We start from the raw sequence: 81,138 nt of genomic DNA on the forward strand, positions 1-81,138 counted from the left end.
AAGAGTTTGTAGGAGTTGATTTAGGAATAAATCATCTAGCAATATTATCAACAGGAGAAGTATTTGATGGAGTAAAAAGTTATAAAAAGTATGAGAAAAAGTTAGCAAGAATGCAATATTTGAACCGTCATAAACAAAGAGGTTCAAATAATTATAGAAAAGCCCAAATCAAAATAGCAAGATTACACCAAAAAATAGCCAACATCAGAAAAGATACATTACACAAAATTACTACCTATATTAGCAAAAACCACGCGGTGATAGGGATAGAAGATTTGAATGTATCTGGGATGTTAGCAAATGGGAAATTATCAAAAGCTATAGCCGATATGGGCTTTTATCAATTTAGAAGGCAGCTAGAATATAAAACACAACTGTATGGTAGTAAGTTAGTAATTGTGGATAGATATTATCCCAGTAGCAAGACTTGCTCAACTTGTGGAGAAAAGAAATCATCACTCTCATTATCTCAAAGAGTGTTTAAATGTGATAGTTGTGGCTTTGAGATTGACAGAGATTTAAACGCTGCGATTAATTTAAAACAAGAAGCGGTCAGATTGATCGTGTTAGCCTGTGGACTAGATAGTGCCGACACTGCTAGGGTGAAACAGGAAGAAAAAGCCAACTTTTGTTAGCATTAGTTAGCTTTTTTGTATCGGATAATTATTAATTATTTACTAGATATTTTGCTATGAGTTTTATGATCCAAACCCACCCTGAAGCTAAACGTGTAGAAGAATTGCGACGTTTATTACAACAAGCCAGCTATGCTTACTATGTCCTCGATGCACCAATAATGGAAGATACGGTTTATGACCGACTGTATCGAGAATTACAGGAATTAGAAACGAAATATCCAGAATTAATCACTCCTGATAGTCCTACTCAGCGTGTGGGTGAACGACCAGCAACTCATTTTACATCAGTACGGCATAATATACCTCTATATAGTTTGGAAAATGCTTTTAATGTTGAAGAGTTGCAAAATTGGGATCAACGTTGGCAGCGACACATACCACCTCAGTATTCTCTGGGGGAAGCGGACTATGTAGCGGAATTGAAAATTGATGGTGCGGCTTTGGCGTTGACTTACCAAAATGGTATTCTGGTAAGAGGTGCAACTAGGGGTGATGGGGTGATGGGTGAAGATATTACCCAAAATGTGCGGACTATTCGCTCTATTCCCTTACGTTTGAATTTTGACGGTTTGGCAGAAATTGAAAAGGTGGAAGTACGGGGAGAGGTATTTTTACCTTTGGAAGTGTTTAAACAAATTAATGAGAAAAGGCAAAAAGCAGGTGAACAGTTATTTGCCAATCCGCGTAATGCTGTAGCTGGTACGTTAAGACAGTTAGATTCGCGTATTGTTGCCCAACGTCAATTAGATTTCTTTGCTTATACTCTGCATATTCCCGGTTTGGATGATGCTAGTATTGCTAATACCCAATGGGAAGCTTTGGAATTGTTACAAAGGCTAGGCTTTCGCGTTGATACTAATCATAAACTCTGTCATTCTCTCAGTGAAGTTGCGGAATATTACCAATATTGGGACACGGAACGGCTAAATTCACCCTATATGACGGATGGGGTGGTGGTAAAATTGAATGCTTTTAAGCTGCAAGAACAACTAGGGTTTACACAGAAGTTTCCCCGTTGGGCGATCGCTCTCAAATATGCAGCCGAGGAAGCGCCTACTCGTGTAGAAAATATTACTGTCAATGTAGGCAGAACCGGAGCATTAACACCTTTGGCGGAAATGCGCCCCGTACAATTAGCAGGTACTACTGTTTCCCGTGCTACATTACATAATAGCGATCGCATTCAGCAATTAGATATCCGTATTGGTGATACTGTCATTGTTCGCAAAGCTGGGGAAATTATCCCGGAAGTAGTACGGGTAATTAAAGAACTACGCCCTGCAAATACCGAACCTTTTATCATGCCTACCCATTGTCCTGTATGTGGTCAACCGGTGGTGCGAGAATCAGGAGAAGCTGTTACTAGATGTGTAAATGCTTCCTGTCCTGCCATTCTCAAAGGAGAGATTGAACATTGGGTAAGTCGGGATGCTTTAGATATTAAAGGAATGGGTGAAAAACTGGTGCATCAACTGGTAGATAAAAGTTTAGTCCATTCTGTTGGCGATTTATACGAATTGACAGAAGACAAGTTATGTGCATTAGAAAGGATGGGGAAAAAGTCAGCGCAAAAATTAATCAGTGCGATCGCTCAATCCAAAAATCAACCTTGGTCCAGGGTATTATATGGTTTAGGCATTCGTCATGTAGGTAGCGTCAACGCCCAATTATTAACCGAGAAATTTACCACCGTGGAAAAATTAGCCGCTGCAAAACAATCTGATATAGAAGGTGTTTATGGTATCGGTGCAGAAATTGCCCAATCAGTTTCTCAGTGGTTTCGCATCAGTGCAAATCAAACTTTAATTTCTCGTCTTCAAGCCATTGGGTTACAATTAGCTAACATCGAAACACCGAAAATAACAAGTGAAATTAATCCCAATATTGCAGGTAAAACCTTTGTGGTAACGGGTACTTTACCTAATTTAAAACGCGATGAAGCAAAAGCATTAATTCAAAAAGCTGGTGGGAAAGTCACTGACTCTGTGAGTAAAAAAACTGATTTTTTAGTTGTAGGTGCTGATGCAGGATCTAAATTAGAAAAAGCGCAATCTTTAGGAATTAAACAGTTAAATGAGGCACAGTTATTAGAGATGTTAAAGGAGTAATATGAAAAATTCATAATTGATAATTAATAATTCATAATTAGGTGACAAATAATGATTTAAAATCTACTTGAAACCAGTCCGCTGAAAGCAGTACAGGGAATCAAACCCTTGTAAATGATGTTTTAAATTGTGAATTATGAATTACTAATGATTAATCATGTTAAAATATACCCGGATCACATAATCAATGGCAGGAAGTAATTATCTATTCTTCAATCCTGAATCCGCAGGTGATCTCACTTGTATTGGGAGCATACCAATTTTGCGAAAATAAACGCACCCACACCAAAAACTCTCGCTTAACTCTCTTACCTTTGTGTCCTTTGCGCCCTTTGCGGTTCAATCATATCAGACCCTTGGATCATTTTATGTCGTTAGATAAAAATAAATTTACACATTTGGGATGCTCCCCTTGTATTCTTTTAACAAAATGATATCATCACGGGTTAATGACTCATAATCACTTTTTTCCTATTCCCCATTCCCAAACCTAAAATATATGATAAATAATCCCATGAAATTAATATGATACATCAAACTTCCGTCCGCTGGCGTTTAGGACTAAGTTTATCGTTACTTACGGTGTTTTTATGGGGAATTTTACCAATTGCCTTAAAGGTAACACTACAAGTTTTAGATGTCTATACCGTTATTTGGTTTCGGTTTTTGATGTCGTTTATATTGCTGGCAATTTATTTGTTTGTACAAAAAAAATTACCAACAATCGAACAATTACGTTCTAGTTCGGGAAAATTATTAGCAATAGCGACAATATTTTTGGGAGGTAATTATTTTCTCTTCATGCAAGGTTTAGCATTAACAACTGCCAGTAATGCAGAAGTAATTATTCAGTTATCTACTGTGTTATTAGGTTTTGGGGGTTTAGTTATTTTTAGAGAACGTTATACATTATGGCAATGGTTTGGTGTTAGTGTCTTAACTTTAGGGTTTTTATTATTTTTTAAAGCTCAAATTACCAATTTAATTACAGCCCAAGGACAATATCTTGTAGGTAGTGGATTACTTGTATTAGGTGCTGTTTGCTGGGCTATTTATGCCTTGGCACAAAAGCAACTATTACAATCTTTATCATCTTATCATATTATGCTAATTATTTATGGCGGCTGTGCTTTATTATTTACGCCATTTACCAAAGTCTATAAAATTTTTAATCTCGATTTTCTGCATTTATCAATGTTATTATTTTGTGGTTTAAATACTTTAATTGCTTATGGTTCTTTTGCTGAATCTTTAGAACATTGGGAAGCTTCCAGAGTCAGTGCAGTTTTAGCTTTAGCTCCCATTGTCACTTTAATAGCTGTGGAGTTGGTAGCGGGTATTTTTCCCCAGCTTATTCCCCCAGAAAATATTACCTTAATAGGAATTATTGGCGCTTTATTAGTTGTTTCTGGTTCAGTGGCGATCGCCTTGGGTAAGTCTGCAAAATAGAATTTACTGGAAAATTCAGAATTTCCGAAGTTTTTTCAAATAGTTCTTCTCTAAATAGATCAACATAATTAAACGTAAAATAATCTGTGGATAGATCCCTGACTTCTTGAAGAAGTCGATGATTTGAGTCTGAGGTTTTTTAATGTTGAGTTACTGTTCAAAAACAAAGATATTTGATTTTGCAGTCTCATGCAATACAAAAAACATAATTTTTACAAAAATTTTCACAAGGTTTAGATTTATTTACTCTAGAAAGCTACATCATAAACACTGAGGCAAGAGTTTTTTTTATTTACTAAAATTTTCAATATATATCTATATAAATCAATAGACCCACATCCATTTAGGTACAAATTGCTCTAATGATTGAATAGCTAAATTTTTATTTCAGCAGACAAAAAAAGCTCAAAACTATCCAGAACACAGATGTAATCAATAGTATATAAATTAATCAACAGGGTGTTTTAATAACTACCAAATTTAACGCCTCGCTAGACAACATCACGGAAACATTTGAGCGATGAATAGTTTGTTTGGTAACTTTTCCAGCAGCTGGAAAAAAAAATTCTTATTGCTGGTGCTTTCAATGTTGCTGCCAACATTTGGAATGAGTAATTCTGTGATGGCAGCAGAGCAAATTTACGCTGCTTATTCTATCCTGGAAATTCCTATTCCTGTGATGAGTTTAGAAACCTATACAAAAACAGGAATAATTGATGATAAATTAGCAGTTTATCAACAATATATTTCATCTGATAAACTGCAAAAATTACGCAAAATTTTACTTAGTAATGTCAAAATTACTCCCGCAGTTGCGTCACAATTTCTCCACACCCAGCAAGGGGAATTTATGCTGCAACGTTTGGCTAAATTAATTACAGCTAAATCTCCTCAAAATGATTCAGAGATTGAGGATTTACGTACTGCGATTATTTCAGCGTCTGGGGAACCAGAAGGATTAACGTTATTAAATTTATTACGCAATTATCCTAGCAGTAGTATTCGTCTTAACTTAGCTGATAGCTTAGAGATAGCTGGTGAACTGGAAAATATAATTAGTGAAACTCAGCAAGCGATCGCCATACTTCAACAACAATCAAAAATAGAAGCTGCTACTATTCCCAAGAAAAATTTATCCTTCTTAGCAAATTTACAAAATCCTGGTATTTTTACATTTAAAAAATCTACGCTGGAATTTTTTGATATCACCAGAGATCGACATTTATTAACGGATATTTATATTCCCAATCTTCAAAATACCACACCAGTAATTGTGATTTCTCACGGCTTGGGTTTAGATAGCAGTAACTTTCGTTATTTAGCCAAACACTTAGCATCTCATGGATTTGCCGTTGTTGTCCCTAATCATCCTCATCTATTTTTCAACAATAGAAATAATAGGAAACTACAAGAAGCAAATGAATTTATTAATAGACCTTTAGATATAAAATATATATTAGATAAACTAGAAAAAGCTAACCAGTCTGATGGTGAATTTAAAGGTAAATTAAATCTGCAACAAGTGGGAATATTTGGTCAGTCTTTTGGTGGTTATACTGCATTAGCTTTAGCCGGGGCAAAAATCAACTTTCAACAACTACAAAAAGATTGTCAACCAGATGAGCTACAAGATACCTGGAATATGTCTTTATTGTTGCAATGTCGCGCTTTGGAATTGCAAAATAAATCTACACAACAAGAGAATATTAATTTACGAGATCAGAGAATAAAAGCCGCGATAGCTGTTAACCCCATCACCAGTTCTATATTTGGTGAATCTGGTTTAAATCAAATGCAAACTCCTGTGATGTTTATTGGTAGCAGTGAAGATACTGTAGCACCAGCTTTATATGAACAAATCCTACCTTTTTCTTGGTTAACTAATCCCCACAAATATCTTGTTATGCTTGTTGGTGCAACTCATTTTTCTAGCATTGGTAATAGTAACCCTGGAAGTCAACAAATAGCATTACCCCCAGACATGGTTGGTAATGCTTCACAATCGCGTGCTTACATCAATTCTTTAAGTTTGCCTTTTTTCCAAACTTTTGTATATCAAAAACCACAATATCTTCCCTACCTCAACGCTGGTTATGCTCAAACTATTTCTAGTCAATCTTTAGGTTTAAGTCTCGTAAAATCTCTGAACACTCTACAGTTAGCACCAATATTAGAGCATAATCATCAACCAGCTATACCCAAAAAAAAACTCTCTTTAACTATAGTCAGATGGGGATTTTGGATATTAAATATTGGTGTTTCCCTACTACATTTGTTGATTTTTTAGTGATGTTGTTTGTTTAACTCTTTATTCCTACACTGTAATTAAATAGAAAATGCTATATAATTAATTACGTTCGCGCCAGCGTTCCGTAGGCTCTATTTCTAATTAACAATTACGAATTATTTGTGCAGGGTTTTATCAATTTAAACAAACCTGATGACTGGACTTCCCATGACTGCGTAGCACGAGTCAGAAAACTGTTGCGTTTAAAACGAGTGGGACACGCAGGAACTTTAGATCCAGCAGCTACAGGAGTTTTACCCATCGCTTTGGGTAAAGCCACCAGATTATTACAATATTTACCCGGTGAAAAAGCTTATAAAGCTACCGTGCGTTTTGGGGTGCGTACTACTACTGATGATTTACAAGGGGAAGTTATCACCTCTCAACCTTGTCCTGGCTTAAAATTAACCGCCATAGAAACCGAAATACCCCAATTTATCGGTAAAATTGAGCAAATTCCCCCTAGTTATAGTGCGATTCAAGTTGAAGGTAAACGTCTGTATGATTTAGCACGTCAAGGAGAAATTGTGCAAGCACCAGTGAGAACGGTAGAAGTATTAAAAATAGAGATTTTAGACTGGCGTGATAGTGATTTCCCGGAATTGGATTTGGCGATCGCCTGTGGTGCAGGAACATATATTAGAGCGATCGCCCGTGACTTAGGCATACTTTTAAACACAGGAGCAACCCTCGCCGCCTTAACCAGAACAGAAAGCAGCGGATTTTACTTAGAAAACAGCCTCACCTTCACAGACATAGAAAACCAACTGCAAACCGGCACATTTCAAACCATCTCCTCAGATGCAGCATTACAACAACTATCACCCGTAAGCCTACCAGACACATTAGCCAAAAAATGGTGTCAAGGACAGAAAGTTCCTGTAAATCTCGAAATTTCAGATTTAGTAAGAGTTTATGAACAAGACAACCGCTTTTTAGGAGTTGGAAAAATCCAAGATCAAATATTAATACCCCAAATGGTTTTTGAACCTATTTCTTAATATTCAAACCCACAATATTCTTTTCGCAAAGTATCATAAACATCGGGTATACAACCACGCATTTAAAGGCGAAAATTTTTTGAAGTGGGGTATAAATACCCCTGACAAAAACGGACTCCTGCCTTCTGCCTCTTGCCTTCGTTATTCCCAAGTTCCCACATCCCGTAAAATACTAGGAATCTCACCTTGGGATAAGGGAAACTCTAAAATAGTTTCTCTATATCCCAAATATCCCGACTCAGTAAAAGACATCAACATCCGCGCCAACGCTAACCAAACCTCAAACTCATATTCCCAATCACTACCACGTCTAGCACGACCAGCAATAGAACGTAAAGCCCAAAAATAAGAATTTCTGACCACCGAACTACCTTTTTTAAATTCTGGTACATCCTCATGGTGAATAAATAAAACATTATTTTCAATTCTCGCTCTCATAATAATTTTATATTTTCGGCAAACCCTAATGACTGATTACTGATAAAAGTTGGTAAGGCCAAGTAGGAATGCGTTTGACATCCCCTGTTATTGTTCCTTGAGACTCAATAGATTCTCAAGTTTTCAAACAACCTCTTAGCAATTTTTGATTACTTCTAATAGTTCACTAGGATGATTAATTAAAAAATCAGGATTTTCCTTAGCTAGTGCTTCAGGAGAATTAAAACCCCAAGTAACAGCAACTACTTTAATATTAGCTTTTTTGGCTGCTTCTACATCTCTGGTTTCATCTCCCACATAAATTACTATTTGTGGTTTGATTTGCTTTTGTCTTAATACATTATTAATTATAGTTGTTTTCCCAAAAATTGTTACTCCTGAGTGAATAAATTCAAATAAATAATCTAAATCATGACATTTGAGAAATGCACTTACATTTTCTTGAGAATTAGAAGTAATAATTCCCAATCTATATTCTTTATTTTTGAGTTCTGTAAGTGCTTCTTTAATTCCTGGTATAGATTCTAAATCTTTGATTTTGTTTTTTAATTCCCCTTTAACTTTTTTCACTAAAAAAGGTATCTTAAACAAAGATATACCTGAATATCTAATAATTTCTCTAGAGGTTAAGTTCCTTAATAGAGTCAGTTCATTAGCAGATATTTGTACATAACCAAACTCTACAGCTAACCGATTGGCAATAGTTACAAGAGCATCTACTGTATCTGCAATTGTGCCATCAAAATCAAAGATGATTACTTTTCGAGTCATTTTTTAGTTTAGATGAGTCAAGATTAGCGCGGGCATTTCTTCGTAACATTTTGGGTTTAATGCGTCGCAAAGCTGATGCTGTAAATCGTCTATCCCACTCCTCATCTGTGATTTGTGCTAATTCTACCAGTTTGGGCGCTAAATTTTCAGGATATGGTTGAAAATCTGTAACATCAGTTATTTGAGCAAAACGCTGATTCCACGGACATACATCTTGACAAATATCACAACCGGCAACCCATCCATGCAAGTTAGTTTTAATATTTTCTGGTAATGTTTCTGCTCGATTTTCAATAGTGTGATAAGCAATGCACCTGTTAGCATCGACTACGAACGGTTGAGTAATTGCAGCAGTAGGACAAGCTTGGATACATCTTGTACAATTACCGCAATGTTGGGTAGCAGAGCGATCGCTCTCTAACTCAATATTAGTTAATATTTCTCCTAAAAATACCCAAGATCCATACTCTCTTGTAATGAGATTACCATTTTTGGCAATCCAACCAATACCAGCTTTTTGCGCCCAAACTTTATCTTGTACTGGTCCGGTGTCTGCATAATATCTGGCTTTTATACCTTCACCCTGTGATTCTAACCAGGTAGCCAGTTGTTTTAGTTTCTTGTGCAGTACCTTATGATAATCTCTTCCCCAGCCATAACGGGAAATTTTCGCGTATTCTTCCCCTTCTGGATGTTGATGTGGTGTGTAATAATTTAACGCCACACAAATCAGCGATCGTACTTCTGGCATTACCAAACTAATATCCTGACGTTTTGGGTTTCCCATCCATTCCATATCAGCGTGATAACCCATTGCTATCCATGATTGCAGCTTTTGAATTTCTGTAGCGTCTACCCCTTCTACCGCAGCAAAACCCACTTTGTGAAAGCCTATCTCTTGGGCTTTCTCTTTGATGACACTACTAGTTAAGCTACACTTTTTCATGTTTACACTCCTTCCTGGTGTAGTTGCTAAGTTTTTTGTGTTAATGAACCGCAAAGTACGCAAAGTACACAAAGCAAGACTAGGAGTAATTTTTTACCTCAAAGGGGTTAATCAGAAAAATTGCTTTGACATTATACACAATATCATCATTTTTTTTATTTGTTCTCCTTAACTCTATGATTTGTAAATTTTATTTGCATTTTGTTAAGAAATAATGCAAAATAGTTGACAAGAGGTCAAGCAACCCAGAGTGATGCCCACCTCCCACTGATTAACAACAAATTTAGTTAATAAACTGTGGTGAATATAATGACTTTCACTTCTGATTCAGCTTCAACCCGCTTTTCTGGTGCTTTAAACTACAGCAACCAAACAATTGATACTGTCACCTCAACCATTGCTGTATTTAAAGCCCTCAGCATTGATGACCAACTAGCAGTTTTGTGGTACGCATACACAGAAATGGGTAAATCCATTACCCCAGCCGCTACAGGTGCAGCTAGATTACAACTGGCAGAAGGTTTGTTGAATCAAATCAAACAAATGTCTCATGCAGAGCAGTTAGAAGCGATGCGTGATTTAGCTGGTCAAAAAAATACTCAAGTTTCTCGCTCTTACGGTATTTTCAGTGCTAACACTAAGTTAGCTTTCTGGTACGAATTAGCAGAATTAATGGCAAAAGGTTTTGTAGTACCGGTACCACCAGGTTATCAGATTTCCCGTGATGGCGCACAAGTTTTACAAACTCTCAAAGAATTAGATTTTGGTCAGCAAATTACAGTTTTCCGCAAAGTAGTTACAGAAATGGGTGTTGATCCTTTAGCTGACTAATTGCTGATATTCTTCCAACCTCAATGTCTTTTTACAATTTTATTCCCAGGTAATTACTTGGGAATAATTTATTTTTAGGAGTCAGGAGTCAGGGGGAAGTTAATAACCCAATTCCCCATTCCCAATTCCCAATTCCCAATTCCCCATTCCCCATTCCCAGCAGTTAAAAATATGAATATTACTATTGAAGGAATTACAGAACCAACTATATTGCGTTATTTTACCACTTTAAACGCAGGTGATTTTACAAATACTGCGGCATTATTTACTGAAGATGGTTTGATGTATCCACCTTTGGAGTCTGCGGTTATGGGACGAAATGCGATCGCTTCCTATCTCCATCAAGAAGCGCAAGACATTAAAGCCGAACCCCACCAAGGAATTATTGAAAATTCAGCAGATCAAAAAATCCAAATTCAAGTTACAGGTAAAGCACACACTTCTTGGTGTAGTGTTAATGTTTTATGGTTATTTATCCTCAACCCACAACAGGAAATTCTAGAAGCTAAAATCAAACTTTTAGCTTCACCCCAAGATTTACTTTCCCTGCGTCCACCAAATAAAGAATATACTAAGTAAGTCGGCTTGAAAAAACCGAGGTATGTTACAAAAGGTAAATCCCCTGAAAGTCTCTTCCCTCTTGCCTTTTGCCTCTTGACTTTTGCCTTGCCATAACGATAAATTTTAACGCCTACCTACTTATTACGCCATTCAATAATTATACAATTGCTTCACTTTACCTCTGGAAAAAATGCCAAGTCTCCACCTATTACGGTGGGAACTAAAACTGCACGGTCTAAGAGGATGTTTGAAAAGTCGGAAAGGATGTAAAAAATCTCTCTCAGTATAAGCTGTGAATAGTGAATAGACAGCACGCCTGTAAGCAACATGAGTAAAGCATACCCCAGCAATCTGACTCGTGACCAGTATGAATTGATAAGTGACATGATTCCAGAACCAAAACCAGGAGGTCGTCCGCGTGAAGTCGATATGTGGGAAATCCTGAACGCGATATTTTATGTGTTGGTAGAAGGAGTCAGATGGCGGAGTTTGCCTGGGGATTTTCCAGCATGGCAGACAGTGTACACATATTTCCGCAATTGGCGGAAGGATGGAACATGGTTGCGTATCCACGATAGCCTACGAGATTGGACAAGGATTGAAATCGAACGTCATTCTTTACCGTCTGAGGCGATTATCGACAGCCAAAGTGTGAAAAGTGCGGCAATGGTGAGTCAATCAGTGGGCTTTGATGCAGGCAAGAAAATTACAGGGCGTAAGCGATTTCTGACAGTCGATACCTTGGGTTTAGTCTTAGAGGATGTTTGAAAAGTCGGAAAGGATGTAAAAAAGCTCTCTCAGTATAAGCTGTGAATAGATAATAAACAGGACCCAGAGAGTAGTATGAGTAAAGCATACCCCAGTAACCTGACCCGTGACCAATATGAATTAATCAGCGACCTGATTCCAGAGCCTAAACCTAGAGGACGCAAGCGTGAAGTCAATATGTGGGAAGTCCTAAACGCGATTTTTTATATCTTGGTAGAAGGAGTGAGATGGAGAGCATTACCAGGGGAGTTTCCACCCTGGCATTGGATTATTCAGGTAGTTCTTCGACCAGAGCAGACCAAGGGCTTTACTTTACTCAAAAAACGTTGGGTGGTGGAACGCACTTACGGTTGGTTGATGGGGTGTCGGCGATTAGTCAGAGATTATGAGTTATTACCCGAAACCTCTGAGACTTTTATCTACCTTGCCATGATCCGTATTATGGTGAGGCGACTTGCTTAAATTTTGACTGCCAAAAACTTTTCAAACACCCTCTAATGGTTTAGTGTGCAAATAGCGGCTGGTAGTAGCAACGGAAGCGTGTCCTAAACTTTAACTAACCAGATGGATAGGTGCGCCCCGGTCTAGCAGCAATTCTCATTTTAAGGTTTCATGACATTTAAACCCTTACATTCATAGGGTTTTACAATTCTTAACAAATCCGGGGTTCGCTGAAATGGCGCAAACTCGTTTCAAAATGAGAATTGCTGTCCAAAATCAGCTTAATTTCTGTTATAAAAAGCGATAGGGGGTAGTACCTACCCCTGAAAATTAATCGAGATGTTAATTGCTGAATTATATTAGCGTATTGTTTCAGGAGGTTAAAAATGAAGTTCTTAGATAATTATAAATTCTCAAAAATTCAAATTACATTAGGTATTTTTTTTCTGTGTTTAGTTGGAATGATAGGGTTTAGTTTATTTAAAGTGTTTCTTGCAGATACACCCGAAAGAAGTACCAATAAATATTTAAAAGCATGGAAAGAAAATAATGTTAACGAGATGAAAAAATTAAACTGTTTTTCTAAAGAGGTTTTAGATGCTCCTAATTTTGATGTTCAGTCATGGGATATACAGTCATGGAATATAATAGAAACAAAGGAGAATAATGAAAACATGGACTCTAAATATTTTAGCATTTTTGTAAAAGTAAATTACTTTTATGGTAATAATTCTATCAAACGTACAATTGTTTTTGATGTATGGAATAGTGAAGAATTATTTGAAGCTGGTAAAAGAGCAATAGATAGCCATCAACAAAGCGTAGCCAAAATTTTGGATTACACAAATGAATGGTTAGGTAAGCCTACTGAAAGTCACCGTGATAACCCTATTATTGTAAATCGTGAGTCTTATTCACTAGAAAAGTACTGTATTTATAAAATGAAGGAGGATAGTTAGGGTTGCTTCGACCTTTAGAGGATGTTTGAAAAGTCGGAAAGGATGTAAAAAAGCTCTCTCAGTATAAGCTGTGAATAGATAATAAACAGGACCCAGAGAGTAGTATGAGTAAAGCATACCCCAGTAACCTGACCCGTGACCAATATGAATTAATCAGCGACCTGATTCCAGAGCCTAAACCTAGAGGACGCAAGCGTGAAGTTGATATGTGGGAAGTCCTAAACGCGATTTTTTATATCTTGGTAGAAGGAGTGAGATGGAGAGCATTACCAGGGGACTTTCCACCCTGGCAGACAGTGTACACATATTTCCGAAACTGGCGTAAAGATGGGACATGGTTGGACATCCATGACCGTCTGCGCGAGTGGACAAGAATTGAACTCCAGAGGCATCGGTGTCCATCAGAGGCGATTATCGACAGTCAAAGCGTCAAAAGCGCAGCAATGGTAAGTCAAGCTGTGGGCTATGATGCGGGTAAGAAAATCACGGGACGCAAGCGATTTATGACAGTTGATACCTTGGGGTTAGTCTTACGAGTCTTGGTGACAGCAGCCAATGTGGGCGAGCGAGAAGGGGTAAAACAGGTTCTCACACGAGTTCAAAAATCTCCACACCAGGTATCTCGTCTGACAACTATCTGGGTAGATGGTGGTTTTGACGGTGAGCCGTTTATGCAGTGGGTCATGTATTTTAACTCTTCCTTACCCTACCGTGAATTTTTCAGAAAATCTTAATTATGATGACACTTTACCAACTCCCCAGGAACAAAAGCACCATTTTCTGTAATAATGGCAGTAATTAAATCTGCGGGAGTAACATCAAAAGCAGGATTATAAAATTCTACTCCTGAAGGTGTCAAAACAGTATCACCAACTTGATAAACTTCTGAAGGATGACGTTCTTCAATAGGAATTTGACTACCATTAGCTAAGGTAAAATCAATAGTAGAAATCGGTGCAGCGACAAAGAACGGAATATTATGAGCTTTAGCTACAATTGCTAAACTATAAGTACCGATTTTATTAGCAGTATCTCCATTGGCAGCAATTCTATCAGCACCGACAACCACCGCATCAATTAAACCTTGTTGCATACAATGGGCGGCCATATTATCAGTAATTACAGTAACGGGAATTCCTTCTTGTACGCATTCCCAAGCAGTGAGTTTTGCACCTTGTAAACGGGGACGGGTTTCATCTGCAAATACTCGTGTGAGTCTTCCTTCTCTCCAAGCAGAACGCACTACACCTAAAGCAGTACCATAACCAGCGGTTGCTAAAGCACCGGCATTACAGTGAGTTAATATGATTAACTTTTCTGGGGTTTTGGGTAAAACTGTTAAACCGTGATCACCGATTTTTTCACAGGTTTGGATATCTTCAGCGTTGATAGTTTGGGCAGTTTCTAGGAGAATTTGTTTAATTTCTGCTATTGTTCCCAGAGTTTCATAAGCTGTTTGCATCATTCTCCCAATTGCCCAAAATAAGTTTACCGCAGTGGGACGGGTAGAACGCAATAACTGGGCGACTTGTTCTAAACGGTTTAAAAATTCCGTGCGATCGCTGGTTTCAATTTCCCTTGCACCCAAATACATCCCGTAAGCAGCTGCAACACCAATAGCCGGCGCACCTCTAACTATCATAGTTATAATGGCTTCGGCCATGTCTTCGCTACGATTAATTTCTACCACTGCATACTCATTTGGTAAACGGGTTTGATCTATGAGTAAAACTGAGTTATTCTGCCAAACAACGGGATAAAGCATAAATGGGTAATGGGTAATGGGTAATTGGTGATTGGTAATAGCAAAACTGTCACCTGTCACCTGTCACCTGTAACCTAAGATTTTGGAAAATAAAGAATCATCATAGCAACTTTGGGATGATTATGAGCGATATCGCAAATCTTTCTGATCATCTGCGTTTTTTGCTTAACAATTTTTAACATGATTTTGACCCAAAAATCCCAAAAAAGTTTCAACACTCGTTTTTACCCTCAAATTATTGAGAATGGTTGCGAATGACTCAACGTAATTTCAAGGGTCTTGACTTCTGACAGGGTTGTGTTATGATATTCTTGAAGATAATCCAGGGGATTTATATACCCAAAAACTGAAATTCCCACTGGGTCAGATTTTTTATTGGAATTTATAATATAGAATAGAAAACGCAGATGAACGCAGATAAACGCAGATTAGTTTTTCAGTTTTCATCTGAATAAATGGGATATTTGATTTAAATTAATAGGGGCTATTAATTGAGAAACAGGTTATTAGCGATGGGGAAAGATCAAATTTTAAATTGATTACCCAGTCACCAATCACCAATCACCCACTACTGGGGAAAATAAAGAATCATCATTGCAACTTTGGGATGATGATGAGCGATCGCTTCGGGAATATGACCAAGTAGGGAAAATATCTGGCTTTTTTGTGCCACAGTTCCATTTAACAATAATAAGTCATTAGGTTTGAGTAACCGTGAAACTTCTCTCACAAAATTACCCTGCAATTTTTGTACAGGGATATCTGCTGGTATCCCATCAGTTAAATCAATATCTACTCCTTTGCTACTGACGACTTGTAAAAGTTGTAAAGATGCTTTTAATTCGGTGGCTAAGGTTTTAGCTAATTTAATATTTTGGGTAAAAGAAATAGCTTTAGCTTGTTGATTGGTAAAAGCTAAAAATACTCTTGATGTATGTTCAATAGGTAAAGGAAAACGACTGACTAAAACTGGTACAGAACTGCGTTGCACAATTTTATCAATCACACCACCAAATAAATTTTCCTGGTAAGTTGAATAACCTTTCCAACCACAGACTATCACACTAGCTTGCTTTTCTTCTGCTACTCTAGCAATTCCTTTATCAATTGATTCATCAATTCTGCCAATTGGTAAAACTTTAGTAACTGCGGCATGGGCGATCATTTCTGCATTGGAAAGTAATTGATTTTGTCTAGCTTTATCTGCGGGGGAGATTGGTTCACCTTGTTCTATTAAAATGTGTAGAGGTAATAAAGTACCGGCAGAAGATTTAGCTAAGATCATTGCTAACTTTAATAAGTTATCTTCAGTATTGGGGTTAGCTACAGGAACTAAAACACGGTCTCCTAATTTTTCACCTTGAGGTTTTTGGGTAGTAGCATCTTCTGGTTTGATTTTTTTTCCCCATTTTGCTGTCACCCAAGGAGAAGCAATACAGGTAACTAAAATCATAGCTATTGTACCATTGACTGTTAATTGATCTACCAATTTGATATTATAAGCAACAGTAATTGCGGCTAAGGTAGAAGCAGCTTGAGCTACTGACAACCCAAATATCACCATAATTTTATCATGGTTAAAAGCAAATAATTTACCTGCACCCCAAGCAGGTAGATATTTAGCGATAATAGCAACTGTCACCATTACTGCTGATACTATTAAAGATTTTGGTTCTTGAATCAGAATTTTGGGATTTACCAACATTCCCACAGAAATGAGGAAAAATGGTACAAATAAAGTATTACCAATAAATTGAATCCGATTCATTAACGGACTAAGTTGGGGGATTAATTGGGTAATAGCAACCCCCGCTAAAAAAGCGCCAATAATCGGTTCAATTTGGACCACATCTGCACCGTAAGAAACCACAAACAAAGTAGCGAGAACAAAAGTAAACTCTGCCCCTTCATCATGTCCAAATTTTCTAAAAAACCACTTTCCTAACCGGGGAACACCCCAAAGAGTTAGGAATGTGTAAATGATGAGAGAAGGAATTAACAATAACCAAAATTGCAAAGTTAAATTACCTTGATGCGCCCTGACAACTACCGCTAATACTAATAGTGCCAAAATATTAGTAATTAAAGTACCGCCGAGAGTAGTAGTTAAAACTTGCGATCGCATAATTCCCAATTTACTAGCGATGGGTAAAGCTAATAATGTATGGGAAGCAAAACAAGAAGCCACCAAAATAGCAGGTAAAAAACCATAACCTATGGCTAACATTGCCACCGTACCCAAGATCATCGGAATAGCAAATGTCAACAACCCAAAAATTAACGCCTTATCCGCGTTATATTTCATGTCATCCAGGCTAGTTTCCAAACCTGCCATAAACATGAGAAACAACAAACCAACAGTACCCAAGAGGACAATAGTGCTATCCCGTGCTAATAATCCCAACCCATGAGGACCAACTATTACCCCCGCCAAAATTAAACCTACAATACCTGGAAGGCGTATTTTTTCAAATAATAGGGGTGCAATCAGCATTATCCCTAAAATCGTCAAAAATACGGGTACAGGTTCTTTAATGGGCGTTGAAACCACAGCCGGCAATAAAAAATTAATTGCATCTATGTTCATAGATATTTCTCAGGTAGGACGTTGGCACTCCACTAACAATATCTATTAATTTCTCAAAACACAAATACCTTTAGTAAGTATTTTGAGATAGATTTTCGGGAATTAAGTAAGTTTTTCCTTTAAAGACTCTACTAACACTGGTAAATATTCTGTAGCTTTACCTGGAAGCACGGTAAACCCGGTTAATAATTCAGCATGGGGATGAGGATCGATAAAATATTTTACTGGTACATTTTGAAAAAACTTTAATAAATTTGCTGCTGGATAAACTTGTGCGGAAGTTCCCACTACAATAAACACATTTACCTGATTTTGAATTTTATATAAATCATCAACTCGCATATCTACAGCTTCCCCAAACCAAACCACATCAGGACGTAATTTTTTACCACACTTTGGACATAAATCACCCCATTGTACAGGTTTATTTATTGGTGATTTATAATCACATTGCCATTCTGAATACATAGGGGGAATATCAAAATGCCATTCACATTTTTGATAATCTATTCTGCCATGAATATGCCAAACATTTTTTACTCCAGCTTTTTCTAATAAAGTATCAATATTTTGAGTAATGCAAACCATATCAAAATGATTAGCTAATTCTGCGATCGCAAAATGAGCAGCATTAGGTTGACATTGCTGCATTTTTTCAAAACCTTGGGCGTAAAAATCCAAAACCAATTTTTGATTTTGCATCCAACCCAAAGGTGTAGCAACATCTTCTATTTTGTATCCTTCCCACAGTCCCCCAGCACCTCTAAAAGTGGGAATACCACTTTCTGCGGAAAGTCCCGCACCACTAAAAACAACAATCATAATTTTTCAAACCTTCTTCTCGTTTTCTCGTTCCCAGTCTCAGACTGGGAATGCTATTTTAGATTCTCTGACTCTAGTGTAAACGTTTCTTATCTGAATCAGGATATCCAGGATTTGAGGATTTTCAGGATGTTATTTAATGATGGTTGGTTACGCACAAGTCATAGAAGAATGAACCACGTTCACCGGAGGTGTTCTCGAAGGGTAGGAAAGAGGTTTTTTTGACTCTCTGCGTCTGGAGCGTGAGCTACCTTAACAATTCTTAACTCAATTTTCCCAAAAAAGTTTCACCTCGCATTTTTCACCCAAAATTATTGAGAATAGCTGCGAATGACTCAACGTAATTTCAGGGGTCTTGACTTCTGAGAGGGTTATGTTATGATAGATTTTAGAATAATCCAAGGGAGAATTATATCATAAATCGAAATTTACAGGATTATTCCCTATTCCCTACCTCCACGAAAAGACTTTCTCAGCAACTCCTATCTATATTATAGGTTTAAGTTGATTACTGATTACTGATAGCTGAATGCTTACTCAAAATTGATCTTATTCTCCCATTTTATCAAATAAATCTGCTAACACAACATTAGAAAATAAAAACCCATCAGGATCAGTTAACCGCAATTTTTCCCCCATAATTTGTACCCAACCTTGATCAAAATAAGGGTGCAAACATTGTTTAATTTTTTCTACTTTTTCTGTACCAAACTTTTGGGTTAAAGTCTTTAAATTCAAACCCGATGCTAAACGCAAACCCAGCATTAAAGTTTCTAACAATTCTTCCTCTATAGGTGTGATGTCACAATCAATTATTGCACCATTTTCTAACCATTGATAATATTCTTTGGTTTTACGAGGACGGGTAAAGCGTTTACCTTGTACATAACTAGCTGCACCCATTCCGAAACCGTAATAAGACAGATTTTGCCAATAAACTAAATTATGTTGACATTGATATCCGCTTTTGGCATAGTTAGAAATTTCATAATGTTCATAACCTGCATCTGTTAATATTTTTTGCCCTAATTGATACATTTTGACAGTGGTTTCATCTGTCGGTAGCGGTTGATCTCCTGGTTGGTAATAACGTCCGAAAGCTGTACCCGGTTCTATGGTTAAATCATAAATAGAAATATGGGTAGGGGCAATTTCTACCGCTTTAGTTAGGGAATTTTCCCATTGATCTAAAGACTGATGTGGTAAACCAGAAATTAAGTCTATGCTAAATTCGGGTATTTCGACTTGGTGAATTAAATCAATAGCTGCAAAAATATCTTCAACTGAGTGCGATCGCCCTGCAATTTTTAACAATTCTGCTGGAAACGTTTGCACACCTAAACTTACCCGGTTCACACCTGCATTTTTATATCCTGTGATATGTGCTAAATCAAAAGTACCGGGGTCCATTTCCATTGAAATTTCTACCCCAGATGCAATGCCAAAACGCTTTTCTAATGTTGTTACAATCTGTTGTAATTGTTCTGTAGATAACAGCGAAGGTGTACCACCACCAAAGAAAATGGTTTTTAAAGGTTGATTAAAAGTGGGTGCAGAGTTTATTTCTTGACAAACTGCCTCAACATATTGACTAATTGTATGTGATGTTTCACCCCGTGAGCGATCGCCCACCACAAACACCGGAAAATCACAATAAAAACACCGCCGCCGACAAAAAGGAATATGTACATAAGCAGCAGTAGGAACAGAAAAACTCATAATATTTTAGATTTGAGATTTTAGATTTATTTAATATCTACATTAGGTGATAAATTGCCCATTACCAATCACCAATTACCAATTACCCATTACCCATTCTCAGTTTCTTTACAACAATTCATCTTTTGATAACAAAAATAATAATAATTATGCAAGGAAAAGTCTTTGGGTATAATGTTTGCATAATTGTATTAACTGGTAAACCTATAGTGTAAGTTCATATTTCCCAAGCAATCACCGTTGAAATAAAAAATACCTTACCCTAATGGGTAAACACAGTCGCAGGAAAAATTATCATGCTTGATTTCACTATCATTCTCTCATTTATTATCGCCTCTGCGGGAATCGGTTATTTCAGTACCGACCTCCTCCCCCCTGGAACTCTTGACGGAGTAACCAACCTAGACGCTTTACGCTTAGTTGTTGCTGTCTTTGCTGCTATCATCGGTGGTGCAGTGGGTTTAAGTTTCCAGACTACTTACCGTCGTTTAGAAGCACAAGTGAAAGAAATGCCTCTAGAAGTCATTTTAACTCGTGCTATTGGTTTAGTAATTGGGTTGTTACTGGCTAATTTAATGTTAGCCCCGCTATTTTTATTACCCATTCCCGCAGATTTCAGCTTTATTAAACCTCTAGTAGCTGTTGTTGGCAGTATCATACTTTCCGTAACGGGTATGAATTTAGCAGATACCCACGGACGGGGTTTATTACGCTTAATTAATCCTAACACTGTGGAAACTTTAGTAGTGGAAGGAACTCTCAAACCTGCAAATACTAAAGTTTTAGATACTAGCTGCATTATTGATGGCCGCATTGAAGCATTGTTAGAAACGGGATTTTTAGAAGGAGTAATAATTGTCCCCCGGTTTATTTTACAGGAACTGCAACAAGTCGCTGATGCCAGTAAAGATGTAAAACGGGTGCGAGGTAGAAGAGGTTTAGACATTCTCAACCGCATCCGGGAAACTTACCCAGAAAGGATTGTAATTAATTCTGTAGACTATGAAGAGATTCATACAGTTGATGCAAAACTGGTAAAATTTGCCCAAGAAATTAACGGAACACTGTTAACTAATGACTACAATTTATCAAAAGTTGCTAGTGTGCAGAAAGTCCCAGTTTTGAATGTTAATGACTTGGTAAATGCGGTGCGTCCTTCTTATTTACCTGGTGATAATATTGATTTGAAAATTCTCAAAGAAGGTAAAGAACCAACTCAAGGTATTGGTTATCTTGATGATGGAACAATGGTAGTTGTTGAGGAAGGAAGCGGTTTTGTGGGTGCTGAACTACGGGTAGTTGTCACCAGTGCTTTACAAACCTCAGCAGGGAGAATGATTTTTGCGAAACCTCAAGCTTCCGCTTTAGCGTGAGGGAAATGCTAAAAAAAATAGCTGTTTTCTAATCCCTGATTTCTTGAGTCAGGGATTTTGTATTTTAATCCTGACTCCTGACTCCTACTGTATCAACACCTCACCCAATTTTGCAACTTGATTTTTCAACTTGATTTTTCAACTTGACTTTTCATCAATTTTTGCACACTTACCAAAGCTCGATTTAACTCATAATTTCTAATTTCTGGATTTTGTAAAAAAGCTTGTTGTTCTTCTTCTATCATTTTTACATCTTGTACCACCAAACCGTCAAGTAATTTCTGTGCTGCACCAAATAAGCTATCTTTAATAAACCGCCTAAACCATACAGGTAATTTGTGTAATCTCCAAAACGCATTGAGTGAGGTAAAATGAATTAAATAGGCTTTAGTTTCTGTCTCGTTTACTGGACATAATAAACAGTAAATTTTAAAATCATTACCCAAGGTAGAAACCCAATGAGGATAAACATAACTCACATCTAGTGGTTCAGGATGCAACCGACGCAAAGCAGGGAAAAATAATTGGGAGATTGACCAAATTTTATCTATTTTATAATAACTTTGGGCTGTATAATGGGCATGAACTTTATTTTCATCTTCATCAATATTTTGCAGTGATGCTTCCGCCCAAGCTTGTAAATCTTGATGCAAATGTCCGTGATACATATCCATCAAATTTTCAATTAAATAAGAATAATGGGCTTGAGTTTGAATCACGGAAACTGTGGCAATATAATTTAAATTATCCCATTCTGGTAAACCCATTGGTTCTATATTTGGTTCTATATTTGGTTCTATATTTGGTTCTTTATTTCCCGGAAATAACCAAATAAAACCATCTTGTTCTTTCACAGGATAACGGCGAATTTGACAAGTTGGCAATTTTTGATTATCTGCTAAATAGGGAACTGCTGCACATTCACCTTCACTATTGAACCGCCAACCATGATAAGCACATTCTAATTCGTTTTTTATTACTTGCCCATGACTCAGTTTAACTTGACGATGAGGACAACGATCTTCTAAGGCGTGAACTTTTCCTGTACTATCTCGATAAAGTGCGATCGCCTGTTTCCAAATCGTTACAGCCAATGGGTTATTTGTGACTTCATTACTCCGTGCAACTACATACCATTGATTGGGGTTTATTGCTAATTTGCGGACACTTGTTTGTAAATTTGGAGAAATAGAAGCATGATTGCCAGGTATTATTTGTTGCATAAAATATTAATAATTAGGTATATTCCAAGATATAATATAGAAATCATATTTGATTTTTGCCTTTATTTCTTCTTTCCTGTTCCCTGTTCCCTCTTCCCTAAACTTGTGACACAAGCCAATTTTGCCTACAAACGATAAAGTAGTTGTAGATTAAAGCAGTAACTATATTGAGGAAAAAATCTGTATGACAAGCTACCAAGAAACCCTCACTCCTGATGAATTAGTTGATGAACTTATTGCTGAAACATCGGCTCCTAGTCATGTAGAATTAATTGAAAACGTCATTAGCACCCTACAACAAGATAATAGCGCAATGGTGAGTCACACACCAGATGGTGCTTATCTTTGGAAGTTTAAATATGGAACAGTGGAAGTATTTGTACAACTCACAGGTACTACTGATGAAGATACTATCACGGTTTGGTCTGCGGTGCTGAAATTACCTGCTAAAGATGAACCAAAATTAATGCGTTATCTGTTAGAGTTGAACTGTACCGTTACCTTGGAAGCTCGTTTTGGCATTATTGAAAATCAGGTGGTTGTCATTTGCACACGCACTGTAGCAGAATTGTCACCAGGGGAAATTTCCCGTATTATTACTATTGTTGCTACCATCGCGGATAACTATGATGAGCCTTTGATAGATGAGTTTGGTGCAGCATAGGCAATTTTGGATTTTAGATTTTAGATTTTAGATTTTGGATTTTGGATTTTAGATTTTAGATAGATTTTGTGGTAAAACAGGTTTGGCGACTAATTCCTTATTTTGCAGCTGCTGGTAAAATACAAATGGCAGTTGATAGATGGTTGCTAGAACAGCATGAGTCAGGAAAACATCCTTCTACTCTGCGGTTTTATACTTGGTCGCCTCCTGCGATTTCTTTGGGTTATCATCAAAAAAAATACCCGGAACATTGGCAAAATCTCACCACCAATTTAACTGGGGATGGTGATAAACTGGATTTAGTACGTCGTCCTAGTGGTGGTAGAGCAGTTTTACACCAAGGAGATTTAACCTACGCAGTCATAACTTCAGAAATACCGGGTAGTCGTTTACAAGCTTATACAAAGATTTGTGAATTTCTGATTGCTGGATGGCGATCGCTCGGTGTAGAGTTAAGCTATGGTCAAGCTGGCCGTGGTTATATTCACAACCCTAACTGTTTTGCAACTGCCACAGGTGCAGATTTAATTTTAGCAGATGGTAGTAAATTAATTGGTAGCGCCCAACTGCGACGGGGAAGGGCAATTTTACAACATGGTTCTATAATTTTACACCCAGATGGGGATTTATTTAAACAAGTCTTTGGGAAAGATACTTTTACTCCTGTGAAACTACCTGAAAATATCCATCGGGAAAAAATAATAGATGCGTTAATTACTGCTGCTTGTGATAGTTTTAATATGCAGGTTGAAATACAACCACTTTCTGAAATTGAGTGGAAAAACATTTTAGATAAATTGGCATAGATATTAATATTGGTTTTTATATTTCATACTATGCAAAAAACGTCCGGGAGTGTTGCCGTGTTTCCACCCCAGACGCTTTTTGAACTTTGCTCCTCACACACAACTAGAATATATCACTGGTTCAATAGAATAGCAAGAGTTTTCTTGGAAATTTTATATTAGTAAATTAAATATATCGTTTGCAGGGAAAATACAGCCAAATAAAAAACGCCTGGGAGTGTTGCCGTGTTTCCACCCCAAGCGTTTTTTAGTTCAACTTACTCCTCACACACAAAAATCATGTTAACTGTACCGATCAAAAAACGGATCTATTGAGTGCCACTTTTACAACTGCACTAATGTTAGGGACTGGGGACTGGTGACTGGTGACTGGTGACTGGTGACTGGGGACTGGTGACTGGTGACTGGGAATGTTTATTATTTTCCATCACAAAATACGTACCGATTTTACAGGATTAATTATTTCCCAATCACCAATCACCTAAATTAGTGTAAGAAATGCCTTACACCAGTGACAACCATCAATAAACCCAGTTCATCAGCAGCTTGGATAGAGTCTTTATCCCGCAGACTTCCCCCTGGTTGCACAATAGCAGTAATTCCCGCAGCAGCAGCAGTTCTCACGGTATCATCAAAGGGGAAGAAACCATCACTAGCTAAAAATGCACCTTGGGTTTTTTCTCCCGCTTGTTCCAGTGCTATTTTTGCCGAACCTACCCGGTTCATTTGTCCCGCACCTACTCCTAAAGTCGTTCTATCTTTGCTGATGACAATAGCATTAGATTTAACGTGTTTACAAACTTTCCAAGCAAATAATAATTCTGCTAACTCAGCCGGTGTGGGTTGACGTTTGGTGACAACTTGCCATTTAGCGGTATCGGCAACGATATCATCCGCAGTTTGCACCAAGAAACCACCAGCGATCGCTCTTACTGTTTCTTTGGGTCCAGTCAACAAATCTGGTAAAATCAGCACTCTGACATTACCTTTCTTAGTTAAAATTTCCTTGGCTTCTTCATCACAACCCGGTGCAACCACGCATTCTAAAAATGTCTTTGTTAATTCCGTCGCTGTGGCTGCATCAATAGCCCGGTTTAAAGCCACAATACCACCAAAAGCTGATGTAGAATCAGCATTAAAGGCTTTTTGATAAGCATCAAAAATTGTTTCTGCTTCCGCAGTTCCACAGGGGTTAGTATGTTTAATAATTGTCGCTGCCGGACTTGCGGTAAACTCAGCAATAATGCGGCGTGCAGCTTCCAAATCTACCAAATTATTATAACTGAGTTCCTTACCTTGCAGTTTCGTTGCTGCTGCCCAACCAGTGGGTTTAGTTCCCGTTTGATACCATGCTGCGGGTTGATGGGGGTTTTCTCCATAACGCAGAGGTTGAATTTGTGTACCGGAAACCGTGTAAGTTTCTGGTAAACCTTCGCTTTGCGTACCCGCTAGGTAAGCTGCAATGGCGTTATCATAACTTGCGGTGTGCAAAAATCCTTTTAAAGCGCATTTTTGGCGAAATTCTAAAGAAGCAGAGCCATTTTGGCGTAATTCCTGCAAATACTCATCATATTGATCAGGATTACATAATACTGTAAGGTGGGCAAAGTTTTTTGATGAAGCGCGTAACATTGCCGGACCGCCAATATCAATTTGTTCTACTGCGTCTGCTAAGGTGACACCGGGTTTAGCAATGGTTTGCTCAAAAGGATAAAGGTTAACGACGACGAGATCAATAGGACGAATTTGGTTATTTTCTAAATCTTTGACATCTTGTTCTAAATCGCGCCGTGCTAAAATTCCGCCATGTATGCGGGGATGGAGAGTTTTTACCCGACCGCCTAAAATTTCTGGTGATCCTGTATAATCTGAAACTTTTGTCACCGATATTCCCGCATCTTTCAGGGTTTTGGCTGTTCCCCCACTGCTGATGATATCAAAGCCAAATTCCTCAACCAAGCTGCGGGCTAGGTCAATTATACCAGTTTTGTTAGATACACTCAGCAATGCCAGACGCGCCATAGTTCCCCTGTTTGTTTTGGACTACAATTTTGCAAATAGATGTTTATTTTACCTAATGGGGTGCTGTTGGGAAATGTAGAATTAGATATCTTTTGAGAATTGCAGATAATTCAAGCACGGAAAACGAACCACGTTCACCGAAGGTGTTCCCGAAGGGTAGGACGCAAAGGACACGAAGGGAAGAGGGTATAAGAGAGATTTTGCGTAATTTCTATCTATATATTCCTGATATCAGCACATATTCCGACTCCTGACTCCTGTACGGGCGAAGCATTCGGGCGAACAATTATTAATTTTTCTCCAAAGCTATTTTCCGAATGCTTCGCCCCTACGACTATTATTGTTGACTAAGTTCAATAATGTTATTATCGGGGTCTTTTGTGAAGAGGGCAGGACGACCGGAAGCACTTGCTTGAAATGGGTAGTTATGATTTTGTAATTCTGTTTTTGCTGCGTCTAAGTCCACAACTGAAAAAGCAATGTGGGGGTTACGTCCCCATTTTTCGTTTTGGTTGTCTGTGGGGACGGTTGGGGATACTATTAAATGTATTTGATAGTTACCGAGTTGATACCATGCACCGGGATATTTAAGGGTGCGGTCAATTTTTGCGAGTCCTAATATTGTGCCATAAAAGTGTTCTGAGCGTTCTAAGTCGGTGACGAGGATGGCGGTGTGGAGACTTTGGGTAATTTGCATTTGATGGGATTGGTTTTTTGATGAGTTGTTGAGTAGGGGTTTTCAATTTTTTATTCTATCTCATTAATCCAATTTTGAATAGTATTGAGTAGGTTTTGTTGCTGGGGAAAACCTCTTAATGGTGGGTTTAATGGTTGTTCTGTGATGAAGGCGATATGTAATACATCTGTGAGTTTATTACAGAAGTTGATAATAGTCTCATTTGCTTCGCAGTTGTTGATAATTAATGCTAGGTTTTCGGTTTTTAGATATTTTTTGATTTGGGGAATTTTGCTTTTTAGTTGAGGTGCGTTGATAACTGTGGGAATTTCTTCGGGTGCGGTAAATGCTGTGAGGTAAATTTGGTTGCAAATTTCTTGAGATATTTCTATGATGTCTGTTTCGTTTTGTAGGTTTTTGAGGTTGAGGGGAAGGGGATATGTTTTGGTTGTGGGTTGGAGTTGGGTGAGGAGGGAATGGGTATCTGTAAATTGGTTTTCTAGGTTTTTAAGTGATAATTTACTGCTATGCCACACATGGTAAAATTTTGGATAACTCATATTTTGGGCGCAATGCCATATATATTCCTGAGATTCTTTTCTATATTTAGTGGAATCGAAAATTTTCTTAGGTATTTTATCCAGATTTAAAATTTCCCATAACTTTTTAGAAAAACCTAACTGCATATCACGAGGAAACCATTTACTCAAAACTTCGGTAGCTATGGCATTATCTGGATCAATAATTGATAAAAGATCAGCTACCGTGTACATAATACTTTCATCTTTGTAATTATCTAACAGCGTTGTAAGTACATTAACTGCGATTTTATTATGGGTATTAACAGCAATTTTTTCTAATGTACTAAATGCACGTTTCCAGATTTGAATATCCTGAAAGTTTGGTAATAAATTAGCTACAGATTCAATAGCCTTATCATTACCAACAGCAATTTTTTCTAAACTCCACATAACAGTTATACAATCAGTTGTATTTTCACTATTGTTAAGTAAGTTAAGTAACGTATCAATAGCTTCTTTATTACCAGGATCGGCAATACCAAGATTTTCAGCTATTTCTCGACGAAATTTATCATTAAGATTATTTTTAAGTGCATTAGTTAGGACAGAAATAACTTCAGTGTTTTCAGTACCTATTTGTGCCAAAATATTCGTAATTTTGACAATATTTTCGCTTTTATTCACAGAATAGAGTAAATCAATTAGTTTATTAATAACGATCAAATTATCAACACCAACTGATATTAAAGCGTACTCTGCATAATGACGATAATCTTCTAAAATTTCAGATTTTTTATTACCAGTTAATAAATCTTCTACTTCGCCAATTACTGGACTACCATTGCAGAGTAATTCAATTAAAATGTCAATTACTTCTTGATTATTAGGTTCTACTTTAGCAAAAATTTCTGCTGCTGCTCCACGGACTGCTTCATTATTGGAATTTAGTTTATTTCTCAGTTCTACAATTGCTTCTGGTTGACGCAAACCAATAGATTTGAGTAGGAAAATTGCGTTTTCGTAAGTACATTTTGCACTTATATACCAACAGGACATATTTATTAAAGTTTTGATAGCTTCCGGGTTGCCTGGGTCAATTTTATATAGACTTTCCGATGCTCTAAAATCCAGTTCAGATTTATTATTCAATATCTTGGAACGTTCTAATCCTTGCCTTAATTTAGTAATAGAGTCTGGCTCAGAGTCAACCTTAAAATCTGGAATGGAAGCAAGGAGATCACCAGTTTTGGTATGAATCACTTCAAGAAGAGCATTCTTAGCTTCCAAATTACCGAAAGCAATATCTCCTAAAATCCTTGCTGCTTCTTGACGAATTGACCAATTTTTACTATTTTGTAATAGATAAATCACTTTATTAACAGCATAATAATTTCCTGGTTGAATTAACCCTAAACATTCAAGATCCCGCAGATTAATTTTTCCTGTCTCTCCGATTTTATATTCTATGAAAATTTCTAAAAATTCAACTGCTAAACTACTATTGGTTTTTAGTAGTGCTTTGCTTGCAAAATTTTTAATATATAGAGGAAAATCTTGCCATTTCTGTTCTTGCTCATTAAAATCACCAACTGCCCAAGAAGAAATTAACCATACAATAGCTTCTGCAAGACTACATTCTTTATATTCAGTAATTATATGAGATGCAAGTATAATGGATTGATACCAATAAAAATTATCACAATTATCTTGAAAATCAAATAATGCTTTAATAAATTCCTCTTTTTGATCTTGATATGCTTGTCCTCCATTTTTATTACCAGACCATAATAGAATTACCTCCTTCCATTTAGCCTCAAAAACCCGATAAACTCCCTGATCTGGATTATCAGCAACATGATTTAAAAAATAACGCCAATCATCAATAACTAAAGCTGCAAAATATTCCTGAAAATTAGGATGAAAAAAAGCATAAACATCTTCATCATTTACAGCATCCCTATCTACCTGATTTAACCAACCAACCTCACAAGCTAAATTAAATAACCTTTCATCACCCATTGCTTTAACAGCAAAACTTCTTTTTAATCTAAATCTCACATCACTATTAATTCCTGCTAAAGCTAACTTACCTAACCCTTGATGTAACTTTTCTCTTAGTTCATAAGATGTGATTAAATCAGGAACTAACTCCGGTTTCCATTCATAAAAATAACGAGTGAAAAGCTGATAAAATTGAGCTTTAGTTTCTGGTAACTCTCCATTTTCATCTTGATCAAAAATCTGACATAATAAACTTAATCTTAAAGGATTAGTTACTAACTCTCTAATTCTTTCTTTCCCTTCTTCCCGCAATTGTGCAATTAACTTTTCACCATGATTAATCTTATTCGCTTTTGCAAACCAATCTCTAATAAATTTCTCTACATCTTCAGGTGTAAATTCTTGAGTTTTAAAAGTAGTAAACCCAGGTAAAATATTATTATTAGTAGTAGCATCCCAAACATTTAACCGACAAGTTAAAATAACTCTTGCTTGTCCTAACCAGTTTGTTAACTCTTGAGCAATTTTATTTAATGCTTGTATAGGTGAAGATTCTCCCATTTCATCAACACCATCTAACAATAACCAAAACTTCCCTTGATAAAATTCGCTTAAGAAGCCCAACAAGTATGATCGGGAAAATTACCTGCTTTCCAATGCTGACGTAATTTAACCACTGCTCTGGTGAAAATATGCTGATAATTTTCAATATTAATGGCTTCAATTTCTTGAATTTTTCCATTATGTTTATCAAGATAAACTTTCCCTAAATGTTCGGGGTCAGTACCGAAATTATAAGTAACACCTTGATCATCTTCATTAACCTTAACTAACATTACATAAAAAGCCATAAAACTCTCCTATAATTTTCACCCAATATTGATTTTATTTATTCAGGAGTCCAAGTTCTCCCTGATTTCAGGGTAGCATTATGGGCAGTACGATAATCTGTTTTAAATATTCCTTCAAACCGAGATTCAAAATATTCATGTTCTAATAACTTTATATCCTCATTATTATAATCTCCTGTTTGTAATCTAAACCAAGCATCAGCAATATCAGGATCGGGATCAAATGTTCTAATACTATCATCTAATTGATGTTGTTGAAAAAATATATGCTCTTTTATTCTTTTAATTTTACTTTCGGAAAAACCTGTATTTTTAGCAATATTTAAAACATCATCACTGTTTCTAATCTTTTCATAGGATCGCGGTGCATAAATCTCCCATCTATTAATATATTCATCCAGTTTACCACCAGTAAAACTAGAAATAAATCCTATTCTAACTCTCCATAAAACCCAAATAAAAATGATTATGACAATAAATAAATCAATTAGTATCATTATTTTATCATAGGAATAAATTGGTAATTTTATCAGCTATGATCGCCATTTAGGTATAATACCAACAATTCCTATTTCTCTGCGTTCTTTGCGGTTCGTTAAAAAAAATTAGTAAAAAAATGTAAGGTGCGTTACTAACACACCCTACCTATCTTGCTTTTCTTAATGTTCAGCACCAGTATGTACAGTTTTCACCCACTTCAAACGCTTGGGACGAACCGACATCCGGGCAGTAGTGCTACTCATAACTACTAACCAATGCAACATATAAAGACTGCCGCGAATGGTTTGCAGAAGTAACACCAAATAATTAGATGTTTTCTGATCTTGGCGTGTGCGCTGTAACCCAGCAAACATCCCGACAAAAGACATTGTTACCGACAAACCAGTAACAGGCGCTAATATAGGTGGACGATGGCGAATCACAGACATTAATAAATCTGGTACTGCTGCTGTAGGTAAAATATACATAATCAGCAGAAAAATCAGTAAATCCACAGTTTTCCGTGTTCCCATGCGGTTTTTGAGGATCAGATCCCAGTAATCTAAATAACGCTGATAACCACCCTCAGCCCATCTGTTACGTTGATGCCAAAGGGCGATCGCAGTTATCACACCTTCTTCCTGAACTGGGGGATAGAACATACATTCAATATCCCACTTATCCAAATTCAAGCGAATAGTCAAATCTAAATCATCGGTGATAGTCTCCTCATTCCAACCACCACAGCTATCCAAAGCTTGACGGCGGACAAACTGACCATTTCCCCGCAGTTCACCCAGTCCACCAATAGCGGTTCTTTGTTGTTGAAACCAAGTATCAACAGCCATTTCCGCCATTTGTCCCTTAGTCCAAAAATTTTCCTTAGCGTTGGCGATCGCCTTTCGCACCTGCACCGCCCCCACCTGTTCTCTTTGGAACACAGGAATAACCTGTAACAATAAATCTGGGTTAACTTGGGCATCAGCATCAAACACGGCAATAATATCACCCTTAGTCATAGGTAATACCTGATTCAAAGCCCCAGACTTACCGCCAATAGCATCAGCAGAACGCCTGAAAACTTTGAGTTGCTTGTATTCTTCCTGTAGTTCTGCTAATAACTGTGGTGTTTTGTCCGTACTATGATCATCAATAATCCAGACTTCATATTCACCATTAGCATATTCTAAACTACAAAGATTCTTAACCAATCTGCCTATGACCGCTTCTTCATTTTTTGCAGCTACCAACACAGAAACACGGGGTAAATCTCCCTGTATTTCCTTATGATGGTGGCGGGGTCTAGCAAAAATAATCCTGAACGCATGAATGCTTAAAATTGCCGTCAGTCCAAGAATAAAAATAGAACCCCAGGAAACCAAATGTAAAGCAATAGTTCCACCCCAAACCACAGTTAACATGAGGACAGCTTTGGGTCTACGTCCTTGAAAGCGGGATGAAGAATAAACAGTCTTGATCCCTTCCGTTAACTCCTCCTCTGTTGAAAGGTCAGACAGCAGGGAGTTAAGAGGATCAGAATTTCCGTTGTAAGCGTCGTTTTCCGGCCAGGAATTCGCTGGCATAGTTTAATTTAAGTAAAAAACCACTATTTGTTTAAAGTTTACAGTTTTTACAGCAGAAAGCCCACAATTAGGTATTTAACAATGCTAAACCCCGACCGACTTAACCTGTCGCTTTGTGAGATCATTTTGGATTGTTTTTGTGATCTCCAATCTAAAATCTAAAATCTAAAATCTAAAATTTTCTTCCCCAGTCCCCAATCACCAGTCCCCAGTCCCCAGTCCCCAATCACCAATCACCAATCACCAAAATCAACGATTTCTGTTGCTTCAGCTAAAATTAGGAAACACCTAGCTGGGTTCAACAGACGTTTGAAATTAGGAGTGCATGGCGTGCCAACATCTGTTAAATATTTGCTGATTGGATCAGTAGAGACTTACAGTGGTAAATCCGCAACTGTTTTGGGTTTGTCTCATCAGCTAAAGCAAAAAGGATTGGATATAGCTTACGGCAAACCATTGGGTAATTGTGTACAGACCGCCGATGGTAGCTTAGTTGAAGAAGATGTGCAGTTTATTTCTCATAGCTTGAAACTGCCGGAAAATCGTGTTGCACCCACCTTACTTGCTTTAAATGAAGTCAGTGTCCAAAAACGGTTACGTGGTGAAGACAAAGCTGATTATCAGCAGTCACTGGTACAGCATTATTTACAAATACCACGGGGTGATTTGATGCTGTTGGAAGGACCAGGTAATTTACCAGAAGGTAATTTATTTGGCTTGTCCTTACTGGAAGTGGCTGAAGTTTTAGATGGGGGTGTGCTACTCGTACATCGTTATAAATCCCTGCTTTCAGTAGAGGCGTTGTTATCTGCCAAGAAATTGATAGGCGATCGCCTAGTTGGTGTTGTCATTAATGAAGTTCCCACCGAACAATTAGAAGCAGGTCATAATCTCTTACGTCCATTTTTGGAAGAGCATGGCATTCCTGTATTAGCAATGTTGCCAAAAAGTGACTTGCTCCGTAGCGTGAGCGTGGGAGAACTGGTAAAACAATTACAGGCTGAAGTTCTCTGTCGCAGGGATCGCCTAGATTTATTAGTGGAAAGTTTGGCCATTGGGGCGATGAATGTTAACGCCGCCGTTAAATATTTCCGCAAACGCCGTAACAAAGCAGTAGTCACAGGAGGCGATCGCGTGGAAATTCAACAAGCCGCTTTAGAAACTTCTACCCAATGCCTGATCCTCACCGGACAACTACCCCCTCCCGCCTTTATTCTCAATCGCGCCGAAGAATTAGAAATACCGATTTTATCTGTTGACCTCGATACCTTAACCACAGTGGAAATTGTTGACCGCACTTTCGGACAAGTTCGTGTCCACGAACCTCTCAAAGTAGAGTGCATTAGCCAATTAATGTCCGAACATTTTGACATTAACCGTTTCTTATCTCAACTAGGAGTCAAACCAGCAGCCGCTTTATCTTAGTCGGATTATTGACCCAAATTACCAGTTTCACCAGCGTAAATCCTACCATTGCCTGTTTCCAAAGCCTGACAGTGAACAGTAATTTTTTCCAACTACCTATTTTGTTAAAGCACTGCCATCAACAAAATCTTTTGTTACTTAACAAAATAATCAAGAAAACAGAGAAATCTGTAACTCTAGTTGGCTTCTTACCTACACGCTGTTTGATAGAATATCTAGGTTGTTTAATCTGATCACCTCCATCTTTGAGCCAGTCAACAGAACTTATCAACCTTGATACATTAGCGCAGGAACTGGCGACCATCCAGCAAACAGGTTCTAAACGAATCGCCTTGTTGGGTTCCCGTCATGTGCCAATTACTCATCAAAATCTCATTGAAATGATGACTTATGCCCTAGTTTTATCGGGCAATCGCATCATTACTTCCGGTGCTACAGGTACTAATTCCGCTGCCATCAAGGGCGCAACACGGGCTGACCCGAACTTATTGACGGTCATCCTACCCCAAAGCCTGGAACGTCAACCTTACGAATCACGCCAACAACTAGAGCAGGTCATGCATCTAGTCGAAAATCCCAGTAATGATAATCTGTCTTTAGCTGAGGCCAGCTACCTGTGCAACAAGGAGATTGTCTCCCGTTGTCAGCAACTCATCTGCTTTGCTTTCCACGACAGTCGCACCCTGCTACAAACCTGTGGAGAAGCAGAAGAACAAAGAAAAGTGGTGACACTGTTCTACTTTGATTAAAGTGAAACGCAGTCTCCACACCGCTAATGATAGAGATGGGTAATTACCAGTGGGTACTGGGTAATGTTTTATCTAAATTACTCAGTATTCCTTTGCGCTCACTAAAAACTACTACCAGTACCAGTATTTATTAGGTTAATGTCCCTATTGCAACTACCTATACCTGCTATTTTTTTGTACTCTATTGCTGCCGCCGCAGTTCTCATTTATGTACCGTTTTTATTCGTAGCTTACGGTCGGGCGCAGGTTGGTTTTGATTTATCTGCCCCTCGTGCCATGTTTGATCAATTGCCTCCTTATGCCCAAAGAGCTACCTGGGCGCATCAAAATTCTTTTGAGGCATTCATGATTTTCAGTGCTGCATCTCTAATGGCTTATGTCTGTGGGGTGAATACTCCTTTAGCAGCAATGGCAGCGATCGCCTTTATCCCCGCTCGGTTACTATACTCTATTTTTTATATTGCCAATATCCCCATTTTGCGATCGCTCATGTTTGGTATTGGCTCTTTTAGTTCTGCCACTCTCTTCTATTTGAGTATCATGAAAGTTTCAGGATAGGTGATAGGTGATAGGTGACAGGTGACAGGTGACAGGTGACAGTAAATCATTAGTTACCAATTACCAATTACCAATTACCAATTACCAATTACCAATCACCAATTACCAAATAAAACATTTCACATTCAATTTTTTTATGGCTTCTAGTTTTTCTTTTGATATTGTCAGCGACTTTGACCGTCAAGAATTAGTTAACGCTGTTGATCAAGTTATACGAGACATCAAAAGCCGTTACGATCTCAAAGACACACAAACAACTGTCGAGTTAGGCGAAAACAGCATTACTATTAACACTGACAGCGATATGACTTTAGAGGCTGTACATGGCATACTGCGGGAAAAAGCAGCCAAACGTAACCTCTCTCAAAAAATCTTTGATTTTGGTAAAGTTGAATCTGCCAGCGGCAACCGCTTGCGGCAAGAAATCAACCTCAAAAAAGGCATCAGTCAAGACATAGCCAAACAAATCTCTAAATTGATTCGTGATGAATTTAAAAAAGTCCAAGCCTCAATTCAAGGTGATGCTGTGCGGGTTACAGCCAAAGCTAAAGATGACTTACAAGCTGTGATCCAGAGACTCAAACAAGAAGATTTTCCTGTAGCTTTGCAGTTTACAAACTATCGTTAGATATTGGTGATTGGTGATTGGTGATAGGTGATTGGTGATAGGTGATTGGTGATAGGTGATTGGTAATTGGTAATTGGTAATTTGGAAAAATAAAATGATTACCCAGTCCCCAGTCCCCAGTCCCCAGTCCCCAGTCCCCAGTCACCTTTTACCTTTTACCGATACTGTTTTTAAACGCTGGACGTTCAGAAATTTTCTGAATATAGTTAACAACGGCTGGATATTCACTCAAATCAAGCTTGAGCATAATGGGAATATAAGCGAGTATAGATCCCACAGCCACATCGGCAACAGTGAATTCATCACCAAGTAAGAAAGGTTGCCGCGCAAAAATTTCATTCAGGGTAGTTAATAGGCGGGGCATTTCTCGCTCGCGGTTGGCTTCCACAAAAATTCCTGTAGCCAAGGTGGAATTACCAAATAATACCCATTGGGAAAATATGGCACGTTCCTCTAGGGAAATCGGATTTTTACCATATTTTTCCGCAATATACAGCAAAATTGCCCCTGATTCCCATAGTTTCAAATCACCATCCATAATTGCTGGAACTTTGCCTATTGGGTTAATTTCCAGGTATTCAGGTTGTCGATGTTCACCTGCTTTCATATCCAAAAGGATAAATTCGTAGGGAACTTGTAGTTCCTCTAAATACCACTGCACAATTGATGCACGGCTAAAAGCGCCACCGTAAAGTTTCAACATAATAACTGCTTAAAATCAAAGAACTTTGTGAGTGTGAGAATGTTGTTTAACGTTGTCGTCTTTAGTGACAACTCTAGCGGCATTTAGCACCCGTTTGCGTTCTGTAGAATAATTAAAATCGGTTTTGGTTGTTCCTGCGGGAATCAGGGTTTGGGCTGATTCACGACGCTTGTAGGTGCGAGCAGCTGAAAATGACCGTTGTACAAATTCATCTGCAAACTGTGCTGAATCAGGAAATCCATCAGGCAATAACAGCTTATCACCATCCAAGATACTTCCCAAAGTAGTTGCACAGGCAAGTTTATATGAAGTAGGAATGCCTTTTAATATTGCTTCTAATGCTGCTGAGGGAATAGGTTCTATAACTTCGATTTGGTGTACTTCTCCATCTTCTTTGTAAAAGCACGTTGCCAAGCCGATCACAATGTAATCATCGGCTGTAAGGTCTAAAGCATCTGCATAAGAAATTGTTGTTGTCATAGGAAATTTACTCAAAATTAAATTGTACTGGGCATTGGACATTGGGCATTGGGTAACTTCCGATACAAAAAAGCTAACTAATGCTAACAAAAGTTGGCTTTTTCTTCCTGTTTCACCAGTTCGACTACGCTCACTGAACTCCTAGAAGTGTCGGCACTATCTAGTCCACAGGCTAACACGATCAATCTGACCGCTTCTTGTTTTAAATTAATCGCAGCGTTTAAATCTCTGTCACTCTCAAAGCCACAGTTATCACATTTAAAAACTCTTTGAGATAATGACAGTGATGATTTCTTGTCTCCACAAGTTGAGCAAGTCTTGCTACTGGGATAATATCTATCCACAATTACTAACTTACTACCATACAGTTGTGTTTTGTATTCTAGCTGCCTTCTAAATTCATAAAAGCCCATATCGGCTATAGCTTTTGATAATTTCCCATTTGCTAACATCCCAGATACATTCAAATCTTCTATCCCTATCACCGCGTGGTTTTTGCTAATATAGGTAGTAATTTTGTGTAATGTATCTTTTCTGATATTGGCTATTTTTTGGTGTAATCTCGCTATTTTGATTTGTGCTTTTCTATAATTATTTGAACCTCTTTGTTTATGCCGGTTCAAATATTGCATTCTTGCTAACTTTTTCTCATACTTTTTATAGCTTTTTACGCCATCAAATATTTCTCCTGTTGATAATATTGCTAGATGATTTATTCCTAAATCAACTCCTACAAACTCCTGATTTTTCTGGGTTTGAGTCGTTCTCACCTCCAGTTTCCAAGAGATAAACCATTTATCAGCCTGTTTACTTATGGTGACAGATTTCGGTTTATATCCAGTCGGAAGAATTTCATAAGTTTTCAGCCAACCAATGACAGGAACTTTGATTTTTCTATAATCAATTTTTATTGCACCATCTAAGATGAAAGAATCATGTTTACCCTTTTTCTTAAACTTAGGAAACCCTTTACTTTTCTTGAAGAAAGATTTAAAAGCATCTGACAAATATCTTAATGAGTATTGAGGGGCGCATTTAGATACTTCATAATACCAAGGATGGGTAGATTTAATGGCTGCTACTAACCATTTGTGTAAATCTATGGCTGTGGGAAATTTGATTTTGTCTTGAGGATTAAGTTTATTATGTAATAGTACCTGTCGACAAAGTGCTAAACCTTGATTCCAAGCGTGTCTGGCTACTCCTGCGTGTTGCGCCAGTAGTAGTCGTTGTTGCTTGTTAACTTTGAGTTGGGTTTTGAATCCTAGTAGCATACAGTGATTTTACTGTAATTCTGTCACAAAGCCAAAAGATGACAGAAAATTTTCAGCAAATGTGAGTATTTGTTAGTATTGGTTAAGAAAAAAGTAACTAGCTACTAACCCCCTGACTCCTGACTCCTGACTCCTGACTCCGCTTGGTGAGCGACTTGTATTGAGCGCAGTCGAAGTAAGTCGAAGTAAGCCGAACCACTGACTCCTGACTCCTGACTCCTGAATTATTACATTGATCAAAATTCTTTCTGGAATTGACCTTTGGAGTGATGTATATATTTTTAGGCTTATGGCTTAATTGTTTAAGTAGTTTAAATTTGTTCTTCTTGGATTAAGCCAAGACTCCTGAAACAGTGAAACAGTGAGTAAACCACTAGCAAACAAAATCCTATCATTTCATTTGATTTCACAGAGCAAGTAGCTCAGGCAGGAATATATGGATCATTACTCCTTTTTAACTTCTAATACACAGAACAATCCACTATACAAAGGCAATCATCAAAATACTGCGTATACACAAAAAACTGGCGTGAAAACTAGCAGTAAATCTTTACCAGAGGACGGCTACTTAAGGTCTTATGCTTTAAAGTTAGCTCACCAAGGGGATTACACAGAGGCGATCGCTTTGTTAAACCAATTGATTGATAGTCATCCTAACAATGCAATTGATTATAACAATCGAGGGCTAATTTATTTTCAAAGTGGTGAATGCCAAAAAGCTCTAAGTGACTACAATACAGCAATGCAGCTAAATCCTAAGTTAGCAAGTGTTTATAATAATAGAGCTAATTGCTATGCTGCTTGTGGCGAGTTCATTGCCGCACTAGCCGACTATGATCAGGCTTTAGATTTAAATCCGCGTTATGTTCGTGCTTGGATTAACCGTGGTATTACTTTGCGTGATTTAGGAGAATATCAGGAAGCAATTGATAATTTTGAGATTGCATTGTTGTTTGGTCAGCTACAAGGTAATATTTGGGCTGAACGTGGTAGGACTTATCATATTTGGGGTGACTGGAATTGTGCGATCGCTGATTATTACCGCGCCCTCACATATATCAACTGTTTAGACACCAATGAGGATGTTTCTGGTTATCGGTTGCGCTTACAACTGGAAAATTGGTTAGATGAATTGCTTCTTCCCCAAAAGACTGATTGGTAAATTTTTCACATTAAATCAGATTAAATTCAAAATTCAAAAAATTTCAATTTTTTGCTTTCTCAAATTTTAATTTTTTGTTTTAATTTTTTGGTAGCGCCCCTGCATCTTTGATTGGCTAATAGATGATAACTATCAAACTCTTCACGAATTAGCTATTGACTATTAGCTTCTGTTATTAATAGAAATTCATTTCTTATTTATACACCCTTAAAATTGCAAATCATTTCAATTTGTCTCAGGGTGTGGAATTGGATCGTTCAGTATCTTTAGTATCTGGATTAATCAGCACCACCGGAAGTTGACTGGGAGCAAATCTATATGATTGTTCTTGCCTGATACTATTAGCTTGACTGGGATCAAAATTGCGGCTAAATTCCGTCCTCAAATCATCAACACGTCCTTGCATGAGCTTGACTTCTGTGCGGATTTCTCGCAACTTATCTTGTTGTAACCGGTGATAAGGCATAAGCTGAGATAGAGCAGATACCGCTGCTGTGATAATAACCAAGTTAACGGTGATCTTGGCAGAAGTTTCTAGTGCCATGATTTGATAAGAACGTTGGTGAAGATGTTTTTTTGGTCTAGGAGCAGTTCGGGTGGGTTTAACTGGTGGTTGTAGCGGTGGTTTGGATGGTTGAAAGGCGTTCATAACAATAAAAATAGTCAGGCTGATTGAAGGGAAGCACCATTAAAAGTAAAATGGCGCTAATTGCGACTTAATTTAGCTGCCATATTACTTCATTTTTGGTAATTTTCTACAAGTATTAGGTCATAAAAAAAAATACCTGGCATACGCAGGTACATTTTTTCAAGATACTTTTGGCTAAAAGTCCCAAGATCCTGAAGATTTTACCTTGTATGGCCAGGTTGATTTAGTCTTGTGTGGGTGTCACATCTGGGAGTTACTTGTAAAGTTCAGTCGCCAAACGCCAAGCGAGAATGCCTGGAATTAAAGCTACAACTAGAGCGATGTACACTTGAGTATCTGAGATAGTCATGGTGGAAACTCTCCTAAAATTCCAATGAGATGATTAACATTTCTTTTACTACTTTTCCTTGTTTTGCCAAAATTGGGGAATATCTTGTTACAAGATGCAACAAAAACATGATTTTTTCAGGAGTCAGGAGTCAGGAGTCAGGAGTCAGGAGTCAGGAGGCAGGAGTTATTGATTTTGGATTTTGGATTTTGGATTGTTTTTGTCAACTCCAATCTAAAATCTAAAATCTAAAATTTTCTTCCCTATTCCCTATTCCCCGTTATGACTTTCTACTTGGGTATTGATTTTGGTACATCTGGCGCACGAGCGATAGTGATTGATGAAGAGGCTAGAATTGTCTCTCAAATGCGTTATCCTTGGGCAAATGTGACAAATTGGGTAAATTGCTGGAAAGACGCTTTATGGGGTCTTATAGAGGGAATTTCCCAGGAATGGCGGCGTGAAATTGGGGCGATCGCTATTAACGGTACTTCTTCCACAATCTTGCTGACTGACGCTGCTGGCCAGCCTGTAGATGCTCCCTTATTGTACAACGATCCACGGGGATCAATGATGCTCAAGGATTTGAGTAGTATTGCTCCACCTAACCACACGGTACTGAGTGCTACTTCTAGCCTGGCAAAATTGCTGTGGATGCAACAATTACCTACGTTTAATCAAGCTAGATATTTACTACATCAAGCTGATTGGCTGGCATTTCTCTTACATGGAAAATTAGGTATTAGCGATTATCACAACGCTTTAAAATTGGGTTATGACGTAGAAAAGTTGCAATATCCAGAATGGCTAGAAAAAATGCAAATTCCTGTGTTTTTACCCCAAGTTTTAGCACCTGGTACTCCCATTAGTGAAATAACTCCAGAAATTGCGGCTAAATTTGGTTTTAGGCGTGATTGCTTGGTGTGTACAGGAACAACAGATAGTATTGCGGCTTTTTTAGCTAGTGGAGCAAAATTACCAGGGGAAGCGGTAACTTCTTTGGGTTCAACCTTGGTGTTGAAACTTTTGAGTCGTACCCGTGTAGAAGATGCACGATATGGAATTTACAGCCACCGTTTAGGAGATTTATGGTTAACTGGAGGAGCTTCTAATACTGGTGGTGCTGTATTAAAACACTTTTTTACTGATGATGAGTTAGTTCGCTTGAGTCAAGAACTTGATGTATCAAAAGCGAGTGAGTTAGATTATTATCCTTTGTTGAAAGAGGGCGATCGCTTTCCCATTAATGATCCCCATCTACCCCCAAGACTAGAACCTAGACCAGATGATCCCAAAGAATTTTTACATGGTTTGTTATCAAGTATGGCGCGAATAGAAGCAAGAGGATATGAATTATTGCAACAACTGGGAGCAGATAAATTAAGCTATGTTTATACGGCTGGTGGTGGTGCGGCTAATTCTACTTGGACGGCTATTAGAGCTAAATATTTAAAAGTACCTGTAGTTGCATCTAATAACACCGAAGCTGCTTATGGAAGTGCGCTTTTAGCGATGCGGTGATCAAGAATAGGTGATTGGTGATTGGTGATTGGGGAGAAATATTTACCTCCTGCCTCCTGACTGCTTACATTTTCACTTTTTGTTGACAACTAACTTCTAAAGGGAGGAAAATGGTTAAAACTTCCCCATATTTGGGATTTTGACGTACAATCAACTTACCACCAATAGCTTGAAATAGATGTTTAGTAGCAGAAATATTTAAACTAATAGTTCCTGTTTCCGGCTGGAATACTAATAATTGACCTAAAGATTTACGAATTGGTAGTGTTATTGTTCTGGTTGTATCTTGACAATCTAATTGAGGTGATAATTGTAATTTGAGTTGATCCCCGGCGGGAATAACTTGAACTTGAATAGAACTACCGGGGGGTAAACTGCGGGTGAAATTTTCCATTAAACCGGTGAGTACCCGATCTAGCATAGCGGGATTACTGACAACAGTTGGTAATTGCTGAGGTAAAGCCACATCTAAAGTTAAATTCCGTCGAGTTGCTGCTTGTTGCCAACGGGGGATACTTTGCTGTAAAACTTGATCCAAAGACATTGGAGTTAATTGGGTATTGCCAGATTTTGTTGTTGTACAAGTTTCTAATTCTGCGGCTTTAAATAACAACTCCATCCGATCAATTTGTTCAGTACATTCGTGATCAATAACTTGCAAACGATTAATTACAGTAGTTGGTAAATCTTGCCGCTTGAGTAGCAACCGAGTCATAGTACGAATAGTTGCCAGTGGGGTGCGGACTTCATGGGCAAAAGCTTGTAGTAATTCCACATCAGAACGGGAAGATGGTTTTGCTGATGGGGAAAGATGATTGTGGGTAGGTGGAGAGATGGGAATAGTATGTGTTGGTTTATCCGTTTCTGGTTCTGCTAATTCCTGAAGCAAAAACTGGGTAAATTGAATTATAGTTTGATAGTTTGGTGCAGTTGCCGGATATTTTTGGACTAAAGCATCCAAATCGGCAAATAATTCGGGATTAGTCAAAACCACCCTTGCGCCTAAAACTTGCCAAGCTTGCTGTACTACTTCTGGTGCAAAAGAAAATAAAAATTCTTTGTTCCCGCTGCTGTTTGCTGATAACACTAAAACCAATCTAAAATTTTCTGTGAACACCAAGCAAAACTGCTCTGCTCCTAGAGGATCGGCAGGTAATAAGGGTAAAATTGATTCTTCTGGACAGATATGATTATATTTGTAAGCATAGTCTGTAATTTGCTGCGGATCTTCCCAAGGAGATATGGCTTCATTTTCTCGACTTTGGGCGATCGCACCGGAAACTTGAAACGGCATCAAAGCCAAAGGGTTAAAGGGTTGGGCAGTAAAAGTAACCGTTTTTAAACTTTTAGTTAATTTTGGCTGACTAAATAAGGGTGCTGGTGCTGTTAAAACTAAACCTTGAGTTAAACCTTGGGTTAAACCTTGAGTGATGTCAGATGTCGTAGTTGCCAAGGTATTGAGGAGGAGATGTTCTGTAGCTGCTAAACTGATGCGCCATTGTTGCTCTGCTTTAGCAGATGAACACTCAGCCTTATTTGATCGGCTTGCGGCTAAAACTTCTCTCAAACTTGGCAAAATCCATTCGTACACAGGTTTTCACCTCTCGATTAACGAGTATCTAAAATCTAATTGACGAGCATCTCACAGCAGCTAAAGTAGACACTGCACTATATACTTATGAGGTTATAGTCTTTTCTGCATTAGTGATAGTAGTAGAACCGAACAATTGAGTAGGAATTTCCCTGGCGATGATGGCTATCTTGATGAAAATCAAGCTGGGATAAAACCTTGCCAAGATATGATTACAACTTTCCTTGCTTGTTGACTTATCTAGCGGCATTCGCAACATATTGTTACAATATTTAACAGCGTTTATCTCACTGGTGGCTTTTTGATGATGGTTAAGAGTCTTCCCCCTAGTTCTCGTTCTACCGTGGAGGACAGTCGCGGAAGCGAATTGTCCTTAATTGAAGTAATACCAGAAAATAGTACAGAAGTCTTGGTGATCAATTCACCAAAATTCTCAGCAAAGCATAAGCAGACAGTATTAGCTGAAACTGAACCTGAGACACTGCGTTATGATCCTGAAGAGATTCAAGCACATTACCAAAACCAGCCTTTACAGGTTCTGCGGCGAATTTTAACAGTTTTACGACCTACGTTGTCATATCTTTTCGGGATTTGGTGGGATAAGCAACGGGGAATTGTGGTGAAAAATGATCGTCGTCGGGCAGTTCAACTGCGAGAATTATTAACAAAATTAGGTCCTGCTTATATTAAAATTGGACAGGCATTGTCTACTAGACCGGATTTAGTTCCTCCTATATATTTGGAAGAATTAACTAAATTACAAGATCAATTACCACCGTTTCCTAATGAAATAGCTTACCAGTTTATTGAGGAAGAATTAGGAAGTCGTCCAGAGGAGATTTACGCGGAACTTTCAGCAGAACCAATTGCTGCTGCGTCTTTGGGACAAGTTTATAAAGGTAAACTCAAAACTGGGGAAGAGGTAGCAATTAAAGTCCAGCGTCCAGATTTGCGAGAAAGAATTACCATTGATTTGTACATTTTACGCAAGTTAGCTGGATGGGTGCAAAAAAATGTAAAACGGGTTAGAAGTGATTTAGTTGGGATTTTGGATGAATTGGGCGATCGCATTTTTGAAGAAATGGACTATATCCATGAAGGTGAAAATGCTGAACGCTTTTTTGAATTATATGGACATATCCCAGATATTTATGTACCAAAAATTTACTGGGAATACACCAACCGTCGCGTTTTAACGATGGAATGGATTAATGGTATTAAATTAACTCAAACGAGGGAAATTAAAGAACTAGGAATAGATGCACGTTATTTAATTGAAGTAGGTGTGCAGTGTTCCCTGCGTCAATTATTAGAACATGGATTTTTCCACGCTGACCCCCATCCTGGTAATTTGTTAGCTACCTTTGATGGTAAGTTAGCTTATCTTGATTTTGGGATGATGAGCGAAATTAAACCGCCCCAACGTTATGGTTTAATTGAAGCTATTGTTCACGTTGTTAACCGTGATTTTGATTTATTAGCACAAGATTATGTCAAATTAGAATTTCTTTCCCCAGAAACAGATTTAACACCGATTGTTCCGGCTTTTAGCAAGGTTTTTGCTAATGCCCAAGGTGCGAGTGTCGCAGAACTAAACATTAAAAGCATTACTGATGATTTATCAGCATTAATGTATGAGTATCCTTTCCGCGTACCTCCCTATTACGCTTTAATTATTCGTTCTTTGGTGACATTGGAAGGGATTGCTATTTATATAGATCCGAATTTCAAAGTTCTCAGTGAAGCTTATCCTTATGTTTCTAAACGACTGTTAACAGATCCAGCTGATGAATTAAGAACTTCATTGAAAGATTTACTATTTAAAGATGGTAAATTCCGGTGGAATCGTTTAGAAAACTTGTTAAAAAATGCCCGTAATAGTCAAGATTACGACTTTAATTTAATCATGAATCAGAGTGTAGAATTTCTCTCTTCTGAACGCGGTGTATTTATTCGTGATAGGTTAGTAGATGAGTTTGTGAATGGGCTGGATGCGGTAAGTAAAAACGTTTTACATAATTTTACTTTTTTACTCCGAGAAAGGGTAGGTTTAACAGCAGTTAATGAAATGCCTGGTGCAAGTGTTGAACAACAACAAACTTTAGAACATATTAAACGAATTTTAGGAATTCTCCGAGAAACGAGAGGTTTTGATCCTGCTAAACTTGCTCCCCAAGTAGCGCAGGTACTTTTTAATCCAAGAGTACATTATTTAGGACAACAAATTGCTAATCGTTTTACGCAAAAAGCCGTAGCTAGGTTAATTCGGCAATTATTAGCAGAAGAGGAAATTGGGTGATTGGTGATTGGTGATTGGTGATTGGTGATTGGTGATTGGTGATTGGGAATCATATAATTAATTACCCATTATCAATTATCAATTATCAATTATCAATTACCCCCTTGATGTCCATTGTGGTCACGTTGAATACTTTCTTGTAGGGCTTGAATTTGTTCATGACGGGCTTCTAATTCCAAAGTGCGACGGGCTAAATCTTGATTTTGCAAGGTTAAAGATTGTCGCCACTGTTCCGCTTTTTCTGCTTCCTGTTGTAAAAATTCTGGGGTAATACCAGTTTTGAGGTAAGTTTGCACTAAATAAAGTACCCAACTGGTAGCGTCTTCAATTGTTTCTATTTCACCTGTAGGAGAAAGTTCGACTAATACCAGCACTTTCTCGTTCATGATGCTTCCTTTTGCCAGAAGAATACAAGTATCTTCAGAAATAATATACCATAAATATTCAGATTCCTGACGTGCTAATAGGCGTAATTGATATTGCCCTAAAAAATCATTTTTACATACTTGAGCTAGATACAACATAGTAATTCAAAATTTGGTAATTGGTAATTGGTAATTGGTAATTGGTAATTGGTAATTGGTAATAGAGAAAAATTATTTCCTATATCACCGTTTACCGATTACCATTCACCTGTTATAAAGTACGCAGACGTTCCTGCAAAATTTCCGCTTGTTTTTGTGCTTCTGCTAAAGCATCTCTGGTAGTTTGTACCACATCTGCGGGAGCTTTATCTACAAAGTTGGAATTACTCAATCTTCCAGTTAAAGCTTTAACTTCCGCTTCAACTTTATTCAAACTTTTCTCTAATTTCGCCCGCAATACTTCAACATCAACTACTCCAGTTAAGGGAATAACAATTTGCACAGTACCCACAACTCCGGAAATAGAATTTTCTTTTTCCTGTGCAGGTTCTTTTTCTTCTTCCTGTGTGGTAGCAGGTTCTATTTCTGTTTCTGTTGGTGTTTCCTTCGCTGGGAAATATTTAGCAAATAATTCTTTTCTGGCTTTACCATTGAGTAGATAACGGACTACAAACCAACCTGCATAAAATAAACCCACTGTTTCAAAGAAACTACCAAAAATGGGTATCCGCAAAGATGTATTGCCGACAAAAATAACGACTCTGAGAGTAACTAACACCGCCAGAATTAAACCAATATTTTTCAAGGTCCGCCAATAGGAACTACTGAAAAGTTCTTTATTTTTGGGTAATTCTGTTGGTGCTTCTGTTGGTGATCCTGTTGGTGCTTCTCCAGTATTTTCTGGAGTGCTTTCTATGGAAGTGGGAGCATTAATAGTTAAGGTTTCTACCTTAGCTAAATCTTTGATATATGCTTCCGCAATTGTCAGGATTGACCTTTCTTTTTCACTTTCACTTTGCAAATTTGCGGTAATTTTTGCCCCTGGTTTAACATCAGCTTCCGCCCGTAAATTACGAATGGTGCGGATAGTATTAATTAACAAATCAAATTGTGTTTCTAAGTCAGCATCAATTAGATTTGTATCTGCTTCTGGATAAGATTGTAAAGCTAAAACTTGGGGATTTTCGGCTGGTTGTTGGGTGAGAGTTTGCCAAATTTCTTCCGTAATATGGGGCATGAAAGGATGTAATAACTTTAATACCCCTTCCAAAACGTAGGCGATAATTTGTTGGGCAATTTTCCGAGATGCGGGATCTGCATCTTTTTGTAATCTGGATTTTACTAATTCAATATACCAGTCACAAAAATCTCCCCAAATAAACTCATACAGTCCTTTGGCTGCTTCCCCTAAACCATAATTATCAATGTAGTTATTTGTTTGTTTAACTACTTGATGATAACGGGAAAGAATCCATTTATCACTGAGTTCTATGGGTTCTGGTTTACCTAATTGGGCTGGAGTTTGTCCATCCAAATTCATCATGACAAATCGGGCAGCATTCCAGATTTTATTGGCAAAATTTCGGGATGCTTCTACAGAGATAGATTCGTCTTTTTTGCGGTCATATTCTAAGCGAATATCTTGACCTGCACCGACTACTTCTTTAACTAATGTATAACGCAGGGCATCAGTTCCATATTTATCAATCAACAATAATGGGTCAATGCCATTGTTTGCTGATTTGGACATTTTCTTATTATTTTCATCCCTCACTAAACCGTGAATATAAACGGTTTTAAAGGGCATTTTTCCGGTAAAATGTCCTGCCATTAAGGTCATTCTTGCTACCCAGAAAAAGATGATATCAAATCCTGTAACTAGGGTAGCGTTGGGGTAGTAGGTTTCTAAGTCTTTGGTTTGTTCTGGCCATCCTAATGTGGAGAAAGGCCATAAACCGGAGGAAAACCAGGTGTCTAAAACGTCGGGGTCTTGTTCTAGTTTGACTTCTTCGCCAAATTGGGCTTTAGCTTTTTCTAATGCTTCTGCTTCGGTTTTAGCAACAAAGAAGGGTGTGGTGTCGGTAATTTCTCCGCCGGTTTCGCTGACTGCATACCAAGCGGGTATTTGATGACCCCACCACAATTGACGGGAAATACACCAGTCACGCAGATTTACCAACCAATCACGATAAACCTTTCTCCAGCGTTCGGGGACAAATTCGGGGGAATTTTGGTTATCGAGGAAATCGAGGGTTTTATCTGCAATGGGGCGAATTTTAACAAACCACTGGGTTGAAAGTAGGGGTTCTACGGGGACTTTTCCGCGATCGCTATAGGGTACTGTATGTTTATAGTCTTCTACTTTGACCAGTACGCCATCAGCTTCTAAACGAGCAACTACATTTTTTCTAGCAACAAAGCGGTCTTGTCCTTGGAACTCTCCCGCATTTTCGTTAAGCGTGCCGTCTTTGTTCATGATATTGATAAACGGCAAATCATGACGCTTACCCATTTCAAAGTCGTTAGGGTCATGGGCAGGAGTGACTTTAACGCATCCTGTACCGAAAGCGGGGTCAACTAATTCATCACCAATAATCGGTATTTCCCGATTCATGATGGGGAGGGTGAGAGTTTTACCAATTAAATGTTTATACCGTTCATCTTCCGGGTTAACCGCAACTGCCGTATCACCTAACATGGTTTCGGGTCTTGTGGTGGCAACTTCCACAAATCCAGAACCATCGCTGAGAGGATAACGGAAGTGCCAAAGATTACCATTTACCTCTTTGGGTTCGACTTCCAAATCAGACACCGCAGACTGAGAAGCGGGACACCAGTTAACTAAGTAATTACTCCGGTAAATTAGACCTTCTTCATAAAGACGGATAAATGCTTCTAAAACAGCTTTTGATAAACCTTCATCTAGGGTGAAGCGTTCCCGCGACCAGTCCACGGAAACACCCAAACGGCGTAATTGATTGACAATTGTACCACCTGATTCAGCTTTCCATTGCCAAGCCCGTTCTAAGAATTTTTCCCTACCTAAGTCGTAGCGAGTTTTACCTTCTGCTTTGAGTTGTTTTTCCAGAATGGTTTGTACTGCTATACTTGCGTGGTCAGTACCAGGTAGCCAAAGAGCGTTTTTACCCTTCATTCTTTGATAGCGAATGATGGCATCAATCAACGCACTTTCAAATGCGTGACCCATGTGTAAACTGCCGGTGACGTTGGGAGGGGGAATAACAATACAGTAGGGTTCACCGGGGTGGTTGGGGTCTGCTTTGTAGACTTGGTTTTCTTCCCAGAATTTTTGCCATTTCGCTTCTGTGGAGAATGATTCGTAAACACTGGGGAGATTTGGTATAGTTGCGGTCATGCTGGGAATTATCAGTTTTTTAGGACTCTGATCAATTTTGCCACAAGGTAGGATAGATGGTGATTTGTTACGAACCGCAAAGTTAGTAAATTTGGGAGATGGGTAAGTTTTGGAAGTGTGAGATAATACGGTTTATGGTCTGTTGGTTTTGATGATCTTTGTTTTGTTTAAACCGCAAAGTTCGCAAAGTTCGCAAAGTAAGAGGATTAAGTAATTTATTTAATGTTAGCAAAGGAAGTTATGCTGAGACAGCCAAATGAAGAGGTAGAAAAGTTAGCTTATAGAGTTATTGGTGCTGCTATTGAGGTACATCAAGTATTAGGTTCTGGATTTTTAGAGGAGGTATATCATAGGGCTTTAAGAGAAGAATTTCTTTTTCGTGAAATACCTCATACCTGTGAACATCCAGTAAAACTATACTATAAAGGTCGTCCTGTAGGCGAGGGTAAATTAGATTTTTTAGTTGGAGAATCCTTAATAGTAGAATTAAAATCTGTGCAAAGTTTAACTCCTATCCATGAAGCACAAGTTCTCTCATATTTAAAAATGACTACATACCCCCTTGCACTCCTCATCAACTTTAATGTTTCCCTCCTCAAAGAAGGCATAAAACGCATCATCTTTTCCTCCTAACCTTACCCTCCTTTAAATCCTCTTCCTTTGTGTACTTTGCGTACTTTGCGGTTCGTTACAAAAAACTAGAGGTTATTTTTATAATATTACTTGATTCTATTTTATCTTAAAGAGATACATTTAGTATGATTGGCGATCGCACTACGGTTAGCTATTGATAAAGTGTGACATATTTTTTCAAAGTTGGGTGGAAAAACAAAACTTGTGTATCAAAATTATAATAATTCCTTATTCAGTTTGTAAATTTGCTACAATATAAAGGTATTTATAAATAAACTATACCGTATAAAAGGCTCAAACAGTATGAACGCTGAGGAACTTATAGCACTTTATGAAGCAGGAGAAAGAGATTTTCAGGGTTTAGATTTGGAAAATATAGATTTAAGAGATGTTGATTTAAGTTGTGCTAATCTAAGACTTACTAACTTACGAAATGCTGATTTAAGTTGTGCTAATCTAAGACTTACTAATTTAAATTATGCAAATTTGAGTGGTGCTGATTTAAGTGGTGCTGATTTAAGTGATGCTTATTTAAATGATGCTAATCTAAGACTTACTGATTTAAGTGATGCTAATTTAACTGGTGCAAATTTAACCGATACTAATTTGAGTGGTGCTGATTTAAGTGATGCTGATTTAAATTGGATAAATTTAACTGGTGCAAATTTAACCGATGCAAATTTAAGTGGTGCTGATTTAAGTGATGCTGATTTAAATTGGGTAAATTTAACTGGTGCAATAATTGATAGCGAGACAAAATTAGATTATAAATGGTATTGTGTATGGAAACTTATTAATTCAAAATTCAATGTTTTTGATGTAAACTTAACTTATGATGATACAGATTTAGAAGAACACGATAATAATTTAATTATTAATGGTATAGATTTAACTTTTGGTGATATCAATTTAAGTAATGCTGAATTAAGTTGTGCTAAATTAGAGTTTATTAACTTAAATGGTGCTAACTTAATTGGAACTAACTTCAGTAATTCTGATTTGAGTGGAACTAATTTAAGTGATGCTAATTTAAAAAATGCTGATTTGAGTGGAACTAATTTAAGTGGTGCTAATTTAAAAAATGCTGATTTGAGTGGAACTAATTTAAGTGGTGCTAATTTAAATTGGGTAAATTTAACTGGTGCAATAATTGATGATAAGACAAAAATAGACCATAAGTGGTATTTAGCATGGAAAATTGTTAATGGAAAATCAGATAATTTAATAAAAAATTATTATCAACTTTCTTTATTTAATCTACTAAATAATTCATTTGATTATAATCAATATATAGGTAAAGATTTAAGTAGTTCTTATCTTCATAATTTAGACCTTATAGGCTTAAATTTGAGTTTTTCTATTTTTTGTCGTGCTGATTGTCAAAATGCTAATTTCACAAATACTAACTTATATTGTGCAAACTTTCATGATGCAAATTTAAGAGGTGCAAATTTTACTAATGCTGATTTACGATATGCAATTTTAATAGGTGCTGATTTAAGAGGAGCAGATTTTACTAATGCTGATTTACGACATATAAATTTTCATGGAGTAGACTTAACAAAGTCTAACACAGAAGGAGCAAAATTCACAACATTTGATGATATATCATGTTCTTGGAATCAGTTAAATGATAATCAATTTGAAGAACTTTGTTATGATATTTTGAGAGAAAAACATAAATTAACTAATATAGATAAAATTGGTAATTCTCGATCTCGTGATGGTGGTCGAGATATTGTATTTTTTAAAGGTGTAGATATTAATAAAAAACCTATTAAATGGATAGCTCAATGTAAGTTAAAAAGTGATAAGCGATCTCTTGGAAGCTCACAAGTCACTGATATAAGTGATATGCTAGTAGCACAAGAAGCTAAGGGTTTTTGTATTATGACTAGCGGAATAATTGACGCAACTTTACATGATAAATTAGATGCTTTAAGAGATAGAAACGGTATTGAAGTCGAAAAATGGTCATATTTAGAAATAGAACGATTTTTAGCAGAACATCCAGAAATTAAAGCCAGGTATTTTAAAGATTAAGTTGATAAAAATAATCCATAAAATTATCTTACACAGGTAGGCTTTGTTTGTATAGCCCCAGATTTCAAATCTCAGGGCTAAATTGTAACCAATATATCCTATTATTCCCGATTCCGCAATCTTTCTAACAACTCCTCACGGGATAAACTACCCAAAGACAAAAGTAACTGAGAACGTTCAGCAATAGGAAATTTAGCAATCTTTTCCACCGCACCAGATAACTCAGCATCTAAACTACCAAACCGCCCTTCCAACAAAGAAGTTATCAATAAAAGTTGTCCTTCCTGTCTTCCTTCCTGTCTTCCTTCTTGCTTTGCTTCTTGTCTCCATTCTTCCCGTTGTTGTAAATAAGCTGGTGATAAGTTCATAATCTCTTCCTCCTCTTCTCTACTTAAATTATCTCTCAATTCTAAATTCTTGCGCCAGTCGGCTAAAATTTCTAACAAATTCTCCCTAAAAGGGTTGTTTTCAGGTAAAGTCGTTAACTCCTCTACTGCTCTTTTTTGTGTTCCTCCTTTCCCTAAAACTCTTAACCATAAGGTGTCCTCATTTTCTGGTAATTGATGAATCACAACTATTGCTGTTTTCAAAATATCATGCAGAAAATAAATACCCTTAACCCAATCTTCTCCTATCTCATTTGCACCTAATCCTTTAATCATGCGAGGTGAGAAAGTTGGTGTTAAAATCCATAACATCGGAAATTCTGATTCAGCAATATTTTGGTTTTCTCGTTTCGCCCTCCTGACAATATCGCCATGAACAGCATATAATTTGAGTAAACAACTGCGAATTTCTATTTCTGATGGTGGGTTACGAAAAACCTCAATTAAACATTGAGTTTTGGCGATTTTACCTAATAAACCCAAAGGTAAATTTTCCTGAGTGGGTGTAGGAAAGGGTTCAAACCAAACATCAATTTCTTGAACTTCGCTTTTCACCTTTTCGCTTTTTTTGATTGTTCCTACAGGTGTTAATAATTCCTCTAGGTATTCTTTAGCAAATTGATCGTGAGTTTGTCGAGTCATTTGATGATATTGAAAATCACATTTTTCCAAAAATAACACTAAACATGAAAAATATTGGTTTGGTAATTTCAACTACTTATTAAAATTCTTATTAAACAACTGTTTAGCCTGTTCATAAACCTGAATATCAATAACAACTATCCCATTCTCCTGAGCATAATTTTCAATCTTCTTCCGTGCAAAAGGACGCACAAAAAAAGGAATTTCTTTAATTTTCGCTTCCGCTTCCGCAGTCCATTTTATTTGTTCACTCATAGATTTTTAGGTTGTGAATGATGTGACAGATTTCGATTTATGCACAGTTACAAAAATACAGCATTTTTAATGTATTTCTTCAATCTTCTTTTTCTCTTCTTTCTTCCTTTGCGCCTTTGCGTCTACCCTGCGGGATCTCCTCACGGAGATTGCGTGAGATATAAAAATATAGTTCACGAAAATCACTATAATATCGTTACCAGGTTTAACCCAGTAACGATATTTAACCAGAACTATTTTAGCATTGTTGCGCTACAGGTTCTTTAGCCAAAAATTCCTCTAACTCAGTTAAAGCCTCATCTTCAATCTTAGTCTGCATAGGACAGAACTTAGGACCACACATAGAACAAAACTCAGCCTTTTTATAAACATCATCAGGCAAAGTTTCATCATGATATTCCCTAGCTCGCTCAGGATCTAAAGCTAATTCAAATTGACGATTCCAATCAAAATTATACCGCGCTCTAGACAGTTCATCATCCCGATCTCTAGCACCAGGGCGATGTCTAGCAATATCCGCAGCATGAGCAGCTATTTTATAAGCTATTAACCCATTACGCACGTCTTCAGCATTAGGTAAACCTAAATGCTCTTTAGGTGTCACATAACACAACATCGCCGTACCATACCATCCCGCCATGGCTGCACCAATGGCTGAAGTAATATGATCATAACCAGGAGCAATGTCTGTAACTAAAGGACCTAGAACATAGAAAGGAGCTTCTGAACATTCCTCCATTTGCTTGCGGACATTAAACTCAATTTGATCCATAGGCACGTGACCAGGACCTTCCACCATTACCTGTACATCATGTTCCCATGCTCTGCGGGTAAGTTGACCTAAAGTTTTCAGTTCCGCTAACTGCGCTGCATCTGTCGCATCATGGGTACATCCAGGACGCAGGGAGTCGCCTAAACTGAAAGTAACATCATATTTCTTGAAAATCTCAATGATGTCATTGAAATGGGTGTACAGGGGGTTTTGTTTGCGGTGCAGCAACATCCACTTAGCCAAAATACCGCCACCACGGGAAACAATACCTGTAAGACGAGTTTTCACTAAAGGTAAATGTTCTATCAACAAACCCGCGTGAATAGTTTGATAGTCTACCCCTTGTTGAGCGTGCTTTTCGATGATGTGAAGAAAGTCGTCAGCGGTGAAGTTTTCCATTCTGCCGTGGACGCTTTCTAAAGCTTGGTAAACTGGTACAGTACCGATAGGAACAGGTGAAGCTTTGATAATAGCAGTACGAATTTCATCTAAATTACCACCACCTGTGGACAAGTCCATCACGGTATCAGCACCGTATTTAATAGATAATCTTAATTTTTCCAGTTCTTCTTGAACATCGGAAGAATTAGGAGATGCACCAATATTGGCATTGACTTTACATTTAGAAGCGATACCTATAGCCATCGGTTCTAGGTTAGTGTGATTAATATTCGCAGGGATCACCATTCTTCCCCGTGCTACTTCTTCGCGGATCAGTTCAGGAGGAAGGTTTTCCACCTTAGCGACGTGGTACATTTCCTCAGTAATTACACCTTGGCGAGCGTAGTGCATTTGTGTAACATTACGCTGTTCACGTCGCTTGGCTACCCATTCAGTTCGCATACAATAATCCTCAATATACAGCTTCCCTACGCTGGTATTACCCAGTCTCAGGTGTTAAGGGTTTGATCTCAGCTTGGCTTTCACAAGCACCCCTAGCATCAATGGAATTTTAGCATTTTAATGATCAGCAAGGGGAGGGGGTTAATATTTTTTGGTATTTTGGTATTTTGGTGTGTGAAAGTGCAATATTCCTCAATTTGGATGAAAATAGGTATAAATTTCCTGTGCTAATCTCGATCCAATTCCGGGAACTTCTGTTAATTGCTGTGGTGTAGCTTGACGGATATAATCAACGGAGCGAAAATGAGCTAGTAGTAACTTTTGTCGATGGTGTCCTAAACCGGGAATTTCATCTAAGCGCGACCTTTTCAATTTATCACTTCTTTGTTGTCGATGAAAACTCACAGCAAACCGATGTGCTTCATCTCGCAACCTTCGCAATAACTGTACTCCTGGTTGTTCTGCGTCTGTTTCTAAAGGTAAAGACTCACCGGGTAAAAAGATTTCTTCCCGTTTTTTTGCTAAACTCACAACTCGCAAGTCTGCTAATAAATTCATTTCTTCTAAAATAGATACTACCGCAGATAATTGACCTTTACCACCATCAATCATAATTAAATCTGGCCAGTCAGAATTTCCTAATCTTGGTAATTTTGGATCTTCAATATATTTCCTAAATCTTCTGTGAATCACTTCTGCTAAACTGGCAAAATCATCAGAATGTCCGATAGCAACATTGGGATTTTTAATTTTATAATGACGGTAATATTGTTTTGCTGGTAAACCATCAATAAATACCACTTGAGAAGCTACTGCATTACTTCCTTGAATGTGAGAAATATCATAACCTTCAATGCGGTGAGGTAAGTCTGGTAAATCAAGAATTGCTGCTAAATCTTCTAAGGATTTTTGATTACTATTACCCAATTTTTGCATTCTTTGTAATTCAAATTGGGCGTTTTTTTCTACCATTTCTATTAATTCTGCTTTTGTTTGTCGCAAAGGTGCAATAATATTTACTTTTCTGCCTTTTCTTTGTGTTAAAATTTCTGCTAAAATTTCCCCATCGGGTAATTCATGTTGTACTAAAATTTCACTAGGAATTTCTACACTATCTGCTGTTTGATAATGTTCTTCTAATACTCTTTGTAAAATTGCTCCTGGTTCAGCTTGGGAGTTAGCAATAAATGCTAATCTTCCGACTAACTGACCTGCACGAATTTGAAATAATTGAATGTATGCGTGTTGATTATCTGCGGCTAAAGCAATGGCATCTCTTGATACTGTATCATCAGGTAAGGATACTTTTTGCTGTGCAGTTAAGGATTTTAAACCAATAATTTGATCTCTGATTTTAGCTGCGGTTTCAAAATTCAATTCTTCCGCTGCTGCTTCCATTTGTGTTGTTAAAATATCTATTAATTCCTGAGTTCTTCCTTGAAATACCATTGCTATTTTTTGGATAATTGTCCGGTATTCTTCAGGAGAAATTAACTGTTGACAAACTCCAGGACAACGACCAATATCATAATTTAAACAAGGACGATCTTTAAATAAAGGTTGGGGTCTTTGTTTTTGGGGAAAAATGCGTTTACACAGGTGCAGAATTTCCCGTAATAAACCTGAGTCTGTGTATGGTCCGTAGTATTTATCTTTTTTATCTTTGGGTTTTCCCAGTTGACGTTTGCGAGTAATAAAAATGCGCGGATATTCCTCAGACCAGGTAATGCAGAGATAAGGATATTTTTTATCGTCTTTTAATAAAACATTAAAATATGGTTGATGCTGTTTGATTAAATTTGCTTCTAATGCTAATGCTTCCGCTTCGGTATCAGTGACAATAAATTCAATTTCCGTCACTAATTTAACCATCGTGTTGATGCGTTGAGTCTTATTAGTGTAGTCACGGAAATAGGAACGAACACGCGATCGCAATTTGCGAGATTTACCTATATAAATAATGCGATCGCTTTCATCCCGCATTAAATAAACCCCTGGTGCTGGGGGAATTTCTGCTAAACGGGTTTCTAGTTTCTCTGGGTTTTTAACTAATGGTAGAGTTTGAGATGATACTGTCACGGCTAATGTTAGGTAATTTTACAAATAAATACCTTTCTTTATTTTAAGAAATATTTTTAATGTCATCTAATTTTTGATGAAGATGCGATGAATTATATAACGAACCGCAAAGGACGCAAAGCACACAAAGAAAGCCAGAAAACCAGGGAATAAATTCCCTGTCTTATAGCTAAAGTCAGTTAAAACCGACTATTTTGCAAAGATTATGGTTTCTCAAACGCTAGAATTAATAAATTCAGCAATTCTATCTACCGCAGTTTCTAATATCTGTGGTTCTTGCACCAACGCAAAACGCACATATCCTTCCCCTGCTGAACCAAAACCAGCACCCGGAGAAGCAGCTACACCAGTTTGTTTAACTAACTCTGTACAAAATTTGATAGAATTATTACTCCAATGTTCTGGTAATTTTGCCCAAATATACATAGTTGCTTCTGGTGTGGGAACGTTCCAACCAATGCGGTGCAAGGCATTGATGAAAGCATCACGACGTTGGCGGAAAATAGCAACTGATTTTTTTACACCGTCTTGATTGCCTGTAAGTGCAGCGATCGCCCCGTTTAAAATTCCCAAATATTGATTAAAATCAACGGTGGCTTTAACCTGTTTTAAAGCTTGAATTAATTGAGCGTTACCAATGGCGTAACCAATGCGGAAACCACCCATATTATAAGATTTAGACAAGGTGAAAAATTCAATAGAAACGCTTTTTTCAGGGTCAGCTTGTAAAATTGAGGGAACTGAGGATTTTAGATTTTGGATTTTGGATTTTGGATTGAAAGTTTCGTCCTGGGTAAATACTAAATCTACGTAGGGGAAATCATGGACTAAAACAATGTTATGCTTTTGACAAAAAGCTACAGCTTCTTGAAAGAAAGATAAAGGAGCGATCGCACTGGTAGGATTATGGGGATAGCTTAACACCATCAGCCGTGACTGAGCTAAAACTGAAGCGGGAATATCAGTCAACACTGGTAAAAAATTATTTTCTGCCTTTAAGGGCATTGGGTAAATTTGCCCACTTGCTAAATAAACTCCTCCTGCATGGGAAGGATAACCAGGGTCTAATAACAAGGCAAAATCACCAGGATTGAGAATTGCTAAAGGTAAATGTGCAGTTCCTTCCTGAGAACCAATCAAAGGTAAAACTTCTGTTTCTGGGTCAACTTTAATACCGAATTTTTGCTCATACCATTGAGCAGCAGCTTGACGAAATCCTTGAGTTCCTCGAAACAGCAAATAACCGTGAGTGTTAGGATCATCAAGAGATTTGGCGATCGCATCAATAATATGATTATCTACTGGTAAATCAGAAGATCCCAGAGACAAATCAATTAATTCTTTTCCAGCAGACACAGCTAGAGCCTTAGCCCTGTCCATATCCGCAAATACATTAGCTTGTAGAGGTTGTAAACGTTGTGCAAATTGCATTTTAGTCATTAGTCATGGGTCATTAGTAATTAGTCATTGGGCAAAATCAGGTCAAAAGTCAAAAGTCAAAAAATAGGGAACAGGAAAGAGGAAAGGGAGCAAGGAGGAAAATACCTCTCTTCTGCCTCCAGTCCCCAGTCCCCAGCGATGCACTGAGCTTGTCGAAGTGTCCCCAGTCCCCAGTCCCCAGTACCTGACCATTTACTAATTACTATTTAAATGCTGATCCAAAAGACTGAGTAATTGATCTTTGCTGATAACTCCCTCAGTCGATTCTAGCAGTTGCTTTTCTTTAATTAACCTGAGTGCAGGGACACCTTCCACCTGATACCGTTTTACAGTTAGGGGGTTAGGGTCAATTTCCATCTTGACAATTTTTAGGCGATCGCTGTATTTATTAGCAGCTAAACTAATCATTGGCGACATCAATTGACAAGGACCACACCAGGAAGCCCAAAAGTAAACTAATACAGGCTGCTCGGCTTTTAAAACCTCAGTTTCAAACTCAGCGTCAGTGATAGTTATTACACCCTTACTCATTAAAGTCTCCATTAGGTGGCATCTTCCAAGTTGACACACACATTACTGTATCGTAAAAAGGAGTCAGGAGTCAGGAGTCAGGAGTCAGGAGTCAGGAGTTATTTATTTTGGATTTTGGATTTTGGATTTTGGATTGTTTTTGTTAACTCCAATCTAAAATCTAAAATCTAAAATCTAAAATTTTCTTTCCCAGTCACCAGTCACCAGTCCCCAACGAAACAAAATCCCACAACCTTGAGGTGTGGGATATTCTCAAATGTGTTTTCTGCAAAACTTACAACTGATCTAATTGTCTTTTTAAAGCTTCCAAGTCAGCTTTTAATGGATCATCCACTGGCTCCGCAGGTTTAGCTGTGGTAGTTGGTTGTTGTGTATTGGTGGGTTGTTGTTGTGGGGGTAGTTGCGGTTGAGGTGCTGCTGGTGGTAGCATACTTGCTTTCAAAGCTGCCAATTCATCATCAACATCACTACTACCTTCTAACTGGGCAAATTGGCTTTCTAAAGTTCCACCTACTAATTCTGCTGTAGACTGAGCGCGAGCTTCTTGCATCAAAACCTTTTCTTCCATGCGCTCAAAAGCAGCCATGGCACTGCTTGTACTCATTCCACTAACCATTGAACCTAGTTGTTCCTGAGCTTTAGCAGCAGTAATTCGCGCTTTGAGCATTTCTTTCTTGGTTTTAGCTTCAGAAATTTTGCTCTCTAGCTGGATCAAATTCTTTTTCAGAGTTTCCACCTGTACAGTCTGCTGATCTAAACTGACTTTTAATACTGTAGCAGTATCATTAAAAGTTTTCTTGCGCTCTAATGCTTGACGGGCTAAGTTTTCATCACCTTTTTGCAGAGCTAGTTGGGCGTTACGTTGCCACTTATTAACTTCATTTACAGCCTCATTGTATTGTTTATCTGTGCGTTTTTGGGCAGCAATGGCTTGTGCAATACCTTGACGTAACTGTACCAAGTCTTCCTGCATTTCCAACAGGGCTTGTTCCAGCATTTTTTCTGGATCTTCTGCTTTATTGATTAAATCGTTAACATTCGCACTAACTACTCTTTTAAGCCGATCAAATAATCCCATAACTTTGTTTTTCCTTGTTTTTATGCTTGAGGTTTACGCAATTTGTTAGACAGTGAAGTTTTTTACTGTTTAATAGTTACCTATTTCAATTTAATCTTTTCAGTCTGGATTGGTTTCCTCTCTCCATTCTGAATCATCACCCTATAATTCAGCTACATTAACTCATCACATTTAACACTTTGGAGTTTTCACCTTGGAGTTTTGGCTACTTGCTGCACTGAAAGGCTATATCTCTGTCGGCTGGTTATTTACCTCCTTTAACATTTGGGTTTTCATTGCTGCCAGTTCAACATCGACATTGTTATTAATAGAATTCAAATTAGCAAACCTTGTTTCCAGATTATCACTACCCAGTTGACCAATTGCTTCTGCTTGTGATTCTATCTGCAACACCTTATCTTCCATGCGTTCTAATGCACTCAGACTAGATGTAGTAGAAAATTCACTCAGCATTTCCTGAAGTTTATAGGAAGCTTGAGCAGAACGAGCGCGAGCAATGTACATATCTTTTTTAGTTTTTACTTCTGCGGTTTTCAACTCCAAACTACGCATATCCTGTTTTAACTTGTCTACTACTTGTTTTTGCTGTTCTATTTGCTCAAACAAAGCTGTAGCCGTTTGTTGGTAAGTTTGGCGTTTGGTGAGAGCTTCCCGTGCTAAAACTTCATTACCTTGTTGGAGAGCTAGTTGAGCGCGACGATACCATTCTTGAGATTGAGATTCTGCTGCAAGTGCTTGACGTTCAGTGCGTTTTTGGGTAGCGATCGCACCAGCAACTCCCTGTCTCAATTGTACCAAATTTGACTGCATTTCCAGAAAGGTTTGCTCCAAAACTTTTTCTGGATCTTCAGCACCATTCACCAAGCTGTTAACATTAGCACGAACTACCCGCAAAATGCGCTTCATCACTTCCATACTTAAATATGCTCCATTCAGGTTTTAGCAACCAGCAAATTTAGGCTTCTTTCCATGATCAATTCTGAATTATCAATTATCAATTATCAATTACCAATTATCAATTACCTATCATGGTTTTTGTACACGGGCTTTAATGCCTTTTGCCTGTAGTTGCTGTAAACGTTGTTTTGCTTCCTCTTCAGTCTTCAACACACCAAGATAAATATACTTTTGTCCATCTGATAAATAAGCATCAGGAACAACTTGCCGCGCACTTGCTAAAGCATTATTGCCTTGATTATCAGCCACAATATAATAGTACCCATCCGCTGATGGTTTTATTTCTGTATTCAGTCCTGGTAAAGTTTCCTTGGGCTTGGGTATAGCGGAAACATTGGGGACTGAAGTTAGTGGAACTACTGGACTTATTTGTGTTTCGATGACTATGGGTTGGGGAGTAGCTGTCGGGGTTGGTTTAACTTTCGGTGTTAAACCTATTACATCATTAGGATCTCTCACCTGTGGAAACTCACGAGCCGCCAAGTTAGGATATTTGGGGATAGGTGTGATTTCTGGTTGGGCTATAGGTGAGGGATTACTTTCCGAAACATAAGTATTTTCACTATTTTTTGAGGAGATCCGGTTAAAAAGTTGGCTCAAATGCAACTGTGGTAAAGTTCGGGGATTAAATACTACATAGCCTAAAGTTAAACTAGCTAACAGCAGCAGCATAGAACCAATACCCAACGGTGACAGTAAACTGTCGTTAGAATTAGTTGATTTGTTGGTTGGTGGTTGTTCTTCTTGGAGACTTCGCAGCAGTGCTTCACTGGATTCTAAATAATCATCTGGGTGTTTGGGAGTATGATTTGCCGCTACAGGAGTTTCACCTTCAGCCTTGGGCTTTGTCGGTACTATACTACTGATAGGCTTTGACTCAGGTGGCGGTGGTGGGGTTTGTATTTTGGTAGACTGTTCGGCAGAAGACAGTGGTAAATGATTGATTTGTTCCTGTTTTTCCACATCTGAGACAGGATTTTCTAGAAAAATTGAGTTATTCTTAAATTCTGACGTTGATGGCTGAGTTGTTACCAATGTCTCAGTTATGGTATTTAACTCTTGGGATGGCTGAGGAATATAATTTTCTACACTAACTTTTTTCGTTTGCCTCACTCCATTGCGTGCGCGTCGGTATCTAGTTAACTCTTGATCCAACTGCACTTCTAAACTTCCTAGTGCTGCTGCTAGTGCTGGTTGTAAGCCAGAGGTTTTAGCGGATGAAGTACCAGAATCAATTGTGGGATTTTGACTCATTGCCAGGATGCCTTCAATATGATAGTGCTGTATGAATTTTATCAGTAAAAAATTCAAGTGACTCCTGTACGGGCGAAGTAGGGGCGAAGTAGGGGCGAAGCATTCGGAAAATAACCTGTGATCAAAATTGAGAATTGATCGCCCGAATGCTTCGCCCTTACAGGAAAATAGCGTGTTGATAAAATTGATAATTTGTTGCCCGAATGCTTCGCCCTGACAGGAAAATAGCGTGTTGATAAAATTGATAATTTTGTTGCCCGAATGCTTCGCCCCTACGACTCCTGACTCCTTAATCTCCTAGCCCATGACTTACGTCACGCTGCGGGAACACAGATAACTTTTTCAGCAAACCCAAATCTAGATGTCGTTGAAATCTGTTAATGATATTTTAGGCATTCTCCAACTGGAAGCCCAATGGCAGGAACAACCTTTTTCACGCTTGCTCAAGTGTTGGCAAGAAGTTGTTGGGGTTAAGGTTGCTGCACAAACACGCCCTTTGTCGATTCAGCGTGATGTTTTGTGGGTAGCAACTTCTAGTGCAGCTTGGGCGCAAAATTTGACTTTTCAACGCAAAAATCTACTTTTAAAGTTAAATAAAAAGTTGAATCACGAGATATCTACACCTTTGATAGATATTCGCTTTTCTACTGCCCAATGGAAACAAACACCATTACCAGACAACCCACAACAAACTTTATCACCCCAAGCACACCCTAGTTATTTGGGTGATGTAGGTGTGGGTATTTCCAAACCTGAACTTAAAGCTAGTGCTAAAAATGCTCAGACAGCTTTTGAACAATGGGCTAGAAATAGACAAGAGCGATCGCATAACTTAAACTTACCTCTTTGCCCCCAATGTCAATGCCCATCCCCACCAGGTGAAGTCCAACGCTGGGGTGTTTGTTCTCCTTGTGCCGCTAAATTTGTCATTGATCAAGCAGGAAACAAAAAATAGCCAAAATGCAACATCTAAAAGGCTCGTGTCATCCAAATCTCACTCTTTACCTTTGATCCCCAATGCGTTATAGGCAAAAACAAGTATGTGGACACTTCACTAATCATATACAAATATGACAAAAATATAAAAACATAATAAAAATTTTTTTTTCAAAAAAATACCTAAAACCCTTATTAGATAATTACTTCTTGGCTTTTATACCCATTTTGTCAGGGAACGAAAATATTAAGTGTGATAATTACCCTTCGTTCCCACTCAAGACTCAAGATTATGAAGCCAATTAACCCTTTAACATCAGCCTGTAGGTATTGTCGTCATTACCAACCAGAAGGCCGTCGTGGTGGTATGTGTCAGCAATTAAGCGCACCTGTTCAAGCTGGTTGGAAAGCTTGCTCTTTAGCGATCCCCGCCTTTGCTCCTACATGGGAATCTTTAGAAGATAATTGGAGCTTACCATTATCTAAACCTATTGTACCTATCCTACCCGTTGCAGCTAATATCAATTCCGATTTAGAAAATCTAGAATTTACAACTGTTGCTGAAACATCTGTTTCCTCATTACCAGAGATAAAAACTAAAGTTATAGTTGTTTAAGACTTGGTTACTACTTTTGGTGACTACTCTAATTATATTTTTCCCAATCAGACTGCTAAATATAACATTGGCATTGCATTTAGTTAGCTAATTTTTTGGTGCTGCAATTTTGTTTTTAATCAAGCCTTATTAGCATCGCACCTTGTGATCAGGTGCGGTTGTGAGGATGGTTAAGGCAACCAAGGAAAGTCCCGAAAATTGGGAGTCCGTTTTTCTAAGAAAGCTTGTTTGCCTTCTGAACCTTCTTCGGTCATGTAATAAAGTAAAGTTGCATTACCAGCCAGTTCTTGTAACCCTGCTTGGCCATCACAGTCAGCGTTAAATGCTGCTTTTAAACAACGTATGGCAATGGGACTTTTTTCTAATATTTCCTGCGCCCATTTTATCCCTTCAGCTTCGAGTTCTGCTACAGGAACTACTGTATTAACTAATCCCATTTCTAAAGCTTGTTCGGCATTATATTGACGACAGAGAAACCAAATTTCTCGCGCTTTTTTCTGTCCAACTATTCGTGCTAAATAACTCGCCCCAAAACCACCATCAAAACTTCCTACTTTTGGTCCTGTTTGTCCAAAAATGGCGTTATCCGCAGCTATGGTTAAATCACAAATTAAATGTAAAACATGACCACCACCAATAGCATAACCAGCGACTAAAGCAATCACTACTTTAGGCATAGAACGGATCAAACGTTGTAAATCTAGCACATTTAAGCGCGGAATCCCTTCATCATCAACATAACCAGCTTGTCCGCGTACACTTTGATCACCACCGGAACAGAAAGCATATTTTCCATCTGTGTGAGGTCCCGCACCCGTAAATAGAACTACACCAATACTAGTATCTTCACGAGCATCACAAAAAGCCTCATAAAGTTCAAAGACAGTTTTTGGGCGGAAAGCATTGCGTTTGTGGGGACGGTTGATGGTGATTTTAGCGATACCATCGGTTTTTTGATACAGAATATCTTCGTAGGTTTTAACAGTTTTCCAGTCAGTTGACATAGGGATGAGTTAACTATGGTGCTTGAGAATTTTATCAGGTATTGGTGATTGGGGACTGGTGACTGGGGTGGGGACTGGTGACTGGTGATTGGGAAAAATAACTAATAACTAATAACTAATAACTAATAACTAATAACTAAACAGACATGATATTATTTGATTATTATTGTATTCTGAAGTTGGAAAAATCCAATAGGATGATTTTATGTCTTACAGTGATTTTACTTTAGAAGCTGTTAAGAAAAACCTGAATCTCAAAATTTCTACGAGAGATAATATTTTTGCTGAATTTGCACCATTACAAATCAGTGATTATTTACAGGAAGCTTTAGCTTATAATGTTCCTTTTGCTTTGGCTAGTAATACAGAAAAATCTCGTTCTGAGATGATTATTACACCTATTTTATTGGAGTTAACTAAAAAGAAAAATCAGGAAATTAGTTTGTTTTCTGGTGTAGAATTTAATGTTGATTCTAGTCAGGGTTAAACTGGTAATTGTGATTTTATTATTAGTCGTTCTCCTGAATTTTTATTGATTAATGCCCCGGTAATTTTAGTTGTTGAAGCCAAAAATGAAAATATTAAAGGCGGTTTAGGTCAATGTATAGCAGAAATGTATGCTGCTAAATTATTTAATGAAAGAGAAGAAAATGAAATTACAGAAATTTATGGTGTAGTGACCACTGGGGAAATTTGAAAGTTTTTAAAGTTATCAGGTGAACGGGTACAAATTGATTTGGCTGAGTATTTTTTAAATGATGTTGGTAAAATTATGGGTATTTTAACGAGTGCTGTCAAGTAATTAGGTGACAGGTGACAGGTGACAGAAAAGTGTTTTGTCCAATTACCAATTACCAATTACCAATTACCAATCACTCATTACCAAACATTAAAATATACTGATTAAATTAGCTTTATGACTTTTTTTACTGTAAGAATCAGCTAAGTCAGAGTAGAATTAATCTGGCCAATTTTCTCTGGTTAAATCTCTACAAACAGGAGGTTAAATTTTGGCTAAGTTGAAAGTCGCTATTAACGGTTTTGGGCGGATCGGTCGTTTGGTACTCCGTGCGGGTATTAATAATCCTAACATTGAATTTGTGGGGATTAATGACTTAGTACCACCGGATAATTTGGCTTATCTTTTAAAGTACGACTCCACACACGGTAAGTTAAAAGGTAAGGTGGAAGCTAGGGAAGATGGCATGGTAATTGATGGGCATTTTATCCCCTGTGTTTCTGTCAGAAATCCCGCAGAATTACCTTGGGGTAAATTAGGTGTAGATTATGTTGTGGAATCTACAGGACTTTTCACTGATTATGCTGGGGCGGAAAATCACTTAAAAGCTGGTGCAAAAAAAGTTGTGATTTCTGCACCTACAAAAGATCCTGAAAAAGTGAAAACAATGGTGATGGGTGTAAACCATCAATCCTATGATCCTGCAAAGGATTTAATTGTTTCCAATGCTAGTTGTACTACAAATTGTTTAGCGCCAATTGCTAAAGTTATTAATGATAACTTTGGTTTGGCTGAAGGTTTGATGACTACAGTTCATGCGATGACTGCTACTCAACCTACAGTAGACGGACCAAGTAAAAAAGACTGGCGCGGTGGTAGAGGTGCGGCTCAAAATATTATTCCTTCTTCCACTGGTGCGGCTAAAGCTGTGGCTTTGGTTTTACCAGAGTTGAAAGGTAAGTTAACAGGGATGGCTTTTAGAGTTCCTACCCCTGATGTTTCGGTAGTTGACTTAACTTTCAAAACTGTCAAATCTACAAGTTACAAAGAAATTTGTGCAGCAATGAAAAAAGCTGCTGAGGGTGAGTTAGCAGGTATTTTGGGTTATACCGATGAAGAAGTAGTTTCTACAGATTTTCAAGGTGATGCCCACTCTAGCATTTTTGATGCAGGTGCAGGAATTGAATTAAATTCTAACTTCTTTAAAGTTGTCTCTTGGTATGACAACGAATGGGGTTACTCTAACCGTGTTGTTGATTTGATGTTGTCAATGGCACAGAAGTAAAAATTGATAATTGACAATTGATAATTGTCCATTTTCCATTGTCAATTGTCCATTATCCCCAGTATGGGCTTAACGAGGTTGCACTACCTAGACCGTTACCCCCTACTTTGTATGATGCGTCGAACCAAGATTATCTGTACTGTTGGTCCTGCTACTGCTGCACCGGAAAAGCTGCAAGCTTTGGTGGAAGCAGGAATGAATATGGCTCGGTTGAATTTCTCGCATGGTGCTTATGAAGCTCACGCTCAAACTTTTCACCATTTACGACGCATTAGTGATGAGTTAAAAAGACCCATTGCGATTATGCAGGATTTGTGTGGTCCGAAAATTCGCTTGGGGAAGTTACCACCGGAAGGTTTGATGCTGGAAGCTGGGAGTGAGGTGACTTTTCTGTTACAGGAAAAGGGGGAAAATATTGATGAACTTCCCCTACCTCTACCTACTTTATTTGCAATGATCCGACCTGGTGAACCAGTTATGATTAATGATGGTCGGGTGAAGTTAACTGTAACCAGTCGTGATGCTGATAAAATTCGCGCTCATGTGGATATTGGGGGGTTGATTTCTTCTCATAAGGGTGTAAATTTACCTGCGACTCCTTTACCTGTGAGTTCCATTACAGAAAAGGATTTGCAGGATTTACGGTTTGGGATTCAATTGGGTGTAGACTGGGTAGCGGTTTCTTTTGTGCGATCGCCCGCAGACCTAGAACCGGCAAAACGCATGATTGAAGCTGCTGGTTCTAAAATCCGTCTGATTGCCAAAATTGAACGCCCGGAAGCTGTCGCCCAGTTAAATGACATCCTAGAAGTTGCTGATGCGATTATGATTGCCCGTGGTGATTTGGGAGTAGAAATGCCCATTCACCAAGTGCCATTAATTCAAAAAGATATCACTCGTCTCTGTAATTTCATTGGTAAGCCTGTGATTACAGCTACGCAGATGTTAGAGTCGATGATTAGCGCCCCTGACCCCACTCGCGCCGAAGCAACGGATGTGGCTAATTCCATTTTGGATGGTACAGATGCGGTGATGTTGTCGGGAGAAACTGCCGTGGGTGAATATCCCATTGCGGCGGTACAAACAATGCACAATATCGCTTTGCAAACGGAAAAAGCATTGCAAGCGGGTGCTAAACATACCTGGAATCATGAAGCCGGTCGTCTGAGTGTTACAGAATCAGTTGCCCAAGCGGTTTGTCGCATTGCTTATGAAACAGGTGCTAAGGCGATTCTTTGTAATACAACTTCTGGAAATACGGCTAGATTGATTTCTAAATATCGTCCTCTGACACCAATTATTACCCTGACTTCTGAACCCATTGCCTATCGTCAGTTGGCTTTATCTTGGGGTGTAGAACCTTTGTTAATCAACCCTGTTCACCATGCAGAGGAGATGTTTACCAATGTGGTTAACACAGTGGTAGAAAAGGGTTTTGTGAAAAAAGGTGACAAAGTTGTAATTACCTCTGGAGTACCAATTGGTATGTCAGGAACAACCAGTTTAATCAAAGTGCATTCTATTGGACAGCCTATTACAGCTTGAGACGTTTAAAATAGGGCTGAGGCTGGAACTTTTCTCTTCCTGCTCAAAAATTCTCAACTTCATTCCTTCTCTTCCTTTGTGTACTTTGCGTACTTTGCGGTTAATAAATCAAAAAAAGTTGGCAACTGCACACCTGAGAGGAATGATTTAGTCAAGTAAGGTTAGGCAATTATTAAGAAAAGTTGCCAAAATCAGAATCGTATGCAAGATCAAAGAGTTTAAATAATTGGGGATTGGTAAATCCTACACCAAAAAAATTTACGGAGTATGTTATGGCTAAAAATTTACTGGAACAGTTGCGGGAAGTAACCGTTGTTGTGGCGGATACTGGAGATATCCAAGCAATTGAAAAGTTTAAACCCCAGGACGCTACTACCAATCCTTCTTTGATTACTGCGGCGGCACAAATGCCGGAATATCAAGATATTGTTGACCAAACTTTAATTAAAGCGAAAAAAGATGCTGGTACTAAGGCTACCCAAGCCGAGGTAGTTTCTTTAGCTTTTGACCGTTTGGCGGTTTCTTTTGGTTTGAAAATTCTGCAAATCATCCCCGGTCGTGTTTCTACTGAAGTAGATGCACGGTTATCCTATGATACTGATGCTACAGTGGCTAAAGCTAGAGATTTGATTGCTCAATATAAAGCTGCGGGTATTTCTAAGGAACGGGTTTTAATTAAAATTGCTGCGACTTGGGAAGGTATCAAGGCTGCGGAAATTTTGGAAAAAGAAGGTATTCACTGTAACTTAACTTTGTTGTTTGGTGTTCACCAAGCGATCGCCTGTGCTGAAGCTGGTGTCACTCTGATTTCTCCTTTTGTGGGTCGTATTCTTGACTGGTACAAGAAAGATACCGGACGGGATAGCTATCCTTCCGCAGAAGACCCTGGTGTATTGTCTGTAACCAAGATTTATAACTACTACAAAAAGTTTGGTTATAAGACTGAAGTTATGGGTGCTAGTTTCCGTAACATTGGCGAAATTACAGAGTTAGCTGGTTGTGATTTGTTGACTATTTCTCCTGGTTTATTATCAGAATTGCAAAATACTGTGGGTGAATTACCCCGCAAACTTGATCCTGCTAAGGTTGCAGGTTTATCTATTGAAAAAATCTCTGTTGATAAAGCCACTTTTGATAAGATGCACGCTGGCGATCGGATGGCATCTGATAAACTTTCTGAAGGTATTGACGGTTTTACCAAGGCTTTAATTACTTTAGAGCAATTATTAGCTGAAAGATTGGAACGTCTGGAAAAAGAAATGGTAGCTGCTGGTTAAGGATAATTATTAGATGATTTAGGTGATTTAGATCCCCTGTTTCTTGAAGAAACCGGGGATCTGTTTTTTTGTTGGCATGGGGGAAATAACCTTTGGTAATTCTGCAAAACCTTACTAGCTTTTATCGACGGATTAGATGAGGTAATTAAAATCTGTGTAATCCGTGTTCAGATGTTTTATGTTCGTATCAGCCTTTTAAATTCTAAACTTTTGCTTCCGAAGTTAATTAATAGTCCGACTTCGAGTTTATAGACTTTGAGGTAGTTTAGGGCTTGGGCAAAGTGGACATCTTCTAGTTGTTTGGTGGCTTTTAGTTCGACTAATATTTTTTCTTCAACCACAAAATCAGCGCGGCGTGTGCCGATGGGTTCGGGTAGGTTTTTGTAATATATTTGCTGTTCGATTTCTCTGGCAAAGTTTAATCCTGCTTGATGAAATTCGTAGGCTAGGGCGCGTTGATAAATTACTTCTTGGAATCCGTTACCGAGAAACTTATGCACTTCAAAGGATGCGCCGATTATTTTTTGGGTTATGTCTTCATGTTTGAGGGGCATAGTAGTTGAAACGTGGATTAGATGGGATTACGCTGATTTTAATCTGTTAGAACACGGATTTTACGGATTTTACGGATTGCGCTGATTTTGATGTCTGTCACTAAGCTGTTGTGCATTTAATTTGTATAAGTGGAACAGGCATCTTGCCTGTTAAACAAGAGTTCAGAATATTAGGATTATACAATTTAGCTGTGTAACAGCTTACCACACGCAATTTAATCCGTGCAATCTGTGTAATCTGCCTAATCCGTGTTCAAATGTTGTAGTTTCCGCAGGTTGGCTTTCTGAGCTTGAGATAATTTTGGATATCTACGCGCATACCAATTCTCAACTTCGGCTATGTCTTCGGCGTTAAGTCCATAGGCTTCAGCTACCGTCGCATGGGTAAACCAATGACGCAATAATTCCTTGTTTTGTCCTGTGATCTGTTTACCAGTTATCTCTTTACTAAAAGACGGAAAAGCACCATCTAAAACTGTCACAATCTCTTCAACAACTAATAGTTAAGTTAATATTAAAACAACCTCTGAATCACGGATTATACGGATTAAAAGATTTCACGGATTTTACTTATTTTAATCATATAACCTTCTACTAATAAAATACCTTAATAACTCTTAATCCCAGAAAATCCATGAAATCTGTGTAACCCATTTAATCCGTGTTCAAATTCATTATTTATAGATTCTGGAAGGATTTTAGAATTTGCAGCACGCGATAGAGTTCATTACTTGATCGCTTAAAAAGTGAAAAATCATCAGAAAGATCGTATTGCGATTGTTGCAGCTTCACAAACATAAAATGATCGCCGTTGGTGACGAGTGCATAGGTTGGTTTATCACCATTCGGGCTTGCTGTCATGTAGGTAAGAGCTTGTGGTACTGCCACTAAAAATGAAAAACTAGAACGCTTTGCTTCAACTAAAACTATCCATAAGTTATTATTCAAAACTAAAGCATCAATTCTTCCGTGATAAGTAACACTACCATTATAATCGTTAATCTCAACTGACTGCTCACTTCGCAAACTAAAAGGTGATTCCAGAAAACCTGCCAAAAATAGTAATGGTGAAACCATCAACAAATTTACCGTCCCCTCGGACAAAAAGCCTTGATTAATATGATATACATAAGACCCTTTGATCCGATCTAGAGTTGTTTTTTCAGTATCTTCTAATTCTTCAAAATCTCTACACCATTCCATGAAGAAGTCTGGATCATGCGATCGCCGCAGCCCTAACTTTGTCTCTACATCATGAAGCGATTGAATATTTTCTGTAACTGCAATAGTCATAGGTATTTACTCAAAACAACGTCTGAATTACGAATTTTAATCATTGGTGACAAATTAACGTCATGCCTATATAGATTTTAATTCTCTATTAGAGGATGTTTGAAAAGTCGGATAGGCAGTAAAAAAGCTCTCTCAGTATAAGCTGTGAATAGTGAATAGACAGCACCAAGAGAGCAACATGAGTAAGAGGATGTTTGAAAAGTCCCTCATGATGTATCAAAAATTTTAGATCCCCCTAAATCCCCCTTGAAAAGGGGGACTTTAATTCTAGTTCCCCCCTTATTAAGGGGGGTTAGGGGGGATCTGCAAGTGTATAAAGTCACCATCTAAAACTTTTCAAACAACCTCTAACAGTAACTATCTCTAGCCCTCATGATTACGTCAAGTCTGGCTGAAATGAGAACATCCTCAAAGCCATACACAGACTGCCTTTTTAATTTTCGGACAGGTCTATTATATTTTTAAACATCATAATCAAAAAATAAACAAGGGTAGGCTAATTGCCTACCCTATTTATCGTCCATTTCAGGATTGACTTACACCAAACCGCCAGCAGCTTGAAAACGAGCGCGTGCGCGTTTAAATGCTTGTGTAGCTTGAATTTGAGCTTGTCTATCCCCTGCGGGAGCTTGGTTTAATTTGGTTTGAGATTGGTTGAAAGCTGTGCGGGCTTCGTCTAAATTAATAGCGTCCCCACGTTCAGCACCATTCACCAGAACGGTAACTTCATCTTCATCAACTTCAGCAAAACCACCCAAAAGAGCGATCGCTTGCCAGTTGGCAGCTTTGTTAGCACGAACCCGCATTACACCTGTATCCAATGCTGTCAACATGGGAGCGTGTCCACTTAAAACACCCAACTGACCTGTAGTGCTAGGTAAAATTACTTCATCAGCGGGAGCATCCCAAACAGTTTTGTCTGGGGAAATTACACGAACGGTCAGAGTCATATTCTTTTAGTTTCTACTTAATTATTGGTGATTGGTGATTGGTCATTGGTAATTGGTAATTGGTAGTTGGGAGAATTTCTTACCCATTACCCATTACCTATTACCCATTACCTATTACCCATTACCTATTAACCTTTGAGCTTTTCAGCTTTAGCGATCGCTTCGTTGATATCGCCTACCAAGTAGAAAGCTTGCTCTGGCAGATCATCCAATTCACCAGATAAAATTCTTTGGAAACCTTTGATGGTGTCTTCCAATTTCACATATTTACCAGGAGAACCGGTAAATACTTCTGCTACGAAGAAGGGCTGAGACAAGAAACGCTCAATCTTACGAGCGCGTGCTACGGTGAGACGGTCTTCTTCAGACAATTCATCTAGACCTAAGATAGCAATGATGTCTTGTAATTCTTTGTAACGTTGTAAGGTAGACTGAACAGCACGTGCAGTATCATAGTGTTCTTTACCTACAATATTGGGTTGCAACATTGTGGAAGTAGAACCCAGAGGATCTACCGCAGGGTAAATACCTTTAGCTGCCAAACCACGAGACAATACTGTTGTACCGTCCAAGTGAGCGAAGGTTGTAGCAGGTGCGGGGTCGGTCAAGTCGTCCGCAGGTACATATACAGCTTGAATAGAAGTAATAGAACCTTCGGTTGTGGAGGTAATACGCTCTTGTAGCGCACCTACGTCAGTACCGAGAGTGGGCTGATATCCTACCGCAGAAGGCATCCGTCCCAACAGCGCAGATACTTCAGAACCAGCTTGTACGAACCGGAAAATGTTGTCAACAAACAACAGTACGTCTTGCTTGTTCACATCACGGAAGTATTCAGCCATTGTCAAGCCAGACAAACCAACCCGCATTCTAGCTCCGGGTGGTTCGTTCATTTGACCATAAACGAGAGCAATTTTAGATTCGTTGAGGTTATCTTTGTTAATAACCCCAGATTCAATCATTTCGTTGTAGAGGTCATTACCTTCGCGGGTTCTTTCACCTACACCAGCGAATACAGACACACCACCGTGTTGAGTAGCGATGTTGTTGATCAATTCCATCATGATCACGGTTTTACCAACACCAGCACCGCCGAACAGACCGATTTTACCACCACGACGGTAGGGAGTTAACAAGTCCACAACCTTGATCCCGGTTTCAAACACAGAAGGTTTGGTTTCCAATTCTGTGAGTTTGGGAGCTTCGCGGTGAATGGGTAAAGTTTCGGAGTTGTTTACAGGACCTTGGTTGTCTACTGGTTCGCCTAAAACGTTAAAAATACGTCCTAATGTAGCCTTACCTACGGGTACGCTGATGGGTGCGCCGGTGTCAACAACTTCTAAACCACGGGTTAAACCGTCGGTGCTGCTCATCGCAACGGCTCTAACTTGGTTATCGCCTAAAAGCTGCTGTACTTCAACGGTGAGGTTGATTTCTTGTCCAGCTTCGTTAGTGCCTTTGATGGTCAAAGCGTTGTAGATTTGGGGTAGTTTACCGCCGGGGAACTTAACGTCTACAACCGGACCAATTACTTGGGTAATGTAACCTATGTTTGTTTTTTCTGCGGTGGTGACCATGCTGCGCCTAATGAATGAAGCTATTTTTCAGAGTTGGTCTTCAAAGACCTAAGATCAAGCAATATCATCTTTTAGGTTAGCACTGAATGATCCCATCTTTGCCTTAAATTCATTATTAAAACTAGATCCAAAAGTAGATCCCCGACTTCTTGAAGGAGTAGGTGATCTGGGCTGCATTAGTAAATTTTAAAATGCGATAGCCGAAGGCTTAAGCTTCGCTTATCGCCTACGGCGGGCGTTTCGCCATCGCCATTCACCCAAGAATGTTAAATTAATATATCTGTATTATTCAATAACAATATAAATATAAATGACTCGTTTTATACGTAGGTGTTTAGCAATGCTAAACCCTTATATTAGTAAGAGCCAAAGAGTGTTAAATGAATATTCCTTGTCAGAATCAGAATGTCCAGGATTAGAGGATGAACAGGATGATTTAAGTAGGATGCGTTAAATATTAAATATATGTGATATGTTTATGATGTAGTTTGACACAGCTTACAACTAAAATGCTCACACCCACAAAAACCATCCTGTAAATCCTTAAATCCTGGTTATCCTGATTCTGACAAAAACGCGAACAGAGAATATGGGGGGGTTGACAAAATATTTTAGACTTGTTATGATTATGGAGACAAGGAAGAACTATGATTAAAAATTATTAGATAGGGGTTTAGCATTGCTAAACCCTTATATATTTGGAGTTTTATTAATCATGACAACTCAAACAGAAATAATCAATCAATTAAAAGTCCTAGAAACACTGTCTCAACAAGGAGGATATAGTGATATTTTAGCTTCATCACTTAGAAAAATTATTCATCAAGAAAGAGAACATATTAAACAGCAAATCAGAGAATTAGAAACAGATTTGCAAGTATTTGAACAACAGTATCAATTATCATCTGCGGAGTTTTATCAGCAATTTAAAGCAGGTCAATTAGGAGATGAAGTAGATTTTGTGGAATGGAGTGCTTTTTATCAAATGTGGTCTGATTTACAAAGTCGTTTAGCGTTACTTCAATCTTAATTTGAATATGATTGTTGAGGATTATTTTACAGAAATAAAAGCTAAACTAATTACCAGTTCGATAATTGCTCAAATTGATATTGTCAAAGAAAGAGCATTATCTGATCAAGGTTATTTTCGGGCAAGATTGAATTTAACGAATGGTGACTTTTTAGAAGTGGTGGAATTTTTTAAAGTACAGGGAGATAAATGTATTACAGAAACCTATCGCTATCAATGGATGGATGGTACTAGAACCCAGTTAAGAAAAAGATGGGATAATGTAGAGCATTTTCCCAGCTTACCAACTTTTCCTCATCATGTCCATATCGAGCAAGAAACTAATGTTTATGCAAGTATTTGTCGGAATATTCTAGAAATAATTGCTAGAAATAATTGATTTAATTAGTCAAGAAATTTTTGATTTTGGGATTTAAACCTACCTGCAATAAATTCTCGCTTTTGCAGATGTTTGGTTTTGCGTTGAGTAACTCTTTCTCTCCACATCTGGAAACTAGAAGATTTCATTTCTCTTCTCATCAAGGCAATTACCTGTTTTTCTAAAAGTCCAAATTGTGCTTCTATAGCTTCAAATGGGGTTCTATCTTCCCAAGCCATTTCGATAATACGATCTATAGTTTCAGTGTTTAAGTCAGGTAATTTCATAAGTTGACAGATGTGGAGAACTAGACAAAAATCTTATTTTAGTATATTTGGTATATGTTGATCATACATGATCAAGTAATAGACATCTCCACAATAGAATGTATTAATTTGTAATATATTGTAGTGGCGAAGCTTATGGGCGATAATTTAACGGAAAAATCAGACATCTAGATATCCCATAAGCTTCGCCCTGCCCCCATAAATAAGTTCCATAATTTCTTTTCTGGAGATGTCTAATGAAACAACTGGTAAAAATACGATTTTGAGATCCGATCGCTCCCAACTGCCTCAATTGCCTTAAAATAAGAGTATGTCGCCTCATACCTACTGCTTATGAACTTCTCGTCAGCACGTCAATATTTTTACCAAGAAATCCAGCAACCTGACGAGTCTATCAACCTGGCCAGGGCTGCTTTATATATCGCCCAGGAAGAATATCCCAATCTTGATCCAGAAGAATACTTAAACGCCCTAGATACAATGGCAACAGATTTAGAGGAGCGTTTACCATCTTCCCGCTATCCACTGCGGATGATTCAAAGTATAAACCAGTATTTATACGATGAATTAGGTTTTACAGGTAATAAAATTGATTATTATGATCCGCGTAATAGTTTTTTTAATGATGTCATAGAACGCAAAACCGGGATTCCTATTACTTTAGCGTTAGTTTACATGGAGGTAGGAAAACGCATTGACTTTCCAATGGTGGGCATAGGAATGCCTGGACATTTTTTAATCCGTCCCGATATTGCAGACATTGAGATTTTTGTGGATGCTTTTAATGGTGGTGAGGTGATGTTTCCTCAAGACTGTCAAGAAAGACTATCTCAAATTTATCAGCAATCGGTGACATTACAACCAGAATTTTTAGCTGTGGTTAGTAAGCGGCAGTTTTTGGCGAGGATGCTCACAAATTTGAAGTATATTTATTTAAATCGCCAAGATTTAGAAAAAACCCTGTCTGTGGTAGAAAGAATTTTGTTGTTGTTTCCTGGTGTGAGTTTAGAATTAAGAGACAGAGGTTTGCTTTATTATCAACTTGGTTACTTTACCCAAGCAGTAGAGGATCTGCAAATTTATTTAACTAAAGTTCCTGAAGCCGAAGATGCTAATGTAATTCGGCAATTACTAAGTAACTTGGATAGTTGACAGTTGATAGTTGATAGTTGATAATTCTTAACAAAGAATAAATATGGGATTTTTCTCAACTTCTGGACTAAATCTAATCAGTGAGTGTTTCAAAATATACATATTTTTGTTAACACATAAACGTTATTTTTAATACGAAAAGATAAGTAAATATACTATTGCGTTTTCTGTCCCATCAGCATACTATGTAGCGCAATAAGTTTTTGTTATCTAAACCATCATGAAATCTATTCTGCAAACCTACATAGAGAAAGAGATATGGTTGTTAATCAGAGATAAATGGTATTTGGCAACAATTATCGGGGTTGTAGATGACTTATTGTGGTTTAAACACAGAACGCACAACAAAGAGACAGAAGAAGATACTTTGTGGGAAATGGTGGTGAAAATCAGTGAAGTCATTGCTATTGATAAAGTGATATCTGTGATGAGTAGAAAACCAGATGTATTTATGTCTAGGTTATTGGAAGCAGATAACACGATACATAATAATCAACAGGAACATGAACAATAATCAGCTAATTATGTAAGGAGTCAAGAGTCAGGAGTTGCTTTCCTTCCTTCCTTCCTTCCTATACCCTATTCTCACTGATAACTGATAATTGTAAAACTCAGAAAACTTGCGTCATTAGTTACTAGATAAATTATTCCCAAGTGTGATAGTTTTGGTAAATTTACGCCAAAGCGATCGCACTACTTTTTTTTGTTGAATTGAGTGTAGAATAATAAAAGCCAAAAATGTGTAAGCTAACCAAAAATGTAAACTTCTACCAATTTCCACCATTGCTGAATTTTGGGGAAACATATCAGGTAAAAGAATACCAAAAATTTTAATATTATTACTTTTAAAAGAATTAGAAAGTAAGAAACCCGTAACAGGAACAACCCACATAAAGATATACAAACTGGTATGAAGGGCGACAGTTTGAAACCATTCGGTAGTGAATTTAGGAAATTTTTTTGTATATTTGCGCCACCAAACCCGCAACAATACTAAAATTCTCCAAGTGAGAATGGCCATTGTTAAAGCGCCAATTGATTTATGAAAATCATAAAGAGAAGGACGAATAAAAACCTCTCTTGGCAACCTGGACATAATTGTACCAGTTAAAAATAGGATTAAATAACCAATTGACATCCACCAATGGATAGACATGAGGTGTTTAAATGCGGAATTTTGTCTAGGTTTTGAGGGTGTATTAGTTGAAATCATATATTATGATTGATTTTTATCTATGATTATGAACATTTGTAAATTTAGTTTAGCAAGGATTTAAGTTATACGCTTGTATTTTGGGGTTAAGGTAGATTGAAGGTAGTGGAAAATCTCGCTAGGTAGGTATCTACTATAAAAAACTTACATCTTCATATAAATCATTCATATTTCCCTGAAAATTAATACTTTGCAATTCAAAAGATGATTCTTGATAAGATTGTAAAACCCATAAACCTTGATCATTACGTCGGAAACGATCTACTTGAGGTTTTTTGACATCAATTAAAACATATTCTTGTAAAGTTTCGATATTTTGATAGTCTTTAAATTTATCACCCCGATCAAATGCTTCTGTAGAATCAGATAATATTTCAATAATTAAACATGGGAATTTTTTATAATTTAATAATCCTTTATCTCTTTCATCACAAGTAACCATCACATCAGGATAGTAAAAACGATTGATGGTTTCTATTCTGGTTTTCATGTCAGTAAAAAAAACTCGACATCCACTACCACGAATGTGATTCCGAATGAGAGTAAAAATATTACCTGTTACTGTAATATGAGGATCTGACGCACCAGCCATTGCGTAGATGTAACCGTTGATGTATTCATGTTTGACGGGGCTTTTTTCTTCCAGTGCTAAATACTGTTCGGGAGTGATGTAAATATCGTGATTTGCGATCATATATTAAAATGGGTTTAGTACATATTTTTATGTTTTATTATAATAGATTTATTGCCAATTTTGTCAAAATACTGATTTTAGGACTCAAGATTATGTATTTTTGAGTTAAAATAGTTTTAGGAAGGCACATAATGTCACCATAAAGGTATATAAGGTATGGTATACAGCTTTACATTTCCCGAAGAGATTATTGATAGCATCCAGGAAAGGATAGAAGTTCTGGAAAGATGCTTAAATGATCCTAACCCGCAAGATGAAAAAATGGCAGAAATGATTGAATTTGCTAATCTTCGACAAATATCTGTTATTCAACTAAAGGAGGAATTAGAAAAGTTAATTGAAAAGTTGGTTAAGAAAAGCAAACTATATCAGGTAATTTGTGAAAAATCAACCAAGGGTGAATTACCTTTGTTACTGTATGTAAAACATTATTTTATAATGAAAGAAACTATAGATATAGAATTTATAGAATTTGACTTATACTTAATCACAAATAACCAAAAATTTTTAAGAAAAATTACTATAGGTTTTGTGGAACTATTTAATCAATCTAAAGAACTGTTTAATCAATCTAAAATAGAAATTTTGCATATTGTAGATAAAAATTTATATATATTATCTATTCTTAGGGAATCTTTAAAACACTTACTACAGTCGCTTATCAAAGCTGGTTTAAAGACAAAAATTTTCACAGAACAAGAAATTAATGCTTTTAACTTAGGAGATATAACACCTCAAGAATCAGAAGCCATGTTAATTTCTTTAGCATCTACAAAAAAATGGGATTATGTGTATAGAAAACTGGCATAATCCTAAATTCATTAATAAAGAAGATGTATTAAGTATACATAAAAAACAGATTAACCTATATGGTGGATCAGATGGTATCCGCGATGAAGGTTTATTAGATTCTGCAATTTACCAACCTCAAGCAAGTTTTGGAGGTGAATTATTACATCCAACAATTTATGAACAAGCAGCAGCTTATTTATTTCACATTTGTAAAAATCATGCTTTTGTAGATGGTAATAAACGCACAGCTTTTGATGTGATGGTGACGTTTTTAAATATCAATGATTATGATTTGAATATGACACCAGAGGAAGCATATCAATTAACAATGCAGGTTGCTGATAATAAAGTGAGTAAGGAAGATTTGATAGAAATATTGAGAGATTGTATTATAGAATTATTTTAACAGATGATTCTTGATAAGATTGTAATATCCATAACCCTTGAAAATTAGAACGGAAAAAATCTACTTAAGGTTTTTACATCAAAAAAACATATTACTTAAAGGCTAAGAGTAGTTAAATGAACACAGTCACCTTAAACCTAGATCCAATTATTCGCCTTACAGATGAACAGTTTTACCAACTCTGTATGGCCAATAAAGATGTAAGCTTAGAACTAAATGCAGAGGGAGAGTTAATTATTGTGCCACCAGTAGGAGGAGAAAGCGGCCGTAGTGAAGCCGACTTAAATTTTCAAGTCAGTCTGTGGAATTACCAAACAAAATTAGGGATAGTATTTAGTTCCTCAACAATATTCCGACTTCCCAATGGTGCAAAACGTTCACCTGATGTTGCTTGGATAAAATTAGAACGCTGGGAAGCATTAACAGAAGAAGAACGAAAGAAATTTCCCCCACTTACACCAGACTTTATCATTGAACTGAGATCAGAAACCGATAGATTGAAAACTCTGCAAGAAAAAATGCAGGAATATATAGATAATGGTTTGCGTTTGGGTTGGTTAATTAACCCACAGGATAAAGAAGTAGAAATTTATAGAAGTGAAAAACCTGTAGAAATTGTCCAACTTTCTGCTGTACTTTCCGGGGAAGATGTTTTACCAGGGTTTGAATTACAAATTTGAAATCCACATTAAAGTCAACTGATTGTTAGATAAAACATTTGGTTGGGTTGCGCGTTGCTTAATCCAACCTACGATTATAATTTTAATTTTCTAAAACATTCATAAATTCTTCTACTGTTATTCCTGCTTTAGCAATAAGACTGCGTAAAGTACCCCGCGCTACTTGATTATGATTAGGTATAGAAAGAGTAGCTGGATGTCCTTCTTTGGTCATAATAATATGACTTCCGCGTTGACGAGAAACTTCCCAGCCAAGTTTGTAAAAGTTTTAATAACCTCCGCAGGTTTTAATATTGGTACAGATGGCATTATATATAGGGTTTGCTGAATAAACCTAAAACCTTGATATATCAAAGGTTAGAGGCTGATAAACACAGAAATTAGTGCAAGGGTTTTGAAGGGTATACCGGAAAAAGTGTGCATTTTTTGGGATTTCAA

At 37.7% G+C, this 81,138-nt stretch carries 79 protein-coding genes, 3 pseudogenes and 1 riboswitch; of the genes and pseudogenes, 39 read left to right on the top strand and 43 right to left on the bottom strand.

What is annotated here, in order from left to right:
• From H6F45_RS14380 to truB, 5 genes are all read left to right on the top strand, one after another.
• A partial coding sequence (locus tag H6F45_RS14380; RefSeq protein WP_190347505.1) for an RNA-guided endonuclease TnpB family protein occupies nucleotides 1–635 on the top strand: 635 nt, incomplete at its 5' end.
• A gap of 65 nt (nucleotides 636–700) precedes the next feature.
• Complete coding sequence (gene ligA / locus H6F45_RS14385) at nucleotides 701–2,746, top strand: NAD-dependent DNA ligase LigA (protein ID WP_190347506.1); 2,046 nt, start codon at nucleotides 701–703, stop codon at nucleotides 2,744–2,746.
• 525 nt (nucleotides 2,747–3,271) lie between these two features.
• Nucleotides 3,272–4,195: a DMT family transporter gene (locus H6F45_RS14390; protein ID WP_190347507.1), complete on the top strand. Its 924-nt coding sequence runs from the start codon at nucleotides 3,272–3,274 to the stop codon at nucleotides 4,193–4,195.
• 520 nt (nucleotides 4,196–4,715) lie between these two features.
• Entirely contained in the window at nucleotides 4,716–6,482 is a 1,767-nt protein-coding gene (locus tag H6F45_RS14395; RefSeq protein WP_137668635.1) for an alpha/beta hydrolase, read from the top strand.
• Between the two features lie 122 nt (nucleotides 6,483–6,604).
• On the top strand, nucleotides 6,605–7,483 hold the full coding sequence (truB, locus tag H6F45_RS14400; RefSeq protein WP_137668634.1) for a tRNA pseudouridine(55) synthase TruB: 879 nt from the start codon (nucleotides 6,605–6,607) through the stop codon (nucleotides 7,481–7,483).
• 141 nt (nucleotides 7,484–7,624) lie between these two features.
• Here the strand turns inward: truB and H6F45_RS14405 are convergent, their stop codons facing one another.
• The 3 genes from H6F45_RS14405 to queG all read right to left on the bottom strand — a co-directional run bounded on the left by H6F45_RS14405 (nucleotide 7,625) and on the right by queG (nucleotide 9,638).
• Nucleotides 7,625–7,921 carry a hypothetical protein gene (locus H6F45_RS14405; RefSeq protein ID WP_096572906.1) on the bottom strand — a complete coding sequence of 99 codons (297 nt, stop codon included), beginning with the start codon at nucleotides 7,919–7,921 and terminating at the stop codon, nucleotides 7,625–7,627.
• Between the two features lie 135 nt (nucleotides 7,922–8,056).
• Nucleotides 8,057–8,692 (bottom strand): HAD-IA family hydrolase, encoded by a 636-nt coding sequence (locus tag H6F45_RS14410; RefSeq protein ID WP_096572503.1) that lies wholly within the window; start codon nucleotides 8,690–8,692, stop codon nucleotides 8,057–8,059.
• Nucleotides 8,667–9,638 carry a tRNA epoxyqueuosine(34) reductase QueG gene (gene queG, locus H6F45_RS14415; RefSeq protein WP_190347508.1) on the bottom strand — a complete coding sequence of 324 codons (972 nt, stop codon included), beginning with the start codon at nucleotides 9,636–9,638 and terminating at the stop codon, nucleotides 8,667–8,669. The genes H6F45_RS14410 and queG overlap by 26 nt, the downstream gene beginning before the upstream one ends.
• Nucleotides 9,639–9,947: 309 nt before the next feature.
• On the opposite strand from queG, the gene H6F45_RS14420 reads away from it, so the two are divergent.
• The 6 genes and pseudogenes from H6F45_RS14420 to H6F45_RS14445 all read left to right on the top strand — a co-directional run.
• Nucleotides 9,948–10,469 (top strand): orange carotenoid protein N-terminal domain-containing protein, encoded by a 522-nt coding sequence (locus tag H6F45_RS14420; RefSeq protein WP_137668631.1) that lies wholly within the window; start codon nucleotides 9,948–9,950, stop codon nucleotides 10,467–10,469.
• Nucleotides 10,470–10,640: 171 nt separating this feature from the next.
• The gene (locus H6F45_RS14425) at nucleotides 10,641–11,048 is read left to right on the top strand and encodes a ketosteroid isomerase family protein (protein WP_096572500.1); all 408 of its coding nucleotides are present in this window, start codon (nucleotides 10,641–10,643) and stop codon (nucleotides 11,046–11,048) included.
• 309 nt (nucleotides 11,049–11,357) lie between these two features.
• Nucleotides 11,358–11,786 (top strand): annotated as a pseudogene (locus H6F45_RS14430) (IS5 family transposase); the annotation flags it as partial.
• An 87-nt stretch (nucleotides 11,787–11,873) separates the two neighbouring features.
• Nucleotides 11,874–12,260, top strand: a complete 387-nt coding sequence (locus H6F45_RS14435; RefSeq protein ID WP_190347509.1) for a transposase — start codon at nucleotides 11,874–11,876, stop codon at nucleotides 12,258–12,260.
• Between the two features lie 365 nt (nucleotides 12,261–12,625).
• On the top strand, nucleotides 12,626–13,198 hold the full coding sequence (locus H6F45_RS14440; protein ID WP_190347364.1) for a hypothetical protein: 573 nt from the start codon (nucleotides 12,626–12,628) through the stop codon (nucleotides 13,196–13,198).
• A 104-nt stretch (nucleotides 13,199–13,302) separates the two neighbouring features.
• A pseudogene (locus H6F45_RS14445) lies at nucleotides 13,303–13,884 on the top strand (IS5 family transposase); the annotation flags it as partial.
• 44 nt (nucleotides 13,885–13,928) lie between these two features.
• Here the strand turns inward: H6F45_RS14445 and mtnA are convergent.
• The 4 genes from mtnA to hemW all read right to left on the bottom strand — a co-directional run bounded on the left by mtnA (nucleotide 13,929) and on the right by hemW (nucleotide 20,091).
• Nucleotides 13,929–14,963, bottom strand: coding sequence for an S-methyl-5-thioribose-1-phosphate isomerase (mtnA, locus tag H6F45_RS14450; protein ID WP_190347544.1), 1,035 nt, complete (start codon nucleotides 14,961–14,963; stop codon nucleotides 13,929–13,931).
• Between the two features lie 568 nt (nucleotides 14,964–15,531).
• Nucleotides 15,532–17,550 carry a cation:proton antiporter gene (locus H6F45_RS14455; RefSeq protein WP_190347510.1) on the bottom strand — a complete coding sequence of 673 codons (2,019 nt, stop codon included), beginning with the start codon at nucleotides 17,548–17,550 and terminating at the stop codon, nucleotides 15,532–15,534.
• Between the two features lie 102 nt (nucleotides 17,551–17,652).
• The gene (locus tag H6F45_RS14460; protein WP_190347511.1) at nucleotides 17,653–18,372 is read right to left on the bottom strand and encodes a Sir2 family NAD-dependent protein deacetylase; all 720 of its coding nucleotides are present in this window, start codon (nucleotides 18,370–18,372) and stop codon (nucleotides 17,653–17,655) included.
• 549 nt (nucleotides 18,373–18,921) lie between these two features.
• Nucleotides 18,922–20,091, bottom strand: coding sequence for a radical SAM family heme chaperone HemW (hemW, locus tag H6F45_RS14465; RefSeq protein WP_190347512.1), 1,170 nt, complete (start codon nucleotides 20,089–20,091; stop codon nucleotides 18,922–18,924).
• Between the two features lie 296 nt (nucleotides 20,092–20,387).
• On the opposite strand from hemW, the gene H6F45_RS14470 reads away from it, so the two are divergent.
• A complete protein-coding gene (locus H6F45_RS14470; RefSeq protein WP_190347513.1) occupies nucleotides 20,388–21,464 on the top strand; it encodes a PIN/TRAM domain-containing protein in 1,077 nt (358 codons plus the stop codon).
• A 125-nt stretch (nucleotides 21,465–21,589) separates the two neighbouring features.
• Here H6F45_RS14470 and H6F45_RS14475 read toward each other — a convergent pair whose 3' ends face one another.
• Nucleotides 21,590–22,687 carry an aromatic ring-hydroxylating dioxygenase subunit alpha gene (locus tag H6F45_RS14475; protein ID WP_190347514.1) on the bottom strand — a complete coding sequence of 366 codons (1,098 nt, stop codon included), beginning with the start codon at nucleotides 22,685–22,687 and terminating at the stop codon, nucleotides 21,590–21,592.
• 184 nt (nucleotides 22,688–22,871) lie between these two features.
• On the opposite strand from H6F45_RS14475, the gene H6F45_RS14480 reads away from it, so the two are divergent.
• Both H6F45_RS14480 and H6F45_RS14485 read left to right on the top strand, forming a co-directional pair.
• A complete protein-coding gene (locus H6F45_RS14480) occupies nucleotides 22,872–23,351 on the top strand; it encodes a YbjN domain-containing protein (RefSeq protein WP_137666959.1) in 480 nt (159 codons plus the stop codon).
• Between the two features lie 125 nt (nucleotides 23,352–23,476).
• Nucleotides 23,477–24,157 (top strand): biotin/lipoate A/B protein ligase family protein, encoded by a 681-nt coding sequence (locus H6F45_RS14485; protein WP_190347545.1) that lies wholly within the window; start codon nucleotides 23,477–23,479, stop codon nucleotides 24,155–24,157.
• 486 nt (nucleotides 24,158–24,643) lie between these two features.
• On the opposite strand, the gene purH is transcribed toward H6F45_RS14485, so the two are convergent.
• The 6 genes from purH to H6F45_RS14515 all read right to left on the bottom strand — a co-directional run bounded on the left by purH (nucleotide 24,644) and on the right by H6F45_RS14515 (nucleotide 32,291).
• Nucleotides 24,644–26,179 carry a bifunctional phosphoribosylaminoimidazolecarboxamide formyltransferase/IMP cyclohydrolase gene (gene purH, locus H6F45_RS14490; RefSeq protein WP_190347515.1) on the bottom strand — a complete coding sequence of 512 codons (1,536 nt, stop codon included), beginning with the start codon at nucleotides 26,177–26,179 and terminating at the stop codon, nucleotides 24,644–24,646.
• Nucleotides 26,180–26,516: 337 nt separating this feature from the next.
• Nucleotides 26,517–26,876, bottom strand: coding sequence for a VOC family protein (locus tag H6F45_RS14495; protein WP_190347516.1), 360 nt, complete (start codon nucleotides 26,874–26,876; stop codon nucleotides 26,517–26,519).
• A gap of 50 nt (nucleotides 26,877–26,926) precedes the next feature.
• Entirely contained in the window at nucleotides 26,927–29,959 is a 3,033-nt protein-coding gene (locus H6F45_RS14500) for a hypothetical protein (RefSeq protein ID WP_190347517.1), read from the bottom strand.
• A 29-nt stretch (nucleotides 29,960–29,988) separates the two neighbouring features.
• A complete protein-coding gene (locus H6F45_RS14505; protein ID WP_137666953.1) occupies nucleotides 29,989–30,228 on the bottom strand; it encodes a hypothetical protein in 240 nt (79 codons plus the stop codon).
• Nucleotides 30,229–30,266: 38 nt separating this feature from the next.
• The gene (locus H6F45_RS14510) at nucleotides 30,267–30,725 is read right to left on the bottom strand and encodes a hypothetical protein (RefSeq protein WP_242027354.1); all 459 of its coding nucleotides are present in this window, start codon (nucleotides 30,723–30,725) and stop codon (nucleotides 30,267–30,269) included.
• A gap of 162 nt (nucleotides 30,726–30,887) precedes the next feature.
• Nucleotides 30,888–32,291, bottom strand: a complete 1,404-nt coding sequence (locus H6F45_RS14515; RefSeq protein ID WP_190347518.1) for a glycosyltransferase family 2 protein — start codon at nucleotides 32,289–32,291, stop codon at nucleotides 30,888–30,890.
• Nucleotides 32,292–32,621: 330 nt separating this feature from the next.
• Between H6F45_RS14515 and H6F45_RS14520 the strand changes: the two genes are divergently transcribed.
• The 4 genes from H6F45_RS14520 to H6F45_RS14540 all read left to right on the top strand — a co-directional run bounded on the left by H6F45_RS14520 (nucleotide 32,622) and on the right by H6F45_RS14540 (nucleotide 35,651).
• On the top strand, nucleotides 32,622–33,716 hold the full coding sequence (locus H6F45_RS14520; protein WP_137666951.1) for a phosphotransacetylase family protein: 1,095 nt from the start codon (nucleotides 32,622–32,624) through the stop codon (nucleotides 33,714–33,716).
• Between the two features lie 245 nt (nucleotides 33,717–33,961).
• Nucleotides 33,962–34,465 (top strand): DNA recombination-mediator protein A, encoded by a 504-nt coding sequence (locus H6F45_RS14525; protein ID WP_096571951.1) that lies wholly within the window; start codon nucleotides 33,962–33,964, stop codon nucleotides 34,463–34,465.
• Nucleotides 34,466–34,603: 138 nt separating this feature from the next.
• Nucleotides 34,604–35,023 carry an MAPEG family protein gene (locus tag H6F45_RS14530; RefSeq protein WP_096571952.1) on the top strand — a complete coding sequence of 140 codons (420 nt, stop codon included), beginning with the start codon at nucleotides 34,604–34,606 and terminating at the stop codon, nucleotides 35,021–35,023.
• A gap of 136 nt (nucleotides 35,024–35,159) precedes the next feature.
• A complete protein-coding gene (locus H6F45_RS14540; protein WP_137666972.1) occupies nucleotides 35,160–35,651 on the top strand; it encodes a YajQ family cyclic di-GMP-binding protein in 492 nt (163 codons plus the stop codon).
• Here H6F45_RS14540 and H6F45_RS14545 read toward each other — a convergent pair.
• From H6F45_RS14545 to H6F45_RS14565, 5 genes are all read right to left on the bottom strand, one after another.
• Complete coding sequence (locus H6F45_RS14545; RefSeq protein WP_190347548.1) at nucleotides 35,635–35,796, bottom strand: hypothetical protein; 162 nt, start codon at nucleotides 35,794–35,796, stop codon at nucleotides 35,635–35,637. The two genes, H6F45_RS14540 and H6F45_RS14545, sit on opposite strands and share 17 nt — an antisense overlap.
• Nucleotides 35,797–35,799: 3 nt before the next feature.
• Nucleotides 35,800–36,354, bottom strand: a complete 555-nt coding sequence (locus H6F45_RS14550) for a glutathione S-transferase family protein (RefSeq protein WP_137669526.1) — start codon at nucleotides 36,352–36,354, stop codon at nucleotides 35,800–35,802.
• Between the two features lie 15 nt (nucleotides 36,355–36,369).
• Nucleotides 36,370–36,834, bottom strand: a complete 465-nt coding sequence (locus tag H6F45_RS14555) for a hypothetical protein (RefSeq protein ID WP_190347519.1) — start codon at nucleotides 36,832–36,834, stop codon at nucleotides 36,370–36,372.
• A gap of 83 nt (nucleotides 36,835–36,917) precedes the next feature.
• Nucleotides 36,918–38,108: an RNA-guided endonuclease TnpB family protein gene (locus H6F45_RS14560; RefSeq protein WP_190347520.1), complete on the bottom strand. Its 1,191-nt coding sequence runs from the start codon at nucleotides 38,106–38,108 to the stop codon at nucleotides 36,918–36,920.
• 72 nt (nucleotides 38,109–38,180) lie between these two features.
• Nucleotides 38,181–38,348, bottom strand: coding sequence for a hypothetical protein (locus H6F45_RS14565; RefSeq protein ID WP_190347521.1), 168 nt, complete (start codon nucleotides 38,346–38,348; stop codon nucleotides 38,181–38,183).
• 196 nt (nucleotides 38,349–38,544) lie between these two features.
• Here H6F45_RS14565 and H6F45_RS14570 point away from each other — a divergent pair, with 196 nt between their 5' ends.
• Complete coding sequence (locus H6F45_RS14570; protein WP_096571953.1) at nucleotides 38,545–39,270, top strand: tetratricopeptide repeat protein; 726 nt, start codon at nucleotides 38,545–38,547, stop codon at nucleotides 39,268–39,270.
• A gap of 235 nt (nucleotides 39,271–39,505) precedes the next feature.
• On the opposite strand, the gene H6F45_RS14575 is transcribed toward H6F45_RS14570, so the two are convergent.
• A complete protein-coding gene (locus H6F45_RS14575) occupies nucleotides 39,506–39,919 on the bottom strand; it encodes a hypothetical protein (protein WP_096571954.1) in 414 nt (137 codons plus the stop codon).
• A 253-nt stretch (nucleotides 39,920–40,172) separates the two neighbouring features.
• A complete protein-coding gene (psaM, locus tag H6F45_RS14580) occupies nucleotides 40,173–40,268 on the bottom strand; it encodes a photosystem I reaction center subunit XII (protein ID WP_096571955.1) in 96 nt (31 codons plus the stop codon).
• Nucleotides 40,269–40,297: 29 nt separating this feature from the next.
• Between psaM and H6F45_RS14585 the strand changes: the two genes are divergently transcribed.
• Together H6F45_RS14585 and H6F45_RS14590 are read left to right on the top strand one after the other, a co-directional pair.
• Complete coding sequence (locus H6F45_RS14585; protein WP_190347522.1) at nucleotides 40,298–40,492, top strand: hypothetical protein; 195 nt, start codon at nucleotides 40,298–40,300, stop codon at nucleotides 40,490–40,492.
• 37 nt (nucleotides 40,493–40,529) lie between these two features.
• On the top strand, nucleotides 40,530–41,768 hold the full coding sequence (locus H6F45_RS14590) for an FGGY-family carbohydrate kinase (protein ID WP_190347523.1): 1,239 nt from the start codon (nucleotides 40,530–40,532) through the stop codon (nucleotides 41,766–41,768).
• Between the two features lie 64 nt (nucleotides 41,769–41,832).
• On the opposite strand, the gene H6F45_RS14595 is transcribed toward H6F45_RS14590, so the two are convergent.
• Entirely contained in the window at nucleotides 41,833–43,359 is a 1,527-nt protein-coding gene (locus H6F45_RS14595; protein WP_137669008.1) for a HAMP domain-containing sensor histidine kinase, read from the bottom strand.
• Between the two features lie 304 nt (nucleotides 43,360–43,663).
• Here H6F45_RS14595 and H6F45_RS14600 point away from each other — a divergent pair, with 304 nt between their 5' ends.
• Complete coding sequence (locus H6F45_RS14600) at nucleotides 43,664–45,658, top strand: AarF/ABC1/UbiB kinase family protein (RefSeq protein WP_096571958.1); 1,995 nt, start codon at nucleotides 43,664–43,666, stop codon at nucleotides 45,656–45,658.
• A gap of 92 nt (nucleotides 45,659–45,750) precedes the next feature.
• Here H6F45_RS14600 and H6F45_RS14605 read toward each other — a convergent pair whose 3' ends face one another.
• Together H6F45_RS14605 and H6F45_RS14610 are read right to left on the bottom strand one after the other, a co-directional pair.
• Complete coding sequence (locus H6F45_RS14605) at nucleotides 45,751–46,182, bottom strand: hypothetical protein (protein ID WP_190347524.1); 432 nt, start codon at nucleotides 46,180–46,182, stop codon at nucleotides 45,751–45,753.
• 112 nt (nucleotides 46,183–46,294) lie between these two features.
• Nucleotides 46,295–49,399, bottom strand: a complete 3,105-nt coding sequence (locus tag H6F45_RS14610; RefSeq protein ID WP_190347525.1) for a valine--tRNA ligase — start codon at nucleotides 49,397–49,399, stop codon at nucleotides 46,295–46,297.
• Between the two features lie 240 nt (nucleotides 49,400–49,639).
• Between H6F45_RS14610 and H6F45_RS14615 the strand changes: the two genes are divergently transcribed.
• On the top strand, nucleotides 49,640–50,032 hold the full coding sequence (locus H6F45_RS14615) for a GxxExxY protein (protein ID WP_236104168.1): 393 nt from the start codon (nucleotides 49,640–49,642) through the stop codon (nucleotides 50,030–50,032).
• Nucleotides 50,033–50,335: 303 nt separating this feature from the next.
• Nucleotides 50,336–52,075 carry a pentapeptide repeat-containing protein gene (locus H6F45_RS14620; protein ID WP_190347527.1) on the top strand — a complete coding sequence of 580 codons (1,740 nt, stop codon included), beginning with the start codon at nucleotides 50,336–50,338 and terminating at the stop codon, nucleotides 52,073–52,075.
• Nucleotides 52,076–52,176: 101 nt separating this feature from the next.
• Here the strand turns inward: H6F45_RS14620 and H6F45_RS14625 are convergent, their stop codons facing one another.
• The 6 genes from H6F45_RS14625 to H6F45_RS14650 form a co-directional block, all read right to left on the bottom strand.
• Nucleotides 52,177–53,103 carry a hypothetical protein gene (locus tag H6F45_RS14625; protein WP_190347547.1) on the bottom strand — a complete coding sequence of 309 codons (927 nt, stop codon included), beginning with the start codon at nucleotides 53,101–53,103 and terminating at the stop codon, nucleotides 52,177–52,179.
• Nucleotides 53,104–53,175: 72 nt separating this feature from the next.
• Entirely contained in the window at nucleotides 53,176–53,358 is a 183-nt protein-coding gene (locus H6F45_RS14630) for a PCP reductase family protein (RefSeq protein WP_096571967.1), read from the bottom strand.
• 238 nt (nucleotides 53,359–53,596) lie between these two features.
• Nucleotides 53,597–54,973 carry a phosphomethylpyrimidine synthase gene (gene thiC / locus H6F45_RS14635; protein ID WP_190347528.1) on the bottom strand — a complete coding sequence of 459 codons (1,377 nt, stop codon included), beginning with the start codon at nucleotides 54,971–54,973 and terminating at the stop codon, nucleotides 53,597–53,599.
• A gap of 6 nt (nucleotides 54,974–54,979) precedes the next feature.
• Nucleotides 54,980–55,077: riboswitch (TPP riboswitch) on the bottom strand.
• A gap of 88 nt (nucleotides 55,078–55,165) precedes the next feature.
• The gene (gene uvrC / locus H6F45_RS14640; protein ID WP_190347529.1) at nucleotides 55,166–57,052 is read right to left on the bottom strand and encodes an excinuclease ABC subunit UvrC; all 1,887 of its coding nucleotides are present in this window, start codon (nucleotides 57,050–57,052) and stop codon (nucleotides 55,166–55,168) included.
• Between the two features lie 213 nt (nucleotides 57,053–57,265).
• Nucleotides 57,266–58,492 (bottom strand): LL-diaminopimelate aminotransferase, encoded by a 1,227-nt coding sequence (locus H6F45_RS14645; RefSeq protein WP_190347530.1) that lies wholly within the window; start codon nucleotides 58,490–58,492, stop codon nucleotides 57,266–57,268.
• 195 nt (nucleotides 58,493–58,687) lie between these two features.
• Entirely contained in the window at nucleotides 58,688–59,023 is a 336-nt protein-coding gene (locus tag H6F45_RS14650; protein WP_096572852.1) for a thioredoxin family protein, read from the bottom strand.
• A gap of 30 nt (nucleotides 59,024–59,053) precedes the next feature.
• Here H6F45_RS14650 and H6F45_RS14655 point away from each other — a divergent pair, with 30 nt between their 5' ends.
• Entirely contained in the window at nucleotides 59,054–59,194 is a 141-nt protein-coding gene (locus H6F45_RS14655) for a hypothetical protein (RefSeq protein WP_190347531.1), read from the top strand.
• Between the two features lie 103 nt (nucleotides 59,195–59,297).
• Here H6F45_RS14655 and H6F45_RS14660 read toward each other — a convergent pair whose 3' ends face one another.
• From H6F45_RS14660 to H6F45_RS14670, 3 genes are all read right to left on the bottom strand, one after another.
• On the bottom strand, nucleotides 59,298–60,101 hold the full coding sequence (locus H6F45_RS14660) for a PspA/IM30 family protein (RefSeq protein ID WP_096571970.1): 804 nt from the start codon (nucleotides 60,099–60,101) through the stop codon (nucleotides 59,298–59,300).
• Nucleotides 60,102–60,326: 225 nt separating this feature from the next.
• Nucleotides 60,327–61,016 carry a PspA/IM30 family protein gene (locus H6F45_RS14665; RefSeq protein ID WP_190347532.1) on the bottom strand — a complete coding sequence of 230 codons (690 nt, stop codon included), beginning with the start codon at nucleotides 61,014–61,016 and terminating at the stop codon, nucleotides 60,327–60,329.
• A gap of 111 nt (nucleotides 61,017–61,127) precedes the next feature.
• Complete coding sequence (locus H6F45_RS14670) at nucleotides 61,128–62,312, bottom strand: hypothetical protein (RefSeq protein WP_190347533.1); 1,185 nt, start codon at nucleotides 62,310–62,312, stop codon at nucleotides 61,128–61,130.
• A gap of 361 nt (nucleotides 62,313–62,673) precedes the next feature.
• On the opposite strand from H6F45_RS14670, the gene H6F45_RS14675 reads away from it, so the two are divergent.
• Complete coding sequence (locus tag H6F45_RS14675; RefSeq protein ID WP_190347534.1) at nucleotides 62,674–63,267, top strand: DciA family protein; 594 nt, start codon at nucleotides 62,674–62,676, stop codon at nucleotides 63,265–63,267.
• Between the two features lie 273 nt (nucleotides 63,268–63,540).
• Nucleotides 63,541–63,864 (top strand): hypothetical protein, encoded by a 324-nt coding sequence (locus tag H6F45_RS14680; protein ID WP_096571974.1) that lies wholly within the window; start codon nucleotides 63,541–63,543, stop codon nucleotides 63,862–63,864.
• Nucleotides 63,865–64,034: 170 nt separating this feature from the next.
• Here H6F45_RS14680 and menB read toward each other — a convergent pair whose 3' ends face one another.
• Nucleotides 64,035–64,868, bottom strand: a complete 834-nt coding sequence (menB, locus tag H6F45_RS14685) for a 1,4-dihydroxy-2-naphthoyl-CoA synthase (RefSeq protein ID WP_096571975.1) — start codon at nucleotides 64,866–64,868, stop codon at nucleotides 64,035–64,037.
• 205 nt (nucleotides 64,869–65,073) lie between these two features.
• Between menB and H6F45_RS14690 the strand changes: the two are divergent.
• The 4 genes and pseudogenes from H6F45_RS14690 (at nucleotide 65,074) to H6F45_RS14705 (ending at nucleotide 69,714) form a co-directional block, all read left to right on the top strand.
• A pseudogene (locus H6F45_RS14690) lies at nucleotides 65,074–65,670 on the top strand (hypothetical protein).
• Between the two features lie 208 nt (nucleotides 65,671–65,878).
• Nucleotides 65,879–66,892: a type I glyceraldehyde-3-phosphate dehydrogenase gene (gene gap, locus H6F45_RS14695; protein ID WP_190347535.1), complete on the top strand. Its 1,014-nt coding sequence runs from the start codon at nucleotides 65,879–65,881 to the stop codon at nucleotides 66,890–66,892.
• A gap of 114 nt (nucleotides 66,893–67,006) precedes the next feature.
• A complete protein-coding gene (gene pyk, locus H6F45_RS14700) occupies nucleotides 67,007–68,437 on the top strand; it encodes a pyruvate kinase (RefSeq protein WP_096572853.1) in 1,431 nt (476 codons plus the stop codon).
• Nucleotides 68,438–68,709: 272 nt separating this feature from the next.
• Complete coding sequence (locus H6F45_RS14705) at nucleotides 68,710–69,714, top strand: transaldolase (protein ID WP_096571977.1); 1,005 nt, start codon at nucleotides 68,710–68,712, stop codon at nucleotides 69,712–69,714.
• 176 nt (nucleotides 69,715–69,890) lie between these two features.
• Here H6F45_RS14705 and H6F45_RS14710 read toward each other — a convergent pair whose 3' ends face one another.
• From H6F45_RS14710 to atpD, 5 genes are all read right to left on the bottom strand, one after another.
• Entirely contained in the window at nucleotides 69,891–70,268 is a 378-nt protein-coding gene (locus H6F45_RS14710) for a GxxExxY protein (protein WP_096571978.1), read from the bottom strand.
• Nucleotides 70,269–70,510: 242 nt separating this feature from the next.
• Complete coding sequence (locus H6F45_RS14715) at nucleotides 70,511–70,750, bottom strand: hypothetical protein (protein WP_096571979.1); 240 nt, start codon at nucleotides 70,748–70,750, stop codon at nucleotides 70,511–70,513.
• A gap of 196 nt (nucleotides 70,751–70,946) precedes the next feature.
• Nucleotides 70,947–71,561, bottom strand: a complete 615-nt coding sequence (locus H6F45_RS14720) for a type I restriction endonuclease (RefSeq protein ID WP_137666419.1) — start codon at nucleotides 71,559–71,561, stop codon at nucleotides 70,947–70,949.
• 536 nt (nucleotides 71,562–72,097) lie between these two features.
• A complete protein-coding gene (gene atpC, locus H6F45_RS14725; RefSeq protein ID WP_190347536.1) occupies nucleotides 72,098–72,511 on the bottom strand; it encodes an ATP synthase F1 subunit epsilon in 414 nt (137 codons plus the stop codon).
• Between the two features lie 128 nt (nucleotides 72,512–72,639).
• Nucleotides 72,640–74,088 carry a F0F1 ATP synthase subunit beta gene (gene atpD / locus H6F45_RS14730; protein ID WP_096571982.1) on the bottom strand — a complete coding sequence of 483 codons (1,449 nt, stop codon included), beginning with the start codon at nucleotides 74,086–74,088 and terminating at the stop codon, nucleotides 72,640–72,642.
• A 310-nt stretch (nucleotides 74,089–74,398) separates the two neighbouring features.
• On the opposite strand from atpD, the gene H6F45_RS14735 reads away from it, so the two are divergent.
• From H6F45_RS14735 to H6F45_RS14745, 3 genes are all read left to right on the top strand, one after another.
• Nucleotides 74,399–74,542, top strand: a complete 144-nt coding sequence (locus H6F45_RS14735) for a hypothetical protein (protein WP_190347537.1) — start codon at nucleotides 74,399–74,401, stop codon at nucleotides 74,540–74,542.
• Nucleotides 74,543–74,803: 261 nt separating this feature from the next.
• The gene (locus H6F45_RS14740) at nucleotides 74,804–75,118 is read left to right on the top strand and encodes a hypothetical protein (protein WP_096571983.1); all 315 of its coding nucleotides are present in this window, start codon (nucleotides 74,804–74,806) and stop codon (nucleotides 75,116–75,118) included.
• A 7-nt stretch (nucleotides 75,119–75,125) separates the two neighbouring features.
• A complete protein-coding gene (locus H6F45_RS14745; RefSeq protein WP_242052628.1) occupies nucleotides 75,126–75,497 on the top strand; it encodes a DUF6516 family protein in 372 nt (123 codons plus the stop codon).
• Nucleotides 75,498–75,502: 5 nt separating this feature from the next.
• On the opposite strand, the gene H6F45_RS14750 is transcribed toward H6F45_RS14745, so the two are convergent.
• A complete protein-coding gene (locus tag H6F45_RS14750) occupies nucleotides 75,503–75,763 on the bottom strand; it encodes a TIGR03643 family protein (RefSeq protein WP_190347538.1) in 261 nt (86 codons plus the stop codon).
• A gap of 333 nt (nucleotides 75,764–76,096) precedes the next feature.
• On the opposite strand from H6F45_RS14750, the gene H6F45_RS14755 reads away from it, so the two are divergent.
• Both H6F45_RS14755 and H6F45_RS14760 read left to right on the top strand, forming a co-directional pair.
• Nucleotides 76,097–76,915: a SirB1 family protein gene (locus tag H6F45_RS14755; protein ID WP_096571986.1), complete on the top strand. Its 819-nt coding sequence runs from the start codon at nucleotides 76,097–76,099 to the stop codon at nucleotides 76,913–76,915.
• 220 nt (nucleotides 76,916–77,135) lie between these two features.
• Nucleotides 77,136–77,429: a hypothetical protein gene (locus tag H6F45_RS14760; protein ID WP_096571987.1), complete on the top strand. Its 294-nt coding sequence runs from the start codon at nucleotides 77,136–77,138 to the stop codon at nucleotides 77,427–77,429.
• A gap of 114 nt (nucleotides 77,430–77,543) precedes the next feature.
• Here the strand turns inward: H6F45_RS14760 and H6F45_RS14765 are convergent, their stop codons facing one another.
• Together H6F45_RS14765 and H6F45_RS14770 are read right to left on the bottom strand one after the other, a co-directional pair.
• Nucleotides 77,544–78,071 (bottom strand): cytochrome b, encoded by a 528-nt coding sequence (locus tag H6F45_RS14765; protein ID WP_242052629.1) that lies wholly within the window; start codon nucleotides 78,069–78,071, stop codon nucleotides 77,544–77,546.
• Between the two features lie 190 nt (nucleotides 78,072–78,261).
• Nucleotides 78,262–78,822: a Uma2 family endonuclease gene (locus H6F45_RS14770; RefSeq protein ID WP_190347540.1), complete on the bottom strand. Its 561-nt coding sequence runs from the start codon at nucleotides 78,820–78,822 to the stop codon at nucleotides 78,262–78,264.
• A gap of 156 nt (nucleotides 78,823–78,978) precedes the next feature.
• On the opposite strand from H6F45_RS14770, the gene H6F45_RS14775 reads away from it, so the two are divergent.
• The 3 genes from H6F45_RS14775 to H6F45_RS14785 all read left to right on the top strand — a co-directional run bounded on the left by H6F45_RS14775 (nucleotide 78,979) and on the right by H6F45_RS14785 (nucleotide 80,700).
• Complete coding sequence (locus tag H6F45_RS14775; RefSeq protein WP_190347541.1) at nucleotides 78,979–79,632, top strand: hypothetical protein; 654 nt, start codon at nucleotides 78,979–78,981, stop codon at nucleotides 79,630–79,632.
• A complete protein-coding gene (locus H6F45_RS14780) occupies nucleotides 79,610–80,020 on the top strand; it encodes a type II toxin-antitoxin system death-on-curing family toxin (protein WP_190347542.1) in 411 nt (136 codons plus the stop codon). The genes H6F45_RS14775 and H6F45_RS14780 overlap by 23 nt, the downstream gene beginning before the upstream one ends.
• A gap of 116 nt (nucleotides 80,021–80,136) precedes the next feature.
• A complete protein-coding gene (locus H6F45_RS14785) occupies nucleotides 80,137–80,700 on the top strand; it encodes a Uma2 family endonuclease (protein ID WP_190347543.1) in 564 nt (187 codons plus the stop codon).
• An 82-nt stretch (nucleotides 80,701–80,782) separates the two neighbouring features.
• Here H6F45_RS14785 and H6F45_RS26575 read toward each other — a convergent pair whose 3' ends face one another.
• Nucleotides 80,783–80,914, bottom strand: a complete 132-nt coding sequence (locus H6F45_RS26575) for a type II toxin-antitoxin system HicA family toxin (RefSeq protein WP_228051754.1) — start codon at nucleotides 80,912–80,914, stop codon at nucleotides 80,783–80,785.
• Nucleotides 80,915–81,138: the final 224 nt, after the last annotated feature.

It is taken from the genome of Sphaerospermopsis sp. FACHB-1194 (assembly GCF_014696235.1).
In the GTDB taxonomy this organism is placed as follows: Bacteria; Cyanobacteriota; Cyanobacteriia; order Cyanobacteriales; family Nostocaceae; genus Sphaerospermopsis; species Sphaerospermopsis kisseleviana.

Coding starts and splice junctions, on each gene's coding strand:
- ligA (WP_190347506.1), top strand. CDS start 701: ATGATCCAAACCCACCCTGAAGCTAAACGTGTAGAAGAATTGCGACGT.
- H6F45_RS14390 (WP_190347507.1), top strand. CDS start 3,272: ATGATACATCAAACTTCCGTCCGCTGGCGTTTAGGACTAAGTTTATCG.
- H6F45_RS14395 (WP_137668635.1), top strand. CDS start 4,716: ATGAATAGTTTGTTTGGTAACTTTTCCAGCAGCTGGAAAAAAAAATTC.
- H6F45_RS14405 (WP_096572906.1), bottom strand. CDS start 7,921: ATGAGAGCGAGAATTGAAAATAATGTTTTATTTATTCACCATGAGGAT.
- H6F45_RS14410 (WP_096572503.1), bottom strand. CDS start 8,692: ATGACTCGAAAAGTAATCATCTTTGATTTTGATGGCACAATTGCAGAT.
- queG (WP_190347508.1), bottom strand. CDS start 9,638: ATGAAAAAGTGTAGCTTAACTAGTAGTGTCATCAAAGAGAAAGCCCAA.
- H6F45_RS14420 (WP_137668631.1), top strand. CDS start 9,948: ATGACTTTCACTTCTGATTCAGCTTCAACCCGCTTTTCTGGTGCTTTA.
- H6F45_RS14425 (WP_096572500.1), top strand. CDS start 10,641: ATGAATATTACTATTGAAGGAATTACAGAACCAACTATATTGCGTTAT.
- H6F45_RS14435 (WP_190347509.1), top strand. CDS start 11,874: ATGAGTAAAGCATACCCCAGTAACCTGACCCGTGACCAATATGAATTA.
- H6F45_RS14440 (WP_190347364.1), top strand. CDS start 12,626: ATGAAGTTCTTAGATAATTATAAATTCTCAAAAATTCAAATTACATTA.
- mtnA (WP_190347544.1), bottom strand. CDS start 14,963: ATGCTTTATCCCGTTGTTTGGCAGAATAACTCAGTTTTACTCATAGAT.
- H6F45_RS14455 (WP_190347510.1), bottom strand. CDS start 17,550: ATGAACATAGATGCAATTAATTTTTTATTGCCGGCTGTGGTTTCAACG.
- H6F45_RS14460 (WP_190347511.1), bottom strand. CDS start 18,372: ATGATTGTTGTTTTTAGTGGTGCGGGACTTTCCGCAGAAAGTGGTATT.
- hemW (WP_190347512.1), bottom strand. CDS start 20,091: ATGAGTTTTTCTGTTCCTACTGCTGCTTATGTACATATTCCTTTTTGT.
- H6F45_RS14470 (WP_190347513.1), top strand. CDS start 20,388: ATGCTTGATTTCACTATCATTCTCTCATTTATTATCGCCTCTGCGGGA.
- H6F45_RS14475 (WP_190347514.1), bottom strand. CDS start 22,687: ATGCAACAAATAATACCTGGCAATCATGCTTCTATTTCTCCAAATTTA.
- H6F45_RS14480 (WP_137666959.1), top strand. CDS start 22,872: ATGACAAGCTACCAAGAAACCCTCACTCCTGATGAATTAGTTGATGAA.
- H6F45_RS14485 (WP_190347545.1), top strand. CDS start 23,477: ATGGCAGTTGATAGATGGTTGCTAGAACAGCATGAGTCAGGAAAACAT.
- purH (WP_190347515.1), bottom strand. CDS start 26,179: ATGGCGCGTCTGGCATTGCTGAGTGTATCTAACAAAACTGGTATAATT.
- H6F45_RS14495 (WP_190347516.1), bottom strand. CDS start 26,876: ATGCAAATTACCCAAAGTCTCCACACCGCCATCCTCGTCACCGACTTA.
- H6F45_RS14505 (WP_137666953.1), bottom strand. CDS start 30,228: ATGGCTTTTTATGTAATGTTAGTTAAGGTTAATGAAGATGATCAAGGT.
- H6F45_RS14510 (WP_242027354.1), bottom strand. CDS start 30,725: ATGATACTAATTGATTTATTTATTGTCATAATCATTTTTATTTGGGTT.
- H6F45_RS14515 (WP_190347518.1), bottom strand. CDS start 32,291: ATGCCAGCGAATTCCTGGCCGGAAAACGACGCTTACAACGGAAATTCT.
- H6F45_RS14530 (WP_096571952.1), top strand. CDS start 34,604: ATGTCCCTATTGCAACTACCTATACCTGCTATTTTTTTGTACTCTATT.
- H6F45_RS14540 (WP_137666972.1), top strand. CDS start 35,160: ATGGCTTCTAGTTTTTCTTTTGATATTGTCAGCGACTTTGACCGTCAA.
- H6F45_RS14550 (WP_137669526.1), bottom strand. CDS start 36,354: ATGTTGAAACTTTACGGTGGCGCTTTTAGCCGTGCATCAATTGTGCAG.
- H6F45_RS14555 (WP_190347519.1), bottom strand. CDS start 36,834: ATGACAACAACAATTTCTTATGCAGATGCTTTAGACCTTACAGCCGAT.
- H6F45_RS14560 (WP_190347520.1), bottom strand. CDS start 38,108: ATGCTACTAGGATTCAAAACCCAACTCAAAGTTAACAAGCAACAACGA.
- H6F45_RS14570 (WP_096571953.1), top strand. CDS start 38,545: ATGGATCATTACTCCTTTTTAACTTCTAATACACAGAACAATCCACTA.
- H6F45_RS14575 (WP_096571954.1), bottom strand. CDS start 39,919: ATGAACGCCTTTCAACCATCCAAACCACCGCTACAACCACCAGTTAAA.
- psaM (WP_096571955.1), bottom strand. CDS start 40,268: ATGACTATCTCAGATACTCAAGTGTACATCGCTCTAGTTGTAGCTTTA.
- H6F45_RS14585 (WP_190347522.1), top strand. CDS start 40,298: ATGATTAACATTTCTTTTACTACTTTTCCTTGTTTTGCCAAAATTGGG.
- H6F45_RS14590 (WP_190347523.1), top strand. CDS start 40,530: ATGACTTTCTACTTGGGTATTGATTTTGGTACATCTGGCGCACGAGCG.
- H6F45_RS14600 (WP_096571958.1), top strand. CDS start 43,664: ATGATGGTTAAGAGTCTTCCCCCTAGTTCTCGTTCTACCGTGGAGGAC.
- H6F45_RS14605 (WP_190347524.1), bottom strand. CDS start 46,182: ATGTTGTATCTAGCTCAAGTATGTAAAAATGATTTTTTAGGGCAATAT.
- H6F45_RS14610 (WP_190347525.1), bottom strand. CDS start 49,399: ATGACCGCAACTATACCAAATCTCCCCAGTGTTTACGAATCATTCTCC.
- H6F45_RS14615 (WP_236104168.1), top strand. CDS start 49,640: ATGCTGAGACAGCCAAATGAAGAGGTAGAAAAGTTAGCTTATAGAGTT.
- H6F45_RS14620 (WP_190347527.1), top strand. CDS start 50,336: ATGAACGCTGAGGAACTTATAGCACTTTATGAAGCAGGAGAAAGAGAT.
- H6F45_RS14625 (WP_190347547.1), bottom strand. CDS start 53,103: ATGACTCGACAAACTCACGATCAATTTGCTAAAGAATACCTAGAGGAA.
- H6F45_RS14630 (WP_096571967.1), bottom strand. CDS start 53,358: ATGAGTGAACAAATAAAATGGACTGCGGAAGCGGAAGCGAAAATTAAA.
- thiC (WP_190347528.1), bottom strand. CDS start 54,973: ATGCGAACTGAATGGGTAGCCAAGCGACGTGAACAGCGTAATGTTACA.
- H6F45_RS14645 (WP_190347530.1), bottom strand. CDS start 58,492: ATGACTAAAATGCAATTTGCACAACGTTTACAACCTCTACAAGCTAAT.
- H6F45_RS14650 (WP_096572852.1), bottom strand. CDS start 59,023: ATGAGTAAGGGTGTAATAACTATCACTGACGCTGAGTTTGAAACTGAG.
- H6F45_RS14660 (WP_096571970.1), bottom strand. CDS start 60,101: ATGGGATTATTTGATCGGCTTAAAAGAGTAGTTAGTGCGAATGTTAAC.
- H6F45_RS14665 (WP_190347532.1), bottom strand. CDS start 61,016: ATGGAAGTGATGAAGCGCATTTTGCGGGTAGTTCGTGCTAATGTTAAC.
- H6F45_RS14670 (WP_190347533.1), bottom strand. CDS start 62,312: ATGAGTCAAAATCCCACAATTGATTCTGGTACTTCATCCGCTAAAACC.
- H6F45_RS14675 (WP_190347534.1), top strand. CDS start 62,674: ATGTCGTTGAAATCTGTTAATGATATTTTAGGCATTCTCCAACTGGAA.
- H6F45_RS14680 (WP_096571974.1), top strand. CDS start 63,541: ATGAAGCCAATTAACCCTTTAACATCAGCCTGTAGGTATTGTCGTCAT.
- menB (WP_096571975.1), bottom strand. CDS start 64,868: ATGTCAACTGACTGGAAAACTGTTAAAACCTACGAAGATATTCTGTAT.
- pyk (WP_096572853.1), top strand. CDS start 67,007: ATGCGTCGAACCAAGATTATCTGTACTGTTGGTCCTGCTACTGCTGCA.
- H6F45_RS14705 (WP_096571977.1), top strand. CDS start 68,710: ATGGCTAAAAATTTACTGGAACAGTTGCGGGAAGTAACCGTTGTTGTG.
- H6F45_RS14710 (WP_096571978.1), bottom strand. CDS start 70,268: ATGCCCCTCAAACATGAAGACATAACCCAAAAAATAATCGGCGCATCC.
- H6F45_RS14720 (WP_137666419.1), bottom strand. CDS start 71,561: ATGACTATTGCAGTTACAGAAAATATTCAATCGCTTCATGATGTAGAG.
- atpC (WP_190347536.1), bottom strand. CDS start 72,511: ATGACTCTGACCGTTCGTGTAATTTCCCCAGACAAAACTGTTTGGGAT.
- atpD (WP_096571982.1), bottom strand. CDS start 74,088: ATGGTCACCACCGCAGAAAAAACAAACATAGGTTACATTACCCAAGTA.
- H6F45_RS14735 (WP_190347537.1), top strand. CDS start 74,399: ATGACTCGTTTTATACGTAGGTGTTTAGCAATGCTAAACCCTTATATT.
- H6F45_RS14740 (WP_096571983.1), top strand. CDS start 74,804: ATGACAACTCAAACAGAAATAATCAATCAATTAAAAGTCCTAGAAACA.
- H6F45_RS14745 (WP_242052628.1), top strand. CDS start 75,126: ATGATTGTTGAGGATTATTTTACAGAAATAAAAGCTAAACTAATTACC.
- H6F45_RS14750 (WP_190347538.1), bottom strand. CDS start 75,763: ATGAAATTACCTGACTTAAACACTGAAACTATAGATCGTATTATCGAA.
- H6F45_RS14755 (WP_096571986.1), top strand. CDS start 76,097: ATGAACTTCTCGTCAGCACGTCAATATTTTTACCAAGAAATCCAGCAA.
- H6F45_RS14760 (WP_096571987.1), top strand. CDS start 77,136: ATGAAATCTATTCTGCAAACCTACATAGAGAAAGAGATATGGTTGTTA.
- H6F45_RS14765 (WP_242052629.1), bottom strand. CDS start 78,071: ATGTCTATCCATTGGTGGATGTCAATTGGTTATTTAATCCTATTTTTA.
- H6F45_RS14770 (WP_190347540.1), bottom strand. CDS start 78,822: ATGATCGCAAATCACGATATTTACATCACTCCCGAACAGTATTTAGCA.
- H6F45_RS14775 (WP_190347541.1), top strand. CDS start 78,979: ATGGTATACAGCTTTACATTTCCCGAAGAGATTATTGATAGCATCCAG.
- H6F45_RS14780 (WP_190347542.1), top strand. CDS start 79,610: ATGTGTATAGAAAACTGGCATAATCCTAAATTCATTAATAAAGAAGAT.
- H6F45_RS14785 (WP_190347543.1), top strand. CDS start 80,137: ATGAACACAGTCACCTTAAACCTAGATCCAATTATTCGCCTTACAGAT.
- H6F45_RS26575 (WP_228051754.1), bottom strand. CDS start 80,914: ATGACCAAAGAAGGACATCCAGCTACTCTTTCTATACCTAATCATAAT.